Genomic DNA, 115,343 nt, shown 5'->3' with positions numbered 1-115,343 from the left:
GTGTCGATACGGCAGTTTTTTAAGCGCGTCACCGGCGTCGCGACCACCGAGGCGACCTGCGATGCCACGCTGATCCAGACCCGTCACCGGATCCCGGAAACGCCGCTCAGCGAAGATCAGATCCTCATCTTCCAGGTGCCGATCCCGGAGCCGCTGCGCTTTATTGAGCCGCGCGAGACCGAAACCCGCACCATGCATGCGCTGGAAGAGTACGGCGTGATGCAGGTGAAACTGTATGAAGACATTGCCCGCTTCGGTCATATCGCCACCACCTATGCCTACCCGGTAAAAGTGAACGGCCGCTATGTGATGGACCCGTCGCCCATTCCTAAATTCGACAACCCGAAAATGCACATGATGCCCGCGCTACAGCTGTTCGGCGCCGGACGGGAAAAGCGCATTTACGCCGTGCCGCCGTTTACCCCGGTGGAAAGTCTCGATTTCGACGACCACCCCTTTACCGTCCAGGAGTGGGATGAACCCTGCGCCATTTGCGGGTCTCGCCACAGCTACCTTGATGAAGTGGTACTCGATGACAGCGGTAAACGGATGTTTGTCTGCTCCGATACCGACTATTGCCGTCAACAGAGCGAGGCGCTGAACAAATGAGCCATCCGTTACTCGCGGTCAATCATTTGACCCATCTTTATGCGCCGGGCAAAGGCTTCAGCGACGTCTCTTTTGAACTGTGGCCCGGTGAAGTGCTGGGCATCGTGGGTGAGTCCGGATCGGGGAAAACCACCCTGCTGAAAGCCCTCTCGGCGCGCCTGGCGCCGCAGGAAGGTGAAGTGCGGTATGAAAACCGCTCGCTGTATGCGATGAGCGAAGCGGATCGCCGCCGTCTGCTGCGCACCGAATGGGGCGTGGTACATCAGCATCCGATGGATGGTCTGCGCCGTCAGGTGTCGGCGGGCGGCAACATCGGTGAGCGCCTGATGGCCACCGGCGCACGCCACTACGGAAATATTCGCGCGACCGCCGAACAGTGGCTGAACGATGTCGAAATTCCACCGTCGCGTATTGACGATCTGCCCACCACTTTTTCCGGCGGAATGCAGCAGCGTTTGCAAATCGCCCGCAACCTTGTGACCCAGCCGAAGCTGGTATTTATGGACGAGCCGACCGGCGGTCTGGATGTATCGGTGCAGGCGCGTCTGCTCGATCTGCTGCGTGGCCTGGTGGTAGAGCTGAACCTGGCCGTGGTAATTGTCACCCATGACCTGGGGGTGGCGCGCCTGCTGGCTAACCGTCTGCTGGTCATGAAACAGGGTCAGGTGGTGGAAAGTGGCTTAACCGACCGGGTGCTGGACGATCCTCATCACCCGTATACCCAGCTGCTGGTGTCATCGGTATTGCAGAACTGAGGTTGCTGTCGCCGGGTGGCGCTGCGCTTACCCGGCCTACGAACGCAGCACCCACAGGCCGGGTAAGGCCCACGAACGCAGCACCCAAAGGCCGGGTAAGGCCCACGAACACAGTACCCAAAGGCCAGGTAAGGCCCACGAACACAGTACTCAAAGGCCGGGTAAGGCCCACGAACGCAGCACCCGCAGGCCGGGTAAGGCCTACGAACACAGCACCCACAGGCCGGGTAAGGCCTACGAACACAGTACTCAAAGGCCAGGTAAGGCCTACGAACACAGCACCCAAAGGCCGGGTAAGGCCTACGAACACAGCACCCACAGGCCGGGTAAGGCCTACGAACACAGTACTCAAAGGCCAGGTAAGGCCCACGAACGCAGCACCCAAAGGCCGGGTAAGGCCTACGAACACAGCACCCGTAGGCCGGGGTAAGGCGAAGCCGCCACCCGGCACCCAAACCACGAGGCTAAAATGATCCACGTTGAAAATGTCAGTAAGACCTTTGTACTTCACCAGCAAAACGGCGTGCGCCTGCCGGTGCTGCAGAATGCCTCTCTGGAGGTCAGCCATGGCGAATGTGTGGTGCTGCACGGCCATTCCGGTAGCGGCAAATCCACCCTGCTGCGTTCGCTGTATGCCAACTACCAGCCGGACACCGGTCATATCCATATCCGCCACGGCGACGAATGGGTTGACCTGGTCAACGCCTCGCCGCGTAAAGTGCTGGAAGTCCGCAAGCGCACCATCGGCTGGGTCAGCCAGTTTCTGCGCGTCATCCCGCGAATCTCGGCCCTCGAAGTGGTGATGCAACCGCTGCTCGACCTCGGCATTGCGCGCGATACCTGCGCTTCGCAGGCTGCCCGCCTGCTGACGCGCCTGAACGTTCCGCAACGGTTATGGCATCTGGCGCCCTCCACATTTTCCGGCGGGGAACAGCAGCGGGTCAATATCGCCCGCGGTTTCGCGGTGGACTACCCGATTTTACTGCTTGATGAGCCAACCGCCTCGCTGGACGCCACAAACAGCGCCGCCGTAGTGGAACTGATTAACGAAGCCAAAGCGCGCGGCGCGGCTATCGTCGGTATTTTCCATGATGAAACGGTCCGCAATCAGGTCGCCGACCGACTGCACCCGATGGGAATAACAGCATGATTATCAATAATGTAAACCTGGTTCTCGAGGATGAAGTGGTGCACGGGTCGCTGGAAGTGCAGGAAGGCAGAATTTACGCCTTTGCCGAAAGCCAGAGCCAGCTACCGCAGGCGCTCGACGGTGAAGGTGGCTGGCTGCTGCCCGGGCTGATTGAGCTGCATACCGATAATCTGGACAAATTCTTTACTCCGCGCCCGAAAGTCGACTGGCCCGCCCACTCGGCGATGAGCAGCCATGATGCGCTGATGATCGCCAGCGGGATCACCACCGTGCTGGATGCGGTGGCCATTGGCGATGTCCGCGACGGCGGCGACCGGCTGGAGAATCTGGAAAAGATGATCAACGCCATCGAAGAGACGCAAAAGCGCGGCGTTAACCGCGCCGAGCACCGCCTGCATCTGCGCTGCGAGCTGCCGCACCACACCACCCTGCCGCTGTTTGAGAAGCTGGTTGGCCGCGAGCCGGTGAGCATGGTCTCCCTGATGGACCACTCTCCAGGACAGCGCCAGTACGCCGATCGCAGCAAGTACCGCGATTACTATCAGGGAAAATATCATCTGACCAACGAAGAGATGGACCGCTTCGAGGAGGAGCAGATGGCGCTGGCGGCGACCTGGTCGCAGCCGAACCGCGAGACCATCGCCGCCATCTGCCGCGAGCGTAAGATCGCCCTCGCCAGCCACGATGACGCCACCCGTGAACATGTCGTCGAATCACACCAGCTTGGTAGCGTGATCGCCGAATTTCCTACCACCTTAGCCGCCGCAGAGGCCTCGCGTCAGCACGGCATGAACGTGCTGATGGGGGCGCCGAATATCGTGCGCGGCGGTTCGCACTCCGGCAACGTCGCGGCCCACCAGCTGGCGGCCAGCAACCTGCTCGATATTCTGTCGTCAGACTACTATCCCGCCAGCCTGCTCGATGCGGCGTTCCGCATCGCGGACGACCACGACAACGCCTTCTCGCTACCGCAGGCCATTCGTCTGGTCAGTAAAAATCCGGCCCAGGCTCTGGGATTAGTCGACCGCGGCGTGATTGCGGAAGGTAAGCGTGCCGATATGGTGCTGGCGCACCGTCGCGGCGAACATGTCCATATTGACCACGTCTGGCGTCAAGGAAAGAGGGTCTTCTGATGAGCGGAAAATTGATTTGGCTGGTGGGCGCCTCAGGCTCCGGAAAAGATAGCCTGCTGGCGGCCTTACGTCAGCGCGAAAATGCCCGGCTGCTGGTGGCGCATCGCTATATTACGCGCCCGTTCAACGCCGGCAGCGAAAATCATATTGCGCTCAGCAAGCAGGAGTTTTTCAACCGCGCCGAGCGCCAGCTGTTCGCCCTGAGCTGGCATGCCAATAACAATTACTACGGAATTGGCATCGAAATTGACCTGTGGCTGCACGCCGGTTTTGACGTGGTGGCCAATGGCTCTCGCGCCCATCTGCCTCAGGCCCGGGCGCGCTACGCTGACGCCCTGCTGCCCATCTGCCTGCAGGTCACGCCGGAGGTGCTGCGCCAGCGCCTGGAACAGCGCGGGCGAGAGAGCGAAGCGGAGATCGCCCTGCGCCTGGAGCGCGCGGCGCGCTATACCCCCTCCGACTGTCTGACGTTGAACAACAACGGCAGCCTCGGGCAATCCGTCGACCAGTTCCTCACGCTGCTGCGTCGCCACTACGCCCGACAAGAGAATCAACATGCCTACCTGTGAACTCCGGGCCCCGACCCTGGACGATGTCGATGCCGTATATGCATTAATTTGCGAATTAAAGCAGAAAGCGTACGATCGCCACCATTTCACCGCCGGGTTTGCCATGAACCTGCAAAATCCAACCCTGCGCTATCAGCTGGCGCAGGTGGAGGGGGAGACGGTCGGGTTGATTGGGCTACAGTTGCAGTTCCCGCTTAATTTCAACGCCTGGATCGGGGAAGTGCAGGAACTGGTGGTGCTGCCGCAGAGACGCGGCCTGCACGTCGGTCAGGCGCTGCTGGCCTGGGCGGAGCAGGAAGCCCGCGAACACGGTGCACAAATGGTGGAGCTCTCCAGCGGAAAATCCCGTCCCGACGCCCACCGTTTCTATCTCCGTGAAGGGTATACGCAAAGCCATCTGCGTTTTAAAAAAGCGCTGTGAGGAGGAAGTATGGGCCTGACTATTCGCTTAACCGGCACCGGCGGCGCCCAGCTGGTTCCGGTCTTCGGCTGCGACTGCGCAGCCTGTCAGCGTGCGCGCAGCGATGAGGCGCATCGTCGTCGCCCCTGTAGCGCGGTCGTGACCTTCAATGACGCCGTCACACTTCTGGATGCCGGGCTACCCGACCTGATGGACCGGTGGCCCGCCGGCCAGTTTCAGCAGTTTTTACTTACCCACTATCATATGGATCATGTTCAGGGATTATTCCCGCTGCGCTGGGGCGTCGGTGCGCCGATCCCGGTGTTTGGGCCGCCGGATCCTGAAGGCTGCGATGACCTGTTTAAGCACCCCGGCCTGCTGGATTTCAGCCATACCGTTGAACCGTTTGTGGTGTTTAACTTACAGGGATTGCGGGTGACGCCGCTACCGCTGAATCACTCGAAGCTGACGTATGGCTATCTGCTGGAGTCGGCGCACAGCCGGGTAGCCTGGTTGTCGGATACCGCCGGATTACCGGAAAAGACGCTCAAATTCTTACTGAATAACCAGCCGCAGGCGATCGTGATCGACTGCAGCCATGAGCCGCGCCCGCAGCCGCCGCGCAGCCACTGCGATTTGAATACGGTACGCGCTATCAATCAGGTGCTGGCCTGCCCGCGGGTCATTCTGACCCATATCAGCCATCAGTTTGATCTCTGGATGATGGACCATCCGTTGCCGCCGGGGTTTGAGGCCGGCTATGACGGTATGGAGATCGTGCTGGATTAATCTGTAACCCGATTAGGGCTATGTCACTCCGGTGAGCGCCATGTCACCACGACCAGAAACGACGGCGCGGTTAATAATCGTCATCCAGCCGCCGCTGGTCGTTCTCCAGCTGCCGGCGATCCTGATCCAGCTGGCGCTGGCGATCGTCGAGCTGACGGCGACGATCCTCTATCTGTCGCTGCCGATCGTCATACTGCCGCTGGCGATCGGTGCTTTGTTGGCGGCTGCCCTGGTAACGTCCGTCATCATAGCGGTCGTTATCATCATCAGAGCGGCTATTGCCGGGGTTGTAGGCATCACTAATCGCCTGCTGAATATTACCGATTGCGTCGTCAATAATGTCAGCGTGCGCCAGCTGGCTGCTCAGCGACAGCGTGCAGAGGATTAAAGCGGTAAAGTAACGTTTCATAGAGCCAGTCTCTTCAGGGGGCTGGCCCTACGTTAATCAACGGTCGTTGCGGCGAGTAGCGGAGGAATCTCAAATCCGCGGCTGTTCAAGCGCGGTAATCGCATCAATTCGCGTCTGATGACGTCCGCCTTCATAATCGCTCCCCAACCAGGCATCGACAATCATTTTTGCCAGTTCAAGACCTATCACGCGCGCGCCGAAGGCCAGCACATTGGTATTATTATGTTGCCGCGATAGCTGGGCCGAATAGGGTTCACTGCACACCACCGCGCGAATGCCGGGGTATTTATTGGCGGTTATGGAGATCCCGACGCCGGTGCCGCAGATCAGGATCCCGCCCTCAGCTTCACCTGTCAGAATGGCCTGCGCGACAGCGCTGGCATAACGGGGATAATCGGTACGCTCAGGTGACCATGTTCCCTTATCCAGCACCTCGATTCCCCGCTGTCGGAGATGCGCCACAATATCGTTTTTAAGGATAAACCCGACGTGATCACAGCCAATTGCAATCCTTTTCATACTTAACCTCGCCTGTTTTTACTTTACGAACATAGATAGAGTTGTGATTTAAACCGCAAAACCCGGCCAGAAAATCGGCACAAATCCGGCCTGACGTGCCATTTCTACCTCGCTAAAATTCACAAATCAAGCGAGAAAAATAGACGACTCATATTAACTATCGTTTTAAATTTTACAGATAAATCTAAAAAAACCTTGTTTTATAAAGAGTTAATTAAAAATACTCCGACGCAAAACCACCCCTGAACTTTACAAAAAGCAAAACTTTATAAAACTTATAATTTTGTGAAGTTGATTGTATCTTTTCTGTTTTGACTGTGGTGATATAGTGACGTCTTCACTTTATGGACAAGAGAAAGCGATGAGTCAGTCAGAATCCAGTTCGCTCCCCAACGGTATCGGTCTCGCCCCCTGGCTACGCATGAAGCAGGAAGGAATGACCGAAAACGAAAGCCGAATCGTCGAATGGTTGCTTAAACCCGGCAATCTGAGCGACGCTCCCGCCATTAAAGATGTGGCGGAAGCGCTGTCGGTTTCCGAAGCGATGATCGTTAAGGTCTCCAAACTGCTCGGTTTTAGCGGTTTTCGTAACCTGCGTAGCGCCCTGGTGGAGTATTTTTCGCAATCTGAACAGGTCCTTCCGGCAGAGCTCTCCTTTGATGAAGCACCTCAGGACGTGGTGAATAAGGTTTTTAACATTACTCTGCGTACCATTATGGAAGGTCAGTCGATCGTTAATGTCGATGAAATTCATCGCGCGGCACGTTTCTTCGCCCAGGCCAACCAGCGCGATCTGTACGGAGCCGGTGGATCAAATGCCATCTGCGCCGATGTGCAGCATAAGTTTTTACGGATCGGCGTGCGCTGCCAGACATATCCGGATGCGCATATCATGATGATGTCGGCCTCATTGTTGAAAAAAGGCGACGTCGTGCTGGTCGTCACCCATTCCGGGCGCACCAGCGATATTAAATCGGCAGTAGAGCTGGCCAAGAAGAACGGTGCTAAAATTATCTGTATTACCCATAGCTACCATTCACCGATTGCTAAATTAGCTGATTTTATTATTTGCTCGCCAGCACCAGAAACTCCTTTATTAGGGAGGAACGCCTCAGCGCGTATTTTACAACTTACCTTATTAGATGCTTTTTTCGTTTCGGTAGCCCAACAAAATATTGAACAGGCCACTTTAAACATGCAAAAAACCGGCGCCATTGTTGATTTCTTTTCACCAGGAGCGCTGAAGTAAATAATAAACGCCGATCCCACCACGGTGGGATCAATATTACTGTATCCTACACCGAGAATACTGTCATGAATAAATACCTGAAAATTTTCAGCGGCGCGGCTATGGGCGTAATGTTATCTACCAGCGCTTTTGCCGCGGCCGATTACGCGGTGGTATTAAAAACACTATCAAATCCTTTCTGGGTTGATATGAAAAAAGGTATTGAAGATGAGGCCAAAACGCTGGGAGTCAGCGTCGATATTTTTGCCTCGCCTTCGGAAGGGGATTTTCAATCACAGCTGCAGCTATTCGAAGACTTAAGCAATAAGAACTATAAAGGCATCGCTTTCGCGCCTCTCTCGTCGGTCAACCTGGTGATGCCCGTGGCGAAAGCCTGGAAGAAAGGGATTTATCTGGTCAATCTCGATGAAAAAATCGATATGGATAACCTGAAGAAAGCGGGCGGTAACGTTGAAGGTTTCGTCACCACGGACAACGTCGCGGTGGGGGCAAAAGGGGCCGATTTTATTATCGAGAAACTGGGTGCTGAAGGCGGCGACGTTGCCATCATCGAAGGAAAAGCGGGTAACGCGTCAGGCGAAGCCCGTCGTAACGGTGCAACGGAGGCATTCAAAAAAGCCAGTCAGATCAAGCTTGTTGCCAGCCAACCAGCCGACTGGGATCGCATTAAGGCGCTTGATGTTGCCACTAACGTGCTACAGCGGAACCCTAACCTGAAAGCCTTTTACTGCGCGAATGACACAATGGCAATGGGCGTTGCCCAGGCCGTAGCCAACGCCGGCAAAAGCCAGACGGTTCTGGTGGTCGGCACTGACGGTATCCCTGAAGCGCGTAAAATGGTGGAAGCCGGTCAGATGACCGCAACGATTGCGCAAAATCCGGGCAATATCGGCGCGACGGGACTGAAGATGATGGTTGATGCCGAAAAAACCGGCAAGGTGATTCCACTGGATAAAACACCAGAATTCAAACTGGTGGATTCTATTCTGGTCACAAAATAATTTTCCAGCAACGAGTCCGATGCTCTCCCCTTACCCTCCTGATTCAGGAGGGTAAAAATAAGTAAGGAGTTATTATGCTCACGCCATATATTTCAATGGCGGGGATCGGCAAATCCTTTGGCCCGGTTCACGCATTAAAATCGGTCGATTTAACCGCTTACCCGCACGAAATACATGCATTACTCGGGGAAAACGGTGCGGGTAAATCAACGTTAATGAAAGTTTTGTCGGGAATACATGAACCGACCAAAGGTACCATCACGGTTAATAACGTTAATTATGACAAGCTCGACCATAAATTAGCGGCCAGACTCGGCATCGGCATTATTTATCAAGAGCTCAGCGTCATTGATGAATTAACCGTAATGGAAAATTTATATATCGGCCGCCATCTGACGAAAAAAATCTGCGGCGTCAATATTATCGACTGGAAAGAGATGCGCATCAGAGCGGCAATGATGCTGCTACGCATCGGATTAAAGGTCGATTTAGACGAGAAAGTCGCGAATCTGTCGATCAGCCATAAACAGATGCTGGAAATCGCTAAGACACTGATGCTCGACGCCAAAGTGCTGATCATGGATGAACCCACCTCTTCGCTGACCAACAAAGAGGTGGACTACCTGTTCCTGATCATGAACCAGCTGCGTAAAGAGGGAACCGCCATCGTCTATATCTCGCACAAGCTGGCGGAGATACGCCGGATCTGCGACCGCTACACGGTGATGAAGGACGGTAGCAGCGTATGCAGTGGCATGGTCAGCGAGGTCAATAACGACGATATCGTACGTCTGATGGTCGGCCGTGAGTTGCAAAACCGCTTTAACGCGATGAAAGAGAACAGCGGAAATATCGCGCGCGAAACGGTATTCGAAGTAAAAAATGTCACCAGCCGGGATAAGAAAAAGGTCCGCGATATCTCCTTTAGCGTCAATCGCGGTGAAATTCTCGGCTTTGCCGGCCTGGTGGGCTCCGGGCGTACCGAACTGATGGATTGTCTGTTTGGTGTTGATAAGCGGAGCAGCGGCGAAATCATCCTCAACGGTAAAGCCATTACCCCGCGCTCGCCGCTCGATGCCTTAAAGAAAGGAATGGGCTACATCACGGAGAGTCGCCGGGACAACGGTTTCTTCGGCAATTTCTCTATAGCGCAAAATATGGCTGTCAGCCTGAGCCTGAAACACGGCGGCTATAAAGGGGCGATGGGGCTGTTCCATGAAGAGAACGAGCGTAAAACGGCGGAGGCACAGCGCAAATTACTGGCGCTGAAGTGCCATTCTGTCGATCAGAGCATCACCGAACTTTCCGGCGGTAACCAACAAAAGGTCCTGATATCCAAATGGTTATGCTGCAACCCCGACGTCATTATTTTCGATGAACCGACGCGCGGAATCGACGTCGGCGCGAAAGCCGAAATTTATAAAGTGATGCGCCAGTTGGCGGATGACGGAAAAGTCATTCTGATGGTGTCATCCGAGCTTCCTGAAATTATCGCCGTCTGTGACCGCATCGCCGTGTTCTGCGAGGGGCGGCTGACGCAAATTCTGACCAATCGCGACGACATGAGCGAAGAGGAGATTATGGTATGGGCACTGCCGCAAGAGTAAAAGGGGAGTCTGATGGCAAAAAGCCGTTCAACTTCGCACTGTTCTGGGATAAATACGGCACCTTTTTTATCCTCGCGATTATTGTCGCGATCTTCGGCTCGCTGTCGTCGGAATACTTTCTGACGACCAATAATATCACCCAAATATTTGTTCAGAGCTCGGTGACGGTGCTTATCGGAATGGGGGAGTTCTTCGCTATTCTGGTAGCAGGCATCGACCTGTCCGTGGGGTCGATTCTGGCGCTTTCCGGCATGGTGACCGCCAAACTCATGCTGGCAGGCGTCGATCCGTTCCTCGCAGCGCTGATTGGCGGCGTGCTGGTCGGCGGCGCGCTAGGCGCGATTAACGGCTGCCTGGTCAACTGGACCGGCCTGCACCCGTTCATTATTACCCTCGGTACCAACGCGATTTTTCGCGGTATCACCCTGGTTATCTCCGACGCCAACTCGGTCTATGGCTTCTCTTTCGAGTTCGTCAATTTCTTTGCCGCCAGCGTATTGGGGATCCCGGTACCGGTCATCTTCTCGCTTATTGTGGCCGTGATTCTCTGGTTCCTGACCACCCGGATGCGGTTGGGCCGCAATATCTACGCCCTCGGCGGCAATAAAAACTCCGCCTTCTACTCTGGCATCGATGTGAAGTTCCATATGTTGCTGGTGTTCATTATATCCGGCATCTGCGCCGGGCTGGCGGGAGTGGTCTCGACGGCACGTCTCGGCGCCGCGGAGCCTCTGGCCGGAATGGGCTTTGAAACCTACGCCATCGCCAGCGCCATTATCGGCGGTACCAGCTTCTTTGGTGGTAAGGGACGCATTTTTTCAGTGGTGATTGGCGGCCTGATCATCGGCACCATCAACAACGGGCTGAATATTCTCCAGGTACAAACCTACTACCAGCTGGTGGTGATGGGTGGATTAATTATCGCGGCTGTCGCCCTCGATCGTCTTATCAGTAAGTAAGGAATTTATGATGAAAATTGCCCCCTCTTTAATGTGTATGGACCTGCTGAAATTCAAAGAACAGATCGAGTTTATCGATCGGCATGCAGATTACTTCCACATCGACATCATGGACGGTCATTTTGTCCCTAACCTGACGCTATCGCCGTTTTTCGTCAGCCAGGTGAAGAAGCTGGCCAGTAAACCACTGGACTGCCATCTGATGGTCACCCGGCCACAGGATTACATCAGCCAGCTGGCGCAGGCGGGCGCAGACTTTATCACCCTGCATCCGGAAACTATTAACGGTCAGGCTTTCCGCCTGATAGAGGAGATTCGTCGCCATGGCATGAAGGTCGGCCTCATTCTCAATCCGGAAACGCCGGTTGAGACGATGAAATATTACCTCCACAAGGCGGACAAAATTACGGTGATGACCGTCGATCCGGGTTTCGCGGGCCAACCCTTTATTCCTGAAATGCTGGAGAAGATCGGCGAGCTAAAAGCGTGGCGAGAACGTGAAGGGCTGGCCTACGAAATTGAGATCGACGGTTCGTGCAATAAAGCGACCTATCAAAAACTGATGGCGGCAGGCGCGGACGTCTTTATCGTCGGGACCTCCGGTCTGTTTAACCACGGCGACAATATTCACGACGCGTGGCAGGTCATGGCAGAGCAGATTCTGGCGGCCAAAAACGAGGTATTCCCTCATGCAAAAACAGCGTAAAGTCGTCGCAGGAGTGGACATGGGCGCAACCCATATCCGCTTTTGCCTGCAAACCGCACAGGGCGAGACTCTGCATTGCGAGAAGCTGCGCACCGCTGAAGCGATCGCCCCTGACGGTCTGGTGAGCGGGATCACGATGTTGATTCAGCAGCAGCTTGACCGCTTTCAGGCACATTGCTGCGGCCTGGTGATGGGCTTTCCGGCATTGGTCAGCAGAGATAAACGGACGATTATCTCCACCCCCAACCTATCGTTACCGCCAGAAACCCTGCGTACGCTAGCCGATGAGCTGGAGCATTCGCTGGCCTGTCCGGTCGAATTTTCCCGCGATGTGAATCTCCAGCTCTCATTTGACGTGCAGGAAAATGGTTTGCAGGCTCAACAGGTGTTAGCCGTTTATCTTGGCACCGGCATGGGCTTCGCCATCTGGTTAAACGGCGGGCCGTGGACAGGTGCACATGGCGTGGCGGGAGAGCTGGGTCATATCCCGCAGGGCGACAACGCGCTCATCTGCGGTTGCGGTAATCCCGGTTGTCTGGAAACCGTCTGTTCCGGCATCGCGCTCAAACGCTGGTATGAACAACAGCCGCGCGGCTATGCGCTTGGTGAACTGTTTTTACACGCCGCTGAGGAACCGTTTGTACAGGCCCTCCTGCACCACGCCGCCCGCGCCATCGCCACCAGCATCAACCTGTTCGACCCCGATGCGGTGATCCTCGGCGGTGGCGTGATGGACATGTCCGGGTTTCCACGCGAGGCGCTGCTCGCCATGATAAAAGCGCATATTCGCCGCCCGTTGCCTTATCAGGCGGTGCAGTTTCTTGCCGCATCGTCCTCAACATTTAATGGTGCTCAAGGGGCTGCGGCGCTGGCCCGCAGCCGCTATTTGCCACAACCTGTCGCAGCGCCTGCATCAGCTGTGTCCGACTGAAGGGTTTACGCAGCAGCTCAACGTCCGGCAGCGCAGGATTGTGCGCCGGACGCAGATCCTGGCCGCTGATCAGCAGCACCGCCACCGTCGGGAAACGGCGCTGGGTTTCGTTGATCACCTCGGCTCCGCTCAATCGGCCCGGCAGCATCAGGTCGCTAATCAGCAGCGCAATTTCCGTCGAAGCCTCAAGTAACTGCAGCGCCTGCTCTCCGTTCCCGGCCTCCAGGGTTAACCAGCCGAGCTGATGAAGCTGTTCACAAAGGGTCTGGCGCACATCGGCCTCATCCTCGAGCACCAGCGCCAGCCGCTCACCGCTCACCGTCTGCTCGACTTCCGGCAGCGGGCCACCGCTCGGCGCCTGTACCGCCGCGCGCGGCAGCTGTAAACGCACCGTTGTCCCCTGGCCCGGCGCGCTCTCAATGGCCACCCTCCCGCCGGACTGGCGGACAAAACCATAGACCATCGACAGCCCCAGACCGCTGCCGCTGCCGGTTTGTTTGGTGGTAAAGAACGGTTCGAACACCTGGGCTTTGACCTCCTGCGACATCCCGCTGCCGTGATCGATCACCTCCAGCGCCACCATATCCTGCCGCCGCCCGTCGCTGCGAGCCACCCGCTGGTTCCAGGTGCGCAGCCTAATTACCCCTGAACGCCCTTCCATTGCATCGCGAGCGTTCATCACCAGATTGATAATGGCGTTTTCCAGCTGGCCGACGTCAATCCACGCCGGCCACGCGGGTGACTGTGCCTCAATCTCCAGACTCAGCGTCGTCGGCAGAGAATGGCGCATCAGTTCGCCCAGATTCTCCAGCAGCGGTTTCATCGCCACGGCATTGGGGTGTAGCGACTGCTTACGCGAGAAGGCCAGCAGCCGCTGGGTAAGCAGCGCGCCGCGTTCTGCGGCTTTTCGCGCCCGGGAGATCCGCGGCACGTCCGCGTCCTGCGGCTGAACCAGTTCAAGGCTGCCGATAATCACCGCCAGCAGGTTATTAAAATCATGCGCCAGGCCGCCGGTCAGCTGGCCGACCGCTTTCATTTTCTGGCTGTGTACCAGCGCCTGCTCCAGCCCTTTGCGTTCGGTCCTGTCGAGAACCACGTTCACCAGCCCCCGCCCGGGAACCGGGCTGAAGCGCAGCTCAATGGTGCGGTCGCTCGCCAGCTGTAGCTCCTGGGGTTTGGGTAGCGGACGGGACAGGTTGTCACGAATATGTTCCGCCAGAGGGGCGGCCTGACCCAGCAGCTGCTGATAGTGAATGCCGCGCTGCAGGTCATTGGCTGCCAGCCCTAACAGCAGCGGATACTGCGGATTCCACACCACCAGCAGCCCCTGATTATCAAACAGCGCGAAGCCGTCGCGCATGGCATGAAAGGTGGTCTCCAGCAGGGTACTTTTTTCTTTCAGCAGCTGAGAGGTATGGGCCAATGACGCGGTATTGCGGGCAAAGACGTTGAAGGCGCGCGCCAGCTCTCCCAGTTCATCGCGTCGCTGGAGCCCCGGGACAGACACATCCTGCTCGCCGTGGGCCAGGCGCGACATCGCCCGGGAGATAGCGGTCAGACTGGAGCCAAGGTTACGGTAGATATACCAGCCGGCGAAGCCGGTTATCACCAGCGCCAGCAGCGCCGACAGCAAAATAAACATGCTGATAGAGCGCAGCTCCTGATGGCTCTGTGCCGCCCGCAGTTCAGACGCCTGCGCCACGCGGGCAACGTACTGATTAATATCGCTGTTGAGCAGCGCCACCAGCGCCTTAATGTGAAACATATACCAGCCGATGGCCAAATCGCTCTCCTCCAGCTGCGCCGAGAGCGGCTCCAGCCTGGCCAGCTCACCGTTGAAATCCTGCAGAATCGCGGCCAGCGTAGGATCGCGGCTGGTTGTCGGCAGAAAACCTCTCACCTTATCCAGCTGCTGGACGATCGATCGCGGCGTCGAAGTATGGATGGCCGCAACGATCAGCCGATCCATCTCGGCCAGCGGCCGGGGATCGATCGCGTCTGCGCCATGCCGATCGTTAAGATCCTGAATATGCCGGAGATAGCTCTGGTTCTGATACAGCGAGCTGAGCAGTTCATTACGCTGCAGATGACGACGCTGACCGCGTTCCAGCATGCCGCCCACGCTCTGCTGCAGTTCATTGCTGCGGCGAATAATACTGGCCACCAGCGTCAGTTCCTGTTGCGCCAGCGGCGCGGCGGCGAGGTGCGAGAGTGAATATTTCAGGGCCTGCTGGGTCGCCAGCAGGCGTTCAGCTTCGCTTTTATACTCCAGCGCACCGACCACCTGGGAGAGGCGAACCGCCGCAGTGGCGACGTTCGCGGTGTCGCGCGCCAGATTCATACTGCCGGTCATATCATCCAGCGTCTGCCGCTGCACCTGTTCTTGTAGCAGGCTGGCATGGCGAAACCCCAGCAGCGCTACGCCGGCCACCATCAGCGTGACCGCAACCATCAGCAAATTAAACGACAGCAGACGCCCGCGAGCGCTGGTGAAAAACGGGTAGCGATGGGATGGCATGGTCAGCTCCACGATCTTTTTATTTATCCTGGCGGTTGCTGACCCTGACCGGGAGAGCCGCATCGCGTAATTGTGAGCCAGGTTAACTATTCATCAATATGACAAATATGAACGGCGTCTGACATTTTGTATTTATCGTCGTGTGGTGCACTGCGATTCTCGATCACACTCGCAGGAGAGCCGCCATGCAGGGGACACCGGTACTATCCATGCGCAATATTGCCAAAGCCTTTGGCAAGTTTTATGCGCTGAAAGGCGTCGATCTGACGGTCTGGCCCGGTGAGATCCACGCCTTAATGGGGGAGAACGGCGCCGGCAAAAGCACGTTGATGAAGATCCTCGCGGGGGCATATACCGCCACCAGCGGCGAGATCCTGATCGACGGACGGCCGCACGCTATTAAAGGGCCAAAAGATGCGCTGGCCGCCGGGATCACTCTGATTTACCAGGAGATGCAGCTGGCGCCGAATTTAACCGTCGCCGAGAACATTTTCCTCGGCAGCGAGCTGGCGCGCGGCGGGCTGGTACAGCGCAAAGAGATGATTAATCAGGCCCAGGCGGTGATAGATCGTCTCGGCGCTCAGTTTAAGGCCAGCGACCGGGTGATGACCCTGACCATTGCCGAACAGCAGCAGGTGGAGATCGCCCGCGCCCTGCATCGCAACAGCCGGGTCCTGGTGATGGATGAACCCACCGCCGCCCTCTCCTCCCGTGAGACCCAGCGCCTGTTTGAGCTGATTCTGCGCCTGCGCGATGAAGGGATGGCCATTATCTATATCAGCCACCGCATGGCGGAGGTTTATGAACTCTCCGACCGCGTCAGCGTATTGCGCGATGGCCAGTACGTCGGCAGCCTGACCCGCGACAAGCTCAACGCCTCCGAACTGGTGCGAATGATGGTCGGCCGTCCGTTAAGCGACCTGTTCAATAAAGAGCGCGATATTCCGCCCGGTCAGCCGCGCCTGCGGGTAGAGGATTTGACCGACGGCGGTAAAGTGAAAGCCAGCAGTCTGGTGGTACGGGCCGGGGAAATCGTCGGTCTGGCCGGTCTGGTCGGCGCCGGCCGCTCGGAGCTGGCGCAGCTGATTTTCGGCGTGCGTCGGGCCACCGGCGGCGTCATCGAGATCGACGGCGAACCGGTGGTCATTCACTCTCCGCGTGCAGCCATCGAGCTGGGTATCGGCTTTCTCACCGAAAACCGCAAGGAGCAGGGGCTGTTCCTCGAAATGGCGGCGCAGGAGAACATCACCATGGCCACCCTCGAACGGGATGCCCGCTGGGGTATGCTCAATCGCAAAAAGGCGCAGACCCTCTCCGACGATGCGATCTCCCTGCTTAATATTCGCGTGCCGCACGCACAGGTGCGGGCCGGCGGCCTTTCCGGCGGCAATCAGCAAAAGCTGCTGATCTCCCGCTGGGTCGCCATCGGTCCGCGCATTTTGCTGCTTGATGAACCGACGCGCGGCGTCGACGTCGGCGCCAAAAGCGAGATTTACCGCATCATGACCCAGATGGCGCGCCAGGGGGTGGCCATCCTGATGATCTCCAGCGAACTCCCCGAAGTGGTCGGCATGAGCGACCGGGTCTACGTCATGCGCGAAGGCAGCATCGCCGGCGAACTCCAGGCCGGCGACATCAGCCAGGAAAGCATTATGACGCTGGCCACCGGCGTAAACGACTCTCACCTTAAGGCGGTATCACCATGACAACACAGAAAGAGACCGCCGCGCAGCCGGTGGCAAAATCGGTATCAGCGAAGAAAATCCTGATGGGCGATCTGGTACAAACGGTCGGTATCCTGCCGATTTTAATCCTGATTGTCGCGGTATTTGGCTTTATCGCCCCCAACTTCTTTACCGAAAGCAACCTGCTGAATATTACCCGGCAGGCGTCGATCAACATCGTGCTCGCCGCCGGGATGACTTTCATCATTCTGACCGGGGGGATCGATCTGTCCGTCGGCTCGATTCTCGGCACCACCGCGGTGGCGGCGATGGTGGTGTCGCTGATGCCGGAGCTCTCCCTGCTCTCCATTCCGGCGGCGCTGATGCTCGGCCTGCTGCTGGGCCTGTTTAACGGCGCGCTGGTCGCCTTCGCCGGGCTGCCGCCGTTTATCGTGACGCTCGGGACCTATACAGCCCTACGCGGGGCCGCCTATCTGCTGGCCAACGGCACCACGGTGATTAACTCCGATATCAGCTTCGAATGGATCGGCAACGATTACCTCGGGCCGGTTCCGTGGCTGGTGGTGATCGCGCTGATGGTGGTAGCGGTGTGCTGGTTCATTCTGCGCCGCACCACCCTTGGCGTTCATATCTACGCCGTAGGCGGCAATATGCAGGCGGCAAGGCTCACGGGGATCAAAGTGTGGCTGGTGCTGCTGTTCGTTTACGGCATGAGCGGCCTGCTCTCCGGGCTGGGCGGCGTCATGAGCGCCTCGCGGCTGTACAGCGCGAACGGCAACCTCGGCGTAGGTTATGAACTGGATGCCATCGCCGCCGTTATTCTCGGCGGGACCAGCTTCGTCGGCGGCATCGGCACTATCACCGGCACGCTGGTGGGGGCGTTGATTATCGCCACGCTCAATAACGGCATGACGCTGATGGGCGTCTCCTATTTCTGGCAACTGGTGATCAAAGGGGCGGTGATCATCATTGCGGTGCTGATCGACAAATACCGTACCCGACACCATCAAAGTGCATAACAACAATACCCTACAGACAGAGGAAAACAGCATGCGTTTGAAACCCGTAGTAACCGCACTCTGTGCCGGCGCGTTGCTTGCCGCAGCGCCCTTTACCCAGGCCAAAGAGCTGAAGTCAATCGGCGTCACGGTGGGGGATTTAGCCAACCCGTTCTTTGTACAAATCACCAAAGGCGCGGAGCTGGAAGCCCGTAAGCTGGCCGGAGACAATGTGAAAGTGACGCTGGTCTCCAGCGGATACGATCTGGGTCAGCAGGTGGCGCAGATCGATAACTTTATTGCCGCCAAAGTCGACATGATTATCCTCAACGCCGCCGACTCAAAAGGGATTGGCCCTGCGGTAAAACGCGCGAAAGATGCCGGGATCGTGGTGGTTGCGGTGGACGTGGCCGCCGAAGGCGCCAATGCCACCATCACCTCTGATAACACTCAGGCGGGAGAAATGGCCTGTAAATACATCACCGACCGCCTGAAAGGCAAAGGGAATGTCGTGATTATCAACGGGCCGCCGGTTTCCGCTGTGCAGAACCGCGTCGAAGGCTGCCAGGCCGAGTTTGCACGCCACCCGGATATCAAAGTGCTCTCCTACAACCAGAACGCGAAAGGCAGCCGTGAAGGTGGTCTGGAAATTATGACCTCATTGCTGGCGGCGAATCCGAAGATCGATGGCGTCTTTGCCATCAACGATCCGACCGCGATCGGCGCCGATCTGGCGGCAAAACAGGCGCAGCGTCATGAGTTCTTTATCGTTGGCGTCGACGGAAGTCCGGACGGTGAAGAGGCGTTGAAACGTAAAAACTCGCTGTTTGTGGCGACGCCGGCGCAGGACCCGCAGGTCATGGCGGCGAAAGCGGTAGAGATCGGTTATGACATTCTGCAGGGGAAACCGGCACCGGCCGCACCGGTGTTGATCCCGGTGACCCTGATCGATAAAAACAATATCGGCAGTTACAAAGGCTGGACCGTGAAGTAAGAGTCCTGTCTCCCCGCTGGCCCCGCGTCTGCCGGGGCTACGCCGCCCTGTCGCCGTGGATAACATCCGCGGCGAACACATAGCCCAGACCGCGTAGGGTTTTGATCAGCGTCGGCTGATGCGGATTCGGTTCGATTTTGCGCCGCAGGCGCATGATCAGCACGTCAATCGTCCGGTCAAAGACTTCGGTGCTTTCGCTATGGGTCAGGGCCAACAGCTGCTCGCGATTGAGCACCCGGCGGGCGTTTTGCGCCAGCGCCAGCAGCAGGCTGTACTCTCCCTGGGTCAGCGGCACCGCTTGCTGTTGCGAGTTAAACAACTCGCAGCGAAACGTATCCAGCCGCCAGCCGTTAAAGAGCAATCCCGTGCCGCCGCTCGCGCCTTCGGCACCCAGCGCACCGCTACGTCTGAGCACCGCTTTCACCCGCGCCACCACCACCCGGGAGTTGAACGGCTTGGCAATATAATCATCGGCGCCCATTTCCAGCCCGACTACGACGTCGGATTCGCTGCCGAGGCCGGTCAGCATCACCACCGGTAAATCAGGTCGGCTACGCTGCAGCTGTTGCAGCACCAGCAGCCCGTTGGTGTCGGGGAGAATCATATCCAGCAGCACCAGCGAGATATCCGTCCGCTGGGCCGCTACCGCCAGCGCATCGCTGCCGGTCTGGCACAGCAGCACGTCAAAAACATGCGCACTGAGCACATCGCTAAGCAGTTCGCCAATCGCGCTGTCGTCATCCACAACCAAAATGACCGGTTTCATTACTTGCCTCTGCCCGCACGGAACGATCTCTGTCTGATTAATTCAGCAAAGCCCCCTCGACAAATCCATTACCGGATCGCGTTTCTTCAATCCATGTCACATCTCACCGCCCTTCGACACGTCAAAACTGACGACGCCCTGCTTTTCGTCAGCATTTAGCCCAAAAAATCGACGTATCATCAGTCAATACCCATAATGAAAACATGGCATAGAAGATGCATATTGACGGCGTGATAGCGCATATGCGCCCATTGATGAACTGGAGCAAGACCGATGAAAAAAGTCGTCACGGTTTGCCCGTATTGCGCATCAGGTTGCAAAATCAACCTGGTGGTCGATAACGGCAAAATCGTCCGGGCTGAGGCGGCACAGGGGAAAACCAACCAGGGAACCCTGTGCCTGAAAGGCTATTATGGCTGGGATTTCATTAACGATACCCAAATCCTCACCCCGCGCCTGAAAACCCCTATGATCCGCCGTCAGCGTGGCGGAAAACTGGAATCCGTCTCCTGGGAGGAGGCGCTCGACTACGTCGCGACCCGTCTCAGCGCCATTAAGGCGAAGTACGGTCCGGACGCCATTCAGACCACCGGCTCGTCCCGCGGGACGGGGAACGAAACTAACTATGTGATGCAAAAGTTCGCGCGCGCCGTTATTGGTACCAATAACGTCGACTGCTGCGCTCGCGTCTGACACGGCCCTTCGGTTGCAGGTCTGCACCAGTCGGTCGGTAATGGCGCCATGAGTAATGCCATCACGGAGATTGATAACACCGATCTCGTCTTTATCTTCGGCTACAATCCGGCCGACTCACACCCTATTGTGGCGAATCACGTGATTAACGCCAAACGCAACGGGGCGAAGATTATCGTCTGCGATCCGCGCAAGATTGAAACCGCGCGCATTGCCGATATGCATATTGCCTTGAAAAACGGCTCCAACATCGCGCTGCTCAACGCCATCGGCCACGTCATTATCGAAGAGGATCTCTACGATAAATCCTTCGTCGCCAGCCGTTCTGAGGGCTTCGAGGAGTATCGTAAAATCGTCGAAGGCTATACGCCGGAGTCGGTGGAAGCCATCACCGGCGTCAGCGCGCAGGCGATCCGCGCCTGTGCCCGGATGTATGCCGGCGCGAAATCCGCCGCCATCCTGTGGGGCATGGGCGTGACCCAGTTCTATCAGGGCGTGGAGACCGTGCGCTCGCTGACCAGCCTGGCGATCCTCACCGGCAACCTCGGCAAGCCGAGCGCCGGCGTCAACCCGGTGCGCGGCCAGAACAACGTGCAGGGCGCCTGCGATATGGGGGCGCTGCCGGACACCTATCCGGGCTATCAATACGTGAAATTCCCGGAGAACCGCGAGAAGTTCGCCAGAGCCTGGGGCGTCGGGAGCCTGCCGGCGCATACCGGCTATCGCATCAGCGAGCTGCCGCACCGCGCGGCGCACGGTGAAGTACGGGCAGCGTACATTATGGGCGAAGATCCGCTGCAGACCGACGCCGAACTCTCTGCCGTGCGTAAAGCGTTTGAAGAGCTGGAGCTGGTGATTGTCCAGGATATTTTCATGACCAAAACCGCCGCGGCGGCCGACGTTATCCTGCCGTCCACCTCGTGGGGCGAGCACGAAGGCGTCTATACCGCAGCGGACCGCGGCTTCCAGCGCTTCTTTAAGGCGGTAGAGCCGAAGTGGGACCTGAAAACCGACTGGCAGATCATCAGCGAAATCGCCACCCGGATGGGCTATCCGATGCACTACAACAACACCCAGGAGATCTGGGACGAGTTGCGGCATCTGTGCCCGGACTTTTACGGCGCCACCTACGAGAAAATGGGCGAGCTGGGCTATGTGATGTGGCCGTGCCGCGATGAGTCCGACGCCGACCAGGGGACCTCTTATCTGTTTAAAGAGAAGTTCGACACCCCGAACGGCCTGGCGCAGTTCTTCACCTGCGACTGGGTTGCGCCGATCGATAAGCTCACCGAGGAGTATCCAATGGTGCTCTCCACCGTGCGGGAAGTAGGCCACTATTCGTGCCGCTCCATGACCGGCAACTGCGCGGCGCTGGCCGCGCTGGCGGATGAACCGGGCTATGCGCAAATCAATACCGCCGATGCCGCGCGACTGGGTATTGAGGATGAGGCGCTGGTGTGGGTGAACTCACGTAAAGGCCGCATTATCACCCGCGCACAGGTCAGCGACCGTCCGAATAAAGGGGCGGTCTATATGACCTATCAGTGGTGGATTGGCGCCTGTAATGAGCTGGTAGCGGAGAACTTAAGCCCGATAACCAAAACGCCGGAGTACAAGTACTGTGCCGTGAACGTTGAGCGCATCGCCGACCAGCGCGCCGCCGAGCAGTATGTGATTGATGAGTACACCAGGCTGAAAGCCCGCCTGCGCGAAAGCGCAATGGGTTAAGGCAGACGGCGCCCCCGGCCACATAATGCTGGCCGGGGGCGCATTTTCGCCATCCGGGTTGCGGGATAGCTGGCGCAGCCCACTTTTATCGAACCTGGCAGCCGCCGCCATTTTCTTCTTTTTCACCTCCCTTTATACTGCGCGCTGTGTTCCTGACCGATAATAAAAAATGAAATACCTCTATTTACTTCTGATGCTGTTCTCTCTTGCCGCGGGTGCCACGGATCCCGGCAGCCAGTACAAACACCAGGCGGAAGCCGGCGATCCGCGGGCGCAGTACTATCTTGCCGATACCTACGTCAGTTACGGTGATTATCAGCAGGCCGAATACTGGGCGCAGAAATCGGCCGATAACGGTGACGGGGATGCGCTGGCGCTACTGGCCCAGCTGAAAATCCGCAACCCGCAGCAGGCCGATTACAAACAGGCCAGAGAGCTGGCGGAGAAGGCGGTGCAGGTTGGCAGCAAGGCTGGCGAAATTATCCTGGCCCGCGTGCTGGTCAACCATCAGGCCGGGCCGACGGACTATTCACATGCCATCACCCTGCTACAGGATGCCGCCCAGGATCCGGAAAGCGACTCCGCCGTCGACGCCCAGATGCTGTTAGGTCTGATTTACGCCAGCGGCGTCCAGATGACAGAGGATGACGCCAGGGCAACGGACTATTTTAAACGCAGCTCCTCGCTGTCCCGTACCGGTTATGCCGAATACTGGGCCGGGATGATGTTCCTGCAGGGAGAACAAGGCTTTATCGAACCCAACCAGCAGAAAGCGCTGCACTGGCTCAATGTCAGCTGTCAGGAGGGGTTTGATACCGGCTGCGAAGAGTTCGACAGGATAAGTAAAAGATAAGAAAAAGCCCGGCGGTCGCGCCGGGCTTTGAGACGGTTGATAAACCTGTTGGAACCCGGTGCCCGCGTTTTGCCGGGTGGCGGCTGACGCCTGACCCGGCCTACAACACCCGCAGTCTCAACACTTGCACACGCTCTGTCGGCCCGCGCAAGCGCAGCGCCGCCGGGCAATTTAAGCACGCTTTGTCAACACGCTGAGCCCGACGCGGTCGCGCCGGGCTTTGCATTTTATTGCGCCGTTTTATCAAATTTGCCCAGCACTTCACGCTCATAGGCCAGCGCTTTCTTGCGGTCAAACTTGTGCTCCCACTTGGCAATCACCAGCACCGCCAGCGCATTGCCCACCACGTTCAGCGCGGTACGCGCCATATCGAGGATACGGTCAACGCCGGCAATAAAGGCCAGCCCTTCCAGCGGAATCCCTACGCTCCCCAGCGTCGCCAGCAGCACCACGAAGGAGACGCCCGGCACGCCGGCAATCCCTTTCGAAGTTACCATCAGCGTCAGTACCAGGGTGATTTCCTGCCACAGCGACAGGTCAATACCGTACAGCTGGGCAATAAAGATCGCCGCGATACTCTGATACAGCGTTGAGCCATCGAGGTTAAACGAGTAGCCGGTCGGCACGACAAAGCTGGTAATAGAAGCCGGTGCGCCATAGGCTTCCATCTTCTCAATAATACGCGGTAGTACGCTCTCGGAGCTGGCGGTGGAGTAGGCCAGAATCAGCTCGTCTTTCAGAATACGGATCAGAATCCAGATACTTAATCCGCATACCCGCGCCACGATCCCCAGCACCACCAGCGCGAAGAACAGAATCGCGAAGTAGACCAGGATAACCAGTTTGGCCAGCGGCCACAGCGAGGCGAAGCCAAAGGTGGCAACGGTCACCGAAATCAGCGCAAACACCCCGACCGGCGCATAGCGCATCACCATGTGGGTCACTTTGAACATGGTTTCGGAAATGGAGCGGAAAACGGTCACCAGCGGTTCACGATGGGTCGCCGGCAGCGAAGAGAGTCCCAGACCGAACAGTACCGAGAAGAAGATAATCGGCAGCATATCGCCTTTCGCCATCGACGCGACAATGTTGGTCGGCACCAGTGACAGTATCGTTCCCATCAGGCCATGAGCGTGGCTTTGCACCTCTGCCGTTGTACTTTGATATTTCGAAATATCCACCGCGGCCAGCTGCGACATATCAATGCCGCTACCCGGCTGGAAGACGTTGGCCAGGGTAATCCCCAGCACGATCGCCACGGTGGTGATCACTTCAAAATAGATAATGGTTTTCGCGCCGATTCGGCCCAGCTGCTTCGCGTCGCCAACGCCGGCAATCCCGACAACCAGCGTCGAGATAACAATCGGAACGACGATCATCTTGATCAGGTGGATAAAGATATCACCCGCCGGCGTCAGGAAATTCGCAATTAACCAATCACGACCGTCGGCATGGTAATGCAGATAGCTGCCCAGCAGAATACCCAGCACCAGGGCCAGCAAAATCTGCCAGGCCAGGCTGACTTTTGTTTTTTTCTTCACTACTGACTTCCTCAATGAGAGGCACCATTCCCGGAAGTCATGATGCCCACTGAAAGGGATATGAATTGTGTTGCGTTGCTCTATGGGGTTTTTTAACGCGCGGTATCAGTATCATCTGCACGGCATGCTACGCAAGCGTTTAAGAACAGGGCTTTTCTCTGGGTTTCTGCATAAATTCGCTAACTTTCCCCACTTCCGTTGCATAAGTATCTGTTATAAAAAAAATTTCATAGCTTCCATTTCTATAAATACATTTCTGAAATTATTTCACTTCAAAGTTTCATTTGATTGATTTTCATTCAGTTGAATCAATGCGTGATCTGTCCCCCAAATAGCAAACAAAGCCGTGAAAGACCCTACTCTTAACGTTTACTTGACATATATTTAACAACCTACAGGAGAAAAAAAGCCATGAGCCAAATACATAAGCACTCTATTCCCGCTAACATTGCGGACAGCTGCCTGATTAACCCGGAACAGTACAAGGCGCAGTATCACCAGTCTGTCACCGACCCGGATGCGTTCTGGGGTGAGCAAGGCAAAATCCTTGACTGGATGCGGCCCTATACGCGCGTGAAGAACACCTCATTCGCTCCGGGCAACGTCTCTATTAAATGGTATGAAGACGGCACGCTGAATCTTGCCGCTAACTGCCTCGATCGCCACCTGGCCGAACGCGGCGACCAGACCGCGATTATCTGGGAAGGCGACGACGCCAGCCAGAGCAAACACATCACTTATCGCGAGCTCCATCACGACGTCTGCCGCTTTGCTAACGTCCTGCTCGACCTCGGCATTAAAAAGGGCGATGTCGTCGCTATCTATATGCCAATGGTGCCGGAAGCCGCCGTCGCCATGCTGGCCTGCGCCCGTATCGGCGCGATTCACTCGGTGATCTTCGGCGGTTTTTCTCCCGAAGCGGTTGCCGGACGTATCATTGACTCGAACTCGCGTCTGGTCATTACTTCCGATGAAGGGCTGCGCGCCGGACGCGCAATTCCGTTGAAGAAGAACGTCGACGACGCGTTAAAAAATCCGAACGTGAAAAGCATCGAGCACGTGGTTGTGCTTAAACGCACCGGCGGCAAAATCGACTGGCAGGAAGGACGCGACCTGTGGTGGAGCGACCTGATTGCGCAAGCCAGCGACCAGCACCAGCCGGAAGAGATGAATGCGGAAGACCCGCTGTTCATCCTCTATACCTCCGGTTCAACCGGTAAGCCCAAAGGGGTGCTGCACACCACCGGCGGCTACCTGGTCTATGCCGCCGCCACCTTCAAATATGTCTTCGACTACCATCCGGGCGACATCTACTGGTGTACTGCCGACGTAGGCTGGGTGACCGGCCACAGCTATCTGCTGTACGGCCCGCTGGCCTGCGGCGCCACCACGCTGATGTTTGAAGGGGTGCCGAACTGGCCGACGCCGGCGCGGATGTGTCAGGTCGTCGATAAGCACAAGGTCAATATTCTCTACACCGCGCCGACGGCGATCCGTGCGCTGATGGCGGAAGGCGATAAGGCCATCGAAGGCACCGATCGCTCTTCTCTGCGTATTCTGGGCTCGGTCGGCGAGCCGATTAACCCGGAAGCCTGGGAGTGGTACTGGAAGAAGATTGGCAACGAGAAATGTCCGGTGATGGATACCTGGTGGCAAACTGAAACCGGTGGCTTCATGATTACTCCGCTGCCGGGCGCCATTGAGCTGAAAGCGGGTTCCGCCACGCGTCCGTTCTTCGGCGTGCAGCCGGTGCTGGTCGACAATGAAGGCACTCCGCTGGAGGGCGCGACCGAAGGTAACCTGGCCATCGCCGACTCCTGGCCGGGACAGGCGCGAACTCTGTTCGGCGACCACGAGCGCTTTGAACAGACCTACTTCTCCACCTTCAAAAATATGTATTTCAGCGGCGACGGCGCTCGTCGCGATGAAGATGGCTACTTCTGGATCACCGGCCGCGTGGACGACGTTCTGAACGTATCTGGCCATCGTCTGGGGACCGCAGAGATCGAATCGGCGCTGGTATCGCATCCGAAAATCGCCGAAGCGGCCGTGGTCGGTATTCCGCATAACATCAAAGGTCAGGCGATTTACGCTTACGTCACGCTCAATCACGGTGAAGAGCCGACGCCGGAGCTGTATGCGGAGGTGCGCAACTGGGTACGCAAAGAGATTGGCCCACTGGCCACGCCGGACGTGCTCCACTGGACCGATTCATTACCGAAAACCCGCTCGGGCAAGATCATGCGTCGTATCCTGCGCAAGATTGCCGCGGGCGATACCAGCAACCTCGGCGATACGTCAACACTGGCGGATCCGGGCGTCGTGGAAAAACTGCTCGAAGAGAAGCAGGCTATTGCGATGCCGTCGTAAACGGACTCATTCCCTACACCCTCTCCCCGTCAGGGGAGAGGACATAAATCATACGCCCTAAGGATTCCACGTAGCAGGACAGCAGGAAGCACCCTCTCTTCCCGACAGCACATTGCCGGGCGGATAAGTGCTGCCGACGGTCAGCGCGCGGATGACAAAAAGGGTACCTCTGGAGACGCTGTAATGAATGAGCAACTTTGTCAGCGGATAGAAGATAGTGCGCATTTCAGGGAGTTAGTTGCAACCCGGCAAAGGTTTGCCGCCATCCTGTCACTGATTATGTTGGTGATCTACGTGGGCTTTATTCTACTCATCGCTTTCGCCCCTGGCTGGCTGGGCACGCCGCTGCATGCCGGCACCAGCGTCACCCGAGGCATCCCGATCGGCATCGGCGTTATCGTTATCTCTTTTGTCCTCACCGGGATTTATGTCTGGCGGGCTAACGGAGACTTTGACCGTCTGACCAAAAGCGTTATCAACGAGGTGCACGCATCATGAAGAAAGTCCTGACGGCGATTGCCGCCACGCTCCCTTTTACCGCGAGTGCCGCTGACGCCATCACCGGCGCGGTACAACGCCAGCCGACGAACTGGCAGGCGATCGTCATGTTCCTGATCTTTGTCGCCCTGACGCTGTATATCACCTACTGGGCGTCAAAACGCGTTCGCTCACGCAGCGATTACTATACCGCGGGCGGAAATATCACCGGCTTTCAGAACGGGCTGGCGATTGCCGGCGACTTTATGTCGGCCGCCTCTTTCCTCGGTATTTCCGCGCTGGTCTACACCTCAGGCTACGACGGGCTGATTTACTCCCTCGGTTTCCTGGTCGGCTGGCCGATAATTCTGTTCCTGATCGCCGAGCGCCTGCGTAACCTCGGGCGCTACACCTTCGCTGACGTCGCCTCCTATCGCCTTAAGCAGGGGCCGATTCGTACCCTCTCCGCCTGCGGTTCGCTGGTGGTGGTGGCGCTGTATTTGATTGCTCAGATGGTCGGCGCAGGCAAGCTGATTCAGCTGCTGTTCGGCCTGAACTACCACGTCGCGGTGGTACTGGTCGGCGTGCTGATGGTGCTCTACGTTCTCTTCGGCGGCATGCTCGCCACCACCTGGGTGCAGATTATCAAGGCCGTCCTGCTGCTGTGCGGCGCCAGCTTTATGGCCTTCATGGTCATGAAGCACGTCGGCTTCAGCTTCAACAACCTGTTCAGTGAAGCGATGGCGGTGCATCCGAAAGGGGCGGCGATTATGAGCCCAGGCGGACTGGTGAAAGACCCGATATCGGCGCTGTCGCTCGGTCTCGGTCTGATGTTCGGTACCGCCGGTCTGCCGCACATTCTGATGCGTTTCTTCACCGTGAGCGATGCGAAAGAAGCGCGTAAGAGCGTGTTCTACGCCACCGGGTTTATGGGCTACTTCTATATCCTGACCTTTATCATCGGCTTCGGCGCGATCATGCTGGTGGGCGCAAATCCCGCGTTCAAAGATTCCGCGGGCGTGCTGATCGGCGGCAATAATATGGCGGCGGTACACCTGGCCGATGCGGTAGGCGGCAACCTGTTCCTCGGCTTTATTTCAGCGGTCGCCTTCGCCACTATTCTGGCGGTGGTCGCCGGCTTGACGCTGGCGGGCGCATCGGCGGTTTCTCACGATCTGTATGCTAACGTCTTCCGCAAAGGCGCCAGCGAGCGCGATGAGCTGCGGGTTTCGAAAATCACCGTTCTGGTGCTGGGCGTCGTGGCGATTCTGCTGGGGATTTTGTTTGAAAATCAGAACATCGCCTTCATGGTGGGTCTGGCCTTCTCCATCGCCGCCAGCTGTAACTTCCCGATCATACTGCTGTCGATGTACTGGTCGAAGCTGACCACTCGCGGGGCCATGGTGGGCGGCTGGCTTGGGCTGCTGACCGCCGTGATTCTGATGATCCTTGGCCCGACGATTTGGGTCCAGATCCTCGGCCACGAAAAGGCGATATTCCCGTATGAGTATCCGGCGCTGTTCTCTATCGCTATCGCCTTTATCGGTATCTGGATTTTCTCCGCCACCGACAACTCGGCGGAAGGGATGCGCGAGCGTGAGCAGTTCCGCGCTCAGTTTATCCGTTCGCAAACCGGGATCGGTATCGAACGCGGCCAGGCGCACTAACCTGACCCTCCCCGGCCGCCCGGCCGGGGAACATTAAAACATCAGCAGGCGCACCAGCGGTGCCGCCAGTACCATCACCACGCCAGACAACATCATCACCAGGCTAGCCACCACCCCTTCCTGCGGCCCCAGCTCATATGAACGGGCGGTGCCTGCGCCGTGCGAGGCGGCGCCAAACCCAGCGCCTTTTGCCATCCCTTCACGAATGGCGAGCCGCATAAACAGCGCATCGCCCACCGCCATGCCAAACACGCCGGTGATCACCACAAACAGCGCCACCAGCTCCGGCTGACCGCCGATCGGTTTTGCCGCGGCCAGCGCAAACGGCGTCGTGATCGAACGCACCGCCAGGCTACGCTGAATCTCATCCGGCAGCGTAAACAGTCGCGCCAGCCACACGGAGCTGGTCACCGCGACCACCACTGCCGTCGTCACCCCTGCGGTCAGCGACATCCAGTGCCGTTTAATGACCGCGAGGTTGTCATATACCGGGACGGCAAACGCGATAGTTGCAGGCCCCAACAGCCATAACAACCAGTGGGCCTCGCCCATATAGTTCTGATAGGAAATGTGGCCAAACACCAGAATCAGCACCAGCAGTATCGGGGTAAACACCAGCGGCATCAGCGGCAGCCTGTGGAAGCGGCGATACAGGCGCTTATTGGCGAAATAGAGTGCCAGCGTCACAACCAGGCACAGGACGCTCAGTTGAAAATCACTCATGCTTCATCCGGCTGACTTCATAGCGATACACTTTATCCACCACCCATGCCGTAGCCCCCAGCACCATCAGGGTACTCAGCGCAATCACCAGCATGATCCGCCAGCCATCGACCATCAGCAGCTGGGTATAGTTGACCACCGCCACCACTGCCGGAACAAAGAACAGCAGCATTTCCGCCAGCAGCCAGCGCGCGCCCGCCCGCACCCATTTTAGCGGGATAACCCGACAGACAATCAGCGCCAATAGCATCAACATACCGACCAGGTTCGCCGGCAGCGGTAGATGCAGCCAGTTAACCAAATATTCAGCGCAAACGAACAATCCGGCATAAATCAGCACCTGAACCGGGACCTGGAGGCGCTGTACAACGAAGGGGGTCACACGAGCTGGCGCGAAGGCCATGAGCGAAATTCCTGAAAAAGAAGCGAGGTGTGCAGTATAGAGAGCCGCCTGAGCGGACAGAAATGAATTAAAATCATCACAGGTATAGTCTCTGGGAATAATTATGGATATCCGAACGCTGCGCTATTTTGTCGAAGTGGTGCGTCAGCAGAGTTTTACGCGCGCTGCGGAAAAACTTTTCGTCACACAGCCCACGATCAGCAAAATGCTCAAAAATCTGGAAGATGAGCTGAACTGCACCCTGTTGATTCGCGATGGCCGCCGGCTCCTGTTGACCGATACCGGTCGGGTTGTTTTTGAGCGTGGGCAGGCGATTCTGGGGGAATTTCATCAGCTGGAATCGGAGCTGAGCGATATTAATCACCTGCACAAAGGGATCCTGAGACTGGGGATTCCGCCGATGGTCGGGATGCTGATGGCAGAACCGATCGGCCTGTTTCGCCAGCGCTACCCGGGCGTGGAGCTGAAAATTGCTGAGTTCGGCGGGCTGACGGTTCAGCAGGCGGTGAGCAACGGCGAACTGGATCTCGCCATGACGGCGCTGCCGGTAGACGAAGACAGCGGCCTGAGCACGCTGCCGCTCTTCAACCATCCGCTGTGCGTGCTGACGCCGAGAACCGAGGCGTGGGAAAACGTTCAGTCACTCTCGCCGGAAGCCCTCGCCGCCCATCCCCTGGTCATTTATAACGAAGATTTCGCGCTGAGCCGGCAGCTGATGGCGCTGTTTACCTGTCATGATGTGAAGCCCCGCATCGCGGTGCGCAGCGGACAGTGGGACTTCCTCGCGGCCATGGTGCAGGCGGGCATCGGCGTGGCCATACTGCCGCAACCGATCTGCGAACGTCTCGACGCGCAGAATTTTTGCTGGATACCGCTGCAGAGTGAGTTGCACTGGGAACTGGGGATGATCTGGCGGGAAGGCGTTTATCTGTCGCACAGCGCGCAGGCGTGGCTGGAATGCAGTAAGGCGTTCTGGCTGGAGTGAGTGCCCGGAGGCGGCGCGTTGCGCCTGGCCGGGCGACAAAAACAGTCATACTGAATTCATCGCCCGGCCAGCGTAGCGCCGCCGGGGAAGCGGTACGCTGCTACTGATCTTCGATTAGCAGCGCTTCCAGCAGGTCAAGGTCGTGGAGCAGCTTCTGCAGCGTTTCATTGCTGATCTGCCGGGTCGCACGAAGATGATACAGCTCTCCGCGTTCTGAACGCAGCGCCGCCAGGCGGAACCGACGCTCAAGCTGCTCTTCGAGGATGGAGGTTTCGACATCGTTGCGTCCGTCGACGCGGCGGCGCAGATTACCAATCACCCGCGAACTGACCTCGGTCAGCAGCTGGTTATCAATATTCTCTTTGGTGTCAGCCGCCAGACGCTCCTCCATTTTCTGAATCGCGACAATCGCCACATCTGCCGTCGCCGCGCGCGCCAGCCGCTCTTCTTTACGCTGCTGAACATGGTCGCTCGACTCAATGTGGCGGAGCAAAATCGGTAGCGCAATCACCCCGACAAACAGCGAGAACAGAATCACCCCGGCGGCCAAAAAGATCAGCTCATAGCGGGCCGGGAAGACGTTACCGTCAGGCAGCAGCAGCGGAATCGACAGCACACCGGCGAGGGTTATCGCCCCGCGTACCCCGGCAACGGAGGAGATCAGCAGTTCACGAGTGGTCCACGAGCCAAATTCCATCGGTTTCCTCTTCAGGAAACGCTGGCTTAATTTGCGCATCGTCCACAGCCAGCCAAAACGCACCAGCATCAGCGCGGCGTAGATCAGGATAATGTCGGTAAACAGCATCCAGGTTTCAACATTAGGATCCGCTTCCGCCGCCACCAGCGACGTTGACAGAATGTCCGGCAGCTGCAGACCCAACAGCAGGAAGACCATGCCGTTAAAGACAAATTCCAGCATCGCCCAGGTACTGTTCGCACGCAGACGCATGGCCAGCGGCGCGGTGCGCATCACGCCGGAACGGGTGATGGTCATCCCCGCCGCCACCGCCGCCAGGATCCCGGATACACCGATATGTTCCGCGATCAGGTAGGAGGCAAACGGCAGCAGGAACAGCAGAACAATCTGCGTCGCCGGCTCGTCGCCGCCCCAGCGGCTGAGGAAGCGCATCGAACGACCATACAGCCAGCTCACGACAAACCCGGCGAGGATACCGCCGATGGCGACCTTGAGGAACTCGACCGTGGCACCGCCGACGGTAAAGACCATCGTGCCCATCGCCACGGCGACGGCAAACTTCAGCGAGACCAGGCCGGAGGCATCGTTCATCAACGCCTCGCCCTGCAAAATTCCCATAATTTTTTTCGGAATGCGCCCTTCGCCCACGATACCTGACAGCGCCACGGCATCGGTCGGTGACAGCACCGCCGCCAGGGCAAAGGCGGGAATCAGCGGAATACCCGGCACGATCCAGTAAATGAGGAAGCCAATACCTACCACCGTCACCAGCACCAGCGCCAGCGCCAGCCCGAGGATTTCTCGTCCGTGCTCAATAAATTCACGGGTCGGCGTCTTCCAGCCGTCGGCAAAAAGCAGCGGCGGGATAAACAGGACCAGGAACAGCTCGGGGTCGAATTCAACATGCAAACCAAACGTCGGCCACGCCAACAGCGCGCCAATGGCGATTTGCATCAGTGGTAGTGGAACCTGAAAGGGCAGTACACGTGTAACCACCCCGGAGAGAGAGACCACGAGGGTCATAATGAGTATGGTGAAGAATATTTCCATGTGTTCCCTGTTTGCTGGGTTTTCTTATTTTATACCCTCAATAATTCGAGTTGCAGGCAGGCGGCGACGCAGGGAATCCCCAGGAGCTTACTGAAGTAAGTGGCTGGGGTGAGCGAGGACAGCCAACGCTCATGCAACTTGAAGTATGACGGGTATACACCGGAGGCGTCATGTCTCTGGATAATACGCTACTCAGATTAACGCAAAAGGAAACAGGATGTGGCTTAAAAATAAAACGGGCGGCCTGAGCCGCCCGCTATTCGCAAGAAAAGCTTAAATAGCCCACCCACCGGCGTAGAAGATCACCAGCGCGGCCGCGATGATAACGGTTCCCAGATTCAGCTTGCGCCACTCGCCGGACACCAGACGGCCAATGACCAGGGCGGCAAAGCCGATCATGATGCCGGTTACGATGTTACAGGTCAGCACAATAAAGACCGCGGTGATAAGCCCGGCCATCGCATCGACGAAATCATTAAAATCGATTTTCGCCACGTTGCTCAGCATCAGCAGACCGACATACATCAGCGCTGGCGCCGTGGCATACGCAGGTACCAGATAAGAGAGCGGGGAGAGGAACAGAATCAGCAGGAACAGCACGCCAACGGTCACCGCGGTGAGGCCGGTTTTGCCGCCCGCCGCAGTACCTGCCGCGGATTCGATATACACCGCCGCCGGCGCCGCCCCGACCACGCCGGAGAAGACGCTGCTCAGGGAGTCGGTGGTCAAGGCTTTACCGCCGTTGATAATCTGCCCGTCTTTATCCAGCAGGTTTGCCTGCCCCGCCACGGCGCGAATAGTGCCGGTGGCATCAAATACCGCCGTCATCACCAGCGCCAGAACGCTTGGCAGAACTACCGGGTTCAGCGCGCCGATGATATCGAGGCTGCCAATCAGCGAGTTGCCTTTGTCGTCGCTCAGCGACGGCATCGCGAAAATACCGGAGAAATGAACGCTCGGGTCAAAAATCAGCCCGACGATCGAAATGCCGATAATGGTCAGCAGAATACCGCCCGGCACTTTCATTTTTTCGAGACCAATAATCACCGCCAGCCCCACCAGCGACATAATCACCGGGAAGCTGTTGAAGTGACCCAGCGCCACCGGCAAACCGTCCAGCGGGTTTTTAATCACCAGGCCCACGCCGTTGGCGGCGATCAGCAGCAGAAACAGGCCGATACCTATCCCGGTGCCGTGCGCAACGCCCTGCGGTAAATTGCGCAGGATCCAGCTACGAATACCGGTGGCGGAGATAATGGTAAACAGCACGCCCATCAGGAACACGGCGCCCAGCGCAACCGGAATACTGATGTGCTGCCCCAGCACCAGGCTGAAGGCGGTGAACGCGGTCAGCGAAATAGCACAGCCGATGGCCAGCGGCAGGTTTGCCCACAGCCCCATCACCAGAGAGCCTACGCCGGCGACCAGACAAGTGGAGACGAACACGGCTGCCGGAGGAAACCCGGCTTTACCCAACATGCCCGGGACAACAATGACCGAGTACACCATCGCCAGGAAGGTGGTTAAACCGGCAACAATCTCCTGACGAACGGAGCTGCCACGAGCTGAAATTTTAAACCAGGCGTCTAATGAACCGCCGGTACGCGCTGAAGGCGTAGACATAGAAAACTTCCCCTGAAAATTTTAATCGTTCGTCCGTATGCGTGGTGGACCATCCACTGCCAGCTAAACGCGATCTCCTTGTGCGACCTCGCAGCGCCAGGGGGGCTGCAAAAAAGCAAACGTTTAACTCCGCGCATACAATAACGGTGGTCAGAATGTATTTGCTCCCCCCCAGAACAGGGATAAATAGCGAGCAAAATACAAAGGCAAACGATTATCCAGCCTTTAGACGGGCCTTTTCAACTGAAGTTTGTGTTAATTCGCTAAATTTTGCTTATGGCGTTCATGAAATAACCAGCCGATGCGCAAACGTTGTCGTCTATGCGCAATCCGGTAACATTTTTGTATTGCGCTGATAGCAATTCACCGCGGTCATCACAAAAATCACTACCTCATTCCGGCAGGGTGAACGGGCCGCCGCGTTCAATCGCTTTCTGCCAGGCCGGACGCTGCTCTATACGCTGCACCCACTGTCCGATCCGCGGCAGATCCTTGATGCCGCCGCGCGCCAGCAGCGCCATGACCGGAAAGCTCATCTGGATATCGGCCATGCTGAGCTGCGCGCCGGCAAACCACGGCTGACGGGAGAGATGATCCTCAATATAGCGAGCGTGCGTGGCGATTTGCCGGTCCAGCCAGGCCTTCTGTACCCCTTTGCCCAGGGCATTGCCCAGTGTGCGCATCCCGAGCGGAATGGGCGGTTTACCGAGGCTGGCAAACACCAGCTTCATCAACATCAGCGGCATCAGTGAACCCTCGGCATAGTGCAGCCAGAAACGGTATTGCAGCTTATCCGCCATCGCCTGCGGTCTGAACCGTTGGTCGCTATCGTAGGTTTCCTGCAGGTACTCCAGGATGGCGCCCGATTCCGCCAGCACGTAGCCGTTATCTTCCACCACCGGGGATTTTCCGAGCGGGTGGATCTGCTTTAACGCCGGCGGCGCCAGCATATTTTTTTCCCGCTGGTAGCTGACAATGCGATAAGGCAACTGGAGTTCTTCAAGCGCCCACAGCACGCGCTGGGATCGCGATTGATTGAGATGATGTACCGTCAGCATGGAGGTCCTCCCGTAATTCGTTCAAATTAACTATAGGAACTGACGGCGATTGGCGGAAAAATTTCGCCGAAATAAACGGGTGAAAAAGCCGGGCTGTGCCACAATTAAGTTGTCGGCGCAATCCGGAACCTCCATCAACATCTTGCGCAATACCGAGGTGAGCCGACGTCGGGGGAAACCCTCCTGCGAACGACCAGGATAGTATTAAAGACAAAGACCGGAAAACAACTAAAGCGCCCTGTTGTGGCGCTTTAGTTTTATACGTCATCCTCCAGCAGCCGCGCGCCGGTCCCCTCTTCACCCAGCTTATCTCCCGGGTTGCGCAGCGGGCAGTCGCGTCGCGACAGACAGCCGCAGCCGATACAGCCATCCAGCTGGTCGCGCAGCGCGGTCAGGGTATGAATACGCCGATCAAGCTCCTCCCGCCACTGCGATGAGAGCTGTTTCCACTCCTTCGCGCTGAGGTTATGCCCTTCCGGCAACACGCCGAAGGCATCACCAATGGTCGACAGCGGAATGCCGATTCGTTGGGCAATCTTGATGATTGCCACCGCGCGCAGCACATCGCGGCGATAGCGCCGCTGATTACCGGCATTACGCTGGCTGTGAATTAACCCTTTGCTTTCATAGAAATGCAGGGCGGAGACGGCAACGCCGGTACGCTTTGCCACCTCGCCGGGGGTCAACAGCATTTTAATACGGGGGGATTTCTTTTCCATAAAAGCGCTTTACCTCAAGTTAACTTGAGGAATTATACTCGCCCGCAGACAAAACGACGAATCGAGAATTGAGAGAGGCCGCTTTATGTCCCATCAGGATATTATCCAAACACTTATTGAATGGATTGATGAACATATCGATCAACCACTTAACATTGATGTAGTCGCCAGAAAATCCGGGTATTCAAAATGGTACCTCCAGCGGATGTTCCGCGCCGTGATGCATCAAACGCTGGGCGATTACATCCGCCAGCGCCGGCTGTTGCTGGCCGCAGAGGCGCTTCGGACAACCCAGCGACCGATCTTTGATATTGCGATGGATCTGGGCTACGTGTCGCAGCAGACGTTCTCACGGGTATTTCGCCGGGAGTTCGATCGTACCCCCAGCGATTATCGTCATCAAATTTCCGCCTGAGCGTTCACATGCAAGGGCTGAGCAGCCCGGGAGCGTTGGCCAGCCACTGCCTGAACTCCTGTGGCGGCATCGCTTTCGCAAAGTGCCAGCCCTGACAATACCGGACCCCGCGTTTTCGCAGCCAGTTAACCTGGTCCGCCGTTTCGACGCCTTCGGCAACGGTCTTTAAATGCAGGCTGCGGGCCATTTCAATAATATGCTCGGCGATCGTGTAGCTGGTGCTATTGGTAGTGAGCGTATCGATAAACGATTTATCGATCTTCAGGATATCCACGTTAAGCGAGTGGAGATTATACAGATTGGAATAGCCGGTGCCGAAGTCATCAATGGCAATTTCATACCCGGCTTCGCGGAATGCCTGGATGACCGGCATCGTTTTCTGCACGTCAATAAATCCGCGCTCGGTGACTTCAATTTTAATTTGATCGATATTCACCGCATAGCTCCGCGCCTTTTCACCGATTTGGGCAATGAGCCGCGAAGAGTGGAAATCGGTGGCCGACAGGTTAATCGCAATATACAGATGCGGATGCCCGGCCAAAAACTCCCCGAGTTCGGAAAATAACTCATCCACCACGTAATCGGTAACCTGCGCAATCATCCCTTCATTTTCCGCCAAAGGGATAAACTCCGCCGGCGTCATCACCGGCCCGTCAAATCCCGGCCAGCGCAGCAGCGCTTCGGCTCCGACGCAGCGGTTGTTTTCGATATCGATTATCGGCTGATAATGCAGGCACAGCTGACGCCGATTGAGCGCGCGTTGCAGCATATTTCGCGGCGAATGGTATTGCTGCCGGGTGCGCCACCACACCAGTAAGATCAAAATGCTGCAAATCCCCCCCAGCGGCAGGGTGAGCGTCACCTGATCATAAAAGCTCTGGTAATAACTGGCGTATGAGGTAGACATAATCACGGCGATCGGGCGGATGGCGGAATGAGCCACGGTGTACACCCGGTTACCGTGCCGAAAAAAGGCATCTTCCTGACGAATCAGACCATGCAGTACCGCGGGGTCGGCATTTTTACTGGTGGAAAAAAACTGATTCGTTTTTGTATCGTACAAACCGTAGGATAAATCTTTATCACTCGATATTAACGAACTGTAGGAGAGCGGATTAATAACCGCAATGTAGTGCCCTCGCTGCATATAGTTCATCGCAAAACCGGGATAGAAAGGCGTATCGCGATAGTAGTAGATAGCGATATCCGGCTTTTTTGTATAATTCGCCGGCGGAATACGCCATGCGGTATCGGGGCGGACAGCAGTCGAGCAAAACAAACGCGTACCGTCGGCATAAATTAAATCATCGACATAAAGCAGGCTGCGAACAACCGACAACATATATTGCTGATGTGCGAAAGAGCATATTGTCCCCTTAAACTGCAAGGCTTTTTCACGCGCGCGATCGGCTTCATAAACAACCATTTCCGTTTTCTGTAGCGCCAGTTGTGAAAATGCATGAAGCCGGTCGGAGGTTTCGGCTTTGGCTCTGATTTGCGCAAACCACAGCGCCAGCACGACGGGGAGCAGAACCACCAGCGTCACTCCCAATATTCTCAACACGTTGTGCAATGTGCGACGATTCATTTCCGTTTTTTATCCATACGATATGCCTTATCACGGTAAAAGATCACACTCGTTGTTATACAACAGAGACTATTTTCAGCAACCAGTCGTTTGATGTAAAAACCCCACCCTCAATAATGATGAATAATACTAATTTCGCAGAGAATCGAGAAACACTCTCGGCATTATAAAAACAGTGTCGTTCGCTGATTCGGTTTATCCGTCCGATCGGCAAGAATATGTAATAAAAGCCGTAGATAACGAGCACAAAAAAAGAAACCGGACGCCGCGAAAATCAGGTTGCCTGTTTGAGGTCGCGGTAAAATGCCCCCACCCTCATTATCCACAATAAAAGCACGGCTTTAAAAACCACCAAAAACGCGCATTTTGGGCTGGTGAATAAAACAGCAAATGTGATATAGTTCACACAACTTGATGAAACAAGAACAATGTTTCATTATTCTCCTGATTGCCCGTAGATAGCCAGAGCGCCACGTCATCGTCAGTCTCGCCAGGTTGTCAAAGGCAGCCGATTTTCTTTGAGGATGAGGTTGATGGCTTCCATAACTACCAGTGTCATACTTTTGCGCTGGCCGCTGGTGAGCGCGGTTCTGATGTTTTTGGCCAGCTCGATGAACATTCAGCTACGCAAAAGTGACTATGCCGGTTTAGCCGTTATTTGTAGCTGCATCGGCCTGGTGGCGGCCTGCTGGTTCGCCACCGGCTTGTTGGGGATCACGCTGCTGGATATCGCGAAAATCTGGGGCAATATCAAAGACGTCATGATCGAAGTCATGAGTCAGACGCCCCCCCAATGGCCGATGGTCATGACCTGATAATAAAAAAGCTTCCTGCGGGAGGCTTTTTTATTTATCGGCAAAGCCTACTCGCAATCCTTTGATATTTTAATAAATTTATCATTATAGATAATGTATTTATTCCCAGGCTGGCGCAGCGCCGCCTGGCGAACCACATCTCCTGGCCGTAAGTACCAGGCCTCACCCTCTTCTTCCGTTGCATCGCATCCCGGCTTGATCAGCAGTTTAAACCAGGTATTGCCGCTGTTGCTGACGCTTCCCGCCTGCCGATCGAAGGCCCATTTGAACTGCACCTGCCGCGGGCGTACCACCATAATAGTTTCCATCACCACCACCGGATCAATACCAACCGATCCACCGGCCGCAGTACGGCCAATGCGGTTTCGGGTGGGAATTTCGCGAAACGAAACCCGGTAATAACGTTCACGATTATCCTGCGGGCCATGATAATAAAATTTAAAATATTCCCCTTGCCCGGCCTGCAAAGTGAGCTGACGCGGGGCAAAGAGCAGTTCGCCATCTGCCGGACGAGAGCGAACCTCATTACCTCCCGGCCGGTCTATCCCGACGACGGAAATCTGATAGAGCCGCGCGCTCGGGTTGTTATTCAGTACCCGTTTGGCGACAAAGCTCTCCTCTGCGCCCAGCGAAAAGGTTAAATTACCGACGGAAATCGCCAGGCCCGCCGTTGGTAGGCCCAGGAGCAGCAACCACGCGACGGTCTGGAGCAGGTTAATTAATATTGCGCCATGTCGCCTGAACATGAATCTCTCCTGAAGCACTCACTTCACCAAACCAGCCATCGTCATCTACCGTTCTCAACGAAATACTGTCGTTCATCGGGATGGAAAATTTCACCGTCGTCTTGTTCATCACGCCAATATCGCCGGAAGCATCTGTCCACGGCGTCGTCAGCCACAGCGCATCCGTCATATCGCGCCAGCTGTCATCACAGCCGGCATCATAATTTTTGGTCGTTCCGGTCTGGGTGGTAAACGTCAGCAGCCCGGGGAAAGGCACCTTTGTCACCCCGTCCGCAGAACTGAACAGGCAATATGAACGCCCGGCGATCGACTGCGACGGGCCGGTCACTTTGATCAGGACTTCATCGGCGGCGGTTTTTCCGCTGGTGGTGACGATATAACCAAAATCCAGTGACGGCTGCCCCGCCCCGACATACCCTTCGCGCGACGGCGAACTGCTGTACTCATCGGAAATAATGCTGATGCTGAAATCACGCGGTTTGATAATCAGCGAGTTGGAGGTAGAAAACTCATACCAGCCGGACTCCGGCGAAGTGGTGTTCTGGAAGCGGAAATTAAACAGATCCTTGGTATTAATATCACTGATACCCAGCGCCACCATCTGCTTAAAGAAGTTGCTGGAAAAGAAGATGTAGACCGAATCCGAGGATTTCATCTCGTTAAACGTATAGTAGTAGGCATTGCTGCTGACCGGTTTCCAGCTGTTACCATCGAGGCTGAACTGCATATCATAGATATTCACCGCCGAGGTCAGCGACGTGTTGTTAATCGCCGGGAAAATATGAATCGAAGTGTTGCTCAGCCCATTATGCTGTAACGCATAGTTGACCATCTTGCAGCTCAGACCGCTACGGGTACCAATCGTCTGCGCGCGACAGTTCGAGCTGCCCTCGCCCAGCGTCGGGATCCCATCGCTATTGATAAAGACTTCGGTCAGAGAATGGGTGTTAATCAGCTTTAAGTTTGCCGCTTTAGTATGGGTCACTTTACGCACGTACCAGGCGCCGGAGGCCTGATCTTTGCAGCGCGCTCCGCTGCTTGCATCGTAGGAGACGGAAGTCTGGCAGGCGTTGATCGTCATCGACATGCTGCCGCCTACCGGCATCTGCTGCAGATACTGGTAGAAAGCGTCCGACATCATGCCGTGCATCCATTTTTGTCCACCGGAGGTCACCGTCACACCGTAAAAGCCGTTCGCATCGGTGACCTGAGGCAAAATCAGACTGGTCGCCATATCGCAACCGGCGTACCAGTTGATGCAGCGCAGCCCGCTCAGGGGATTCGACACCGGCGAGTTTTCCAGCCACATGTCAAACTTCCAGTTGGCATTCAGCCCGGTGTTATAGCCGTTATCGATATAGCCCAGACTCTGCTGGTAGATAGTGCCGCTACCGGTATATTTCAGCCCGGTCCAACGACTGGCGCCGGTCATGCGCGGATCCAGCACGCCGCCCGGCGTGGCGAAAAAGTTATCATCGGAGTTGTTTTCCACAAAAACAAACTGCACCGCTGCCGCGTCTGCCCAGGTTGTTTTCGTTACCGCCGCCTCTGCCCGCACCGCGCACAGCGCGACGATAAACAGGCTTACCAACGGGAACCACTTAGCTTTCATGACCTTCTCCTGCCTGCTGCGCGCTGGCGTAAGTTTTCAGACCCGTGCAGACGACATCGCCGACCCACACCGCCCCGCGCGCCTGACTTATCTCAAGCCCGACTTCACAGCTTTGGTTATTGCCGTAGGTGAAATCGATGGTGGGGTATTTTTTATCCACGTCCATAACGAATCCTCCGGTGTTATCGGTACGGGTCCGGCCAATATGGTTATTGATGTGTGCATTGGCCAGCAGCGTTCCATCTTCGGCGCGGATGCGCCCGGAAACGGTCACCATCTGTTTCACTTCCGGCTCGATCACCGCCACGTTGCCCGGGTAGAGCGTCAGACTGCTCTTGCGGTTGCTGACAATGTCGTAGCTGTCGATTGAGTTCTTACTGTTTTGCAGCTCGACTTCGTAACGGCTGTACGGCGAAAGCGGCAGATAATTGCGTTTGCCGGTCAGCTGGATGACCCGTCCGTTGACCCTGGCGCTCAGCTTGCCGTCATCATCGAGATCGGTGTTAAAAATCACGCCGGCGTTGCCATCGGTGCGTCCGCTGGCGGCAATATTTCGCCCCTGCCAGCCGACGCTACCGCTGGCGGTCAGGTTGGTATTCACATAGCCGTCAGCGCCGCTGTTAATATTGAGGGTGCCATTGGCATAGCGGGTATCGAACTGGGCATAGCCGCCGCCGCTCAGCGTTTTGTCATCGCCGGTATCACCGGAGATCGCCCGCGAAATATTGGCCCCAAGGGTACGTACCACGCCCTCATCAAACTGTTTACGGGCGGAAAGGTTTGCCATCGTATAGCCGTTCTGGTGGGTCATACCGGCGCTGAACCAGTTCCCCAGGGGGAGTGAGAAGTCGAGCGCGATATATTTCCCGGTACTGCTACTGCTACCGCCGCCGCCATTATTGAAGCGCTGAATACCGGCACGCAGGCCCAGCGAACCGAAGGCCCCGCTAAAGAGAGTCTGATAATAATCCGCCGTGTAGTAATGGCTGTTGTAGCGACGGTCATCGTTGTAGCTAATGCTAAAGGTCCCCAGCTTTGACCACAGCGGGTTCAGGTTAAGGGTTCCGCCAATCGCCCGGTTGTCGGCATCGCTGCGCCGCAACCTGTCGCCAATAATGGTTTTTTCCTGGTTAACCCAGACGGTGCTAAAACCGCCGGGCAACGCGGCGCTGATGCTGCCAATGCTGCTCCAGGAGCTATCGCTGGCCAGCATATTTTGCAGGTTAACGTTGACAGACTCCGTCAGTGGTACGGTCAGACGCGTCTCGGCGACGGCATTGCTATCATAACCGTAGCCGGTTGCCGCCCAGCTGAGCGTGCCCACGGAGCCGGATGTCGACGCCCCTGCCAGCCAGCTCTCTTTTGCCGGTTTGCTCTTCTTGCCGCTCTCTGACCAGCGATCCATATGGAAGCTGCCGCCCCACACCTGCCAGGCCAGCGGTGCGCCCGCTCCGCGCCCGCGACTGAAGAGTTTATTCACCCGCTGAGTACGCTTGCTGACCACCCGGCCATTGACGATCACCTCAACGTCCACATCATAAATGCCGTATGGCAGGCCCCGGGTGTCCACTTCGTGGTTACCCATCACGAAGTTCTGTACGCTCAGCAGACGCCCGTCGCGCGACAAATGCACTTCACCCGCGGCAGGCAAGAAAGCCACGATCGGCGTGACCGATTGTGAATTATCAAACACCGTTGAGCTGGCCTGGTTTCCCCAGGATGCGCCGTAGATTTTCCCGGCAGAAATGGCGGTCATCGGTCCAAGCGACTGTAAATTCCACGTATCCAGCATCCCGCCGGCAAAGCGATGCCCGGCGAAATCACGCTCATACATGGCCTTATAAATTTCGCTATCCTGATTGCTGGTTCCGGTGCCGTAGAGCGACCCGTCCAACACAATATGGTGCTCGCGCAGGGAGCTGACGCTGTTTAACGACAGATAGCTGGACGTACTGTTGCCCGCGTTACGCATCTGGTTGTTATAGACGCCGAGGTTATAGTTCAGACTGCTGCTGATGCTGTTAACGCTGGACTGGCCGATATCTTCACTGCGCGAGCGCAGGACGGTTCCCAGCGCTTCTCGTTTCACGACCAGTTGCAGCAGCAGTTGCCGCAGGCTGAGCTGCAGCTGCGCATCGCGGGTGAGCGCGATGTGTAAATCGCTGTTGAAGGGTTCATTCGCCAGTTCAGTCAGCGTTTTTCGGGTTTGTTCGCTCACGCTGGCGTTGTCACCGCGCTCTTCCAGCTGAATATGACGGACGCGAAGCGTGCCGGCATCCAGCCAGATAAACGCACTGCCAAGCCGCTGGTCGTCCTGCGTCCCCGCACTGCCTTCCAGGTGAAGAAACAGTGGAATACTCATTCCATCCTGTAGCGCCTGGCTGAATGCCTGGGGAATCACCACGCCGCCAATTTGCTGCACCTGCTGCGGAGCAGCATTCACACTAAGCGGAAGAGTAAAAATGGCCATACCACAGGCAATGAGCGTTTTCAGCTCAGGTGAAATCCGTCGTAAAGGCATAACCTGATTCCGTCAGCACAATTGTTATTTTACGGGAACAAACTGCTCGCCTTGCCAGAGTGCGACCCGCCCTTTTTTATCGGCAACATTCACGCGGGTGAAACGGCGCTCTTTGCCGGGCATGAGGTAATAGTTTTCTTTGCATTCTTTGCCATCTGCGGGCTTCAGGCAGGGGCCGTAAGCCAGGATACGTAGCGTGGCATTGCCGGTATTCACCAGCGTTCCGTTGGCATACTGATAGCGGTAATCCGCCTTGCGTGGGGCAACGACCAGGATGGTGCCGATACGGGCCGATGCGGTAGCAACCGCACTGCGCCTGGCACTATCGCGCTGCGCATCGCTCAACGCCTGATCGAACCAGACGATGCGGTAGTAGCGCTCTTTACTATCCGCCGGGCCTTTGTAGAAAAAGCGAATGACATCACGACTCTTCGCGGGCAGTAGCAGGCTGGCGGGTGTCAGCAGCACTTCATCCTGAGTGTCCATCGGAATCACGCTGCCGCCTTCAAGCGGTGAGGAAAGACGTTCAACATGGATATTGATTAAACGTCCACTCTCGGTGGTATTTTTAATCTCTTTACTGAGCACGCTGGCGTCGCTGTTCATAAATGAAGAAATATCGCCAACATCCAGTGCCAGGGCCGGCATGATGGCGCAAAAATACAGGCTGATAGCCAGAATGCGGTTTTTCATATGAATTCGGTCCGTGGAAGAAAGCAGGGGGAATCCCCCCTGCTCGTGCTACAGAGAAATCAGCTGGTCCAGGTCGCGTCGAACTGGACGCTGACGTCACCGCTCCAGATCCCTTCCGGCAGCGTGCTGTAATCGTTGACTGCATTCGTACCATCGGCGGTGCCGCTGATGATTGAGAAGTTGAAACCATCCTGTGCGGTAGCGCGGCCAGCCTGGTTGTAACCGTTAGACAGCGCGCTAAGGTTGCCGCCCAGAACGCCATTCGCCGTATCGATCATGACGGTATCAGCCGCTTTTTCGACGGCAACGCCGTTATAATCCACACCGACATTCAGCGTCGAACCGGAGGTATCCAGCTGAGTCAGGGTGTTGGTAATCAGACGGGAGGTCAGTTTAAATGCTGTCGCAGTCGCATCCCCTTCAATCGCAACATCGAACAGACCTTTCTGGGTGTTAAAGCCTTTAATTCCTTCTGCATACTGGAAAGCCAGGCTACCCAGAGGTGTCACAACCAGTTTGCTGGTGGTGTCTTTTTTTGCCGTTGCCGACCAGGTTGCGACGGCCTGAGCCGTAACGTCTGCTGCCTGAACAGCGCCCACACAGAAAGTCGTCACAAGAGCTGCTGCTAACATTTTCAATTTCATATTCATCACCTGAGAAAAATAAAAGGCTTTATATCGCCCGTGCTGTTCCATAGTTATTTATGGAGCCATTACCCTTAAGAACAGGATGTTCTTAAATGCAAAAATTGAATACAATCGATAAAACTTAATAGATTTCCGTGAAAATAAAACGCAATAACACTGCAGTAATACAACATTAAATAAGAATCATGTCGGTCCCTGATGCCGGCAAGATAAAACGCATTAAGGCAAGCATGGTAATGTTGTTGTTATTCAACAAGCCGACCTTATTGCTGGTATTACTTTTATGTAAACTCACTGTCTTGATACTCAGACCAAGTGTTTTAGAAATGTCATTAATTAAGTTACCAATAATCAGCAATGACATAATCTTCTCTTCACGAACCGTGAGGTTTCTTTTTCTGACTTTAAACTTCTTCAGCTTAAGGATGCTTTCAACCGTTTTAACGCTCGCATCAGCAGACAGAAAGCAGATATTGTTGATGTCAGAAACATCAGTGACAAATTTGGCATCTGGAGCCACAATCACTTTCGCCGGACTGTTCATCAAATAATACTGATACGAGCAAAGCATTTTATCTATCTGTGCAAAATGGATAATGACGTAATCATCGGCGCTCAGTGCCTGGCACTGCTGGTGCGCATACTCATTGTCAATGTTATCGACCCAGGTGATGTTGCACTCATCGTCAGCCATGCTGACCAGACCCTGCATATAGAAATAATTATCTGTTACGATCAATACAGCCATGATAACAGAACCTCCATTCCATTGAGCCTGTTGACCCCATCCGTCGGCAGACGCCAACATCCATGATGACGTTGGCCCCTGCTTTTTTACTTTTCTTTTATGAAAGGTGACAAAACATCACTATTATTTTTGTTACGGTAGCACCGCCACATTTCATACACAAATAGTAAGCTTAATAAGCAAAATTTATTACTCATAAAGTTATGAAGGGCAAAAAAATCACATCTGTTGAGCATTTGTTAAAACTCAAGACATTGATAAATATCAGAATAGTTAGTAAATTTAACAAATAAAAAGCAATTCAGAAAAACTCTCACCCGGGGATTAAGATTATTCTTAGTTATGAGTGAATGTCAGGTTTACTCTTTGGTGCTAGTATCGCGGCATCAAACCCCAGATAAATGACACAGTGGTAACTATTCTCACAATAAGAAATCATATATGGCTACTATTTACGTTATCGAGAACACGCTGCGATTTAACTCAGAAGCGCATACTCTCCATTCCATAAAAAGTAATGAACGCATGGCCCTGGCAATACCCGCAAGCCTTTGCTTTGATTTGTTAATAAGAAATCAGGGACGAATTGTCACCCAGGCAGAGCTGCTGCAAAATGCGTGGGGAGAAAGAGGGATGAGTGTTACGCCAAATACTCTATATCAAAACATCTCTTTGCTGCGTAAATCTTTAAATCGCTTCAATGTGAATGGCACACTTATTCAAACAATCCCTAAACGGGGTTTCATGATTGCGGATGAAGCGAATATCCGGATTGAGGCTCCCGGGACCCCTGCGGAGAAGGCTAATGATATCGCCGCTGCAGAAATAAATCAGATAAACAGAGCGGTGACGGAAGGACATGGCGCTCATGATGAAGGGAGCCAGCAACTTCACGCCGACCCACCGACGGCGCAAGACAAAGGTGACGTCCTGTCGAGGACAATCATCGGGGCCGTGAGAAAAAGAAAGACAGGATGTCTTGTCGCCGGTATTACAAGTTTGTTGATTATTCTGTTGCATATCTTCATTAATCAGTCAGCAACAACCGATTCACCTTTCGCGTCGTATACACTGATCACGACAATCAATAGCTGCAAGATTTTCAGAAACGATGACCTAAGATTTGATGAGTACTATATTAATTTTCTCAAAGAGCATAATATCAGCTGCTCAAATGGACGGACTATTTATATAACGAATCATTACCCATCGAGCAGGACATCACTGATCTCCTGTCGATATCCAATAAAATCTAATAAAAAATCATTCTGTACCTCATTTTATTACTTAAAATAACACAACATGAAAACACGAAAGATAAATAAAGCTCTTGCATATACAGTCATTATTATCACAATAAGCCTTGCTTTTTATTACATCAGCTCATCTGATGACGGTGAAAGCATTAACTGCACGTCCGCTTTTTCAATAGTTAATGATGGTAAAGAATTTGCTTTCTCTGTCACTTTCTTTGCCAGCGATGGTGATGGATTAATTACATTCACCGGTAGCTCAGGAAATTCAATGGATAATATCAGCATCAGAAAATATATAACCTATGTAAAAAATAAAAATAACATTTATATTTTCAGAAGTAGCGACACGAATATTCGCTCGAATGCCACTGCGCTTCCTGAAAAATTCGATGAGATTCTACCGCCGTTCTTTACGGAGATCAGAAAAGAAGATCGGTTCATTATCAAAATATTAAAGATAAAACATGACTCATGGGTCTTTATGTCAACAAACACCCCTTATTTTATTTGTGAAAATACAAATAGTTAGCATGGGTTTCGTTAGCACAACGCGTGGTGCTTGAAACTGCCAGGGCAACGTTTAATCGCACAATGCGGCTGATAACAGCAACCCTCTATCGTGGTAGCCCCGAAATCATAGGGGCAGGATGGCCTTTCCCTTAAGGCTTCCCATTGTGCATGGCTGTAGGTTGAAATATTATAGACCTTAATATAATGATATTTTCCATTAACTAATACTTCCGAGGAATACAGTTTCATGGATTCCCCGGGAAGCAACAGAATATCGGCTTCATACCATATGATAAATTTTAAAAAGCGCAATCTCGAGATGCTTGAAAATGCCACACCAGAATGTGGGCAGATAATTGTATTCTGAATTGTCCATTTCATGTCGCGTCCTTGTGCTTTCCGGGAAATAGCCACGTAGATAGTCATAGCAAAGATTATAATTATCCGCAAGCCCTCCCGGCAACATTATGATGTAAAATCACGATGAGCTGTCAATGAACAGATAAATAGTCAGCGGAGAACTAATATAAAATACGTAGGCATTAAGAATATAAATACATAATTCTACATTGCGCCGGGTATAAATTTACAATACGCGGATGAGCGATGTGCCGGCTACAGTTAAAAAGGACGCGACGGGTTGTCATCAACCCATCGCATTATTTGTGGATATTTACCAGGTTTTCCCGATATTAAACTGAAACTGCTCCGCTTTATCGCCATCATATTTTTTAAATGGTTCGGCCCAGGAAAAGACCAGCGGCCCCAGCGGCGACATCCATTGCACGGCAATCCCTGCCGACATACGAATATGCAGCGGGTCGCCGTAGTCAGGGATCCCGGCAGCCTGCGTCTGAGCGGTATTTTGCCATGACGTACTCCATACCGTCCCCGCATCGACGAACAGCGAGGTACGTAAACTGTCGGCATATTTATCATTAATAAACGGCGTCGGAATAATAAATTCGCTATTCACAACCGCCATGGCATTTCCGCCCACCGCATCCGAAGAGCTTTCAACCGGGCAGTGACTGTAGCTGCTTTCAGTCCCGTTACAGCGATAGTAGGCTGCTTTTGGACCAATCGTATTGGAAGAGAACCCCCGCACTGACGACGACCCTCCGGCATAGAAGTTATCGTAAAACGGAACCGAATTCCCGTTCAGACCGCCGGCATAACCTGCTTTCAGATGCTCCATCCAGACCCAGCTTTTCCCTTCATTAAGAGGGAGATATTGCGTGGTATCGAGGGTGAGTTTGTAGTAGCTGTTGTCTGATCCCGGCACGGTCACTTTACCGCTCAGACTGCTTTTATTGCCGGAACGAGGGAAAAAACCGCGATCGAGATTGTTGTAGCTCCAGCCCAGACTGGCAAAAATGTCGTTGGCGCTATACTTCGCCCCGCTGTCACCATCTTTGGTGACCACGTTCGGATAAATACCTCGCGAATTAAGGTAATTCCACGTCGTCAGCTCCGGATCCATGTTCGTCAGGTAGTTATGGACGTAATCAATACCCACATTCAGCGAGTTATTCTCGCTAATCGGGAAGCCAAGATTACTCCCCAGCCCGTAACTTTGCTGGTTATAGCTCCCGGCATCTGCATCGGCGGCATCGTAGCTGTTGTAGAAAATTTTCCCGCCCAGGCTGACGCCATCAACGGTAAAATAGGGATCGGTGGCGCCCAGTTCAACATAGGACTGGTAGCTGTTACGTGTGCCGTTAAAACTCACGCTGTTGCCGGTGCCTAACCAGTTATCCTGAGTGACGCCAAGCTGATAGCTGATGCCGCTGTCTGTCCCAAATCCCAGGCCCACGTTAAACGAACCGGTGTTACGTTCTTTCACTTTATAGATCACGTCGACCTGATCCTGGCTCCCGGCAACCGGGGTGATTTCTTTACCCACCGTTTCAAAAAAGCCCGTACGATCCAGCCGCTCTTTCCCTTGCTGTACTTTTTCGTCGTTGAGCCACGCCCCCTCCATTTGCCGCATTTCACGACGCAAGACGGCGTCACGCGAAGTATCATTGCCGGCAAAACGGATCTGGCGCACGGAATAACGACGTCCGGCATCAACATTGATATGTAGAGTCACACTTTTGTTGGCCTCATCAATTTCCGTACGGGTATTCACCTGGGGCCAGGCATAGCCATATTTACCAAAGCGCTTTTTGATGCTGTTTTCAACGGCGGTAATGTCGGCTCCACTGTACCATTTGCCCGACAGAGGCTGCGCCAGCGCTTCTGTCTCTTGCGTGTGCCCGGCCATCTCGCCGCTCACCCGCGTACTGGTGACTTTATAGCGCTCGCCTTCAGAGAGATTGACCGTAAGATACAGCGACTTTTTATCCGGTGTGATGCTGACCTGACTGGAGTTAATAGCAAAGCGCGCATAGCCACGATCGAGATAATAACTACGCAGGGTTTCCAGGTCTGCTTCCATTTTTTGTTTCTGATATTTCTTGTCGCCAATCACGTTCCACCACGGAACATGATCACGCAGCTGCAGCTGGTCCAGTAGCGTTTCCTCGCGGAAGGCTTTATTGCCGATAATATTAATCTGGGCAATCGTCGCGGCGATACCTTCCTGAAAAACAAACTTTAAATCGACGCGGTTTCGCGGCAGCGGCGTGACCACAGCATGAACCTGCGCGCTGTATTTCCCGACGCTATAATAGAAATCCTGTAATCCTTTTTCTATTTCACTGAGAGCATTACGATCTAATGCACTTCCTTCTTCGACGCCGCTGGCTGCCAGATTGTCCTTCAGGGCATCATCCTTCACCGCTTTATTCCCCGAAAAACTTAATTTGGCGATCGTCGGACGCTCTTTAAGTTGTACCACCAGCGTCGTGCCATCGCGCAGGATCTGGACATTTTCAAAATTACCGCTGGCATATAAAGCGCGTAGCGACTCGCTAATATCATCATTAGATACCGGTTCTCCGGCATGGATGGGCATGCTTAATAGCGCGGCCCCTACCGTCACGCGCTGCAACCCTTCAAAACGAATATCATCAATTGTGTACGTTGTTGATGCATAAAGTGTTAAGGGAGACATTAATAACCCGGCAATGATATTTATTTTCTTTAGCATGGACGTTTTCGTCTAAGAGATATTTGGCGATAGCAGAATTCTGCTGGGATTTGCGTAAGCAACGCGCAGAATTACACTTCATTATGGCGAAACAATGGAGAAAAAATGGATGTTATTGGCTGGAGAAAAAAATAAAACTTAACGGAACTTCGTTCGAATAAATTAGTCTGAGCAGCAACCTGATAACCGAATGAGAGCGCACAATGACTGTAAGGTATAAAACAAAAAGCCCCCTTTCTAATGGGGTGAAAGGGGGAATGATCTTGTCAGGAATGATGCTCTCTGGGATAAACCAGGAACACCGGAAATTTACCCTGAAATACCGAACTTAAAATGAAGAGATATTGAATAAATTATGCAGTAACGCTCCGTAGTACCTGCAAGGGTTGCGGGTGTCAATTTGTATGCATTCTTCATATTTTCCTCAAAATAGCAGAATAGAGTATGAGAGGCTTATGGGAACATCAAAGCACATCAAGCGTTATATCAAAAAAGTAAAGTAGTGGCGCCTTACCATGGAGGGTGAGGCATTTACCTGGCCGCCTGCAGCCCTCCCGCCACGTGATGGAGGGGCCCGGTCCTGGAATGAGCATGAATCATGCGTAGAAATGAGATCCAGCAGTCCGTTCTCAACGAACTGGTGCGCTGGATAAAAAACAACCTCGAGAAAAAACTCACGGTCAATGCACTCAGCGCGTTTTCCGGGTATTCCGAGTGGCACCTCTTTCGTTTGTTCCGCCATCATTTTAATATGTCGCCGATGGAATATATCAGGCAACAGCGCATGTCGCTATGCCGTGATTTATTACAGGTGCAGCCAGCTTTCCGTATCGTCGATATTTGTATTATGGCCGGATATGAAGACATCAGCGCATTTAACCGGACATTTAAGAGGTATTATTCGGTCACTCCCACGCAGTTTCGCCAGCGCATCAATGAACAACTGGATAATGTTTCCTGGCGATAAAAATAAAAGGCCGGGAACAGCGCAATGTTCCCGGCCAGGCAGAACAGGATCAGAAATGTGTATTTACACTGACATAGAAGGTCCGCCCTGACTCATTATAGGTCTCCGCCCCGGCACCGTATAAATAGGCGCCGGTGGTCGCGTTCCCGGTCGTTTGTGCATTCCCGGCACGATAGTGGCGTATATCAAAGAGGTTATCCACGCCGCTGGTCAGGCTCAGATTTTTGTTCACATCCCAGGTCGCGCTCAGCCCGACGATGCTGTACGGACTCACTTCGTTCAGCTCACTACCGGATACCGCCTCACCTTTGTAATTGAAACGCTTAGGTTTCTGCCGCCCGTACCAGGTAAAAGTGCTTTGCAACGAGAGATCGTCGCGGACCTGCCAGCCGAGCGTAGAGTTAAGGGTAAACTGCGGAATCACCGACAGGCGATCGCCGGTCGTCTTGTTCTTACTTTGCAACATCCAGGTCAGGTTATTACTCCAGTTGACCGTTTCACTCACCGGCAGGTTAAGCGAACCTTCCAGCCCCTCCACCAGCGCTTTGGGGACGTTCTCCCACTGATAAATATTCGTTGTTCCATTGCTCGCCGTACCGACGGCTGAATACCCGGACTCAATTTTATTGTGGTAGTCGTTACGGAACCAGGTTATCCCCGCCTGATAGCCTTCGTGCTTGTATTCCAGACCAATCTCTTTGTTAACGCTGGTTTCCGCCTTCAGATCGCTATTTCCCATCAGATAACAAGCCGAACTGCTGGCGTAGCACCCCTGGCCGTTACTATAGAGAATATAGTTGGGGTTAAGCTGATAGAGGTTCGGCGCTTTATAGGCGCGGGCAATGCCGAGCTTCAGGGTCCAGTCGTCGCTCAGTCCCTGCGACAGATTAAGCGACGGGCTCCAGTTATTACCGACGAGGCTGTGATGGTCAAAACGCAGAGCCGGCGTCAGCATCGTACTCTCGGTTAGCGCGATATTATCTTCCGTAAACAGCGAGAAAATTTCGGCGCTGCTGTAAGGAGTGCGGCCGGAGGTCGAAATACCGTCGATGGCGCCGTAAGAGAGCGCCTGGGTGGTCGACACGCCATCTTTCATACGCTGCTGATTCCACTCGGTGCCCAGCGTCAGGTTCTGCTCAACGCCCAGGGTAAACGGAATATTGACCTCGCTGTGCAGCAGAACGTCCGCCAGATCGATATCCGAGAATTCGCTGCTGGAGAAGATGCCCTCGGTCCCGCCCGCCAGACCTTCATTCATACGGGAGTTACGGGTATGTTCATACTGCGCATAGCTGTTGCTGGTGACGCCGTTGTCCCAGCCTCCGGTCCAGGTAAGGCCGTAGGTCTGACGGTAAATTCGGTTGGTCTCTTTACCGTACATGCTTTTCACTAGCGTACTGGTATTGGTATTCTGCGTATCGCCCGCGTAGAGGTTGCCCTGGCGGCTATAGCCGGTTTCAAACTCCAGCGCCTGCATAGGGGCAAATTCCCAGCGCAGCTTACCGTGGATATCTTTGTTCACCACCCCTTCACGCCCGGCAGGATAAGATCCGGCATAGCTGCCGGTCCGCTCCGCCTCGTGGCCGGCGTTAATATCCTGGGCATCAGCCTGGGTTTTACTCAGATTGCCCCATAAATTAAAACTCACGCTGTCCGACATCGGCCCCTCAAGGCTGAAGTTCGTCCGCTTCGTCGCCCCCTCTTTTCGGTGCTGAGGCGCATTCATGTAGGTATTCCAGGAGCCATGCCATTCGTTATTCACAGGCTTAGTGATGATATTCACGACGCCACCCATTGCGCCGTTGCCATAGCGCGCCGCCGCAGGGCCGCGAATCACATCAATGTGGTCGATCATCTCCGCGGGAACCCAACCGGTGTCGCCACGCGTATCGCGATCGCCGCGCCAGCCATAGCGTACCGAATTGCGACTGGTCACCGGCTTACCATCGATCAGGATCAGCGTATTCTCTGGTCCCATACCGCGGATATCGATCTGCCGGTTATTCCCGCGCTGGCCGCTGGTCGAGTTGCCGGTGAGGTTCACCCCCGGCTGAGTACGAATCAGTTCGGAGATATCGCGTGCCGGCGGGTGTTTGCGTATTTCGTCAGCCGTGAGCGTTGAAACGCCCGGCGCCTGTAAGGTCTGTCTGGCAGCGGTCACGACCATCGTCTCTTCGTTTTTGGCCGCAGCGCTGTCGGCGTCCTTTGCCTCTTCCGGTATGCTGCTGTCGGCGGCCTGCGCGGGTAGCGCCGCGCCCCAGATAGCCAGATGAATTAGCACGGCCAGCGAGTAGTGTGAGTTTCGTTTCATGGAGTATGCCCTGTTTTCTTTTTTTGCTGTCGGGGCGCGCCTCCTTCATCCTGAGATAAACAGCGGCAATCATTTTCATGCGAACAACTTCATGCCTGGTTTTGGCATAGCAAGGCCCTCCCGGAGAATGAACGGGATATAACTAGCCTGTGGCCAAAATATAAAATCTCACCCTGTCAAAAATGAAAAATACGCGCCTGCACTATTCTTAGATAGCGTCTTTCGATCAGCCTTAGAGATGATTATTGTGCGTTATCACGTTATTAGAAATGAGATTCATTATCAAGTTGATAATGTAAAACAGCGGAAACAGATTAAAATATAACAAATAAAACAACAGGATAAATTACAAACAATATTCTCAAGACACTCAAATAATTAATAACAACACTTACAACAACATAAAAAAAACATTATTCAATCATATTATCTCCATAATCATTTATGGCTGCTGATCCCTTTATAAAAATAAAATGAATACCCCACAACAGAGAGCATAGCCCGCCCAGCAATATGCCTGCCAGAATCGAGGCAAAGAGTCTCTCTTTTTGCAGCACAAAAGTCGCGCTCGCCTCTGACACAACCGGCGATGTCTCCCCGCGCGGTCGGGAAAACGAACAGGCTAACCCCCCCAGAGTTGACTAAAATAAAGGGATGCACCTGCGGAGCCTCTCTCCATGAACATCCTCTCATTTCAACGACCCGCTATCGCCAGCTTTGCCTGCCTTATTGCCCTGCTGTTTGCCGGTTCCGTTTATGCGGCAGTTGGGGAAAAGAAACCACCGCCTCAGGAAAAACGAGAGGCGCTGGAACTCAATACGCAAGAGATGCAGAAGCCCTGGCAAGGCGATCTCCCCGGTATGCTCGACAGACGCGTCATCAGAGTGTTAACCACTTACAGCAAAACCTTTTTCTTTATCGACAAAGGCACCCAGCGCGGGGCAACGCATGACATCTTTATTGAGTACGAACGCAGCCTTAATCAACAGTTGATGAAGGAGAAAAAGCTCAAACATCGCCATCTCAAGGTACGGATCATTTTCGTCCCGGTGGCCCGCGACCAGCTTTTCAGCGCACTCGTTGCCGGCAAAGGAGATATCGTCGCCGCAAATCTTACGGTTACCGAGGAGCGGCAGCAGCAGGCTGACTTCACGATACCGCTCTATTCCAATGTTCAGGAGCTCCTGCTCTCCGGGCCAGGTTCACCGGAAGTCGCCAACCTGGAACAACTTTCTGGCAAAGAGGTATTTGTTCGTCAGTCATCAAGCTATTACCAAAGCCTGGTCGCCCTGAATGCCCACTTTGCGAAAGAATCTCGTCCGCCGGTTATTATCGCAGCCGCTCCGGAATCGCTCGAAGATGAGGACCTGATAGAAATGCTCAGCGCTGGCCTTATTCCGTTGACGGTCGTCGATCGTCATAAGGCTCTGTTCTGGAAACAAGTATTTCCCAAAATTGAGGTGCATCAGGACATTGTCCTGCGTAAAGATGCCAGCATCGGCTGGGCGGTACGTAAAAACAGCCCGCAGCTTCTCGCCTCGCTAAACCACTTTGTGAAGGCTAACGGTCAGGGCAGCAAGCTGGGAAATACCATCCTGTTGCGCTATCTGAAGAACGCGAAATATGTCAAAAATGCCGCCGCGCAGAAGGAACGGCAGAAATTTCTGGCGATGGTGGATATCTTCCGTAAATACGGCGATCGATATGACGTTGACTGGCTGTTAATGGCGGCCCAGGGTTATCAGGAATCGCGTCTCAATCAGTCGGTTCGTAGCCACGTGGGCGCCATCGGCGTTATGCAGGTGATGCCGCGGACCGGCAAAGAGCTGAAGGTCGGAGATATCAGCAAGCTGGATCCGAATATCCATGCCGGGGTGAAATATATGCGCTGGATGATCGACCATTACTATGGCGACGAGCCGATGACCCGACTCGACAAAGCGCTCTTTTCATTCGCATCCTATAACGCCGGGCCAGCCCGTATCGCCCGCCTGCGGACAGAAACCAGCAAGCGCGGTTTTAACCCTGATATCTGGTTTGGCAATGTGGAATATCTGGCCGCGGAGAAGATCGGTTCCGAGACCGTCACTTACGTCAGCAATATCTATAAGTACTACATTGCCTATCGGCTGATCGTCGATGAGATGGCGCGGAAGCAAAAAGCCACGGCCCACTCCAGCGGCGCGGCAGCGCCCGCCGCGGAACAGAGCGCTCCCGCCACGCCGTGAGGCGGTCGCATCGCTGGATACGCGGAGAGAGCAGACATAAAAAAGCCCCAAAACGGGGCTTTTTCTTATGCTTTAACGGCAGTGTCTAAGGATGGTCTTAGAACGGGATATCGTCATCGAAATCCATCGGGGGTTCGTTAGAAGGTGCTGCCGGTGCCTGCTGCTGCGGACGAGACTGTGCGCCGCCGCTAAACTGGTTGCCGCCCTGCGGCTGCTGAGGCTGACCCCAACCGCCCTGCTGCTGACCGCCGCCTGCCGGAGCGCCTGCGCCCTGCTGACGACCGCCGAGCATTTGCATCGTGCCGCCAACGTTAACCACGATCTCGGTGGTGTATTTTTCCTGACCAGATTGGTCAGTCCATTTACGGGTACGCAGTTGGCCTTCAATATAGACCTGAGAACCTTTACGCAGATACTCGCCGGCCACTTCCGCCAGTTTGCCGAACAGCACAACGCGGTGCCATTCAGTCTGCTCTTTCATCTCACCGGTCGCTTTATCACGCCAGGATTCGGAAGTAGCCAGCGTAATGTTGGCAACTGCGCCACCACTCGGCATGTAGCGTACTTCCGGGTCCTGGCCCAGATTACCGACGAGAATCACCTTGTTTACGCCTCTGCTGGCCATGTTTGTGTCTCCTGAATGCGTTTCTTAATAGTGTAAACGCGCGAGTGTACCATTTCCAGGCGCTATGTTGATAGCTGGGAAGTATGTTCCAGATAACTCTCGCGGTAAGACATTTTTGCACACCCCGCAGGAAAATGCATTCCGATACTGTATATTCAAACAGGTTAAATTGTGTCATAATTAGCCGTTTCTGCCGTTTGTCCTTCTAACAAACCAGGCAATCCGCGTATCTACCGGGAAAGGTGAATGGATAAGATCGAAGTTCGGGGCGCCCGCACCCATAATCTCAAAAACATCAACCTCGTCATCCCACGCGACAAACTGATTGTCGTCACCGGGCTGTCAGGGTCAGGCAAATCCTCATTGGCTTTCGACACACTGTATGCCGAAGGGCAACGTCGCTACGTTGAATCACTCTCTGCCTATGCGCGCCAGTTCCTGTCGCTAATGGAGAAGCCGGACGTCGATCATATCGAAGGGCTGTCGCCGGCGATTTCCATTGAACAGAAATCAACGTCCCATAACCCTCGCTCTACGGTGGGGACCATTACCGAAATTCACGACTATCTGCGCCTGCTGTACGCGCGCGTCGGCGAGCCGCGCTGCCCGGACCATGATGTTCCTCTGGCCGCACAGACCGTCAGCCAGATGGTCGACAACGTGCTCTCGCAACCGGAAGGCCAGCGCCTGATGCTGCTGGCGCCAATCATTAAAGAACGTAAAGGCGAGCACACCAAAACGCTGGAGAACCTGGCCAGCCAGGGCTATATCCGCGCGAGGATCGACGGCGAGGTCTGCGATCTTTCCGATCCGCCGAAGCTGGAACTGCAAAAGAAACACACCATTGAGGTGGTGATCGATCGCTTCAAAGTGCGTGACGATCTGTCCCAGCGTCTGGCCGAATCCTTTGAAACCGCTCTGGATCTTTCCGGCGGTACCGCCGTTGTCGCCAATATGGACGATGAAAAAGCGGAAGAGCTGCTGTTCTCCGCCAATTTTGCCTGCCCGATTTGCGGCTACAGCATGCGTGAACTGGAACCTCGTCTGTTTTCGTTCAACAACCCGGCAGGCGCCTGCCCGACCTGTGATGGTCTGGGCGTTCAGCAGTACTTCGATCCCGACAGGGTTATCCAGAATGCGGAGCTGTCGCTGGCGGGCGGCGCCATTCGCGGCTGGGATCGCCGTAACTTCTACTACTTCCAGATGCTGAAGTCGCTGGCAGAGCATTATCAGTTCGATATCGAGGCGCCGTGGGGCACCCTGAACGCCGACGTACAGAAGGTCATTTTGTACGGTTCAGGCAAAGAGAATATTGAATTCAAATACATGAACGACCGTGGCGATACTTCAGTACGCCGTCACCCGTTCGAAGGCGTGCTGCATAATATGGAACGCCGCTACAAAGAGACGGAATCCAGCGCGGTGCGCGAAGAGCTGGCGAAATTTATCAGCAATCGCCCGTGCGCCAGCTGTGACGGTACCCGTCTGCGCCGCGAAGCCCGCCACGTCTTTGTCGAAAATACGCCGCTGCCCACCATCTCTGACATGAGCATTGGCCACGCGATGGATTTCTTCACCAATCTGAAGCTGTCCGGCCAGCGGGCGCAAATTGCGGAGAAAGTGCTGAAAGAGATTGGCGATCGCCTGAAATTCCTCGTCAACGTCGGCCTGAACTACCTGACGCTCTCCCGTTCGGCAGAAACGCTCTCCGGCGGTGAAGCCCAGCGTATTCGCCTGGCAAGCCAGATTGGCGCCGGCCTGGTCGGCGTGATGTATGTGCTGGATGAGCCGTCCATCGGCCTGCATCAGCGCGATAACGAACGTCTGCTCGGCACGCTGGTTCATCTGCGTAATCTGGGCAATACGGTGATTGTCGTCGAGCATGATGAAGACGCCATCCGCGCCGCCGACCACGTCATCGATATCGGCCCAGGGGCCGGGGTACACGGCGGCCAGGTCGTGGCTGAAGGAACGCTGGACGCGATCATGGCGGTGCCTGAATCCCTGACCGGGCAGTACATGAGCGGCAAACGCAAGATTGAAGTACCGAAGCAGCGCGTGCCTGCCGACGCGGAAAAAGTGCTCAGGCTCACCGGTGCGCGCGGTAACAACCTGAAGGATGTGACGCTGACGCTGCCGGTCGGCCTCTTTACCTGTATCACCGGGGTCTCCGGTTCAGGTAAATCAACGCTGATTAACGATACGCTGTTCCCGATTGCCCAGCGTCAGCTCAACGGCGCCACCATCGTCGAACCTGCGCCATATCGCGATGTGCAGGGGCTGGAACACTTCGATAAGGTCATCGATATCGACCAGAGCCCGATCGGCCGTACGCCGCGCTCAAACCCGGCAACCTATACCGGCGTCTTCACACCGGTACGTGAACTGTTTGCCGGCGTGCCGGAATCGCGCTCACGCGGCTATACGCCTGGGCGCTTCAGTTTTAACGTCCGCGGCGGGCGCTGTGAAGCCTGCCAGGGTGATGGCGTGATTAAAGTCGAAATGCACTTCCTGCCGGATATTTATGTGCCGTGTGACCAGTGCAAAGGCAAGCGCTATAACCGCGAAACGCTGGAGATTAAGTACAAAGGCAAGACCATTCATGAAGTGCTGGATATGACCATTGAAGAAGCGCGTGAGTTCTTTGATGCCGTTCCAGCGCTGGCGCGTAAGCTGCAAACGCTGATGGACGTCGGCCTGACCTATATTCGTCTCGGCCAGTCCGCTACGACGCTGTCCGGCGGCGAGGCCCAGCGCGTGAAGCTGGCGCGCGAGCTGTCAAAACGCGGCACCGGCCAGACGCTGTATATTCTCGATGAGCCGACGACGGGGCTGCACTTTGCCGATATCCAGCAGCTGCTGGACGTTCTGCACCAGCTGCGCGATCAGGGCAACACCATCGTGGTCATTGAGCACAACCTGGATGTCATCAAAACGGCGGACTGGATCGTTGATCTTGGGCCGGAAGGCGGCAGCGGCGGCGGTGAAATCCTCGTCTCCGGTACGCCAGAGACCGTTGCAGAGTGCGAAGCCTCGCACACCGCGCGCTTCCTCAAACCCTTGCTGAGCTAATCACCGTGAAAGCTGCTGTCGGGTTGGTTCCGACAGCAGCCGTACCGCCTGCTGGTAGGAGGCATCCACCAGGTAGTAAATCTGCGAATCCGGCAAAGACCCATCAAGAAAGACCGTACTCCAGTGGGCTTTATTCAGATGTCTGCTGGGGCGGATATCCACATGCTGTTCCCGCAGCAGTTCGGCAAGCTCCGGACTGGCTTTCAGCGACACGGCTGGCCGCTTATCTTCCACTTCTTTCACTAATGCAAAGAGCACGTCCGACACTTTAATCTGCGTGGCCTTCCAGTCGCTGTGCACGCTTTGCTCTGCGCCCGGTTTTGCCATGCAGTACAGCAATAACTCCGAAATTGTCATCTGTTATTCCCCCGTGAGCGTCGCAACGATATGCCGCGAACCGCCGTGAATACGATGTTCCCCTAACCAGATCCCTTGCCAGGTCCCCAGACTGACGCGCCCGTCCTGCACCGGCAGCAACAGGGAGACGCCAAGCATCGACGACTTGATATGCGACGGCATATCATCAGGACCTTCATAATCATGTTCGTACGGCGCATTATCCGGCACCGCGTTGAGAAAATACTGCTCCATGTCGTAGCGGACGGTCGGATCGCAGTTTTCGTTAAGCGTCAGGGAAGCGGAAGTGTGCTGGAGCAGCAGATGCAACATACCGACTTTGACGCGCGACAGCGCGTGGAGCTGGCCGAGGATCTCGTCAGTTACCAGATGAAAACCGCGAGATTTTGCGCCTAACGTCAAAGTTTGTTGATGCCACATAAACGACTCCTGTTGCGAATGAATCTCTCTAAGTGTGCAGCAATAAGCGAAAAGGTAAAACCTCCCCACGCGCTTTTTCGTACAAAAAAGCGGCAGCCCGGAGGCTGCCGCTTTCGCTTCTGACACATTTGCGCAGAAGGTGAAATTAGTATTCTGAATTGACGATCACTTCTTCACCCTGCGCTCCGGCCATCGGCAGAGGTTTATATGACGAGTTTGACGCGCGCAGTACGCGAATGCCGCGAGCCCCGGCATCACGCGCGGCAGAGATGTCGTTATCGGAATCCCCGTAGAAGACCTTAATATTCTTCTCTTTCAGCCATTGGACTTTCGTATTCTGCCCCGGCTTGTCACCGGCAAAAATAACCGGGTTCATGTTTGCCGCCGGGATCAGGAAATCATCCTGCAGCGTTTTCGAGACCGTTTCAGTTTTGGTCTGACTGCGCCCGGTAACGAAATAAATGCTATCGCCGCGCTTCACATGCATCGCAATCAGATGGCGCGCCACCTCTTTTGGCATGCTGAATTCGTCCCAACCGTTATTCATTTTTTCCCAGAATTCCGGGTTTTTCAGGTAAGCATCGCTGCCGGGAGAGAAAGTTTTTTGGCCGCGCCAGAAACCTGGGCTGGAAAACAGAACGGTGTCATCGATATCAAAACCCACGGCAAACGGCTGACGACCCAACAGGCTGTTTTCAATCTGTGCGACGGAAACCCAGTGAACAGGTGCCTGCTCAGCCAGTCTGGCGACGTTGGTACCTGGATTTAATTGTGACGGAGAAGACTCCAGGGCGATTGCCGAGTGATTTAACGTGAAAAGTAAACAGAAGGCGCTAAAGGCCAAAGTTATCTTGCGCATAGTTATCCCTTTTAAGCGTCATCCTGCCAACTGCCGCTTTGCTGGCCGCAAGGCGCCTGAGGCAGCCGTCGCGATACAGCGCGGATGACGGTGCGTATGAGTCGTCGAATCGTTATAATTTTCAATAATGTGGCTGCTTATTACTGGACCCTGACCTTAACCCCGGCCTTCGCCGATGAAAAGAATTTTCTGCTCAGATGTCATAGAAAAAGAGAATGATCACACTTCGGAAGGGAGTAGTCCTTTCCCGCAGACGGGAAAGGACATGATATTCGCGGAAAATTAGATAACGGCAGAAAATGCCTGCGCGACGCGCTGGACGTTACGTGAATTGAGACCCGCCACGCACATCCGGCCGCTGGAAATCAGATACACGCCAAACTCTTCACGCAGACGATCAACCTGTGCCGCACTCAGGCCGGTGTAGCTGAACATCCCACGTTGTTTGAGCAGGTAGTCAAAATTGACGCCCGGTAGCGCTTCTTTCAGGACATTCACCAGCTCCTGACGCATCGCCAGAATACGCGTACGCATCTCTTCGACTTCCGCCAGCCAGCAGGCTTTCAGCTCCGCATCATTCAATACGGTCGCGACAACCTGAGCGCCAAAGTTCGGTGGGCTGGAGTAATTGCGACGGACGGTCGCCTTCAGTTGCCCCAGCACGCGGTTTGCGGTTTCTGTGTCTTCGCAAACGATCGACAGGCCGCCCACGCGCTCACCGTACAGCGAGAAAATTTTCGAGAAGGAGTTGCTGACCAGCATCGGTATGCCGGCGTGGGCGATCGCGCGAATCGCGTAAGCATCATCATCCATTCCCGCCCCAAAGCCCTGATAGGCGATATCGAGGAAAGGAATCAGGTTGCGCGCTTTCAGCACCTCGGCGATTTGATCCCACTGGGCATGATTCAGATCGGCGCCCGTCGGGTTATGGCAGCACGGATGTAGCAGCACAATATCGCGCTCAGGCAGGGTCTGCAGTTTCGCCAGCAGCGCATCAAAACGCACGCCGTTGGTCTCGTTATCAAACCAAGGGTAAGTGCTTACTTCGAAGCCAGCCCCTTCGAATATGGCGATATGGTTCTCCCAGGTCGGGTCGCTGACCCAAACGCGAGAACCCGGGAAGTAGCGTTTTAGAAAATCGGCACCCACTTTCAATGCGCCGGAACCGCCCAGCGTCTGAATAGAGGCGACGCGCTTTTGCACCAGCACCGGGTGTTCTGCACCGAACAACAGCGGGGCAATCGCGTTGCGATAAGCGTTCAGCCCTTCCATCGGTAGATACAACGAGGCGCCGTGCGGCTGAGCGTTAAGACGCGCTTCCGCTTCAGCAACCGCCTGTAGCTGCGGGATAATCCCGTCTTCGTTGTAATAGAGGCCGATGCTAAGGTTTACTTTGTCACTACGCGGATCTTCTTTGAAACGCTCCATCAAGGAGAGAATGGGATCGCCAGCGTAGGCGTCAACTTTTTGAAACACGTGATGTTTCTCCGGGTTTACGAGAGGCAGGTCATAACACAATAAACCGGAAGCAGAAGAAGATCGAGAGGATGTTGGCGGATAGTTGGCGGAAAGTCGGCGAAGATCGCACGCATCTCGTTCGCCCTCAGGGGAATCTCCCGACTCGCAGCGTAAAGCCTGCGTCGGTTCCTGACGACACCCCCGGTCAGCGCAGCGCTGCCGGAGATGTCACAACCGCGATGTATCGACCCGACGTACGCTTAATCCACGTACTTCATCGAGACTCTGGAAGTCAGGCGGGTAATAAGTTCGTAAGCACTCACATTCGTCAGTGCGGCAATACGCTCGACGGGCAGGCCTTCCCCCCAGAGCACCACCGGGTCGCCGGACCTATCCTGCGCCTCAGGCCCAAGATCGACGCAAATCATATCCATCGCCACACGACCAACAATCGGCACTTCCCGGCCGTTAACCAGCACCGGTGTACCGGTGGGCGCCGCGCGCGGGTAGCCGTCGCCGTAGCCCATCGCCACCACGCCTAGCCGGGTATCTCGTTCGCTCACCCAGGTACCGCCATAGCCTACCGGTTCACCCGCTTTATGTTCGCGTACGGCAATCAGGCTCGACGTCAGCGACATCACCGGCTGACAACCAAAATCTGCGCCGGTGGAAGGGCTATCCAGCGGCGATACGCCGTACAGGATGATGCCCGGGCGGACCCAGTCAAAATGCGACTGCGGCCACAGCAAAATTCCGCCCGATGCCGCGATGGAACGCAGGCCAGGCTTGCCTTCACTGAAGGTGGTGAAAATATCCAGCTGGCGTTCGGTGGCGCCGCATTCGGGCTCATCCGCCCGCGCGAAGTGGCTGACGATATTGACCGGCTGGCGCACGTTTTTACACTGGCTTAAACGCTGCCAGAAGGCACCCGCCTGCTCCGGCAGGACGCCCAGACGATGCATCCCGGTGTCCAGTTTCATCCAGACGGTGACGGGCTCAGGCAGCTCAGCCTGCTCCAGCGCTTCCAGCTGCTCCGGGCTGTGTACCGCCGTATGCAGTTGCTGCGCGGAAATAACCGGCAGATCGGCCGCATCAAAGAAACCTTCCAGCAGCAGGACCGGTTTCGTGATACCGCCAGCGCGCAGGCGCAGGGCTTCTTCGAGACGGGCGACGCCAAAGGCATCGGCATCAGGGAGCGTTCGCGCGGTCTCGAGAAGACCGTGTCCGTAAGCGTTCGCTTTCACCACTGCAACCAGTTTACTGGCAGGCGCCAGTTCACGCAGACGTTGCAGGTTGTGTCGCAGAGCGCGGCGGTTAATGACAACAGTTGCCGCTTGCATTTAAATTCCTTGATAAAAAGATCGCCTAAATCATGCGTGTTCGCGCAGGCGTTTCTGAACAGCGCCTGCGCTGGCCCGAAGGGGCGAGGACGCAGTCCGGGTCACGCAACAAACCTGAGAGTCTCCGGGAGCTTAGTACACTAACTGACCGGAGCGAGCCGGTGCTGTCAACGCACCGGCGGCGCGAAGGATGACGGCGATTTATTCGTCGTCGTACTGTGGTCCCGCATAATTATCAAAGCGCGACCACTGCCCGTTAAAGGTCAGACGTACCGTCCCGATGGGCCCGTTACGCTGTTTACCAATAATAATTTCCGCGATGCCTTTTAAATCACTGCTCTCGTGATAGACCTCGTCACGATAGATAAACATGATTAAGTCGGCGTCCTGCTCAATGGAGCCTGATTCACGCAAGTCGGAGTTCACCGGGCGCTTATCGGCACGTTGTTCCAGCGAGCGGTTAAGCTGCGACAGCGCAACCACCGGCACCTGAAGCTCTTTCGCCAGCGCTTTTAACGAACGGGAAATTTCCGCAATTTCCAACGTACGGTTATCGGAGAGCGACGGTACGCGCATCAGCTGCAGGTAGTCGATCATGATAAGACCGATGCCGCCGTGTTCACGGGCAATACGTCGTGCGCGGGAACGAACTTCCGTCGGCGTCAGGCCGGAGGAGTCATCGATGTAGATATTGCGTTTTTCCAGCAGGATACCCATGGTGCCGGAAATGCGCGCCCAGTCTTCATCGTCCAGCTGGCCGGTACGGATACGGGTCTGATCGACCCGTGACAGCGATGCAAGGGAACGCATCATAATCTGTTCTGATGGCATCTCAAGGCTGAAGATAAGTACCGGCTTATCCTGCAACATCGCCGCATTCTCGACGAGGTTCATCGCAAATGTTGTCTTACCCATCGATGGACGCGCGGCGACAATAATCAGATCCGACGGCTGCAGGCCGGCGGTCTTTTTGTTCAGATCGTCATAGCCGGTATTGACCCCGGTGACGCCGTCATGCGGCTGCTGGAACAGCTGCTCGATACGCGCAACGGTCGCATCGAGGACGTCGGCGATATTTTTCGGGCCTTCATCTTTGTTGGCGCGGCTTTCCGCAATCTTGAACACCCGGGATTCGGCCAGGTCGAGCAGGTCTTCGCTGGTACGCCCCTGCGGGTCGAAGCCCGCCTCGGCGATTTCATTCGCCACCGAAATCATCTCACGGACAACGGCGCGTTCACGTACGATGTCCGCATAGGCGCTGATGTTCGCCGCACTTGGCGTGTTTTTTGACAGCTCAGCCAGATACGCGAATCCGCCAACGCTGTCCAGCTGCCCCTGTCGCTCCAGTGATTCCGCCAGCGTAATCAGGTCGATCGGGCTACCCGTCTCCTGCAGACGCGCCATTTCCACAAAGATATGGCGGTGCGGACGCGTATAAAAATCTTCCGCCACAACGCGCTCGGCGACGTCGTCCCAGCGTTCGTTGTCCAGCATTAAACCGCCCAACACCGACTGTTCCGCTTCAATCGAGTGCGGCGGGACTTTTAGCCCGGCGACCTGCGGATCGCGCTCACGGGGTTCAGTCTGCGGTTTGTTGAAGGGTTTATTTCCTGCCATATTGAATACAGATACCGGGATAGAGATGGGGTCGAAATATTAGCACAGGTCTCTGTTTTGACCCACCCAAATGAAACTGGAGATAATCATGGCAACACGAATAGAATTTCATCAACACGGTGGGCCGGATGTACTCAAGGCCGTAGAATTTACCCCTGCGGAACCGCAAGAAAACGAGATCCAGGTAGAGAACAAGGCCATCGGCATTAACTATATCGACACCTACATCCGCAGCGGCCTCTACCCGCCGCCCTCTCTGCCAAGCGGCCTGGGTACCGAAGCCGCGGGCGTGGTGACGAAAGTCGGACGCAGCGTGCAGCACATTAAAGCTGGCGACCGCGTCGTCTACGCTCAGTCAGCGCTGGGCGCCTACAGCTCAGTCCATAACGTGATTGCCGATAAGGCCGCTCTTTTGCCGGACGGTATCTCCTTTGAACAGGCTGCCGCATCGTTCCTGAAAGGGCTGACGGTCTATTACCTGCTGCGGAAAACCTACGAAATCAAGCCCGGTGAACCGTTCCTGTTTCATGCGGCGGCCGGTGGCGTCGGGCTGATTGCCTGCCAGTGGGCGAAGGCGCTGGGCGCTAAACTGATCGGTACCGTCGGCAGCGCGCAAAAAGCGCAGCGGGCAAAACAGGCCGGCGCCTGGCAGGTCATCAACTATCGCGAAGAGAATATCGTTGAACGCCTGAAAGAGATAACCGAAGGGAAAAAAGTCCATGTGGTCTATGATTCCGTGGGCAAAGATACCTGGGAAGCATCGCTGGATTGCCTGCAGCGCCGGGGGCTGATGGTCAGCTTCGGGAACTCTTCCGGCCCGGTAACCGGCGTCAACCTGGGGATCCTCAACCAGAAAGGATCGCTGTACGTCACCCGTCCTTCACTGCAGGGCTATATCACCAACCGTCAAGAGCTGGCGGAAGCCAGCAGCGAACTGTTTTCGTTGATTGCCAGCGGCGCGATTAACGTTGACGTGGCGGACAGCCAGAAATATGCCCTGACCGATGCCCGGCGCGCGCATGAAGTGCTGGAGAGCCGCGCCACCGAAGGCTCAAGCCTGCTGCTGCCGTAACGAGTAAATCGAGCAAGGTTAACGCTGCCAACGTTTCGGTCTCTTAATCGCGTATTTATGGAGGCTCTGCCTAAATAATTCGGGCGACAGGAAGGCGGCAAGAGAGCGAATCCTCGGGAGCTTACTCCAGTAAGTAACCGGGGTGAGCTAACGTAGCCAACGCTTCTGTAGTTCGAAGTATCACGGGAAGCCCTCCCTAAATAATTCGGGCTACAGGAAGGCGGCAAGAGAGCGAATCCTCGGGAGCTTACTCCAGTAAGTGACCGGGGTGAGCTAACGTAGCCAACGCCCCTGTAGTCTGAAGTATGACGGGAGGGACGGGAGAGCAGAAAAGTTTAGGGCTTCCATAAGGAAGCCCTGACTTTTTTTAGTTCGGCTGTATGTAGGGTACAGCGCGATGAATTCGTTAACGCGCTAATAGTGACAGATTTAATAAGCAAAACCTACGCTGTTCTATGCAAAATTCTTCAGGTTGTGACAGACCGCTCACTCCCTTAATAACGCCAGCGGTTGTTACTACGGTAGCCTGTCGTTTTTGGCGTATTTATCGACCGAATCACCCACACGACCGCAATGGCTAACAGCAGCCACGGCAGCAGCTTAATCATCATCGCAAACAGCCCGCCGACAAACATCAGCACCGTCGCAACGACAATCGCGGCAAGAATCCCCAGAATCGACACGCCGGTGACCAGCAACATGACAAAAAATCCAATGACAAATAAGAGTTCCAGCATCGTCTTCTCCCCAAAGAAATAACCGAATGACTCTCCGGGTATTACAAGAAACGTGCCAAAATTAACGTATTGAATTTAAAGGAAAACGCCCTGACGATTAAATCAGGGCGTGGCGTATTTGACTAAATTTTAGCGCAAGATTAACGCTTATCGGCAACCAGATTCAGCGCATGTTCCAGCACGTTAATATCCGCCCCCGCCTTGTGCGCATTTTCACTCAGGTAGCGACGCCACTGCCGCGCGCCTGGGATACCCTGGAACAGGCCCAGCATATGACGCGTGATATGGCCCAGATAGGTGCCGTTGGACAGCTCACGCTCGATATAGGGGTACATCGCGCGCACCACGGCGACCGGGTCGCTGTCGGCACCATCCACCGCAAAGACCTCCCGGTCGACCGCGGTCAGGATCCCCGGATTCTGATAGGCCTCGCGCCCCACCATCACGCCGTCCATATGCTGCAGATGCAATTTCGCCTCTTCCAGCGACTTAATCCCGCCGTTGATCGCCATCGTCAGGTGCGGGAAGTCGCGTTTCAGCTGATAAACGCGCGGATAATCCAGCGGTGGAATTTCACGATTCTCTTTTGGACTCAGGCCGGAGAGCCAGGCTTTGCGGGCGTGGATGATAAACATCTCGCACTCACCGTTTCCGGAGACGGTATTGATGAAATCACACAGGAATTCATAGCTATCCTGGTCATCGATGCCGATACGGGTTTTTACCGTGACCGGGATGGACACCACGTCGCGCATCGCTTTGATACAGTCCGCTACCAGCTGCGCATTGCCCATCAGGCAGGCGCCGAACATCCCGTTTTGCACGCGGTCGGACGGACAGCCGACGTTGAGGTTGATCTCATCGTAGCCGCGCGCTTCCGCCAGTTTCGCACACTGCGCGAGTGCAGCAGGATCGCTGCCGCCCAGCTGCAGGGCCAGCGGATGCTCTTCTTCGCTATAGGCCAGATAGTCGCCTTTGCCATGAATAATCGCCCCGGTCGTCACCATTTCGGTATACAGCAGCGTATGGCGCGACAGCAGGCGCAGGAAATAGCGACAGTGCCTGTCTGTCCAGTCGAGCATCGGCGCGATGGAAAAACGATGGGCGGCAAAAGCGTGAGATGTTGATTCTGGCATCATGGCGATAAACAGGCATCCGGGTAAAAAGGGGCGCTACTATAGCACAAAGATAAATCACAGAGGCATAGCACCGCGACGGGTGCTGTGCATCTGCTGGACGGGCTAGCGCCTGCGCGGTTTACCATCGTGCGGGCCGAAAAATTGCGGCGGATGATCGACCCAGCGATCCTGACGCGTAGCGGCATATTCCGGGTTCAGCGGATAGTAGATGCGGTTAAATTTCTTGTTCGACTCCCCCACCACTAACAAACGAACTTCCTGGTCGGTATTATTCAAAAAGGTGTGACACACTCCGGTTCCGGCCGGAAAACCGACGCTGTCGCCCGGCTCAAGCTTCCACAGATAGCCGTTAATCCAGACTTCGGGGTAGCCATCCAGCACATAGATAAACTCCTCCTCATCACTTTCAGCATGGGGATAAGAGGTTCGACGGCCCGGGGGCAAACGTTCATGATGAATACCCAGCCGGTTGAGCCTTAATCCTCGCGCCAGCGGCGCGCCGATGGAAAAACGCTCCGGGTTATTGGGATAAGTGGCATCATCTGGGCCTTCCAGTTCGCGCCAATGTCGAATGCAATCAGGTCTTTTCATCGTTTTCTCCCGAAAATGAGATGCATCAGGTATAGCACAAGCCGCCGGTTCTCGGCGTTTTGCCTGGATCGTGATAAAGTAACAACTTCAGACTCACGCAACCAGAGGATGCTCATGAATAAGACCACTTCGCAAGAAATGTTAGCGCATGCTGAAAAGCTCTGCGCACAGCGCGGCGTGCGCCTGACTCCGCAGCGCCTGGAAGTGTTGCGTTTGATGAGCCTCCAGCAAGGGGCGATTAGCGCGTATGACCTGCTCGACCTGCTGCGCGAGAAAGAGCCGCAGGCGAAACCGCCGACGGTCTACCGGGCGCTGGAGTTTCTGCTGGAACAGGGATTCGTGCACAAGGTGGAATCGACCAACAGCTACGTGCTGTGCCATCTTTTCGATCAGCCGACCCATAGCTCAGCCATGTTTATCTGCGACCGCTGCGGCGTGGTCAAAGAAGAGTGTGCCGAAGGCGTTGAAGACATTATGCATACGCTGGCGGCCAGAATGGGTTTTGCGCTACGCCACAATGTGATTGAAGCACACGGCCTGTGCGCGGGTTGTGTCGAGGTCGAAGCCTGTAGCACCCCGGGACACTGCCATCACGACCATACCATTCAGATTAAAAAGAAAGCCCGCTGAGGCTATCGCCGCAGCGGGAATCCAGGTTGCCGGTACCTCCATGTACCATCGGGCAGGCAATAACAAAGGGTTAATTCGTTAACACTCACCGCTACCAGCGGTGATCGTTTTTTCGTTCCCAGTCAGACACTTCTTTCTCCGCCTGATCTTTAGCGTATCCATAACGCTCCTGGATTTTCCCGACCAGCTGGTCACGCTTACCTTCAATGACGGTCATATCGTCATCGGTCAGCTTGCCCCATTTTTCTTTCGCTTTACCTTTCAACTGTTTCCAGTTACCGCCGATTTCGTCTTTGTTCATAATTCAATCCTCATCGTTCGGTGAGTTAACAGCCCGCTGTGTGCCGGACATAGTATTAACTATAGATAAGAATTCTGAGTTGAATTTATTATTCGGAATCTTTAACCAATTACATATCAAAAATCGCTACGAAAACCAGGTGCCACGCCGCCAGTGTCGCCGCCAGATGACCGCCAGCGACAGACCGCGCAGCGCGAGGAAGACCGCCAGCGCCAGCCATAGCGCGTGGTTGCCAAGGACCGGCAGCGTCAGCAGCGTCAGGGCAAACCCCGCCGCCGCCACCGCCATGCTGTTGCGCATCTCAGCCCCGCGCGTCGCGCCGATGAACATGCCATCCAGCAAATAACACCACACGCCAATCACCGGCAAAACGATCTGCCAGATCAGATAGCGATCGGCAAGCAGCTGAAGCGAGGGTAGCGAAGTCAACAGGGCGATAATCTGCTGCCCGGCTACGGCATAGGTTGCCGCAAAGGCCAGCGCCACCATTCCCGACTGGCGGCAGGCCGCCCGCCAGACATCAAGCAACTGGCTACCGTCACGCGCGCCGTACGCCTGCCCGGAGTGCGCTTCCACGGCATAAGCAAAACCATCCAGGGCATAGGCGGTGAAGGTCAACATGGTCATCAGGAGCGCGTTGACGGCAACGATCTCACCGCCAAGACGAGCGCCGAAAACGGTCACCGCACCAAAGCACAACTGAAGCAGCAGAGAGCGCAGCATGATATCGCGATTGAGCGCCAGCAAGCGGCGCACATCTCCGCGCCACGCGCGCTTGAGCAGGGCAAATGACACGCCGCGTAGCGCCAGCACACGCCTTGCCATCAGCAGCCCGATGATAAAGGTGACATATTCGGCGGTGACCGTCGCCAGCGCGGCCCCCTGCACGTTCAGGTGCAGGCCCATCACCAGCCACAGATCGAGCACAATATTCAGCAGGTTGCCAACGATCAGCAAAATCACCGGCGCCCGGGCGTACTGTACGCCCAACAGCCAACCGAGCAGCACCAGGTTTGCCAGCGATGCCGGCGCACTCAGCCAGCGGATGTCGAGAAAGCGCCGCGCCTGCTCCAGCACCGCGTCATTGCCGCCAACAATATGCAACGCCAGATCGATAAGCGGGGTTCGGAAAATCACAATCAGCAGGCCGGCGCCTGTTGCCAGCCCCAGCGGCTGCACCAGTGCCCGCGCCAGGCGGAGAGGATCTTTGGCGCCAAAGGCCTGCGCCGTCAGTCCGGTGGTGCTCATCCGCAGGAAAAGCAGCAGCATGAAGAGAAAACTGGTGGCCGTCGCGCCGACCGCGACACCGCCGAGGTAAACCGGGCTGTCGAGATGGCCAATCACGGCGGTATCCACCAGTCCCAGCAGCGGAACGGTGATATTGGAGAAAATCATGGGTAGCGCCAGGCGCCACAGGGCCTTATCAGCGGCGTTAAAGAACATGAGAAAGAGCCTGACCGGGAGGAGACAGCGCAGCATCATGCATCAGACGATGCTGCGTGGGGAAGGTGTTACAGCCACTCGCCGTTGCGAATCACGCCAACGGCCAGCCCTTCGATAGTGAAATTTTGTTCGCGTAGATTCACCACGATAGGGGAAAACTCGCTGTTTTCTGGCAGAAGTTCGACGATATTGCCCTGTTTTTTAAGACGCTTAACGGTGACCTCTTCGTCAATACGCGCCACGACAACCTGGCCGTTGCGTACATCCTGCGTTTTATGGACCGCCAGCAGATCGCCATCGAGAATACCGATATCTTTCATTGACATGCCGCTTACCCGCAGCAAAAAGTCGGCGTTCGGCTTGAACATCGCCGGATCGACCTGGAAGTGGCCTTCGATATGCTGCTGAGCCAGCAGCGGCTCACCGGCCGCCACGCGGCCAATCAACGGTAAACCCGGTTCTTCTTCCGTAAGCAGGCGAATCCCCCGGGAGGCGCCGGAGATAATCTCGATCGCGCCCTTACGCGCCAGCGCTTTCAGGTGTTCTTCCGCCGCGTTTGGGGAACGGAACCCCAAGCGCTGAGCAATTTCCGCACGCGTCGGCGGCATGCCCGTCTGGCTGATGTGATCCCGAATGAGATCAAACACCTCTTGCTGCCTGGTCGTTAACGCTTTCATCCCGCCCCCTGGGTGTATATACAGTTATGCTGTGAGTATATACAGCTAACGGTGATTTTGGAATCAAATTTCACACAAAAATCAGGAGATTCTTTCCATTTTGCGTCCCCGATAGCCCATTGCGCCAGGGGTGATTGTCGCCAGCCGGGCAAAACCCATCGGGGGTCGGCCGATCGCCGGGAGGACATCGCCAGGCGGGGGCATCTCACAAAGTGGTCACTCAGTGATAGCGGGCCCACAGCAAGAGGCCCCAGGTGATCAGCGCGATCACAATGGCCAGCAGCACCGCCGCAGAACCCATATCTTTCGCCCGACCGGACAGCTCATGATGTTCCGGGCCAATACGGTCCACCACCGCCTCAATCGCGCTATTAAGAATTTCGACTATCATCACTATCAGGACCGAGCCTATCAGCAGCACACGCGTGATGGCGTCAACGTCCAGCCAGCAGGCGATCGCGACAGCAACAATGGCGGCGATGCCTTCTTGACGAAATGCGGCCTCATTTATCCATGCCGCACGGAACCCTTTCCAGGAATAACCTGCCGCTTTAATGATTCGGGTTAACCCAGTGGTATTATTGGCCATCAAAAGAACCTTTTTATGTAAATGACGTCAATGAGTGTACGCGTTTGCCGCGTGGCAACGGAAATTTTGCGCGCTTTCTGTTATTCTTGCCGCGCATTTGCATGATTAACCAGAGGCTTCACATCGTTTATGTCCGGCTGGCAACGAATTTACTATAAATTACTGAATTTACCATTACGGGTGCTGGTAAAAAGCAAGTCTATTCCCGCAGAACCTGCTCAGGAATTAGGGCTGGATACCTCGCGTCCGATCATGTACGTCCTGCCTTATAATTCCAAGGCGGACCTGCTGACCCTGCGCGCCCAGTGCCTGGAGCACGATTTACCCGATCCGCTTGAACCGCTGGAAATCGATGGCGCGCTGCTGCCGCGCTACGTATTTATCCACGGTGGCCCGCGCGTCTTTACCTACTACGCGCCGAAAGAAGAGTCGATTAAGCTGTTCCACGACTACCTGGATCTGCACCGCAACCATCCTGACCTGGACGTGCAAATGGTGCCAGTCTCGGTGATGTTTGGTCGTGCGCCAGGGCGCGAAAAAGGCGAAGTAAACCCGCCGCTGCGCATGCTGAATGGCATTCAGAAGTTCTTCGCCGTTCTGTGGCTGGGCCGCGACAGCTTTGTCCGTTTCTCGCCGCCGGTTTCTCTGCGCAGAATGGCCACCGAACACGGCACCGATAAAATTATCGCCCAGAAGCTGGCCCGCGTCGCGCGTATGCACTTCGCCCGCCAACGTCTGGCCGCCGTCGGCCCACGTCTGCCGGCACGTCAGGATCTGTTCAATAAGCTGCTGGCCTCCAAAGCCATCGCCCGCGCGGTGGAAGATGAAGCGCGCAGCAAGAAAATTTCCCATGAGAAGGCGCAGCAAAACGCCATCGCGCTGATGGAAGAGATCGCCGCGAATTTCTCTTATGAGATGATTCGCCTGACCGACCGCGTTCTCGGTTTTACCTGGAACCGTCTCTATCAGGGGATCAACGTCCACAACGCCGAGCGCGTACGTCAGCTGGCCCATGAAGGGCACGAGATTGTGTACGTACCGTGCCATCGTAGCCATATGGACTATCTGCTGCTCTCCTACGTGCTGTATCACCAGGGGCTGGTGCCGCCGCATATTGCCGCCGGTATCAACCTGAACTTCTGGCCAGCAGGCCCCATTTTCCGCCGCGGTGGCGCATTCTTTATTCGCCGTACCTTTAAGGGCAATAAGCTCTATTCCACGGTGTTCCGCGAATATCTCGGCGAGTTGTTCAGCCGGGGTTACTCCGTGGAGTACTTCGTTGAAGGGGGCCGCTCGCGTACCGGCCGTCTGCTGGATCCGAAAACCGGCACCCTGTCGATGACCATCCAGGCCATGCTGCGCGGCGGGACCCGACCGATCACGCTGGTGCCTATCTACATCGGTTACGAGCACGTGATGGAAGTGGGCACCTACGCCAAAGAGCTGCGCGGTGCGACGAAAGAAAAAGAGAGTCTGCCGCAGATGCTGCGCGGCCTGAGCAAGCTGCGTAACCTCGGTCAGGGCTATGTTAACTTTGGCGAACCACTGCCGCTGATGACTTACCTGAACCAGCATGTTCCGGAATGGCGTGAGTCAATCGATCCGATCGAAGCGGTGCGCCCATCGTGGCTGACACCGACGGTCAACAACATTGCTTCCGATCTGATGGTGCGCATCAACAACGCCGGCGCGGCCAACGCCATGAACCTGTGCTGCACCGCGCTGCTGGCCTCTCGTCAACGCTCGTTGACCCGCGAACAGCTGACGCAACAGCTGGAGTGCTACCTCGATCTGCTGCGCAACGTACCGTACTCCCCGGATGCGACCACGCCGGCGGCCTCGGCCAGCGAGCTGATTGACCACGCGCTGAAGATGAATAAGTTCGAGGTCGAGAAAGATACCATCGGCGATATCATCATTCTGCCGCGCGAGCAGGCGGTGCTGATGACCTACTATCGCAACAACATCGCCCATATGTTGATGCTGCCGTCGCTGCTGGCGGCGATCATTACCCAGCATCGTCGTATCACCCGCGCGGAAGTGCTGCGTCACGTTGAGATGTTCTATCCGCTGCTGAAGGCCGAGCTGTTCCTGCGCTGGGAAAAAGCAGAGCTGGCTGGCGTCATCGATGCCCTGGCGGCGGAAATGCAGCGTCAGGGACTGATTGTCCTGAGCGATGATGCCATCAGCATCAATCCGTCCCACTCCCGTTCCTTGCAACTGCTGGCCGCAGGCGCGCGTGAAACGCTCCAGCGCTACGCCATTACCTTCTGGCTGCTGAGCGCGAACCCGTCTATCAACCGCAGTTCGCTGGAGAAAGAGAGCCGCACGGTGGCGCAGCGTCTGTCGGTGCTGCACGGTATCAACGCGCCGGAGTTCTTCGATAAAGCGGTATTCAGTACGTTAGTGCTGACGCTGCGCGATGAGGGCTATATCAGCGATACCGGCGATGCTGAGCCGGCAGAGACGCTGAAGGTCTACCAGATGCTGGCCGATCTGATTACGTCGGATGTGCGCTTGACGATTGAAAGCGTCACGCAGGATGAAGCGTAACGGCTGAGGCGGGCCTTCCTCTCCCCCGGCCATGGCGTTCGCGCCGCACGCCGGGGGAAGGAAGAGACTACTGCAGATAGCTCATTGCCAGACCGAGAAACACCACCAGTCCGACGTAGTTATTATTTAAAAATGCTTTAAAGCAGTCGTCCCGTTCGCGCCGGAAAATCAGCTTCTGCTGCCAGAAAAACAGCCCTGCGGCGATAAACAGCGACCAGTAATATTCCCAGTGCAGCCCGTTCAGCCAGCCGATGGCAGCCAATAGTATCAGCACCCCAATCTGCAACATACCGATAATGGTACGGTCATGTTCGCCGAACAAGATCGCCGTTGATTTAATCCCAATTTTGACGTCATCGTCCCTGTCGACCATCGCGTACTGGGTATCGTAAGCCACCGCCCACAGAATATTGGCGAGGAACATCAGCCAGCAGCTCAGCGGCAACGCTTCGCTCACCGCCGAGAAGGCCATCGGAATCGACCAGCCGAACGCTGCGCCCAGCACCACCTGCGGCAGATGAGTGTAGCGCTTCATAAACGGATACACCCACGCCAGCGCCAGCCCGGCAACCGAAAGCAGGATAGTCATGGTGTTTAAGGTCAGCACCAGCAGGAACGAAAGCAAAACCAGCACGGCAAACAGAATCCGGGCCTCTTTCTCCGAGACATCGCCGCTGGGTAACGGACGGCGGGCGGTGCGTTTGACATGGCCGTCAAACTTTCGGTCGGCGTAATCATTCACCACGCAGCCGGCGGCGCGCATCAGCCAGACACCGGCGACAAAAACGGCCAGAATCCACAGCGGTGGAATCCCCGGCGTCGCCACCCACAGTGCCCACAGCGTCGGCCACAGCAGCAGCAGCGCGCCAATGGGTTTGTCAGTACGCATCAGGCGATGAAACGCCAACAGCTTATTCTGCGCCAGACTCCTCTCCATTTTCTTTTCCTCTTAATACAGCGGCGACGCAGGCAGAAAAAGTTCTGTCAGCAGCAGCGGTTTGCCGCTCAGCCGAAGGCGAGAACGACGCCCCCACAGCTCTGCCGTGCGCCCAATTTCAATAAAATCGCGGGTTAATGTGGATGACGTGAACAAATAACGCCCCAGCGGCGTCTGCCCCAGCTGCTGCAGAGCCAGCTCCGGGCCGCACAGCGTCGACTCAGGCACCACCGTTCGGCCAGCGAGCCAGGGTTCACCATTGGCGCAAAGGATGATTTCCCGCAGCCAGTAACGCGCTTCATCCGGCAGCAACGCCTCTTCACCCACCAGCGCTTCCCGGCCGACGAAACCTTCGTTGACTCGATTAACACTGACCTTTTTCCCTTGTTGCTCAAAGCGTTGAGTCATTGAGTCTTCCAGCAACAGCCAGTCGCGCAGGTGCGGTTCCAGCGGGGGTATCGCGGCAAAATAGCGCAGCGCACGCAGTTGCGTAAGCGCAGGATGTGACATGCCTGGTTCTCCGTTACATAACGTAGCAGCATTGTATCGCAGAATAAGCCAGTCAGGGCGGGCAAAGCGTCAAGATACGATCATCGGCGTAACAGCCATGCAACAGCAGCCGCCACGCGATAAAAAAAGGTGCGTCCAGGCGGACGCACCTAAAGGCTGTGCCTAAACATCAGCATTGTGGGGAGACGATCACCCCTTGCCTTTTACACTGCTGATAAAGGTGGAACGAGCAGATTTCGAACCGAGGCGTTCGGCTTCGTTCATCAATTTGAGGGCTTTATCGATATCACCTTTCGCAACCGCCTGTTTGATGCCGTTGTTAAAGTAGGTTTCCGTATCGTCAAGCATCGGTTCGCTCTTCGCAGCCGGCGCTGGCGCCGCAACTGGAGCAACAACCGGCGCGGAGGCTGGCGCGTTGTAGACCGGTGCCGCCGTATTGCCGACGGTCACTGGCCCAGGACCGGAGGAGCCAAACAGCGGCCCAACCAGCACGCTGGAACCGGAAGAGGTTTTCACCTTCAGACCCAGGGTACCTTCGGTGGTATGTTTGGCGATCGGATCCGGAATATCCGGCACCGCATTACCGGTACCTTTGGCGTAGGCCTTCGCCGGATCGATTAATTTGGTGGTCTGCTGCAAATCCTGCGGGGTAGTAAAGACCAGCACATAGATTTTTTGCTGACCTAAAGCCGGCGTCAGGCGCATCACCCCTTCCAGGCGATCCGAGCTCATCACGCCCGGCTCCAGATAGGTGAAGTAGCTGCTTGGGAAAAACGCCGATGGCGTCATATTCTGGTCAAGAATCAGCACATTTGGCGCATAAACGCTGGTTTGCTTATTGACTTCACTGGTCAGAGTCAGGGTCAGCTCACCGATATTTGCCGGGACGCTGTAGGCCGCCACGGGGCCGACGATGCCGGGGATGTTCAGCGACTGGCCTGCCGTCGCTAACTTCGTGGTTTGCGTTTTCGATTGGTCGACCGGCGTCCAGGTTAGCTGTTGTAACGCGGAAGCAGGGATGGTCGGTGCGGCAGAGGTATTCTGCGGCACAAAATTCACATCAGCAAAACTGACTGCGGGTACGCTGGCCAGCAGGCCGGCGGACAGGCAGAGGGCAACGAGACTTTTCTTCATTTTCATTGTTATCACCTCAATTCCGATGGCCAAGCGGTAGCCAGGCAATAGCCCGCTGAGCCGAAGATAGAGGGGCTTGCGCCCCTCTTTTGGTCATCACACGTCAGGTTGGATTACCACCAGATTTCCATCTGGGCACCGAAGGTCCACTCGTCGCTATCGCCACGGCTGAAGGTCTTCGCAGAAGTGTCGTTGTACGCCACGCCGGAGGTGTAGCCCGCACCGGAATCACCGTTCGCGTAGCCCCATTTCTCATCCCACTTGGCGTAGGTTGCGAACAGACGAATTGCCGGACGGGACCAGATGCTGTCGCCCGCCTGCCACTGTTGCGCCAGGGTAATTTTGTACTGGTTGTTGCTGTCGCCAGTTTTCTGCGACTTCACGTTGTCGTAGCCGACTTCCAGCAGGGTGCTCATGATCGGCGTCCATTTGTACATAGGACGTACGCCGACGGTCCACCATTTGGTGCCGTTGTTGTTGTCGAGGTTGATATCCTGGTACATCGCCACGTACATCATGTCCCAATCGTCAGCCAGAGAGACTGCACCGTGGTCAAGCACGCGCCACATGGAACCGTCGTTGTTGATGCTGCCGCCCTGCGGAACGCCTTTACCGTTAGAGGTCATCGCGTCGGTGGCGTACTGCAGAACAAACTTGTTGTAGCCTTTCAGGATGCTCTGGGTGTGCTCAGCGGTGAACATCCAGCCATCTTTAGACGCGTCTGGCTGCAGGTAGTAATTATCCGGAACGTTGGTATGACCGTAGTCAACACCCAGCTCCAGAGTACCGCCCGGGTTGATTTCCATCTGTGCTAAACGCACGTCGAAGACGTCGTTCGGAACGATGTTGTCATATACGCGGTTACCCAGCGCATCACGATCGGCGAAGGTCGCAGAGCCGCCGGATTCAGAAGAACGGGTCGCTGCCAGAGAAAGTTTACCGAAGCCAACGTCGATGTTTTCAAGACCCGCACCAGGACCGGAGATATCCCAGTAGTAGAAGTCGATCATGTGGACGTCATGACGCTGGTAGAAGCGCTTACCGGCCCAGATGGTGGAGCCTGGCAGCCAGTCGATCAGGTTTTTACCCTGCACGTTGGCTTCACGGAATGCCGGGCTGGTGGATTCCCAGTCATTTTGCTGCGATACGGAGTAGGCAACGTTAGTATCGAAGTAGAAGCTCTTATCACCTTCTTTCCATACTTCCTGGCCCAGTTTTAATTCCGCATAGGTTTCACATTCGTTACCAAGACGGTATTTACTTTGAGCACCGGTTGCCTGGAAGCACTGTTGTTCACCGCCGCTACCGGTCCAGCCGATACCGGAACGAGCATAACCGTGGAAATCAACGGCCAGCGCCTGAGCAGACATAACGCCTGCCGCGACGGCGACCGCCAGTGGAAGTTTGCGCAGAGTAATCATCATTCTATCTCCTGAGATCATTGCTTTTCTTTGAACACTTCGCCCGTCGTTATGCCTGGTTGCAGCGCCCTATGGGGTTCGTGTTTTTTTTTAATGGGAAGCCTTACACGCCCGGCTCTTTATGCAACCGACGACACGCCGTACCATCCTCACGGAATAAATGGCAGCGCTCTGGTGGCAAACCGATAGCGAATGTGGCTCCCTCTTCTACCAACACCACGTCGTTCTGGCGGTAAACCAGGTTTTGACGGATGGCGGGGATCTGGATATGAATTTGTGTTTCGTGACCAAGCTGCTCAACCACCTGAACGACCCCTTCAAGGGTGACGTCGGCGATATCGCTGGGCAGCAGGTGTTCCGGACGGATACCTAAGGACATGTTGGCGCCAACCTGAACGCGGGCGCTGTCCACCGGCAGCCAGACGTGCTGGCGGTTCGGCAGTTCGACCTGAACCTGCTCAATGACGGTTGCGGTGACTTTTACCGGCAGGAAGTTCATCTTTGGCGAACCAATAAAGCCCGCAACAAAGCGATCGGCCGGGTAGTGATACAGTTCCAGCGGTTTCCCGACCTGCGCCACGCGGCCGGCGTCCAGCACCACAATTTTGTCGGCCAGCGTCATCGCTTCGACCTGATCGTGGGTAACGTAGATCATCGTGCGCCCAAGGCGCTTATGCAGACGGGAGATTTCGATACGCATCTGCACACGCAGCGCGGCGTCGAGGTTAGAAAGTGGTTCGTCGAGCAGGAACACGCGGGGTTCAGCAACCAGGGTACGGCCAATCGCCACACGCTGACGCTGTCCACCGGATAATGCCTTCGGCTTACGCTCCAGCAAATGCGCCAGCTGCAGCACTTCCGCTACCTGGGTGACGCGCTGGTTAATTAACTCTTTTTTAGCACCGGCCAGCTTGAGGCCGAAGGACATGTTTTCCGCAACGGAAAGATGAGGGTAAAGCGCATACGACTGGAACACCATCCCGATACCGCGTTCGGCAGGAGGGATATCGTTCATTCGCGCATCACCAATAAATAAATCACCACTGGTTATGGTTTCCAGCCCGGCAATCATACGCAGCAGGGTTGATTTGCCGCAGCCCGATGGCCCGACAAACACCACGAACTCCCCTTCCTGGATGTCGAGATTGATATCTTTCGACACCACCACGTCACCCCAGGCTTTCGTTATATTTCGCAGCTGTACGCTCGCCATCCCCATCTCCCTTCGTTACAACCTGTCACTAAAAGACACATTCAAGATGGGCTGACTATGCGGCATTCATTCACCTGGTGAATCCTCCACCCCCGCCTTTTTTATGGGGGAGGAGACGGGAGGATGAGAGATTGCCCCTCGCTGCGGGGGATGGCGTGGCAAAGCCATTTTCGTGATGCAAGTAGCAAAAATGGCCCCGTTTTTATGTGCTCCAGACCCCAATACGGGCATTTCTGCAATGCAGATCACACAAACCACGGGTGGGGCGTAGACATAGGGAGGATGGAAAGGGGTTGTTAAAAAAGGAAACTCATCACCGTTAAGCCACCTAAGTGTATCCACGAGCACATCACCAAAAAGGACTGGTATATGAAAATCAAAACCGGCGCTCGCATCCTCGCGTTGTCTGCATTGACCACGATGATGTTTTCCGCCTCTGCCCTCGCCAAAATTGAAGAAGGTAAGCTGGTTATCTGGATTAACGGCGACAAAGGCTATAACGGTCTCGCCGAAGTGGGTAAGAAGTTTGAAAAAGATACCGGCATTAAAGTTTCCATCGAACACCCGGATAAGCTGGAAGAGAAATTCCCGCAGGTCGCGGCGACTGGCGACGGCCCGGACATCATCTTCTGGGCTCATGACCGTTTCGGTGGCTATGCGCAATCTGGCCTGCTGGCTGAAATCTCCCCGGACAAAGCTTTCCAGGACAAACTCTATCCGTTTACCTGGGACGCCGTACGCTATAACGGCAAACTGATCGCCTACCCTATCGCGGTTGAAGCGCTGTCGCTGATTTACAACAAAGACCTGGTCCCGAATCCGCCGAAAACCTGGGAAGAGATCCCGGCGCTGGATAAAGAACTGAAAGCGAAAGGTAAGAGCGCGCTGATGTTCAACCTGCAAGAACCGTACTTCACCTGGCCGCTGATTGCCGCTGACGGCGGATATGCGTTCAAATTTGAAAACGGCAAGTATGACGTCAAAAACGTAGGCGTGGACAGCGCTGGCGCGAAAGCCGGTCTGACCTTCCTGGTTGACCTCATCAAGAATAAACACATGAATGCCGATACCGATTACTCCATCGCTGAAGCCGCCTTCAACAAAGGCGAAACCGCGATGACCATCAACGGTCCGTGGGCATGGTCGAATATCGATAAGAGCAAGGTCAACTATGGCGTCGCGCTGCTGCCAACCTTCAAAGGCAAAGCGTCTAAACCGTTTGTCGGCGTACTGAGCGCCGGTATCAACGCCGCCAGCCCGAACAAAGAACTGGCGAAAGAGTTCCTCGAAAACTATCTGCTGACCGACCAGGGTCTGGACGAAGTGAACAAGGACAAACCGCTGGGCGCCGTTGCGCTGAAATCCTTCCAGGAAAAACTGGAGAAAGATCCGCGTATCGCTGCAACCATGGCGAACGCCCAGAAAGGCGAAATTATGCCGAACATCCCGCAGATGTCCGCCTTCTGGTATGCCGTACGTACCGCGGTTATCAACGCAGCTAGCGGTCGTCAGACCGTCGATGCCGCGCTGAAAGACGCACAGTCTCGTATCACTAAATAAGAAAATGGCGGGTGGCGCTTACGCTTACCCGCCTTACAACTACGGCCTGGGCCGTAGGTCAGGCGAGCATAAGCGCGGCCTGACAAATAAGTTTTCACCGCTGTAGAGGATGATCCCCATGGATGTCGTTAAAAAGAAACACTGGTGGCAAAGCCCGCAGCTGACATGGTCTGTGATTGGCTTGCTGTGCCTGCTGGTGGGTTACCTTGTCGTTTTGATGTACGCCCAGGGGGAGTACCTGTTTGCCATCCTGACGCTGATTTTAAGCTCAGCTGGCCTGTATATCTTTACCAACCGCAAGGCCTATGCCTGGCGCTATGTCTACCCGGGGCTCGCCGGGATGGGGCTGTTCGTCCTGTTCCCGCTGGTCTGTACCATCGCCATCGCCTTCACCAACTACAGCAGCACCAACCAGCTAACCTTTGAGCGCGCTCAGGAAGTGCTGATGGATCGCTCGTTCCAGGCCGGTAAATCCTACAACTTCTCGCTGTTCCCGGCGGGAGATGAGTGGAAACTGGCGCTGACCGATGGCGACAGCGGCAAAAATTACGTCTCCGATGCCTTTAAACTCGGCGGCGAGCAGAAACTGGCCTTAAAAGAAGCTGAAGCGCTGCCGGAAGGTGAACGCGCAAACCTGCGGATCATCACCCAAAACCGCACCGCGCTGAACCAGCTGACCGCCATCCTGCCTGACGACAGCAAAGTGATCATGAGCTCACTGCGCCAGTTCTCCGGTACCCAGCCGCTGTATACGCTGGCCAATGATGGCACGCTGGCCAACAACCAGAGCGGCGTAAAATATCGTCCGAACAATGACGTCGGTTTCTACCAGTCCATCAACGCCGACGGTAGCTGGGGCGCTGAGAAGCTGAGCCCGGGCTACACCGTCGGGATCGGCTGGGATAACTTCACCCGCGTCTTTACCGACGAAGGGATTCAGAAACCGTTCTTCGCTATCTTCGTCTGGACGGTGGTCTTCTCAGTCCTGACCGTGATTCTGACCGTGGCCGTGGGCATGATCCTCGCCTGCCTCGTACAGTGGGAATCCTTGAAAGGTAAAGCGATTTACCGTGTTCTGCTGATTCTGCCTTACGCCGTACCGTCGTTTATCTCGATTCTGATTTTCAAAGGGCTGTTCAACCAGAGCTTTGGTGAAATCAACATGATGCTCAGCGCGTTGTTCGGCATCAAACCGGCCTGGTTCAGCGACCCGACCACCGCGCGTTCGATGATCGTCATCGTCAACACCTGGCTGGGCTACCCGTACATGATGATTCTGTGCATGGGCCTGCTGAAAGCGATTCCTGACGACCTGTACGAAGCATCGGCAATGGACGGCGCCGGTCCGTTCCAGAACTTCTTTAAGATTACGCTGCCGCTGCTGATTAAGCCGCTGACGCCGCTGATGATCGCCAGCTTCGCCTTTAACTTTAACAACTTCGTGTTGATTCAGCTGTTAACCAACGGTGGTCCGGACCGTCTCGGCACCACCACGCCGGCCGGTTATACCGACCTGCTGGTCAGCTACACCTACCGTATCGCCTTCGAAGGCGGCGGCGGTCAGGACTTCGGTCTGGCGGCAGCGATTGCCACCCTGATCTTCCTGCTGGTGGGCGTACTGGCGATTGTTAACCTGAAAGCCACACGAATGAAATTCGACTAACTGGAATAACCAGGCGTCATTGACGCAGCCAGTTTGGGCCCGGCCAGCGCGCAAGAACCGGAGCGTACACGTAGTACGTGAGGATGATGAGCACTGCCCGGGTTCAAAATGGCAAGTGAGATAGCCTGGAGCGGTATCAAGGGGAATAAAAATATTATGGCTATGGTACAACCCAAATCTCAGAAGCTGCGTCTGCTCACCACGCACCTCCTGCTGCTGGTTTTCATCGCGGCGATTATGTTCCCGCTGCTGATGGTTATTGCTATCTCTCTGCGCGAGGGTAACTTCGCCACCGGCAGCCTGATCCCGGACCAAATCTCCTGGGAGCACTGGCGGCTGGCGCTGGGCTTCAGCGTCGAACACGCTGACGGCCGCGTCACCCCGCCACCTTTCCCGGTTCTGCTATGGTTGTGGAACTCGGTGAAAGTGGCCGGGATCACCGCCATCGGTATCGTGGCGCTGTCCACGACCTGCGCCTACGCCTTTGCCCGTATGCGCTTCCCGGGCAAAGCGACCCTGCTGAAAGGGATGCTGATTTTCCAGATGTTCCCGGCGGTGCTGTCGCTGGTGGCGCTATACGCCTTGTTTGACCGCCTCGGCCAGTATTTACCGTTCGTCGGCCTGAACACCCACGGCGGCGTCATCTTCGCCTATATGGGCGGCATCGCGCTGCACGTCTGGACGATTAAGGGCTACTTCGAAACCATCGACGGCTCGCTGGAAGAAGCGGCGGCGCTGGATGGCGCGACGCCGTGGCAGGCCTTCCGTCTGGTCCTGTTGCCGCTGTCGGTACCGATTCTGGCCGTCGTATTTATTCTGTCGTTCATTGCTGCGATTACCGAAGTCCCGGTAGCCTCGCTGCTGCTGCGCGATGTGAACAGCTATACCCTGGCCGTAGGTATGCAACAGTATCTCAACCCGCAGAACTACCTGTGGGGTGACTTTGCCGCTGCGGCGGTGCTCTCCGCCATTCCGATTACGGTTGTCTTCCTGCTGGCCCAGCGCTGGCTGGTTAACGGCCTGACGGCAGGCGGGGTGAAAGGTTAAGTTTCATCGTTATACCCGCCCCAAATTTCAGAGGAGGGACGGTGACTTAGTTGCTGTACACGAACCCCAACCGGGTACGGCAACTACCGCCCTCAGCTGAAAAAGTAAGGCAAATGCCACTGCTATCCTCAACTGGACCCTACATAAATTAAGTTTTGTGACTGTTGGTCAGCGGCCTCTGGAGGCCGCTTTTTTTTATTCGCGTTTCAGGCGGTTGGAGTTACACAGCCACAGCGTAATCACCAGAATCAGGATCGCTGCCGAATAGATAAGCACCGCCATCGGCGATTCGTGATCGACAATAATCAGACGCACAATCGCCGTAATGCCGATATAGACAAAATAGCGCAGCGGAAAGTGAAAGCCCGACTCAAAGTACTTCACAATCAGCGCGATAAACTCGAAATAGAGAAAATAAACCACCAGCCCTTCGACCAGCTTGTACTTACTCACCGGCTCCGGAGTAAACAGGACATGCGCCAGATGGAACGTCTCTTTCCCCAGAAAAACCACCAGGATGACCCCCAGACACAGCAGCGCCAGATTCAAAACTGCCTGCATGGCGGTCGCCACAAAATTGACCAACGGACGATAGACCGACGGCATATGCGTACCTCTTATATTCGTTATTCCTGCCGATCTGTATAACGCAAAAACGTGATCCAGATCGATATTATTCGTTAACTTTTTGCGTCTGTTGCGTCAAATGTAACAATCACTTGCCAGACTGGCGGGTTAAAAAGGATACAGCAATGCTGACAATACGTACGGCGCACCGGGAAGACGCTCCCCTGCTGAGTGAAATGGGGAACGCTAGCTATCGCCACCACTTCGCCCACCTCTGGCACAGCGCCAGCGAGCTGGCGCACTTCCTCCAGCAGGAGTACTCCCTGCCCGCCCTTCACCGCAGCCTCGCCGATGAGCGCAGCTGCTGGCTGATTGCCGAAGCCCGGCATCCTGTCGGCTTCGCGAAATACAGCTGCCATCAGCCGATAGCGTCCGACGGTCCGCGCGGCACGTTGCTGCATAAGCTCTATTTACTGCCGACTGAAACAGGGCATGGCTACGGTGAGCAGATTTTTAGCGCCGTTGAAGCGCGGGCAAAGGCGGCGGGTGACGACTGGCTGTGGCTGGAAGTCCTCGCCAGCAACCCCGGCGCCAGGCGTTTTTATGAGCGTTCAGGTATGCAATATGTGAAAGACAGCGTATTCCGCTCCGCAACCCAGACGAGCACGCTACATATTCTGGCCAAACCTATCTGAGAGGCGCTATGCACACTCTTCGTGAAACCGGCATCCGCAACGTCACCAGCGGCGAGAACGTGGTGATTTATCAACCTGCCAATCTCTATGACTGCACGCTTGGCGATAACGTCTTTGTCGGGCCATTCGTCGAAATTCAGGGCCATACGCGCATCGGTGCCGACAGTAAAATCCAGTCCCATACCTTTATCTGCGAGTATGTCACGATCGGCGAGCGTTGCTTTATCGGCCACGGCGTGATGTTTGCCAACGATATGTTTCGCGAGGGCCGTCCCGATGCCAACCGGGAAAACTGGGGGCGAATTACGCTTGGCAACGATGTTTCTATCGGCAGCGGCGCGGCCATTCTGGCGGTCAGCATCTGCGATGGCGCGGTGATTGGCGCCGGGAGCGTGGTCACGAAATCGATAACAGAAAAAGGCGTCTGGGCGGGTAACCCGGCGAAACTGCTGCGGCGGCTATAAACAAAAATGCCGCCCCGGAAGGTCGGCATTGAGATCGGTTCGCTGGACGTCTGCCGGACGGCGGCTGACGCCTTGCACGGCCTACAAAACACAGTCGTCGGCCCGCGCAAACAACGCACCGCCGGGTGAATGCAGAAAGCACATAGCCTGAATACCGATCGCCCTGACCGGTATTCAGGCACCGGCGCCTTATGCGCGCCAGGCTTTGTAACGGTTAATCAGGCCGTTCGTCGAGCTGTCGTGGCTGCTGATTTCTTCGCCATCTTTCAGCTCTGGCAGAATGCGGTTTGCCAGCTGTTTACCTAACTCAACGCCCCACTGGTCGAAGGTGAAGATGTTGAGGATCGCGCCCTGGGTGAAGATCTTATGTTCATACAGGGCAATCAGCGCGCCGAGGCTGAACGGGGTGATTTCACGCAGCAGGATGGAGTTGGTCGGGCGGTTGCCTTCGAACACTTTGAACGGCACCACGTGATCCAGGGTTGCCGGATCTTTACCCTGGTCACGATACTCCTGCTCAACCACTTCACGGGATTTACCGAACGCCAGCGCTTCGGTCTGCGCAAAGAAGTTAGACAGCAGCTTCGGATGGTGATCGGAGAGCGGGTTATGGGTAATGGCCGGGGCGATAAAATCGCACGGTACCATTTTGGTCCCCTGGTGAATCAGCTGATAGAACGCGTGCTGACCGTTGGTGCCCGGCTCACCCCAGATGATCGGGCCGGTCTGGTAATCTACGGCGTTGCCGTTACGGTCAACGTATTTGCCGTTAGATTCCATGTTGCCCTGCTGGAAATACGCCGGGAAGCGGTGCATGTACTGGTCGTACGGCAGAATGGCTTCGGTTTCAGCACCGAAGAAGTTGTTGTACCAGATGCCGATCAGCGCCAGCAGCACCGGCAGGTTTTTTTCTGGCGCGGCGGTGGAGAAGTGTTTGTCCATCGCATGCGCGCCGGAGAGCAGCTCAACAAAGTTGTCGAAGCCCACGGACAGGATAATGGACAGGCCGATGGCTGACCACAGGGAGTAACGGCCGCCAACCCAGTCCCAGAACTCAAACATATTGGCAGTATCAATCCCGAACTCGCCCACCGCTTTGCCATTGGTGGAGAGTGCGGCGAAGTGTTTCGCCACGTGCTTCTCATCGCCCGCGGTCGCCAGGAACCAGTCGCGCGCGCTGTGGGCGTTGGTCATGGTTTCCTGGGTGGTGAAGGTTTTCGACGCAACCAGGAACAGGGTGGTTTCCGGGTTCACCGTTTTCAGCACTTCGGCGATGTGGGTGCCATCGACGTTAGATACAAAGTGCATATTGAGATGGTTTTTATACGGGCGCAGCGCTTCGGTCACCATGAACGGGCCGAGGTCAGAGCCACCGATACCGATATTCACTACATCGGTAATCGCTTTACCGGTATAGCCTTTCCAGCTGCCGGAGATGATCGCTTCAGAGAAATGCTTCATCTTTTCGAGAACAGCATTCACTTCCGGCATCACATCTTTGCCATCAACAATAATCGGGGTATTGCTACGGTTGCGCAGAGCAACGTGCAGAACAGCGCGATCTTCAGTGCGGTTGATCTTCTCACCGGAGAACATGGACTTGATCGCCCCTGCCAGATCGGTCTCTTTCGCCAGATCCTGCAGTTTGGTCAGCGTCTCTTCAGTGATGCGGTTTTTGGAGAAATCCACCAGCATCAGATCGTCGAACGTTGCGGAAAACTTAGAAAAACGGTCGCTATCTTGCGCGAAAAGCTCGCTGATAGTGACATCTTTCATTTCATCAAAGTGTTTCTGTAATGCCTGCCAGGCAGAGGTCTGCGTTGGGTTGATGTTTTTCATTAGCAATACTCTTCTGATTTGAGAATTGTGACTGCGGTCGATTGTAGCGCCGGCGGCAAAAAATTGTGATGATTTTTATGTTATGCCTATGACACGTGTCAGGAATAGGGTCAGTTCGGGGCAAAAAGCCTCTACTAGTATAGCCATCATAAGGCTTTTTTCTGTTAATCACCCCCGCATGAAAAATCCGCATAACCGCAACGTTGACATACCTACTCCGAAGCCTTTATATAACTGCACTGCCTGCATTTATGCAGGTTTGTATTGCTCGCGCATTTCACGCTACAGCGAAAGGGTATTGCAGGGGGATCATCACCAGCGCCCCCAGGCAAAGTGAAAGACGTCGGTAATTGCCAGAAGAGGTGCGTTGCCCAGGTAACCGTATTGGAGGAACCAGTCCGGCGAAAATACGTGAGGGGGAGCAACGCCGAGGTGATAAAGCGTCTGGTACGCACATCACCGGCCACAGGGGCTGAATCCCCTGGGTTGTCACCAGAAACGTTCGCAGTCGGGCGTTTCATACCCAGGAACTGACGCAAGGCGTTGGGGAGCGGGTCTACAAGGTGGAGCACTTCTGGGTGACATCGTAGCTGTTTATTGCTCTGCGCCCACCCTGTTTTTCGCTCTTCCCTTGTGCCATGGCTGAATAATTTGGCCTGGCTTATTAAGACATTTTATTACTGTAAGTTGGTGTCCAGCCCAGCCCCACTCAGGAATCGTTTTAATAAGTCAGGCCCCCCCTGACACGAGGTTGTTATGACAGATTTAGTTGTAGCCAAATTCGGCGGCACCAGCGTTGCCGATTTCGATGCCATGAATCGCAGCGTTGATGTTGCGCGACTTGATGAGAACACGCGCGTCGTGGTGTTATCGGCCTCTGCGGGTGTGACCAATCTTCTGGTTGCTTTGGCTGAAGGGCTGGAACCCGCTGAGCGTTTTGAAAAGCTCGAATCGCTGCGCCAGATTCAATTCAATATCCTGGAGCGTCTGCGCTATCCCAACGTGATTCGCGAAGAGATCGAGCGTCTGCTGGAAAATATCACCACCCTGGCAGAAGCCGCTGCGCTGGCAAGTTCCGCTGCGCTGACCGACGAGCTGGTCAGCCATGGCGAACTGATGTCCACCCTGCTGTTTGTCGAAATTCTCCGCGAGCGCGGTATTGCGTCACAGTGGTTCGATGTACGTAAGATTATGCGCACCAACGATCGCTTCGGCCGCGCCGAGCCAGACATTGCCGCACTCGCCGAGCTGACGCAGCTGCAGCTGACTCCGCGGCTGGCTGAAGGTCTGGTGGTCACCCAGGGCTTTATCGGCAGCGAAGCCAAAGGCCGTACCACAACGCTGGGCCGCGGCGGCAGCGACTATACCGCCGCTCTGCTGGGCGAAGCGCTGAACGCCAGCCGTGTCGATATCTGGACCGATGTCCCGGGTATCTACACCACCGACCCGCGCGTCGCGCCGGCGGCAAAACGCATTGATGTCATCGCATTTGCCGAAGCGGCAGAAATGGCCACCTTTGGTGCCAAAGTGCTTCATCCGGCCACCCTGCTGCCCGCCGTGCGTAGCGATATTCCGGTGTTCGTGGGATCCAGCAAAGAACCCACCGCCGGCGGAACGCTGGTGTGTAATAAAACCGAAAATCCGCCGCTGTTCCGCGCGCTGGCCCTGCGCCGCCGCCAGACGCTGCTGACGCTGCATAGCCTGAATATGCTGCACTCTCGCGGCTTCCTGGCGGAAGTATTCGGGATCCTCGCGCGCCACAATATTTCCGTGGATCTGATCACCACGTCCGAAGTCAGCATCGCGTTGACTATGGATACCACCGGTTCAACCTCCGCCACCGATACTCTGCTGACGCAGGCGCTGCTGACCGAACTCTCCTCCCTGTGCCGCGTAGAAGTGGAGCAGGATCTGGCGCTGGTGGCGTTAATCGGTAACGAGTTGTCGCGCGCCTGTGGCGTGGGCAAAGAAGTTTTCGGCGTCCTGGAGCCGTTCAATATTCGTATGATTTGCTACGGCGCATCCAGCCATAACCTCTGCTTCCTGGTGCCTGGGGCGGATGCCGAGAAAGTCGTGCAGAAATTGCATCATAATTTGTTTGAATAATATTTCTTCACGCGATAAAAATTACCTATAGCCGGGCTCGAACCCGGCTTTTTTATAACTATATCAACACAACATCCCCTCAATCGTTCGGGCGACGGGCCGGTGCGACGCCCCCTGATGCACAGCAGACAACGTGCCCGGGGAAACAGACACCGCCTGCGCACGCGTTGCCCGAAGGATGAGGCGTTAATCGCAAGGAAAACAACATGCTCGCTACTCTGACGAGGCTGTTCCCGTTATGGGCGCTGCTGCTCTCTGTTCTGGCTTATTATACCCCGTCGACCTTTACGCCCGTCGGGCCGTGGGTCACCACGCTGCTGATGCTCATCATGTTCGGAATGGGGGTGCATCTGAAACTGGATGACTTTAAGCGCGTGCTGTCGCGCCCGGCGCCGGTTGCTGCAGGTATTTTTCTTCACTATCTGGTGATGCCTCTCGCCGCCTGGGCGCTGGCGCTGCTGTTCCATATGCCGCCTGAGCTGTCAGCCGGCATGGTACTGGTCGGGAGCGTCGCCAGCGGGACAGCATCGAACGTGATGATCTATCTCGCGAAAGGCGATGTGGCGCTGTCTGTCACCATCTCATCTGTTTCTACGCTGGTCGGCGTGGTTGCCACGCCGCTGCTGACGCGGCTGTATGTGGATGCGCACATTCAGGTCGACGTAATGGGGATGCTGCTCAGTATCCTGCAGATCGTCGTGATCCCGATTGCGCTGGGCCTGGTGATTCACCATACGCTGCCCAAAGTGGTGAAAGCGGTTGAACCTTTTCTGCCCGCCTTCTCGATGATCTGCATCCTGGCGATTATCAGCGCCGTCGTCGCCGGCTCCGCCTCCCATATCGCTTCGGTGGGTCTGGTGGTGATTGTCGCGGTGATCCTGCATAACGCCATCGGTCTGCTCGGCGGCTACTGGGGCGGGCGGCTGTTTGGCTTTGACGAGTCAACCTGCCGGACGCTGGCGATTGAAGTAGGGATGCAAAACTCTGGTCTGGCTGCCGCGCTGGGGAAAATCTACTTCGGCCCGCTCGCCGCGCTGCCCGGTGCGCTGTTTTCAGTCTGGCACAACCTGTCCGGTTCGCTGCTGGCGGGCTACTGGTCCGGGAAACCTACCGCCAAAAACGTGAACAAACGCTAATATTCACTCACCCGGGCCAACGGCCCGGGTAATTTCCCCGTTTACGCGTTCCTCAACGGGACTAACGCGCTGTCCGTCGGCCCGCGATTACCGTACACTGGGTTATCCGGCAGACTGAGGGCACCACTATGGCACTTCCCCGCATTACGCAAAAAGAGATGACAGAGCGCGAGCAACGCGAACTCAAAACGCTGCTTGACCGGGCCCGAATTGCGCACGGCCGTCCGCTGACCAACGCGGAGACCAACGCCGTCAAGAAAGAGTACATCGACAAGCTGATGGTGCTGCGAGAAGCCGAAGCGAAAAAGGCCCGCCAGTTAAAGAAAAAGCAGGCCTACAAACCCGATAGCGAAGCATCATTTTCGTGGTCGGCGAGCACGCCAACGCGCGGCAGGCGTTAACGCCCTTTCTTTTTACGCCCCGGCTGAGTAAAACGTTTTCCGTTAGACGCCGGGCGCCCTTTCTCGTTTTTCTCACTGCTCTTTTCAATCTTCACCACCGGACGTTTGATCCCGGCGGTTTTCGGTTTGGCTTTCGCCTTCGGTTTGGCCTCAGAGGATGAATTCTCAATCAGCTTAAACAGCGCCACCAGCTCATCATCCGTCAGGTCGCGCCACTCACCAAGCGGCAGTCCCGACAGCCCGACGTTCATGATCCGCGTCCGTTCCAGCTTCGTGACCTCATAGCCAAAGTGCTCGCACATCCGGCGAATCTGCCGGTTCAGGCCCTGAACCAGGGTAATACGAAACACGAACGGCGCTTCCTTCCTGACTTTACACTTCTTCGTCACCGTGCCAAGAATCGGGACGCCAGCGCCCATACCGCGAATAAACTCGTCGGTCACCGGCTTGTCCACCGTCACCAGATACTCTTTCTCGTGATCGTTGCCGGCACGCAGGATCTTATTCACCAGATCGCCGTGGTTGGTCAGAAAGATCAGCCCCTGAGAGTCTTTGTCCAGTCGACCAATCGGGAAGACACGCTTGCTGTGGTTAACAAAGTCCACAATGTTATCGCGCTCGCTGTCTTCCGTTGTGCTGACAATACCGACCGGTTTATTCAGGGCGATGAAGACCAGATCTTCGGCCTCGCGCGGCTCGATCAATTGACCGTTGACCTTCACGACATCGCCAGGATTAACCTGATCGCCAATGGTTGCACGCTTGCCATTGATAAAAACATTGCCTTGTTCAATGTAGCGATCGGCTTCGCGACGCGAGCAAATTCCGCTTTCACTGATGTATTTATTGAGTCGGGTTGATGAGTCGGGCAGCATAAATTCTCCTGTAAAAGCGAAATATACCTCAGGCCGCGGACAATCAAAAATAATCGCGTCTCCACGACTCGCCGCTAAATGTGATCCGTCACACCTTTCTACACAAAAGTGTTCCACCCCGTGCCGTGCAATTCTGCCCGGCGAAAATAAGCAGAATCAAACCATTAGCTCATCACGCACAAACGTGCCATCTCCAGGCAGGCCAGCAATCAAATGTGCAAAACAAATCGCCACCTTATGGTGATGATATAGCGGAAAATTGCTTTGTCGCCGGCGATAGTTGGGGTTATATCAGATCAAGAGAGCAAGAATACCGTTTGCACAAATGTGCAGGAGCCCAAAGATGGCGATCGAAAATAGCGATGATATCCGCTTAATCGTTAAAGTTGCCCAGCTCTATTATGAGCAGGAGATGACCCAGGCGCAGATTGCCCGTGAGCTGGGTATTTACCGCACCACGATCAGCCGCCTGCTAAAACGCGGTCGTGAGCAGGGTATTGTCACCATCGCCATCAACTACGACTACAACGAAAATCTGTGGTTGGAACAGCAGCTGAAGCAAAAGTTCGCTCTCAAAGAGGCGGTGGTCGCCTCCTGCGAGTCATCACAGGAAGAGGACCAGCTGAGCACCATCGGGCAGCATGGCGCTCAGCTGGTCGACCGCCTGCTTGAACCTGGCGATATTATCGGCTTTTCCTGGGGGCGGGCGGTTCGTGCGCTGGTCGAAACGCTACCGCAGGCCAGTCAGTCGCGGCAGGTGATTTGCGTACCGATTATCGGCGGCCCCTCGGGCAAGCTGGAGAGCCGGTATCATGTGAACACGCTGACCTACGGCGCCGCCGCCAGGCTGAAAGCCGAATCGCATCTTGCCGACTTCCCGGCGCTGCTGGAAAACACATTGATTCGCAACGGTATTATGCAGTCCCAACATTTTAAAACGATTTCATCCTACTGGGAGAATCTCGATGTGGCGCTGGTGGGTATCGGTTCCCCGGCGATTCGCGATGGCGCCAACTGGCATGCGTTTTATGGTAGCGAAGAGAGCGATGATCTTAACGCGCGACACGTCGCCGGCGATATTTGTTCACGCTTTTATGATATCAACGGTATCGCCGTTGAAACCAATATGAATGAAAAAACGCTCTCCATCGATATTGCCAGATTAAAACAGGTGCGTTATTCCGTGGGTATCGCCATCGGCGAAGAAAAATATACCGGAATTATTGGCGCATTGCGCGGGGGTTATATTAACTGTCTGGTGACGAATCGAGAAACCGCAGAACGGTTACTGAAATAAAAGACGTTTTCTTTTGACGCAGCTCGCGCTGCGTGGGATCCCTTTACCTGAAAATGAGATGACGATTATGCAAACATGGCTAAATCTGCAAGATAAAACAATTATTGTTACCGGCGGCGCGTCGGGAATTGGTCTGGCAATTGTTGACGAGTTATTAAGTCTCGGTGCAAATGTCCAGATGATCGATATTCGCGGCGGTGACAAGCATCACCACCATGACCATTACAGGTTCTGGCCTACGGATATTTCCAGCGCCAGCGAGGTGAATCACACCGTCGAACAGATTATTCAACAATACGGTCGTATCGATGGTCTGGTGAATAATGCCGGGGTGAATTTTCCGCGTCTCCTCGTCGATGAGAAAGCCCCGGCAGGACGCTATGAACTCAATGAGGCCGCCTTTGAAAAGATGGTGAACATCAACCAAAAAGGGGTCTTTCTGATGTCGCAGGCGGTGGCCCGGCAGATGGTGAAACAGCGCGCAGGCGTCATTGTTAACGTCTCGTCAGAAAGCGGGCTGGAAGGCTCTGAAGGTCAGAGCTGCTATGCCGCGACCAAAGCCGCGCTGAATAGCTTCACGCGTTCATGGTCCAAAGAGCTGGGGAAACACGGTATCCGCGTTGTGGGCGTGGCGCCTGGCATCCTCGAAAAAACCGGGTTGCGCACGCCGGAATACGAAGAAGCGCTGGCCTGGACGCGCAATATCACCGTCGAGCAGCTGCGCGCGGGCTATAGCAAAAACGCGATACCGATTGGTCGCTCCGGTCGTCTGAGCGAAGTAGCCGACTATGTCTGCTACCTGCTGTCAGAGCGGGCAAGCTATATAACCGGAGTAACCACTAACATCGCCGGCGGAAAAACCCGCGGATAAGGAGTCGATATGGTGAATGTGATTTTCTGCGCCCACGGTCAGCTGGCCTGCGCCATGCTGGATTCGGTGCGCATGGTCTATGGTGACGTGCAGGCCAGCGCCGTGGCATTTATGCCCGGCGAAAACGCCAGCGACATCGCCACCAGGCTGGATGAGTTAGTAAGCACTCACAATGACAGTGAGTGGCTGATCGCCGTCGATTTACAGTGCGGCAGCCCGTGGAATGCCGCTGCCGGGCTGGCGATGAAAAACCCGCGGCTGCGGGTCATCAGCGGCCTCTCATTACCGCTGGCGCTGGAACTGGTGGATAACCAGCAGACCCTGACCGCAGACGCCCTGTGTGCACATCTGACGACCATTGCCAGCCAGTGCTGCGTGGTCTGGCGACAGCCGGAAACCATTGAGGAGGATTTTTGATGAACATTACGCTTGCCCGTATTGATGACCGCCTGATCCATGGCCAGGTGACCACCGTGTGGTCAAAAGTCGCCAACGCCCGGCGCATTATTATCTGCAACGACGAGGTCTATAACGATGAGGTACGTCGGACCTTACTCCGCCAGGCCGCGCCTCCGGGCATGAAGGTCAATGTCGTTAACCTCGAAAAAGCAGTCGCCGTTTATCACAACCCGCAATATCAGAACGAGACCGTTTTTTATTTATTTACCAACCCTCAGGATGTTTTAACGATGGTCAAACAGGGGGTCAATATTGCCACCTTAAATATTGGCGGCATGGCCTGGCGACCGGGTAAAAAACAATTAACCAAGGCAGTCTCTTTAGACGACGAGGATATTCATGCATTTCGTCAACTGGATAAACTGGGCGTAAAACTGGATTTGCGTGTGGTGGCATCAGATCCGTCCATTAATATCCTCGACAAAATAGCCGAGCACACTGCCACAGAATAAAACAGCGCCTGTATTTTGCACATCGTTATTCTGCATGGCACACCCTGGAAATAGACTTAGCACAATCTTTGGTGACAGGTTTAAAAATATAAAAGCCATACCGTGACCGTCAGAGTAATACCGTGTTAATGCCGTAACAGGCAGGGATTAGCATACCCTCAAGGTGACATATTATGGAAATCAGTACCCTACAAATAATCGCCATATTTCTTTTTTCCTGTATTGCCGGAATGGGCAGCGTACTGGATGAATTTCAGACGCATCGCCCGTTAATTGCCTGCACGGTCATTGGCTTAATTCTCGGTGATTTAAAAACCGGGATTATGCTCGGCGGCACGCTGGAACTAATCGCACTCGGCTGGATGAACGTCGGCGCCGCGCAATCGCCGGATTCGGCGCTGGCCAGCATTATCTCCGCGATTCTGGTTATCGTCGGCCATCAAAGTATCGCCACCGGGATCGCCATCGCGCTGCCGGTAGCCGCAGCAGGCCAGGTGCTCACCGTTTTCGCCCGCACCATCACGGTGGTCTTTCAACACGCAGCGGACAAGGCGGCGGAGGACGCGCGTTTTCGCACTATTGACATGCTGCATATCTCGGCGCTGGGCGTACAGGCGCTCCGCGTCGCGATTCCGGCACTGGTGGTCTCGCTGTTTGTCAGCGCCGACATGGTCAGCAACATGCTGAACGCCATTCCGGAATTTGTCACCCGCGGCCTGCAAATCGCCGGTGGTTTTATTGTGGTGGTGGGCTACGCCATGGTGCTGCGCATGATGGGCGTCAAATACCTGATGCCGTTCTTTTTCCTCGGTTTTCTGGCGGGAGGCTATCTCGATTTCAGCCTGCTGGCCTTCGGCGGCGTGGGCGTCATTATCGCGCTGATTTATATCCAGCTGAACCCGCAATGGCGTAAGGCTGAGGCCCCGCAGGCCTCCGCCTCTTCCGCCGCCCTTGACCAACTTGACGACTGATGGAGCCCGTTATGGAACCGAAAAAACTCACCCAAGGCGACCTGGTTAACATCTTTCTGCGCTCCAACCTGCAGCAGGCCTCCTTCAACTTTGAACGCATTCATGGCCTCGGCTTTTGCTACGACATGATCCCGGCGATCAAGCGTCTCTATCCGCTAAAAGAGGATCAGGTGGCGGCGCTAAAACGCCATCTGGTGTTCTTCAACACCACTCCCGCCGTCTGCGGCCCGGTGCTGGGCGTCACCGCGGCGATGGAAGAAGCGCGCGCCAACGGCGCGGCCATCGACGATGGGGCGATCAACGGCATCAAAGTTGGCCTGATGGGGCCGCTGGCCGGGGTCGGCGATCCGCTGGTCTGGGGCACGTTACGCCCGATTACCGCGGCACTCGGCGCGTCGCTGGCACTCTCGGGAAACATACTAGGCCCATTACTCTTTTTCTTCATTTTCAATGCAGTACGCCTGGCAATGAAATGGTACGGCCTGCAGCTTGGTTTCCGTAAGGGGGTCAATATCGTCAGCGATATGGGCGGTAACCTGCTGCAAAAACTGACCGAAGGGGCCTCTATTTTAGGTCTGTTCGTGATGGGCGTGCTGGTCACCAAGTGGACCTCCATCCACGTGCCGTTGGTAGTGTCGCAAACGCCAGGGGCCGACGGCACCACCGTCACCATGACCGTACAAAACATCCTCGACCAGCTTTGTCCCGGCCTGCTGGCGCTGGGCCTGACGCTGTTGATGGTGCGCCTGCTCAATAAAAAAGTTAACCCGGTATGGCTGATCTTTGCCCTGTTTGGTCTGGGGATTATCGGTAACGCACTGGGCTTCTTGTCCTGATTATTCGGCCCCGGTCGCGCCGGGGCCACTTCAATAAGCTAACCCCGCAGTAAAAGGGGATGAGGTGGTAAACATGAAAACGACAGCTCTACGCCTTTACGGTAAACGCGACCTGCGTCTGGAAACCTTTGCACTCCCGGAAATGCAGGAGGACGAGATCCTCGCCCGCGTGGTCACCGACAGCCTGTGCCTCTCTTCCTGGAAGGAGGCCAACCAGGGGGAAAACCATAAAAAGGTGCCGGACGACGTGGCGGTGAATCCGATTATCATCGGCCATGAATTCTGTGGCGAAATCCTCGCGGTCGGGAAAAAGTGGCAGCATAAATTCCAGGCCGGCCAGCGCTATGTGATTCAGGCCAACCTGCAGCTGCCGGATCGCCCCGATTGCCCCGGCTACTCCTTCCCGTGGATCGGTGGCGAAGCGACTCACGTGGTGATCCCGGATGAGGTCATGACGCAAGATTGTCTGCTCACCTGGGAAGGCGATACCTGGTTTGAAGGCTCGCTGGTCGAACCGCTCTCCTGCGTGATCGGTGCATTCAACGCCAACTATCATCTGCAGGAAGGGAGCTATAACCATGTGATGGGCATCCGGCCTCAGGGCCGCACGCTGATCCTCGGCGGTACCGGCCCAATGGGGCTGCTGGCGATCGACTATGCGCTGCATGGACCGGTGAACCCTGCCCTGCTGGTCGTGACCGACACCAATAAGCCGAAGCTGAGCTACGCCCGTCAGCATTATCCGTCAGAGCCGCAAACGTTGATCCATTACCTCGACGGCCACGATGCCGGACGCGAAACGCTGATGGCGCTGACCGGCGGCCACGGCTTCGATGATATTTTTGTGTTCGTGCCGAATGAGCAGCTGATTACCATGGCGTCTTCGCTGCTGGCCCCGGACGGCTGCCTGAACTTCTTTGCCGGTCCGCAGGATAAGCAGTTCAGCGCCCCGATAAACTTTTACGACGTGCATTATGCCTTTACGCATTACGTCGGGACTTCCGGCGGCAATACTGACGATATGCGGGCCGCCGTGGCGCTGATGCAGGCGAAAAAAGTCCAGGCGGCGAAAGTGGTGACCCATATTCTCGGACTGAATGCGGCGGGTGAAACAACCCTCGATTTGCCGGCCGTCGGCGGTGGTAAAAAGCTGGTGTATACCGAAAAATCGCTTCCCCTTACCCCTCTTGGCGCTATTGCTGACCCTGAGCTGGCGGCCATTATGGCGCGTAATCACGGGATCTGGTCCGCCGAAGCGGAACGGTACCTGCTGGCCCACGCACCGGACATTGCTCATGATTAATCGCGAAACACAGCTCTGCATGTCGCTGGCCGGCCGGCCAGGCAACTTCGGCACCCGCTTTCATAACTATCTGTATGAGAAGCTGGGGCTAAATTTTATCTATAAAGCCTTTACCACGCAGGATATCGCCGCCGCGGTGGGAGGAGTACGGGCGCTGGGGATTCGCGGTTGCGCGGTCTCGATGCCGTTTAAAGAGAGCTGTATGCCTTTCCTTGACGCCATCGACCCTTCGGCCAGGGTGATTGATTCCGTCAATACCATCGTGAACGACAACGGCAGATTGACCGGGCTCAACACCGACTATATCGCGGTGAAGAGCCTGATCGACAGCCACCAGCTGGATACCCGTGCCAGCGTGATGATTCAGGGCAGCGGCGGCATGGGGAAAGCGGTTATCGCCGCCTTTCGCGACGCCGGCTTCCGCGATGTGGTTATCGCCGCCCGCAATCGCGATAGCGGCCTGGCGCTGGCGAAACAGTACGGTTTTCAGTGGCAGCCGCAGCCTGAAGGGATCAGGGTCGATATTCTGGTCAACGTCACGCCGCTCGGCATGGCCGGCGGCACGCATAGCGACACTCTGGCGTTCAGCCAGTCGATGGTTGGGCAGGCTCAGGTGGTGTTCGACGTGGTGGCGCTGCCGTCGGAAACACCGCTGATTCGTCTGGCGCAGAAGCTGGATAAGCAGATTATCAGCGGCGCAGAGGTGATTGCGCTGCAGGCGGTGGAACAATTCGTGCTTTATACCGGCGTCCGTCCGGATGCCGCTCTCGTCAACGAGGCGGCGGCATTTGCGCGGGCGGGGTAAGCCTGAGCGCCAGGGAGGGCGCTCTTTCCCCGGTTTCCTACTCCGGTTCCATACGCTTTGCCTTCCGTTAACCGTCCCCCTCTTCTCACGCGTCACCGCAGCAAGAGGCCCGATGACGCGCCGCCACCTTGCAACATCGTGAGCCATATCAGTGAGCCTGCGGGCAAGCGGTGGTAGGATCCTCTGCGACTCTGTAACCTGGCTAAATGGAGAAAAGATGGAACTGCTGTTATTGAGTAACTCGTCGCTGCCTGGCAAAGCATGGCTGGAACATGCGCTGCCGCTAATTGCCGGACAGCTAAACGGACGCCGTTCCGCGGTGTTTATCCCCTTTGCCGGAGTGACGCAAACCTGGGATGACTACACGGCCAAAGCCGCCGCGGTGCTCGCCCCGCTCGGCGTTTCCGTCACCGGTATTCACAGCGTCGCCGACCCCGTGGCGGCGATTGCAGCCGCTGAAGTGGTGATTGTCGGCGGCGGCAATACTTTTCAGCTGCTGAAAGAGTGCCGCGGACGCGGGCTTCTGGCGCCCATTGTGGACGTTGTGCAGCGTGGCGCGTTGTACATTGGCTGGAGCGCGGGCGCAAACCTCGCCTGCCCGACCATCCGCACCACCAACGATATGCCGATTGTCGATCCGCAGGGGTTTGACGCGCTGGGGCTGTTCCCGCTGCAGATTAACCCGCACTTTACCAACGCGCTGCCGGCAGGACATCAGGGCGAAACCCGTGAGCAACGTATTCGCGAACTGCTGGTCGTGGCCCCGGAGCTGACGATCATCGGCCTGCCGGAGGGCAACTGGATTCAGGTGACACAGGGGCAGGCCACCCTCGGCGGCCCGAATCCGACGCTGCTGTTTAAAGCCGGTGAGGAAGCGCTGCCTCTGCAGGCTGGTCACCGCTTTTAAAATGACGGTTCCGGCTTGCGGCGTCAGCGTCGCCGCCGGGATATCGCCCCCGTGACCGGTTAATCCGCCGACGGGGGAAACGACTTAGTATTCATCCCGATCGTCATCTTCATCCGGCTGCTCCATCACGCTATAAGCCACCGAGCAGAACAACGAGTTCAGGCGTTTCATATCCCCCAGTAACCCCAGATGCAGCGAGCTGGTCTCGATACTCTGCACGTTCTGCTGGTGCAGACGGTCGACGTGCGCGTGCGAGTAGCGGCGGTTCAGGATGCGGAAACGATGCTTGTTGCGGCGCAGGCGTCGTGCGCTCGGGACATCGCTGGAGAAAAAGACCGACATCGCCAGCTGCAGGTTGCTGAGCAGCTGCTCGTACAGCCCGTCCAGCTCCTTCAGCCCTTCCACTGAAAAGGCGCGGCGCGCCGCCAGCGATTTATCGGCGATTTCGCTGCCCATTCTCTCAACGATATCGGAAGCCTGCTCCAGATTGAGCGCCATTTCGATGATCTCCGCCCAGCGGCGGGACTCTTCTTCGGCCAGCTCGTCTTTCGGCATGCGGGCCAGATAGAGCTTGATCGCGGTGTAGAGCACGTTGATATCGTCCGCCAGCCTGCGCAGCTCTTTCTCCTCCCGCGGCTCGCCGTGCATCACCTTGTGCAGCCCCTCGAGCATCTGCTCCATCGCGTCGCCAATGCGCAACGTTTCGCGCGCGGCATTGGCCAACGCCAGCGCCGGCGTATCCAGCGCCGTAGTATCCAGATGTTTTGGTTTGAGATGGAGGTCCTGCTCGGGATCTTCATGAATCATCCGTTTGCAGAGTCTGGCCATGGGCTCGGCAAAGGGCACCATCGCCACGCAGCGAATCAGGTTGTAGAAGACGTGGAAGTAGATAACCAGTTCCGATTCCGGCAGCGGCATACGATGCATCGCATCGGCCAGCACATGCACAAACGGCAGAATAATCAGGCTGCCCACCAGCTTGAACAACAGACTGCCGAGCGCCACGCGGCGCGCAGAAGCGTTGGCGGCGCTGTTGTTGATCATCGCCAGAATCCCCGAGCCGAGGTTGGCGCCAATCACCAGGCACAGCGCAACCGGAAATGAAATCACCCCGGTTGAAGTCAGCGTTGCCGTTAGCAGCACGGCCGCCAGGCTGGAGTAGCTGATAATGGCAAACATGGCACCAATCAGCGCGTCGAGCATAATGTCGCCGGTCAGCGAGGCGAAAATCACCTGCACGCCATTTGCCTGGGTGATGGGATGAACCGCCTGCACAATCAGTTCCAGCGCTAACAGAATCAGCCCCAGGCCGATCCCCACCCGTCCGAGCTGGCCGGCACGCGTTTGTTTGCGCCCGAGGAAAAAAATCACGCCGATAAAAATCAGCAGCGGCGACAGCCACGACAGATCGAAGGTCAGCACCCTCGCCATCAATGCGGTCCCCACATCGGCCCCCAGCACAATCACCAGCGCAGGCGTCAGCGCGACCAGATCCTGAGCGACGAATGAGGTCACCAACATGGTGGTGGCATTGCTGCTCTGGACCAGAGCCGTGACGCCAATCCCCGCGCAGAAGGCGAGCGGTTTTTTCTCAACGCTACTACTGAGGACGGAACGCAGGCGCGCGCCAAATACGCGCATCACGCCGGTACGAACAATGTGGGTGCCCCAGACCAGCAGGGCAACAGCAGACAGCAGATGCAGCAGAGTTAACACGGATTCTTATTCTCCTTATTACCCGACGGACAGATACCGATAACCCGTCCTGAACGCACCGGGCTTATCCGGGAGATATCGTCCGGGGCGATATCAGTCGATGCCGGCCGTTGTGGATCAATACACCAGTATAAGGGTTTAACCACAATAAAGAGACAGGGCGCCATAATGGCGCCCTGTAAGTTGTAAGCTAAGTTGTCAGCTAAGTTGTCAGCTAAGATGACGGATTGGTGACTGCTCGCCTTCTAGTCCGCGTCATATCCCAGGTTTGGCGCCAGCCAGCGTTCAACTTCCGCAGGCGTCATCCCTTTACGCCGGGCATAATCTTCCACCTGATCGCGCTGAATTTGCGCCACCGCGTAATACTTACTGTCAGGATGGCTGAAGTACCAGCCGGAAACCGATGCGCCCGGCCACATGGCGAACGACTCGGTCAGCTTCATGCCGGTATGCGCCTCGACATCCAGCAGTTCCCAGATCACCGCTTTTTCGGTGTGCTCCGGACAGGCCGGGTAGCCCGGCGCAGGGCGAATTCCCTGGTAGTTTTCGCGGATCAGCTCCTCGTTACTGAGGTTCTCATTCGCCGCGTAGCCCCAGTAGACCTTACGCACACGTTCATGCAGGTATTCGGCAAACGCTTCCGCCAGACGGTCGGCGATGGCTTTGACCATGATCTTGTTGTAATCATCGTGCTGCGCATCAAACGCTTCCGCCAGCGCGTCCTCTTCCAGCCCGCCGGTCACCGCAAACGCGCCGAGGTAGTCAGCTTTGCCGCTGAGCTTCGGCGCCACAAAATCGGCAAGGCAGTAGTTGGCAAAGCCGACTTTCTCCGTCTGCTGACGCAGATGGTGGCTGACCGTCAGCACATGGGTGCGGGTTTCATCGCGGTAGATTTCAATATCATCCCCCACCCGGTTGGCCGGGAATAACCCCACCACGCCGCGCGGATTCAGCGTCTTCTCTGCGCTCAGTTTATCCAGCATCTCGTTCGCATCGTGGAACAACCGCTTCGCTTCTTCGCCCACCACCTCGTCTTCGAGGATACGCGGGTATTTGCCGGCCAGCGACCAGGTCATAAAGAATGGCGTCCAGTCGATGTAGTTACGCAGGGTTTCGATGCTCGCTTCCACGCTCTGCACGCCCAGACGATGGGCAACCGGCGGCGTGTAGCTGGCCCAGTCAAAGGCCAGATCGTTATCACGAGCGGCAGCCAGGGTCACCGGCGGCGTGCGCGGTTTCTTGCGAGCGTGCTGGATACGCACGGTTTCGTACTCGCGACGCGTGCGCGCAACAAAATCATCGTGCTGCGTGTCGGAGAGCAGAGCCGAGACCACGCCCACGGTGCGCGAGGCATTCTGAACGTAGACCGTCGGGCCGCTGTAGTTCTGCTCGATTTTGACCGCCGTATGGGCCTTCGACGTCGTGGCTCCGCCAATCAGCAGAGGAATCGTAAAGCCCTGGCGTTCCATCTCTTTCGCCACATTGACCATTTCGTCCAGCGACGGGGTAATCAGCCCGGAGAGGCCAATCAGGTCGGCATTCACTTCGCGGGCGGTTTTGAGGATTTTGTCCGCCGGCACCATCACGCCAAGATCGATAATTTCGTAGTTATTGCACTGCAGCACCACGCCAACGATATTTTTACCGATGTCGTGGACGTCGCCTTTCACGGTCGCAATGACCATCTTGCCGTTGCTGGAGCCCTTTTCCTTGCTGGCTTCAATATACGGTTCCAGATAGGCGACCGCCTGTTTCATCACGCGGGCCGACTTTACCACCTGGGGCAGGAACATTTTGCCTTCGCCGAACAGATCGCCGACCACGTTCATGCCGTCCATCAGCGGGCCTTCAATCACTTCTATCGGACGAGCGGCCTGCTGGCGCGCCTCTTCGGTATCCAGCTCGATAAACTCGGTAATGCCTTTTACCAGCGAGTATTCAAGCCGTTTTTTCACGTCCCAGCTACGCCATTCCGCCTGCTGGGCGTTGGCGGAGTCGTCCGTTTTGCTACCGCGGTATTTTTCCGCCAGCTCCAGCAGACGCTCGGTGCCGTCAGCATGACGGTTGAGGATCACGTCTTCAACGGCATCGCGCAGTTCCACCGGCAGATCGTCATAAATCGCCAGCTGGCCGGCGTTAACGATCCCCATATCCATGCCGTTACGGATGGCGTAGTACAGGAAGACGGCGTGAATCGCTTCGCGAACCGGATCGTTGCCGCGGAATGAGAAGGAGACGTTCGAGACGCCGCCGGAAATCAGCGCGTGAGGCAGCTCGCGTTTAATGTCTTCACAGGCGCCGATAAAGTCCTGCGCGTAGTTGTTGTGCTCTTCAATGCCGGTGGCGACGGCGAAGATATTGGGGTCAAAAATAATATCTTCCGGCGGGAAGCCCACCTCTTCGGTCAGAATCTTGTACGCCCGGCGGCAAATTTCGATTTTCCGCGCGCGGGTATCGGCCTGGCCAATTTCATCAAAGGCCATCACCACCACGGCAGCGCCGTAGCGACGCACCTTCTTCGCATGCTCAACGAAGGCCTCTACGCCCTCTTTCATCGAGATGGAGTTGACGATACCTTTGCCCTGAATACATTTCAGACCCTTTTCGATGACCTCCCATTTCGAGGAGTCGATCATAATCGGTACCCGGGCGATATCAGGCTCGCCGGCGATCAGATTAAGGAAACGCACCATCGCCGCTTCGGCGTCGAGCATCCCCTCATCCATGTTGATATCGATAATCTGCGCGCCGCTTTCCACCTGTTGACGGGCAACGTCCAGCGCTTCGTTATATTTTTCTTCTTTAATCAGGCGCTTGAATTTAGCTGAGCCGGTCACGTTGGTCCGCTCACCGACGTTAACAAACAGGCTGTCGTCGCCGATATTCAGCGGTTCCAGGCCGGCCAGACGGCAGGCGACCGGGATCTCCGGCAGCACGCGCGGCGCGAGGCCCGTAACGGCGCGCGTCATGGCGGCGATATGTTCCGGCGTGGTGCCGCAGCAGCCGCCGACGATGTTCAGGAAGCCCGATTCCGCCCATTCGCGAATCTGCGCCGCCATGGTGTCAGCGTCCAGATCGTATTCCCCAAAGGCGTTCGGCAGCCCGGCATTGGGGTGTGCAGTGACATAGCATTCGGCAATGCGCGACAGCTCCTGCACGTACTGGCGCAGCTCATCGGGCCCCAGCGCGCAGTTCAGGCCGAAGGTGAGCGCATCGGCGTGGCGCAGCGAGTTGTAAAAGGCTTCGGTCGTTTGCCCGGAGAGCGTACGCCCGGAGGCGTCGGTGATGGTACCGGAGATCATGATCGGCAGTTCAACGCCCAGCGCCTCAAACTCCTCTTTCACGGCGAAGATTGCCGCTTTGGCGTTCAGGGTATCGAACACGGTCTCGATCAGAATCAGGTCAACGCCCCCTTCCACCAGCGCTTTGGTGGACTCGCGGTAAGCCTCCACCAGCCCATCAAAGGTAATATTGCGGTAGGCCGGGTCGTTAACATCAGGGGAAATAGAAGCGGTGCGGTTGGTCGGGCCGAGCACGCCCGCGACGTAGCGCGGTTTTTCCGGCGTGCGGGAAGTCCACTCATCGGCGCAGGCGCGCGCCAGCTTTGCCGCGACAAAGTTGATTTCCGCCGACAGGGATTCCATCTGGTAATCCGCCATCGCGATAGTCGTCGAGTTAAAGGTGTTGGTTTCAATGATATCCGCCCCCGCCTCAAAGTAGGCGTCATGGATAGCGGTTATCACCTCCGGCTTACTGAGCACCAGCAGATCGTTATTGCCTTTCAGATCGCACGGCCAGTCGGCAAAGCGTTCGCCGCGGAAGTCCTCTTCACTCAGACGATAGCCCTGGATCATGGTGCCCATGCCCCCATCCAGAACCAGAATACGTTTTTTTAACTGCTGATGCAGTTGTTCAACTTTGCTGCTCACACTCGCTCCCGACAACGCTCAACCAGACCGAAAAAACTCAACGGACCATACTGGCATAAAGCACCAGAGCGGAAAAGAGAACGACGGGCAATATGAGACATGTTCAGCTTCACTCCTCCGATCAGTCCGGTTGTGATTGCAAATCCGGCAAATAAAATGAAAACTATTTCCACGATACAGAAAAAAGGAATCTGCGATGGCTACTCCCGTTCCCGCTAAGCGCGGCAGAAAACCCGCGACGCCCGCCGCCCCTCAGGCTGGCGGCCAGGTTCAGTCGCTCACCCGTGGATTAAAATTGCTTGAATGGATTGCTGAGTCTCACAGCAGCGTGGCACTGACCGAACTGGCCCAGCAGGCCGGGCTGCCGAACTCCACCACCCATCGTCTGCTGACGACCATGCAGCAGCTGGGCTTTGTCCGCCAGGTTGGTGAGTTGGGCCACTGGTCCGTGGGCGCACATGCCTTTGTGGTCGGCAGCAGCTTTCTGCAAAGCCGCAATCTGCTGGCGATCGTCCACCCGATCCTGCGCCAGCTGATGGAAGATTCCGGTGAAACCGTCAATCTGGCGGTGCTCGATCAAAGCGATCACCAGGCAATTATTATTGATCAGGTGCAGTGTACGCAGCTGATGCGCATGTCGGCTCCGATTGGCGGTAAGCTCCCGATGCACGCCTCCGGCGCGGGTAAAGCGTTCCTGTCACAGCTCAGCGAAGAGCAGGTCACCGGTCTGCTGCATCGCAAAGGACTGCATGCTTATACTCACGCCACGCTGGTCTCTCCGGTCCATCTGAAAGAGGATTTAGCCCAGACGCGCAAGCGCGGCTATTCATTTGACGATGAAGAACATGCCCTCGGTTTACGCTGCGTCGCCTCCTGTATTTATGACGAACACCGCGAACCGTTTGCCGCAATCTCTATTTCCGGGCCGATTTCCCGGATGACCGACGATCGCGTCACCGAACTGGGGGCGCTGGTTATTAAAGCGGCGAAAGAGGTAACCCAGGCCTACGGCGGTATGCGCTAACCTCCGGCAATAAAGCAATAAAAGGATCCTATGATGAGCAAGCCGCTCGCGTTCTGGCAGGAAAAGTACCCGCAGGCCTTCTGCTGGTCTTTTGGCGATTCACCAGAAATGGCCGATGAACTGGCCTCTCTGGTCATTGCCGGGAAAAAACGTGCCACCTGCGGCTCTTTCGCCAGCTATCAGGCTGAGGAGCGCCCGGTGACGCCTGGTGCGGTACATATTGTGCTTAACGGCGCGGGCGAAGCAGTCTGCGTCATACGCACGCTGTCGCTACGCCTCATCCGCTTTAATGAAATGAGCGCGGAACTGGCCGCGCTGGAAGGGGAAGGCGATCTCAGTCTGGCGTACTGGCAGCAGGCTCATCAGGCATTTTTTGCCCGGGAAGGCAGCTGGTCGCCCGATATGGAGCTGGTCTTTGAAGAGTTCGCCGTGATCGAGGTGGCCTGAGAAGCACGCCTACCCCGCCTGCTGCAACGCGGCGTAGCGAACGCAAAAACGCTGACGGCGACGGTAGGCATAGACATCCTCCACATGGCCGTGACGAATGCGCGTCTGCAGCGCTCGCCAGTAGTCCGCCCGCAGCAGATCGGCATGCATCTCTTCAAACAGCGGCCCGATGCGCGGGTCAGCGCACAGCCAGTGTCGAAACTCTTCCGGGAAAACATCGCCCGGCGACACGCTGTACCACGGTTCGCTCGCCAGCTCATCTTCCGGGTAGCGCGGCGGCGGAATATCGCGGAAATTCACTTCGGTCATGTAGCAAATTTCATCGTAATCATAGAACACCACCCGGCCATGACGGGTCACGCCGAAATTTTTAAACAGCATATCGCCGGGGAAAATATTGGCGGCGGCAAGCTGGCGAATCGCGTTGCCATACTCCTCCACCGCATCGCGCAGCGCCTGGCCATTCACCTGCTCCAGCCAGATATTCAGCGGGACCATCCGGCGTTCGATATAGAGATGGCTGATGGCAATGCGATCGCCTAGATCGGTGATTTTTGCGCCGGCTTCCGTCTGCAGTAACGCCATCAGCGCCGGGGCAATCTGCCGTTTTTCCAGCACGAAGTTTTCAAACTCCTGGGTATCGGCCATTCTCCCGACGCGGTCATGTTCTTTTACCAGCTGATAGCAGGCGCGAACGTGGGCGGCGGTCATCTCCTTTTGCGGCGCAAAGCGGTCTTTGATCACCTTAAATACCCGGTCAAATCCCGGCAGAGTAAAGACCAGCATCACCATGCCGCGGATGCCCGGCGCCTCAATAAACTGCTCATCGCTGCGGGCAATATACTGCAGGTATTCGCGATAGCTTTCCGTCTTCGCATGCTTCTGGCAGCCAATCGCCATATACAGTTCGGCGGTGGTTTTACCCGGCAGAATATCGCGCAGCCATTCAACCAGCGCACCGGGCAGCGGCGCGTAGACCATAAAATAGGAGCGGGCGAAGCCAAACACGATGCTCGCTTCGGCATGAGTCGTCAGACAGGTATCAATAAACAGTTCGCCCTCCTCGCTGCGATGGAGTGGCAGCAAAAACGGCAGGGTTGCCACCGGCGTAACCAGTTTACCCACCAGCCAGGCGGCTTTATTGCGGTAAAAGAGTTCGTTCGCGATCTGCAGGTGGGAGCGGGATAACATCTCGCTTCCCAGCGCCTCCTGCAGGCTGGCGCTAATGTAGCCGATGTCGCGCGCCTTGTTTTGCCACGGCAGGCGCAGGGGTAAGTCGGTGAGAACTTTGCTTAACAGCACCTCCCAGCCGCGATCGGGAAAGAAGTTTTTTGCCAGTGGCCGTGGCAGGGAACGAAAGCTGCGTTCCGGCTGAGAAGTGAAAATAAAAAGCCGCTCGGGTGTCAGCGAGCGGTGGTCAAACAACCGGCAATAGACAGAATTAAAAAAGCTCTCCGCAATCTCAAAGCGAGGGTAATCCGGCAGCAGGTGCGTGTACTGCTCTTTCACCCGCAGTAAAAAATCCACGTCGGTGCTTTTGCCTTCGGTAATACAGCGCAGCTGTTCCACCACCAGCCCGACGTGATGATCATAAAGGTGAATTCGCTGCTTCATGGCCTGCTGAACCGCATGCCAGTCGGCATGTTCAAAACGCTGCTGCGCGCCTGAAGTGACTTCCAGAAAACGCCCGTACTGCGCGTCGAAGCCCTGTAAAATCGTTTGTGCAATCAATAATTCCAGGCCACGCGTCATCGCTTTTCCCCATCCGGCATCCGCTCATGCCGGATGGCGCGTTCGCTTATCCGGCCTACCGCTTTCGTAGGCCCGGTAAGCGCAGCGCCACCGGGCAGCAATCAGAACTGCTCTTCTTCCGTCGAACCGGTCAACGCCGTGACCGAGGAAGCCCCGCCCTGGATAATCGTGGTGACTTTATCAAAGTAGCCAGTCCCCACTTCCTGCTGGTGAGAAACGAAGGTGTACCCTTGCGACGCGGCGGCAAACTCTGGCTGCTGCACTTTCTCAACATAGTGTTTCATGCCTTCACCCTGTGCGTAGGCATGGGCCAGGTCGAACATGTTGAACCACATGCTGTGGATCCCCGCCAGCGTGATGAACTGGTATTTGTAACCCATATCAGACAGCGACTGCTGGAAATGGGCGATGGTATTGTCATCAAGATTTTTCTTCCAGTTGAACGACGGCGAACAGTTGTAGGCCAGCAGTTTGCCCGGGAAACGCGCGTGAATCGCCTCGGCAAAGCGGCGAGCCTGCTCCAGATCGGGTTTCGAGGTTTCACACCACACCAGGTCCGCGTACGGCGCATAGGCCAGACCGCGACTGATCGCTTGTTCGATACCGGCATGGGTACGGAAAAATCCTTCGCTGGTGCGTTCGCCGGTGACAAACTCGCGATCGTACGGATCGCAGTCAGACGTGATCAGATCGGCTGCATCGGCATCCGTTCGCGCAATCACCAGCGTCGGTACGCCCATCACGTCCGCGGCCAGACGCGCCGCGACCAGCTTCTGAATGGCTTCCTGCGTCGGCACCAGCACTTTGCCGCCCATATGGCCGCACTTCTTCACCGATGCCAGCTGATCTTCAAAATGAACGGCCGCTGCACCGGCCTCAATCATCGATTTCATCAGCTCGAACGCGTTAAGCACACCGCCAAAACCCGCTTCGGCATCCGCCACGATCGGCAGGAAATAGTCGGTATAGCGCGGATCGCCCGGCTCAACCCCCGCCGACCACTGGATCTGATCCGCGCGACGGAAGGTGTTGTTGATCCGATCGACCACCGCAGGTACCGAGTTTGCCGGATACAGCGATTGATCCGGGTACATGCTGGAGGCGAGGTTGGCATCCGCCGCCACCTGCCAGCCGGAGAGATAAATCGCCTCGATCCCGGCCTTCGCCTGCTGCAATGCCTGCCCGCCCGTCAATGCGCCGAGGCTGTTGATGTAGCCTTTTTTCGCTTCGCCATGCAGCAGTCGCCACATTTTGGCCGCCCCCAGCTGCGCCAGCGTGCATTCCGGATTGACCGAGCCGCGCAATTTCACCACGTCCTCAGCGCTATAGGGGCGGGTAATGCCTTCCCAACGCGGTTGTGTCCACTCTTTGTTTAATTCTTCGATTTGTTGGGTACGGGTTTTCATGTGCAGATGCTCCATTATTTTCTCCTGGCTTCCCAGGCGTTATCGGTGAAAGCAGTTTGGCCGCGGCCAAAAAGACAAACAAAATTGCCCGCTGATTACGCCAGCAGGCGGTAGCCCGGCAGCGTCAGGAAGTCGATTAACTCCTCTGAGGTGGTGATCTGTTCCATCAGGCGAGCGGCATCGTCAAAACGTCCGCTGCTGTAGCGGTGTTCGCCGAGCTCCTCCTGAATGACCATCAGCTCTTCCGCCAACCACTGACGGAACAGCATCTTGGTGACCGGCGTACCGTCACTGAGGGTTTTCTGATGGTGAATCCATTGCCAGATGGAGGTCCGCGAAATTTCGGCGGTCGCCGCATCTTCCATCAGACCGTAAATCGGGACGCAGCCGTTGCCGGAGATCCAGGCTTCGATATACTGCACCGCGACGCGAATATTGGCGCGCATCCCCGCTTCCGTACGTTCGCCCTCACAGGGCGCCAGCAGCTGGTCGGCGGCGATCGGCGCATCTTCTTCCCGGCTGACGAACAGCTGGTTAGGACGTTCGCCCAAGACCTGGTTGAAGACCGCCATGGCGGTATCCGCCAGCCCCGGATGGGCGATCCAGGTGCCGTCGTGGCCATTTTTCGCTTCCAGCTCTTTATCTGCGGTAACTTTGGCAAGGACCTGGCGGTTACGGTCAGCATCTTTGCTGGGGATAAACGCCGCCATTCCCCCCATCGCGAACGCGCCGCGTTTATGGCAGGTCTTAATCAACAGACGCGAATAGGCGCTGAGGAACGGCTTATCCATCGTGACAACCTGACGGTCGGGTAAGACGCGGTCGCCATGGTTTTTTAATGTTTTGATATAGCTGAAAATGTAATCCCAGCGTCCGCAGTTCAGACCGACGATATGGTCCCGCAGCGCATGCAGAATTTCATCCATCTGGAACACCGCCGGCAGGGTTTCAATTAACAGCGTGGCCTTGATCGTGCCGCGCGGCAGTGCAAAACGATCTTCGGTGTAGCTGAAGACATCGCTCCACCATGCCGCTTCCTGCCAGGCCTGGGTTTTCGGCAGATAGAAGTAAGGACCGCTGCCTTTTGCCAGCAGGTTTTTGTAGTTGTGGAAAAAATAGAGCGCGAAATCAAACAGGCTGCCGGGAATCGACTCACCGCGCCACGTAACATGCTTTTCCGGCAGATGCAGGCCGCGCACGCGGCATACCAGTACCGCCGGATCGGGTTTCAGCTGGTAAATCTTGCCGGCTTCATTGGTGTAGCTGATGGTGCCATTTACCGCATCGCGCAGGTTAATCTGGCCATCAATGACTTTGTTCCAGTCCGGTGCCAGCGAGTCCTCAAAATCTGCCATAAAGACTTTCACGTTGGCATTGAGGGCGTTAATCACCATTTTGCGCTCTACCGGTCCGGTGATTTCCACCCGACGATCCTGTAAATCGGCGGGAATACCGCGAATCGTCCAGTCACCATTTCTAATGGAAGCTGTTTCCGAAATAAAATCAGGCAGTCTTCCTGCGTCAATCTCCTGCTGCTGCTGAATACGCGCCGCCAGTAGTTTATTGCGCTCAGGCGTAAACCGGCTCACCAGTTCCGTCAGAAACTCCACCGCCTCAGGCGTTAAAATCTGCTTTTCCTGCTCGCCATATGGCCGGCCGAAGGCCAGTTCGTCAGTTATTGTCGCCTGTTGCGTCATTTTGTAGCTCCTATTGGTTGATCCAGTTGGCGCGAGTGAACGATCGTTGTCTGGTTTTCGCTCAACACAATTAAGACTACTCAATAAAATTACAAAATCAAAAACAATTTCCATTTTTAATTTAATTAACACACAACATACTGATAACATTAAAATTAAAGTTATTCTTTATCGTGAGTTGAATTTCGGAAACAAAAAAGGCACCCGAAGGTGCCAGAGGCAAAATGCTGAAACGCTTTAGGATCGCGTTATCTGGAGGATTAATCCAAAGTCGGATTCATATTCCGCAGATCGTATGGAGTGATCTGGTAGACGTAATAGTTAAGCCAGTTTGCAAACAGCAGATTTCCATGGCTGCGCCAGGTGGCTCGCGGTTTGTTTTGCGGATCGTTTTGCGGGAAATAATTATACGGGATGTCCGGACTCAGGCCGGCTTCCACATCGCGGAAATATTCGCTGGCCAGAGTGTTGGCATCGTATTCCGGGTGGCCGGTCACAAAGGCAATTCGCTTATCTTTGCTGGCAAACAGGTAGGCATCACCCTCTTCCGTTTCTGCCAGGATCTCTAAATCGGTGTAGTCGCGAATCAGCGCCGCCGGGAAATCCGCGTAGCGAGAGTGTGGGGCGAGGAAAGAGTCATCAAAACCGCGGGTCAGCAGCGCGTGAGGATGCAGAATATGATGCTCATAAACGCCGGAAATTTTTTCTGCGCGGGTCTGCTTAGGAATGCCATACAGAATATTGAGTGCAGCCTGTACCGCCCAACAGACAAAAAGCGTAGAAGTGACGTGATCTTTCGCCCACTCCAGCACCTGTTTGATCTGCGGCCAGTAGGCAACATCATTAAATTCAACCAGCCCCAGCGGGGCGCCGGTGACGATCAGGCCGTCAAAGTTCTGGTCGCAAATATCGTCGAAGTTACAGTAGAAGTTATTCAGGTGTTCACTTGGCGTATTGCGGGATTCACGCGCATCGATGCGCAGAAGCTGGATATCAAGCTGCAGCGGAGAGTTCGAAAGCAGGCGCAGGAACTGATTCTCCGTCTCGATTTTTTTCGGCATCAGGTTAAGGATAAGTACCTTCAGCGGACGAATTTCCTGAGTTGTTGCACGCGTAGTCGTCATCACAAAGACGTTCTCACTACGCAAGAAATTGACGGCTGGTAGCTCGTCCTGCACCCGAATCGGCATAACTTGATTACCTCATAGCATACGTATAAACGTTTAGACATCCAGACAGCTAACAATAACCAGGAATAATGAAAATGTCGAGTCTGCAAGCGGAAGGTGAGAAAGTTTCAACCATCTCCAGGATAGAATACAGCGGTTAATCGCAAGGAAATATCATGAATATAGTGATTCGACGTTCGCGCAGCGATGAGAGCGAACAACTGATTGAAATCTGGCGCCGTTCCGTTGATGCAACGCATCACTTTCTTTCAGCGCAGGACCGAAGGGAAATTGAGCGGCAGGTGTGCGCATTTTTTCCTCAGGCGCCGCTATGGGTTGCGGTCACGCATGAGGACAGGCCCTGCGCATTGATGCTGCTGTCCGAACAGCATCTGGAAGCCCTTTTTGTTGACCCTGACTTTCGCGGTATGGGCGTGGGTCGCCAGTTAGTCATGTATGCTCTGGGATTGATCCCCCGACTCACAACCGACGTGAATGAGCAGAACGCGCAGGCGGTAGGATTTTACGCGAATATGGGGTTTGTGGTTAGCGGGCGATCCGATCATGACGACCATGGCCGACCCTATCCGCTGCTTCATTTGCGTTATGACGCGCGTTAAAACGCAAAAAGCCCGTCCGTGAGGACGGGCTTCTGACTGATTTGATGCCTGGCCGTTTATGGCGGACATCCTGCCCCGGTGAGCGTTTCCCGGCAAACAACAGATAAAACAAAAGGCCCAGTCTTTCGACTGAGCCTTTTGTTTTA

Annotated in this window: 101 protein-coding genes and 1 riboswitch (1 of these 102 running past the window's edge); of the genes, 52 read left to right on the top strand and 49 right to left on the bottom strand. The window is 55.7% G+C overall.

Annotated elements, in window-relative coordinates:
- From ROR01S_RS10385 to phnP, 7 genes are all read left to right on the top strand, one after another.
- Window positions 1-609 carry the 3' portion of an alpha-D-ribose 1-methylphosphonate 5-phosphate C-P-lyase PhnJ gene (locus tag ROR01S_RS10385; RefSeq protein WP_004856584.1) on the top strand. It extends 240 nt beyond the left edge of the window, so 609 of the gene's 849 nt are visible here — the last part of the coding sequence; its start codon lies beyond the left edge, outside the window; it ends in the stop codon at window positions 607-609.
- A complete protein-coding gene (phnK, locus tag ROR01S_RS10380; protein ID WP_004856583.1) occupies window positions 606-1,364 on the top strand; it encodes a phosphonate C-P lyase system protein PhnK in 759 nt (252 codons plus the stop codon). The genes ROR01S_RS10385 and phnK overlap by 4 nt, the downstream gene beginning before the upstream one ends.
- Window positions 1,365-1,833: 469 nt before the next feature.
- Window positions 1,834-2,514: a phosphonate C-P lyase system protein PhnL gene (phnL, locus tag ROR01S_RS10375; RefSeq protein WP_004856582.1), complete on the top strand. Its 681-nt coding sequence runs from the start codon at window positions 1,834-1,836 to the stop codon at window positions 2,512-2,514.
- The gene (gene phnM / locus ROR01S_RS10370; protein ID WP_064359442.1) at window positions 2,511-3,647 is read left to right on the top strand and encodes an alpha-D-ribose 1-methylphosphonate 5-triphosphate diphosphatase; all 1,137 of its coding nucleotides are present in this window, start codon (window positions 2,511-2,513) and stop codon (window positions 3,645-3,647) included. The genes phnL and phnM overlap by 4 nt, the downstream gene beginning before the upstream one ends.
- Window positions 3,647-4,216, top strand: a complete 570-nt coding sequence (gene phnN, locus ROR01S_RS10365; RefSeq protein WP_004856577.1) for a ribose 1,5-bisphosphokinase — start codon at window positions 3,647-3,649, stop codon at window positions 4,214-4,216. The genes phnM and phnN overlap by 1 nt, the downstream gene beginning before the upstream one ends.
- A complete protein-coding gene (gene phnO, locus ROR01S_RS10360; protein WP_004856576.1) occupies window positions 4,203-4,637 on the top strand; it encodes an aminoalkylphosphonate N-acetyltransferase in 435 nt (144 codons plus the stop codon). Before phnN ends, phnO begins: the two co-directional genes overlap by 14 nt.
- 9 nt (window positions 4,638-4,646) lie before the next feature.
- On the top strand, window positions 4,647-5,405 hold the full coding sequence (phnP, locus tag ROR01S_RS10355; RefSeq protein WP_004856574.1) for a phosphonate metabolism protein PhnP: 759 nt from the start codon (window positions 4,647-4,649) through the stop codon (window positions 5,403-5,405).
- Window positions 5,406-5,475: 70 nt separating this feature from the next.
- On the opposite strand, the gene yjdP is transcribed toward phnP, so the two are convergent.
- Both yjdP and rpiB read right to left on the bottom strand, forming a co-directional pair.
- Window positions 5,476-5,814 (bottom strand): DDRRRQL repeat protein YjdP, encoded by a 339-nt coding sequence (gene yjdP, locus ROR01S_RS10350; protein WP_048025186.1) that lies wholly within the window; start codon window positions 5,812-5,814, stop codon window positions 5,476-5,478.
- Window positions 5,815-5,883: 69 nt separating this feature from the next.
- Window positions 5,884-6,333, bottom strand: coding sequence for a bifunctional allose-6-phosphate isomerase/ribose-5-phosphate isomerase RpiB (gene rpiB, locus ROR01S_RS10345; RefSeq protein ID WP_064359441.1), 450 nt, complete (start codon window positions 6,331-6,333; stop codon window positions 5,884-5,886).
- Between the two features lie 361 nt (window positions 6,334-6,694).
- Between rpiB and ROR01S_RS10340 the strand changes: the two genes are divergently transcribed.
- The 6 genes from ROR01S_RS10340 (at window position 6,695) to alsK (ending at window position 12,786) form a co-directional block, all read left to right on the top strand.
- Complete coding sequence (locus ROR01S_RS10340) at window positions 6,695-7,582, top strand: MurR/RpiR family transcriptional regulator (RefSeq protein ID WP_004856567.1); 888 nt, start codon at window positions 6,695-6,697, stop codon at window positions 7,580-7,582.
- Between the two features lie 65 nt (window positions 7,583-7,647).
- A complete protein-coding gene (gene alsB / locus ROR01S_RS10335) occupies window positions 7,648-8,583 on the top strand; it encodes a D-allose transporter substrate-binding protein (protein ID WP_004856564.1) in 936 nt (311 codons plus the stop codon).
- 74 nt (window positions 8,584-8,657) lie between these two features.
- Window positions 8,658-10,190 carry a D-allose ABC transporter ATP-binding protein AlsA gene (alsA, locus tag ROR01S_RS10330; RefSeq protein ID WP_064359440.1) on the top strand — a complete coding sequence of 511 codons (1,533 nt, stop codon included), beginning with the start codon at window positions 8,658-8,660 and terminating at the stop codon, window positions 10,188-10,190.
- The gene (gene alsC, locus ROR01S_RS10325) at window positions 10,169-11,149 is read left to right on the top strand and encodes a D-allose ABC transporter permease (protein ID WP_064359439.1); all 981 of its coding nucleotides are present in this window, start codon (window positions 10,169-10,171) and stop codon (window positions 11,147-11,149) included. The genes alsA and alsC overlap by 22 nt, the downstream gene beginning before the upstream one ends.
- Window positions 11,150-11,159: 10 nt before the next feature.
- Window positions 11,160-11,855: a D-allulose 6-phosphate 3-epimerase gene (gene alsE / locus ROR01S_RS10320; RefSeq protein WP_004856557.1), complete on the top strand. Its 696-nt coding sequence runs from the start codon at window positions 11,160-11,162 to the stop codon at window positions 11,853-11,855.
- Entirely contained in the window at window positions 11,839-12,786 is a 948-nt protein-coding gene (gene alsK / locus ROR01S_RS10315; RefSeq protein WP_064359438.1) for an allose kinase, read from the top strand. Before alsE ends, alsK begins: the two co-directional genes overlap by 17 nt.
- Here the strand turns inward: alsK and ROR01S_RS10310 are convergent.
- Window positions 12,698-15,304: an ATP-binding protein gene (locus ROR01S_RS10310; protein WP_004856552.1), complete on the bottom strand. Its 2,607-nt coding sequence runs from the start codon at window positions 15,302-15,304 to the stop codon at window positions 12,698-12,700. The two genes, alsK and ROR01S_RS10310, sit on opposite strands and share 89 nt — an antisense overlap.
- 185 nt (window positions 15,305-15,489) lie before the next feature.
- Between ROR01S_RS10310 and ROR01S_RS10305 the strand changes: the two genes are divergently transcribed.
- Genes ROR01S_RS10305 through ROR01S_RS10295 form a run of 3 tightly spaced genes read left to right on the top strand, consistent with a single transcriptional unit; the run spans window position 15,490 to window position 18,981 of the window.
- Window positions 15,490-17,010, top strand: a complete 1,521-nt coding sequence (locus ROR01S_RS10305) for a sugar ABC transporter ATP-binding protein (protein WP_048025182.1) — start codon at window positions 15,490-15,492, stop codon at window positions 17,008-17,010.
- Window positions 17,007-18,008, top strand: coding sequence for an ABC transporter permease subunit (locus ROR01S_RS10300; RefSeq protein WP_004856549.1), 1,002 nt, complete (start codon window positions 17,007-17,009; stop codon window positions 18,006-18,008). The genes ROR01S_RS10305 and ROR01S_RS10300 overlap by 4 nt, the downstream gene beginning before the upstream one ends.
- A 31-nt stretch (window positions 18,009-18,039) precedes the next feature.
- Complete coding sequence (locus ROR01S_RS10295; protein ID WP_004856547.1) at window positions 18,040-18,981, top strand: ABC transporter substrate-binding protein; 942 nt, start codon at window positions 18,040-18,042, stop codon at window positions 18,979-18,981.
- 37 nt (window positions 18,982-19,018) lie between these two features.
- On the opposite strand, the gene ROR01S_RS10290 is transcribed toward ROR01S_RS10295, so the two are convergent.
- A complete protein-coding gene (locus tag ROR01S_RS10290; protein WP_015585352.1) occupies window positions 19,019-19,747 on the bottom strand; it encodes a response regulator in 729 nt (242 codons plus the stop codon).
- A 273-nt stretch (window positions 19,748-20,020) separates the two neighbouring features.
- Here ROR01S_RS10290 and fdhF point away from each other — a divergent pair, with 273 nt between their 5' ends.
- Entirely contained in the window at window positions 20,021-22,168 is a 2,148-nt protein-coding gene (gene fdhF, locus ROR01S_RS10280) for a formate dehydrogenase subunit alpha (RefSeq protein WP_081213136.1), read from the top strand.
- A 169-nt stretch (window positions 22,169-22,337) separates the two neighbouring features.
- Window positions 22,338-23,021, top strand: coding sequence for a tetratricopeptide repeat protein (locus ROR01S_RS10275; RefSeq protein WP_004856540.1), 684 nt, complete (start codon window positions 22,338-22,340; stop codon window positions 23,019-23,021).
- Between the two features lie 227 nt (window positions 23,022-23,248).
- Here the strand turns inward: ROR01S_RS10275 and gltP are convergent, their stop codons facing one another.
- The gene (gltP, locus tag ROR01S_RS10270; protein ID WP_004856537.1) at window positions 23,249-24,562 is read right to left on the bottom strand and encodes a glutamate/aspartate:proton symporter GltP; all 1,314 of its coding nucleotides are present in this window, start codon (window positions 24,560-24,562) and stop codon (window positions 23,249-23,251) included.
- A gap of 411 nt (window positions 24,563-24,973) precedes the next feature.
- Here gltP and acs point away from each other — a divergent pair, with 411 nt between their 5' ends.
- The 3 genes from acs to actP all read left to right on the top strand — a co-directional run bounded on the left by acs (window position 24,974) and on the right by actP (window position 29,076).
- Entirely contained in the window at window positions 24,974-26,932 is a 1,959-nt protein-coding gene (acs, locus tag ROR01S_RS10265; RefSeq protein ID WP_064357656.1) for an acetate--CoA ligase, read from the top strand.
- 183 nt (window positions 26,933-27,115) lie between these two features.
- Window positions 27,116-27,430 (top strand): DUF485 domain-containing protein, encoded by a 315-nt coding sequence (locus ROR01S_RS10260; RefSeq protein WP_004856533.1) that lies wholly within the window; start codon window positions 27,116-27,118, stop codon window positions 27,428-27,430.
- Window positions 27,427-29,076 carry a cation/acetate symporter ActP gene (gene actP, locus ROR01S_RS10255; protein ID WP_004856532.1) on the top strand — a complete coding sequence of 550 codons (1,650 nt, stop codon included), beginning with the start codon at window positions 27,427-27,429 and terminating at the stop codon, window positions 29,074-29,076. Before ROR01S_RS10260 ends, actP begins: the two co-directional genes overlap by 4 nt.
- Window positions 29,077-29,109: 33 nt before the next feature.
- Here actP and ROR01S_RS10250 read toward each other — a convergent pair whose 3' ends face one another.
- The gene (locus tag ROR01S_RS10250; protein WP_004856530.1) at window positions 29,110-29,799 is read right to left on the bottom strand and encodes an LrgB family protein; all 690 of its coding nucleotides are present in this window, start codon (window positions 29,797-29,799) and stop codon (window positions 29,110-29,112) included.
- The gene (locus tag ROR01S_RS10245; RefSeq protein ID WP_004856528.1) at window positions 29,792-30,202 is read right to left on the bottom strand and encodes a CidA/LrgA family protein; all 411 of its coding nucleotides are present in this window, start codon (window positions 30,200-30,202) and stop codon (window positions 29,792-29,794) included. The genes ROR01S_RS10250 and ROR01S_RS10245 overlap by 8 nt, the downstream gene beginning before the upstream one ends.
- 103 nt (window positions 30,203-30,305) lie before the next feature.
- Between ROR01S_RS10245 and ROR01S_RS10240 the strand changes: the two genes are divergently transcribed.
- Window positions 30,306-31,187, top strand: coding sequence for a LysR family transcriptional regulator (locus tag ROR01S_RS10240; protein ID WP_004856526.1), 882 nt, complete (start codon window positions 30,306-30,308; stop codon window positions 31,185-31,187).
- Between the two features lie 100 nt (window positions 31,188-31,287).
- Here ROR01S_RS10240 and ROR01S_RS10235 read toward each other — a convergent pair whose 3' ends face one another.
- The 4 genes from ROR01S_RS10235 to soxR all read right to left on the bottom strand — a co-directional run bounded on the left by ROR01S_RS10235 (window position 31,288) and on the right by soxR (window position 36,334).
- On the bottom strand, window positions 31,288-32,934 hold the full coding sequence (locus ROR01S_RS10235; protein ID WP_004856523.1) for a Na+/H+ antiporter: 1,647 nt from the start codon (window positions 32,932-32,934) through the stop codon (window positions 31,288-31,290).
- A 273-nt stretch (window positions 32,935-33,207) separates the two neighbouring features.
- Entirely contained in the window at window positions 33,208-34,557 is a 1,350-nt protein-coding gene (locus tag ROR01S_RS10230) for an NCS2 family permease (protein WP_004856522.1), read from the bottom strand.
- 392 nt (window positions 34,558-34,949) lie between these two features.
- On the bottom strand, window positions 34,950-35,615 hold the full coding sequence (locus ROR01S_RS10225; RefSeq protein WP_064359436.1) for a glutathione S-transferase family protein: 666 nt from the start codon (window positions 35,613-35,615) through the stop codon (window positions 34,950-34,952).
- Window positions 35,616-35,872: 257 nt separating this feature from the next.
- On the bottom strand, window positions 35,873-36,334 hold the full coding sequence (gene soxR / locus ROR01S_RS10220) for a redox-sensitive transcriptional activator SoxR (protein ID WP_004856518.1): 462 nt from the start codon (window positions 36,332-36,334) through the stop codon (window positions 35,873-35,875).
- An 85-nt stretch (window positions 36,335-36,419) separates the two neighbouring features.
- Between soxR and soxS the strand changes: the two genes are divergently transcribed.
- Window positions 36,420-36,749, top strand: coding sequence for a superoxide response transcriptional regulator SoxS (soxS, locus tag ROR01S_RS10215; RefSeq protein WP_004856516.1), 330 nt, complete (start codon window positions 36,420-36,422; stop codon window positions 36,747-36,749).
- Window positions 36,750-36,753: 4 nt separating this feature from the next.
- Here the strand turns inward: soxS and pdeC are convergent, their stop codons facing one another.
- Window positions 36,754-38,337, bottom strand: coding sequence for a cyclic di-3',5'-guanosine monophosphate phosphodiesterase PdeC (gene pdeC, locus ROR01S_RS10210; RefSeq protein ID WP_044023572.1), 1,584 nt, complete (start codon window positions 38,335-38,337; stop codon window positions 36,754-36,756).
- Between the two features lie 533 nt (window positions 38,338-38,870).
- Between pdeC and ROR01S_RS10205 the strand changes: the two genes are divergently transcribed.
- On the top strand, window positions 38,871-39,152 hold the full coding sequence (locus tag ROR01S_RS10205) for a YjcB family protein (protein ID WP_004856511.1): 282 nt from the start codon (window positions 38,871-38,873) through the stop codon (window positions 39,150-39,152).
- Between the two features lie 47 nt (window positions 39,153-39,199).
- Here the strand turns inward: ROR01S_RS10205 and ROR01S_RS10200 are convergent, their stop codons facing one another.
- The 6 genes from ROR01S_RS10200 to ROR01S_RS10175 all read right to left on the bottom strand — a co-directional run bounded on the left by ROR01S_RS10200 (window position 39,200) and on the right by ROR01S_RS10175 (window position 46,119).
- Window positions 39,200-39,898 carry a fimbrial biogenesis chaperone gene (locus tag ROR01S_RS10200; protein ID WP_004856509.1) on the bottom strand — a complete coding sequence of 233 codons (699 nt, stop codon included), beginning with the start codon at window positions 39,896-39,898 and terminating at the stop codon, window positions 39,200-39,202.
- Window positions 39,867-41,510 (bottom strand): fimbrial adhesin EcpD, encoded by a 1,644-nt coding sequence (gene ecpD, locus ROR01S_RS10195; RefSeq protein ID WP_004856507.1) that lies wholly within the window; start codon window positions 41,508-41,510, stop codon window positions 39,867-39,869. The genes ROR01S_RS10200 and ecpD overlap by 32 nt, the downstream gene beginning before the upstream one ends.
- A complete protein-coding gene (locus ROR01S_RS10190; protein ID WP_004856505.1) occupies window positions 41,500-44,031 on the bottom strand; it encodes a fimbrial biogenesis outer membrane usher protein in 2,532 nt (843 codons plus the stop codon). Before ROR01S_RS10190 ends, ecpD begins: the two co-directional genes overlap by 11 nt.
- Window positions 44,032-44,055: 24 nt before the next feature.
- Window positions 44,056-44,724: an EcpB family pilus assembly chaperone gene (locus tag ROR01S_RS10185; protein ID WP_004856504.1), complete on the bottom strand. Its 669-nt coding sequence runs from the start codon at window positions 44,722-44,724 to the stop codon at window positions 44,056-44,058.
- A 59-nt stretch (window positions 44,725-44,783) separates the two neighbouring features.
- On the bottom strand, window positions 44,784-45,368 hold the full coding sequence (ecpA, locus tag ROR01S_RS10180) for a common pilus major fimbrillin subunit EcpA (protein ID WP_004856503.1): 585 nt from the start codon (window positions 45,366-45,368) through the stop codon (window positions 44,784-44,786).
- Window positions 45,369-45,543: 175 nt separating this feature from the next.
- Window positions 45,544-46,119, bottom strand: coding sequence for a LuxR C-terminal-related transcriptional regulator (locus ROR01S_RS10175; protein ID WP_004856502.1), 576 nt, complete (start codon window positions 46,117-46,119; stop codon window positions 45,544-45,546).
- Window positions 46,120-46,560: 441 nt separating this feature from the next.
- Here ROR01S_RS10175 and ROR01S_RS10170 point away from each other — a divergent pair, with 441 nt between their 5' ends.
- Both ROR01S_RS10170 and ROR01S_RS27515 read left to right on the top strand, forming a co-directional pair.
- Window positions 46,561-47,415 (top strand): winged helix-turn-helix domain-containing protein, encoded by an 855-nt coding sequence (locus tag ROR01S_RS10170; RefSeq protein WP_015585358.1) that lies wholly within the window; start codon window positions 46,561-46,563, stop codon window positions 47,413-47,415.
- Window positions 47,416-47,421: 6 nt separating this feature from the next.
- Window positions 47,422-47,904 (top strand): YqeJ family protein, encoded by a 483-nt coding sequence (locus ROR01S_RS27515; RefSeq protein WP_224050099.1) that lies wholly within the window; start codon window positions 47,422-47,424, stop codon window positions 47,902-47,904.
- An 11-nt stretch (window positions 47,905-47,915) separates the two neighbouring features.
- On the opposite strand, the gene iraM is transcribed toward ROR01S_RS27515, so the two are convergent.
- Together iraM and bamA are read right to left on the bottom strand one after the other, a co-directional pair.
- The gene (iraM, locus tag ROR01S_RS26030; protein ID WP_073972287.1) at window positions 47,916-48,266 is read right to left on the bottom strand and encodes an anti-adapter protein IraM; all 351 of its coding nucleotides are present in this window, start codon (window positions 48,264-48,266) and stop codon (window positions 47,916-47,918) included.
- A 292-nt stretch (window positions 48,267-48,558) separates the two neighbouring features.
- Window positions 48,559-50,982 carry an outer membrane protein assembly factor BamA gene (gene bamA / locus ROR01S_RS10160; RefSeq protein WP_064359435.1) on the bottom strand — a complete coding sequence of 808 codons (2,424 nt, stop codon included), beginning with the start codon at window positions 50,980-50,982 and terminating at the stop codon, window positions 48,559-48,561.
- A 598-nt stretch (window positions 50,983-51,580) separates the two neighbouring features.
- On the opposite strand from bamA, the gene ROR01S_RS10155 reads away from it, so the two are divergent.
- Window positions 51,581-51,949, top strand: coding sequence for a helix-turn-helix transcriptional regulator (locus ROR01S_RS10155; protein WP_064359434.1), 369 nt, complete (start codon window positions 51,581-51,583; stop codon window positions 51,947-51,949).
- A 49-nt stretch (window positions 51,950-51,998) separates the two neighbouring features.
- Here ROR01S_RS10155 and ROR01S_RS10150 read toward each other — a convergent pair whose 3' ends face one another.
- Window positions 51,999-54,260 carry a TonB-dependent siderophore receptor gene (locus ROR01S_RS10150; RefSeq protein WP_015585362.1) on the bottom strand — a complete coding sequence of 754 codons (2,262 nt, stop codon included), beginning with the start codon at window positions 54,258-54,260 and terminating at the stop codon, window positions 51,999-52,001.
- A gap of 677 nt (window positions 54,261-54,937) precedes the next feature.
- On the opposite strand from ROR01S_RS10150, the gene ROR01S_RS10145 reads away from it, so the two are divergent.
- On the top strand, window positions 54,938-56,488 hold the full coding sequence (locus ROR01S_RS10145) for an MltF family protein (protein WP_015585363.1): 1,551 nt from the start codon (window positions 54,938-54,940) through the stop codon (window positions 56,486-56,488).
- Window positions 56,489-56,585: 97 nt separating this feature from the next.
- Here the strand turns inward: ROR01S_RS10145 and ssb1 are convergent, their stop codons facing one another.
- A complete protein-coding gene (gene ssb1 / locus ROR01S_RS10140; RefSeq protein ID WP_004856483.1) occupies window positions 56,586-57,113 on the bottom strand; it encodes a single-stranded DNA-binding protein SSB1 in 528 nt (175 codons plus the stop codon).
- 246 nt (window positions 57,114-57,359) lie between these two features.
- Between ssb1 and uvrA the strand changes: the two genes are divergently transcribed.
- Complete coding sequence (gene uvrA / locus ROR01S_RS10135) at window positions 57,360-60,185, top strand: excinuclease ABC subunit UvrA (protein ID WP_004856481.1); 2,826 nt, start codon at window positions 57,360-57,362, stop codon at window positions 60,183-60,185.
- Here the strand turns inward: uvrA and ROR01S_RS10130 are convergent, their stop codons facing one another.
- The 6 genes from ROR01S_RS10130 to dnaB form a co-directional block, all read right to left on the bottom strand.
- A complete protein-coding gene (locus ROR01S_RS10130) occupies window positions 60,186-60,542 on the bottom strand; it encodes an MmcQ/YjbR family DNA-binding protein (protein WP_004856479.1) in 357 nt (118 codons plus the stop codon).
- A gap of 3 nt (window positions 60,543-60,545) precedes the next feature.
- Window positions 60,546-60,962: a secondary thiamine-phosphate synthase enzyme YjbQ gene (locus ROR01S_RS10125; RefSeq protein ID WP_004856477.1), complete on the bottom strand. Its 417-nt coding sequence runs from the start codon at window positions 60,960-60,962 to the stop codon at window positions 60,546-60,548.
- A gap of 145 nt (window positions 60,963-61,107) precedes the next feature.
- Window positions 61,108-61,821 carry an acid phosphatase AphA gene (gene aphA, locus ROR01S_RS10120; RefSeq protein WP_004856476.1) on the bottom strand — a complete coding sequence of 238 codons (714 nt, stop codon included), beginning with the start codon at window positions 61,819-61,821 and terminating at the stop codon, window positions 61,108-61,110.
- A 282-nt stretch (window positions 61,822-62,103) separates the two neighbouring features.
- Entirely contained in the window at window positions 62,104-63,297 is a 1,194-nt protein-coding gene (tyrB, locus tag ROR01S_RS10115) for an aromatic amino acid transaminase (RefSeq protein ID WP_032718544.1), read from the bottom strand.
- Window positions 63,298-63,539: 242 nt separating this feature from the next.
- On the bottom strand, window positions 63,540-64,619 hold the full coding sequence (gene alr / locus ROR01S_RS10110) for an alanine racemase (RefSeq protein WP_004856473.1): 1,080 nt from the start codon (window positions 64,617-64,619) through the stop codon (window positions 63,540-63,542).
- A gap of 201 nt (window positions 64,620-64,820) precedes the next feature.
- Window positions 64,821-66,236, bottom strand: coding sequence for a replicative DNA helicase (dnaB, locus tag ROR01S_RS10105; protein WP_064359433.1), 1,416 nt, complete (start codon window positions 66,234-66,236; stop codon window positions 64,821-64,823).
- A gap of 88 nt (window positions 66,237-66,324) precedes the next feature.
- Here dnaB and ROR01S_RS10100 point away from each other — a divergent pair, with 88 nt between their 5' ends.
- Entirely contained in the window at window positions 66,325-67,308 is a 984-nt protein-coding gene (locus ROR01S_RS10100) for a quinone oxidoreductase (RefSeq protein WP_004856468.1), read from the top strand.
- 494 nt (window positions 67,309-67,802) lie between these two features.
- Here the strand turns inward: ROR01S_RS10100 and pspG are convergent, their stop codons facing one another.
- The 3 genes from pspG to ROR01S_RS10085 all read right to left on the bottom strand — a co-directional run bounded on the left by pspG (window position 67,803) and on the right by ROR01S_RS10085 (window position 69,775).
- Window positions 67,803-68,045, bottom strand: coding sequence for an envelope stress response protein PspG (pspG, locus tag ROR01S_RS10095; RefSeq protein WP_004856466.1), 243 nt, complete (start codon window positions 68,043-68,045; stop codon window positions 67,803-67,805).
- A gap of 140 nt (window positions 68,046-68,185) precedes the next feature.
- Window positions 68,186-69,184: a tRNA dihydrouridine(20/20a) synthase DusA gene (dusA, locus tag ROR01S_RS10090; RefSeq protein WP_064359432.1), complete on the bottom strand. Its 999-nt coding sequence runs from the start codon at window positions 69,182-69,184 to the stop codon at window positions 68,186-68,188.
- 102 nt (window positions 69,185-69,286) lie between these two features.
- On the bottom strand, window positions 69,287-69,775 hold the full coding sequence (locus tag ROR01S_RS10085) for a cupin domain-containing protein (protein WP_004856461.1): 489 nt from the start codon (window positions 69,773-69,775) through the stop codon (window positions 69,287-69,289).
- Between the two features lie 114 nt (window positions 69,776-69,889).
- Between ROR01S_RS10085 and zur the strand changes: the two genes are divergently transcribed.
- Window positions 69,890-70,405, top strand: coding sequence for a zinc uptake transcriptional repressor Zur (gene zur, locus ROR01S_RS10080; RefSeq protein WP_004856459.1), 516 nt, complete (start codon window positions 69,890-69,892; stop codon window positions 70,403-70,405).
- A 91-nt stretch (window positions 70,406-70,496) separates the two neighbouring features.
- Here the strand turns inward: zur and ROR01S_RS10075 are convergent, their stop codons facing one another.
- From ROR01S_RS10075 to ROR01S_RS10060, 4 genes are all read right to left on the bottom strand, one after another.
- Window positions 70,497-70,706: a CsbD family protein gene (locus ROR01S_RS10075; RefSeq protein ID WP_004856456.1), complete on the bottom strand. Its 210-nt coding sequence runs from the start codon at window positions 70,704-70,706 to the stop codon at window positions 70,497-70,499.
- Between the two features lie 126 nt (window positions 70,707-70,832).
- On the bottom strand, window positions 70,833-72,149 hold the full coding sequence (gene dinF, locus ROR01S_RS10070; protein WP_004856454.1) for an MATE family efflux transporter DinF: 1,317 nt from the start codon (window positions 72,147-72,149) through the stop codon (window positions 70,833-70,835).
- A 68-nt stretch (window positions 72,150-72,217) separates the two neighbouring features.
- Complete coding sequence (lexA, locus tag ROR01S_RS10065; RefSeq protein WP_004856448.1) at window positions 72,218-72,826, bottom strand: transcriptional repressor LexA; 609 nt, start codon at window positions 72,824-72,826, stop codon at window positions 72,218-72,220.
- Window positions 72,827-73,046: 220 nt separating this feature from the next.
- Window positions 73,047-73,415: a diacylglycerol kinase gene (locus tag ROR01S_RS10060; protein ID WP_004856446.1), complete on the bottom strand. Its 369-nt coding sequence runs from the start codon at window positions 73,413-73,415 to the stop codon at window positions 73,047-73,049.
- Between the two features lie 129 nt (window positions 73,416-73,544).
- Between ROR01S_RS10060 and plsB the strand changes: the two genes are divergently transcribed.
- Window positions 73,545-75,968, top strand: coding sequence for a glycerol-3-phosphate 1-O-acyltransferase PlsB (plsB, locus tag ROR01S_RS10055; protein WP_004856443.1), 2,424 nt, complete (start codon window positions 73,545-73,547; stop codon window positions 75,966-75,968).
- A gap of 67 nt (window positions 75,969-76,035) precedes the next feature.
- Here the strand turns inward: plsB and ubiA are convergent, their stop codons facing one another.
- The 5 genes from ubiA to malK all read right to left on the bottom strand — a co-directional run bounded on the left by ubiA (window position 76,036) and on the right by malK (window position 81,183).
- A complete protein-coding gene (ubiA, locus tag ROR01S_RS10050; protein ID WP_004856440.1) occupies window positions 76,036-76,905 on the bottom strand; it encodes a 4-hydroxybenzoate octaprenyltransferase in 870 nt (289 codons plus the stop codon).
- Between the two features lie 12 nt (window positions 76,906-76,917).
- Window positions 76,918-77,415 carry a chorismate lyase gene (ubiC, locus tag ROR01S_RS10045; RefSeq protein ID WP_004856438.1) on the bottom strand — a complete coding sequence of 166 codons (498 nt, stop codon included), beginning with the start codon at window positions 77,413-77,415 and terminating at the stop codon, window positions 76,918-76,920.
- A gap of 189 nt (window positions 77,416-77,604) precedes the next feature.
- Window positions 77,605-78,555: a maltose operon protein MalM gene (gene malM, locus ROR01S_RS10040; protein ID WP_004856435.1), complete on the bottom strand. Its 951-nt coding sequence runs from the start codon at window positions 78,553-78,555 to the stop codon at window positions 77,605-77,607.
- 107 nt (window positions 78,556-78,662) lie between these two features.
- Complete coding sequence (locus ROR01S_RS10035; RefSeq protein ID WP_004856433.1) at window positions 78,663-79,973, bottom strand: maltoporin; 1,311 nt, start codon at window positions 79,971-79,973, stop codon at window positions 78,663-78,665.
- 100 nt (window positions 79,974-80,073) lie between these two features.
- A complete protein-coding gene (malK, locus tag ROR01S_RS10030) occupies window positions 80,074-81,183 on the bottom strand; it encodes a maltose/maltodextrin ABC transporter ATP-binding protein MalK (RefSeq protein ID WP_064359431.1) in 1,110 nt (369 codons plus the stop codon).
- A 369-nt stretch (window positions 81,184-81,552) separates the two neighbouring features.
- Here malK and malE point away from each other — a divergent pair, with 369 nt between their 5' ends.
- The 3 genes from malE to malG all read left to right on the top strand — a co-directional run bounded on the left by malE (window position 81,553) and on the right by malG (window position 85,453).
- Complete coding sequence (malE, locus tag ROR01S_RS10025; RefSeq protein WP_015585369.1) at window positions 81,553-82,743, top strand: maltose/maltodextrin ABC transporter substrate-binding protein MalE; 1,191 nt, start codon at window positions 81,553-81,555, stop codon at window positions 82,741-82,743.
- Window positions 82,744-82,861: 118 nt separating this feature from the next.
- The gene (malF, locus tag ROR01S_RS10020; protein ID WP_004856427.1) at window positions 82,862-84,406 is read left to right on the top strand and encodes a maltose ABC transporter permease MalF; all 1,545 of its coding nucleotides are present in this window, start codon (window positions 82,862-82,864) and stop codon (window positions 84,404-84,406) included.
- A gap of 156 nt (window positions 84,407-84,562) precedes the next feature.
- Window positions 84,563-85,453: a maltose ABC transporter permease MalG gene (malG, locus tag ROR01S_RS10015; RefSeq protein WP_015585370.1), complete on the top strand. Its 891-nt coding sequence runs from the start codon at window positions 84,563-84,565 to the stop codon at window positions 85,451-85,453.
- Between the two features lie 195 nt (window positions 85,454-85,648).
- On the opposite strand, the gene psiE is transcribed toward malG, so the two are convergent.
- Window positions 85,649-86,059: a phosphate-starvation-inducible protein PsiE gene (gene psiE, locus ROR01S_RS10010; protein WP_004856423.1), complete on the bottom strand. Its 411-nt coding sequence runs from the start codon at window positions 86,057-86,059 to the stop codon at window positions 85,649-85,651.
- A 146-nt stretch (window positions 86,060-86,205) separates the two neighbouring features.
- On the opposite strand from psiE, the gene ROR01S_RS10005 reads away from it, so the two are divergent.
- Together ROR01S_RS10005 and ROR01S_RS10000 are read left to right on the top strand one after the other, a co-directional pair.
- Complete coding sequence (locus ROR01S_RS10005; protein ID WP_015585371.1) at window positions 86,206-86,715, top strand: GNAT family N-acetyltransferase; 510 nt, start codon at window positions 86,206-86,208, stop codon at window positions 86,713-86,715.
- Between the two features lie 8 nt (window positions 86,716-86,723).
- Window positions 86,724-87,179 carry an acyltransferase gene (locus tag ROR01S_RS10000; protein ID WP_004856419.1) on the top strand — a complete coding sequence of 152 codons (456 nt, stop codon included), beginning with the start codon at window positions 86,724-86,726 and terminating at the stop codon, window positions 87,177-87,179.
- A 189-nt stretch (window positions 87,180-87,368) separates the two neighbouring features.
- On the opposite strand, the gene pgi is transcribed toward ROR01S_RS10000, so the two are convergent.
- Entirely contained in the window at window positions 87,369-89,018 is a 1,650-nt protein-coding gene (gene pgi, locus ROR01S_RS09995) for a glucose-6-phosphate isomerase (protein ID WP_004856418.1), read from the bottom strand.
- Between the two features lie 349 nt (window positions 89,019-89,367).
- Window positions 89,368-89,600: riboswitch (Lysine riboswitch) on the top strand.
- A 174-nt stretch (window positions 89,601-89,774) separates the two neighbouring features.
- Here pgi and lysC point away from each other — a divergent pair.
- The 3 genes from lysC to ROR01S_RS09980 all read left to right on the top strand — a co-directional run bounded on the left by lysC (window position 89,775) and on the right by ROR01S_RS09980 (window position 92,661).
- The gene (gene lysC / locus ROR01S_RS09990) at window positions 89,775-91,124 is read left to right on the top strand and encodes a lysine-sensitive aspartokinase 3 (RefSeq protein ID WP_004856417.1); all 1,350 of its coding nucleotides are present in this window, start codon (window positions 89,775-89,777) and stop codon (window positions 91,122-91,124) included.
- Between the two features lie 206 nt (window positions 91,125-91,330).
- Window positions 91,331-92,260 (top strand): ketopantoate/pantoate/pantothenate transporter PanS, encoded by a 930-nt coding sequence (gene panS / locus ROR01S_RS09985; protein WP_004856416.1) that lies wholly within the window; start codon window positions 91,331-91,333, stop codon window positions 92,258-92,260.
- Window positions 92,261-92,388: 128 nt separating this feature from the next.
- Entirely contained in the window at window positions 92,389-92,661 is a 273-nt protein-coding gene (locus ROR01S_RS09980) for a YjbD family protein (protein WP_004856415.1), read from the top strand.
- On the opposite strand, the gene rluF is transcribed toward ROR01S_RS09980, so the two are convergent.
- Complete coding sequence (rluF, locus tag ROR01S_RS09975) at window positions 92,658-93,536, bottom strand: 23S rRNA pseudouridine(2604) synthase RluF (RefSeq protein ID WP_004856412.1); 879 nt, start codon at window positions 93,534-93,536, stop codon at window positions 92,658-92,660. The genes ROR01S_RS09980 and rluF overlap by 4 nt on opposite strands.
- 343 nt (window positions 93,537-93,879) lie before the next feature.
- Between rluF and ROR01S_RS09970 the strand changes: the two genes are divergently transcribed.
- The 9 genes from ROR01S_RS09970 to pepE all read left to right on the top strand — a co-directional run bounded on the left by ROR01S_RS09970 (window position 93,880) and on the right by pepE (window position 101,437).
- Window positions 93,880-94,833 carry a sugar-binding transcriptional regulator gene (locus ROR01S_RS09970; RefSeq protein WP_004856410.1) on the top strand — a complete coding sequence of 318 codons (954 nt, stop codon included), beginning with the start codon at window positions 93,880-93,882 and terminating at the stop codon, window positions 94,831-94,833.
- A 67-nt stretch (window positions 94,834-94,900) separates the two neighbouring features.
- Window positions 94,901-95,704, top strand: coding sequence for an SDR family oxidoreductase (locus ROR01S_RS09965; RefSeq protein WP_064359501.1), 804 nt, complete (start codon window positions 94,901-94,903; stop codon window positions 95,702-95,704).
- A gap of 9 nt (window positions 95,705-95,713) precedes the next feature.
- Window positions 95,714-96,121, top strand: coding sequence for a mannose/fructose/sorbose PTS transporter subunit IIA (locus ROR01S_RS09960; protein ID WP_015585374.1), 408 nt, complete (start codon window positions 95,714-95,716; stop codon window positions 96,119-96,121).
- Window positions 96,121-96,615 (top strand): PTS sugar transporter subunit IIB, encoded by a 495-nt coding sequence (locus ROR01S_RS09955; protein ID WP_032718537.1) that lies wholly within the window; start codon window positions 96,121-96,123, stop codon window positions 96,613-96,615. Before ROR01S_RS09960 ends, ROR01S_RS09955 begins: the two co-directional genes overlap by 1 nt.
- Before the next feature lie 173 nt (window positions 96,616-96,788).
- Window positions 96,789-97,586 carry a PTS mannose/fructose/sorbose transporter subunit IIC gene (locus tag ROR01S_RS09950; protein ID WP_004856402.1) on the top strand — a complete coding sequence of 266 codons (798 nt, stop codon included), beginning with the start codon at window positions 96,789-96,791 and terminating at the stop codon, window positions 97,584-97,586.
- A gap of 11 nt (window positions 97,587-97,597) precedes the next feature.
- On the top strand, window positions 97,598-98,422 hold the full coding sequence (locus ROR01S_RS09945; protein ID WP_004856400.1) for a PTS system mannose/fructose/sorbose family transporter subunit IID: 825 nt from the start codon (window positions 97,598-97,600) through the stop codon (window positions 98,420-98,422).
- Between the two features lie 73 nt (window positions 98,423-98,495).
- Window positions 98,496-99,725 (top strand): L-sorbose 1-phosphate reductase, encoded by a 1,230-nt coding sequence (gene sorE / locus ROR01S_RS09940; protein WP_004856399.1) that lies wholly within the window; start codon window positions 98,496-98,498, stop codon window positions 99,723-99,725.
- Window positions 99,718-100,530 carry a shikimate 5-dehydrogenase gene (locus tag ROR01S_RS09935; protein ID WP_004856397.1) on the top strand — a complete coding sequence of 271 codons (813 nt, stop codon included), beginning with the start codon at window positions 99,718-99,720 and terminating at the stop codon, window positions 100,528-100,530. Before sorE ends, ROR01S_RS09935 begins: the two co-directional genes overlap by 8 nt.
- 217 nt (window positions 100,531-100,747) lie before the next feature.
- Complete coding sequence (gene pepE, locus ROR01S_RS09930; protein WP_004856395.1) at window positions 100,748-101,437, top strand: dipeptidase PepE; 690 nt, start codon at window positions 100,748-100,750, stop codon at window positions 101,435-101,437.
- Window positions 101,438-101,521: 84 nt separating this feature from the next.
- On the opposite strand, the gene ROR01S_RS09925 is transcribed toward pepE, so the two are convergent.
- Window positions 101,522-103,153 (bottom strand): Na/Pi cotransporter family protein, encoded by a 1,632-nt coding sequence (locus ROR01S_RS09925; protein WP_004856393.1) that lies wholly within the window; start codon window positions 103,151-103,153, stop codon window positions 101,522-101,524.
- A 245-nt stretch (window positions 103,154-103,398) separates the two neighbouring features.
- Entirely contained in the window at window positions 103,399-107,082 is a 3,684-nt protein-coding gene (metH, locus tag ROR01S_RS09920; RefSeq protein WP_032718530.1) for a methionine synthase, read from the bottom strand.
- Window positions 107,083-107,278: 196 nt separating this feature from the next.
- On the opposite strand from metH, the gene iclR reads away from it, so the two are divergent.
- Entirely contained in the window at window positions 107,279-108,106 is an 828-nt protein-coding gene (iclR, locus tag ROR01S_RS09915; RefSeq protein WP_004856386.1) for a glyoxylate bypass operon transcriptional repressor IclR, read from the top strand.
- Window positions 108,107-108,139: 33 nt separating this feature from the next.
- The gene (locus ROR01S_RS09910; protein WP_004856384.1) at window positions 108,140-108,553 is read left to right on the top strand and encodes an ASCH domain-containing protein; all 414 of its coding nucleotides are present in this window, start codon (window positions 108,140-108,142) and stop codon (window positions 108,551-108,553) included.
- A gap of 9 nt (window positions 108,554-108,562) precedes the next feature.
- Here the strand turns inward: ROR01S_RS09910 and aceK are convergent, their stop codons facing one another.
- The 4 genes from aceK to metA form a co-directional block, all read right to left on the bottom strand.
- Window positions 108,563-110,305 carry a bifunctional isocitrate dehydrogenase kinase/phosphatase gene (aceK, locus tag ROR01S_RS09905; protein WP_004856382.1) on the bottom strand — a complete coding sequence of 581 codons (1,743 nt, stop codon included), beginning with the start codon at window positions 110,303-110,305 and terminating at the stop codon, window positions 108,563-108,565.
- 101 nt (window positions 110,306-110,406) lie between these two features.
- Window positions 110,407-111,711, bottom strand: coding sequence for an isocitrate lyase (gene aceA, locus ROR01S_RS09900; RefSeq protein ID WP_032718554.1), 1,305 nt, complete (start codon window positions 111,709-111,711; stop codon window positions 110,407-110,409).
- Between the two features lie 95 nt (window positions 111,712-111,806).
- Window positions 111,807-113,408: a malate synthase A gene (gene aceB, locus ROR01S_RS09895; protein WP_064359430.1), complete on the bottom strand. Its 1,602-nt coding sequence runs from the start codon at window positions 113,406-113,408 to the stop codon at window positions 111,807-111,809.
- Window positions 113,409-113,668: 260 nt separating this feature from the next.
- Window positions 113,669-114,598, bottom strand: a complete 930-nt coding sequence (gene metA / locus ROR01S_RS09890; RefSeq protein ID WP_004856375.1) for a homoserine O-acetyltransferase MetA — start codon at window positions 114,596-114,598, stop codon at window positions 113,669-113,671.
- Between the two features lie 155 nt (window positions 114,599-114,753).
- On the opposite strand from metA, the gene ROR01S_RS09885 reads away from it, so the two are divergent.
- Window positions 114,754-115,197, top strand: coding sequence for an acetyltransferase (locus tag ROR01S_RS09885; protein WP_048024718.1), 444 nt, complete (start codon window positions 114,754-114,756; stop codon window positions 115,195-115,197).
- The last annotated feature ends 146 nt before the right edge of the window (window positions 115,198-115,343 follow it).

Source organism: Klebsiella ornithinolytica NBRC 105727 = ATCC 31898 (genome assembly GCF_001598295.1).
Classification (GTDB): Bacteria; Pseudomonadota; Gammaproteobacteria; order Enterobacterales; family Enterobacteriaceae; genus Klebsiella; species Klebsiella ornithinolytica.
This window is presented reverse-complemented; position numbering and strand designations above follow the sequence as displayed.

Coding starts and splice junctions, on each gene's coding strand:
- phnK (WP_004856583.1), top strand. CDS start 606: ATGAGCCATCCGTTACTCGCGGTCAATCATTTGACCCATCTTTATGCG.
- phnL (WP_004856582.1), top strand. CDS start 1,834: ATGATCCACGTTGAAAATGTCAGTAAGACCTTTGTACTTCACCAGCAA.
- phnM (WP_064359442.1), top strand. CDS start 2,511: ATGATTATCAATAATGTAAACCTGGTTCTCGAGGATGAAGTGGTGCAC.
- phnN (WP_004856577.1), top strand. CDS start 3,647: ATGAGCGGAAAATTGATTTGGCTGGTGGGCGCCTCAGGCTCCGGAAAA.
- phnO (WP_004856576.1), top strand. CDS start 4,203: ATGCCTACCTGTGAACTCCGGGCCCCGACCCTGGACGATGTCGATGCC.
- phnP (WP_004856574.1), top strand. CDS start 4,647: ATGGGCCTGACTATTCGCTTAACCGGCACCGGCGGCGCCCAGCTGGTT.
- yjdP (WP_048025186.1), bottom strand. CDS start 5,814: ATGAAACGTTACTTTACCGCTTTAATCCTCTGCACGCTGTCGCTGAGC.
- rpiB (WP_064359441.1), bottom strand. CDS start 6,333: ATGAAAAGGATTGCAATTGGCTGTGATCACGTCGGGTTTATCCTTAAA.
- ROR01S_RS10340 (WP_004856567.1), top strand. CDS start 6,695: ATGAGTCAGTCAGAATCCAGTTCGCTCCCCAACGGTATCGGTCTCGCC.
- alsB (WP_004856564.1), top strand. CDS start 7,648: ATGAATAAATACCTGAAAATTTTCAGCGGCGCGGCTATGGGCGTAATG.
- alsA (WP_064359440.1), top strand. CDS start 8,658: ATGCTCACGCCATATATTTCAATGGCGGGGATCGGCAAATCCTTTGGC.
- alsC (WP_064359439.1), top strand. CDS start 10,169: ATGGGCACTGCCGCAAGAGTAAAAGGGGAGTCTGATGGCAAAAAGCCG.
- alsE (WP_004856557.1), top strand. CDS start 11,160: ATGAAAATTGCCCCCTCTTTAATGTGTATGGACCTGCTGAAATTCAAA.
- alsK (WP_064359438.1), top strand. CDS start 11,839: ATGCAAAAACAGCGTAAAGTCGTCGCAGGAGTGGACATGGGCGCAACC.
- ROR01S_RS10310 (WP_004856552.1), bottom strand. CDS start 15,304: ATGCCATCCCATCGCTACCCGTTTTTCACCAGCGCTCGCGGGCGTCTG.
- ROR01S_RS10305 (WP_048025182.1), top strand. CDS start 15,490: ATGCAGGGGACACCGGTACTATCCATGCGCAATATTGCCAAAGCCTTT.
- ROR01S_RS10300 (WP_004856549.1), top strand. CDS start 17,007: ATGACAACACAGAAAGAGACCGCCGCGCAGCCGGTGGCAAAATCGGTA.
- ROR01S_RS10295 (WP_004856547.1), top strand. CDS start 18,040: ATGCGTTTGAAACCCGTAGTAACCGCACTCTGTGCCGGCGCGTTGCTT.
- ROR01S_RS10290 (WP_015585352.1), bottom strand. CDS start 19,747: ATGAAACCGGTCATTTTGGTTGTGGATGACGACAGCGCGATTGGCGAA.
- ROR01S_RS10275 (WP_004856540.1), top strand. CDS start 22,338: ATGAAATACCTCTATTTACTTCTGATGCTGTTCTCTCTTGCCGCGGGT.
- acs (WP_064357656.1), top strand. CDS start 24,974: ATGAGCCAAATACATAAGCACTCTATTCCCGCTAACATTGCGGACAGC.
- ROR01S_RS10260 (WP_004856533.1), top strand. CDS start 27,116: ATGAATGAGCAACTTTGTCAGCGGATAGAAGATAGTGCGCATTTCAGG.
- actP (WP_004856532.1), top strand. CDS start 27,427: ATGAAGAAAGTCCTGACGGCGATTGCCGCCACGCTCCCTTTTACCGCG.
- ROR01S_RS10250 (WP_004856530.1), bottom strand. CDS start 29,799: ATGAGTGATTTTCAACTGAGCGTCCTGTGCCTGGTTGTGACGCTGGCA.
- ROR01S_RS10245 (WP_004856528.1), bottom strand. CDS start 30,202: ATGGCCTTCGCGCCAGCTCGTGTGACCCCCTTCGTTGTACAGCGCCTC.
- ROR01S_RS10240 (WP_004856526.1), top strand. CDS start 30,306: ATGGATATCCGAACGCTGCGCTATTTTGTCGAAGTGGTGCGTCAGCAG.
- ROR01S_RS10235 (WP_004856523.1), bottom strand. CDS start 32,934: ATGGAAATATTCTTCACCATACTCATTATGACCCTCGTGGTCTCTCTC.
- ROR01S_RS10230 (WP_004856522.1), bottom strand. CDS start 34,557: ATGTCTACGCCTTCAGCGCGTACCGGCGGTTCATTAGACGCCTGGTTT.
- ROR01S_RS10225 (WP_064359436.1), bottom strand. CDS start 35,615: ATGCTGACGGTACATCATCTCAATCAATCGCGATCCCAGCGCGTGCTG.
- soxR (WP_004856518.1), bottom strand. CDS start 36,334: ATGGAAAAGAAATCCCCCCGTATTAAAATGCTGTTGACCCCCGGCGAG.
- soxS (WP_004856516.1), top strand. CDS start 36,420: ATGTCCCATCAGGATATTATCCAAACACTTATTGAATGGATTGATGAA.
- pdeC (WP_044023572.1), bottom strand. CDS start 38,337: ATGAATCGTCGCACATTGCACAACGTGTTGAGAATATTGGGAGTGACG.
- ROR01S_RS10205 (WP_004856511.1), top strand. CDS start 38,871: ATGGCTTCCATAACTACCAGTGTCATACTTTTGCGCTGGCCGCTGGTG.
- ROR01S_RS10200 (WP_004856509.1), bottom strand. CDS start 39,898: ATGTTCAGGCGACATGGCGCAATATTAATTAACCTGCTCCAGACCGTC.
- ecpD (WP_004856507.1), bottom strand. CDS start 41,510: ATGAAAGCTAAGTGGTTCCCGTTGGTAAGCCTGTTTATCGTCGCGCTG.
- ROR01S_RS10190 (WP_004856505.1), bottom strand. CDS start 44,031: ATGCCTTTACGACGGATTTCACCTGAGCTGAAAACGCTCATTGCCTGT.
- ROR01S_RS10185 (WP_004856504.1), bottom strand. CDS start 44,724: ATGAAAAACCGCATTCTGGCTATCAGCCTGTATTTTTGCGCCATCATG.
- ecpA (WP_004856503.1), bottom strand. CDS start 45,368: ATGAAATTGAAAATGTTAGCAGCAGCTCTTGTGACGACTTTCTGTGTG.
- ROR01S_RS10175 (WP_004856502.1), bottom strand. CDS start 46,119: ATGGCTGTATTGATCGTAACAGATAATTATTTCTATATGCAGGGTCTG.
- ROR01S_RS10170 (WP_015585358.1), top strand. CDS start 46,561: ATGGCTACTATTTACGTTATCGAGAACACGCTGCGATTTAACTCAGAA.
- ROR01S_RS27515 (WP_224050099.1), top strand. CDS start 47,422: ATGAAAACACGAAAGATAAATAAAGCTCTTGCATATACAGTCATTATT.
- iraM (WP_073972287.1), bottom strand. CDS start 48,266: ATGAAATGGACAATTCAGAATACAATTATCTGCCCACATTCTGGTGTG.
- bamA (WP_064359435.1), bottom strand. CDS start 50,982: ATGCTAAAGAAAATAAATATCATTGCCGGGTTATTAATGTCTCCCTTA.
- ROR01S_RS10155 (WP_064359434.1), top strand. CDS start 51,581: ATGCGTAGAAATGAGATCCAGCAGTCCGTTCTCAACGAACTGGTGCGC.
- ROR01S_RS10150 (WP_015585362.1), bottom strand. CDS start 54,260: ATGAAACGAAACTCACACTACTCGCTGGCCGTGCTAATTCATCTGGCT.
- ROR01S_RS10145 (WP_015585363.1), top strand. CDS start 54,938: ATGAACATCCTCTCATTTCAACGACCCGCTATCGCCAGCTTTGCCTGC.
- ssb1 (WP_004856483.1), bottom strand. CDS start 57,113: ATGGCCAGCAGAGGCGTAAACAAGGTGATTCTCGTCGGTAATCTGGGC.
- uvrA (WP_004856481.1), top strand. CDS start 57,360: ATGGATAAGATCGAAGTTCGGGGCGCCCGCACCCATAATCTCAAAAAC.
- ROR01S_RS10130 (WP_004856479.1), bottom strand. CDS start 60,542: ATGACAATTTCGGAGTTATTGCTGTACTGCATGGCAAAACCGGGCGCA.
- ROR01S_RS10125 (WP_004856477.1), bottom strand. CDS start 60,962: ATGTGGCATCAACAAACTTTGACGTTAGGCGCAAAATCTCGCGGTTTT.
- aphA (WP_004856476.1), bottom strand. CDS start 61,821: ATGCGCAAGATAACTTTGGCCTTTAGCGCCTTCTGTTTACTTTTCACG.
- alr (WP_004856473.1), bottom strand. CDS start 64,619: ATGCAAGCGGCAACTGTTGTCATTAACCGCCGCGCTCTGCGACACAAC.
- dnaB (WP_064359433.1), bottom strand. CDS start 66,236: ATGGCAGGAAATAAACCCTTCAACAAACCGCAGACTGAACCCCGTGAG.
- ROR01S_RS10100 (WP_004856468.1), top strand. CDS start 66,325: ATGGCAACACGAATAGAATTTCATCAACACGGTGGGCCGGATGTACTC.
- pspG (WP_004856466.1), bottom strand. CDS start 68,045: ATGCTGGAACTCTTATTTGTCATTGGATTTTTTGTCATGTTGCTGGTC.
- dusA (WP_064359432.1), bottom strand. CDS start 69,184: ATGATGCCAGAATCAACATCTCACGCTTTTGCCGCCCATCGTTTTTCC.
- ROR01S_RS10085 (WP_004856461.1), bottom strand. CDS start 69,775: ATGAAAAGACCTGATTGCATTCGACATTGGCGCGAACTGGAAGGCCCA.
- zur (WP_004856459.1), top strand. CDS start 69,890: ATGAATAAGACCACTTCGCAAGAAATGTTAGCGCATGCTGAAAAGCTC.
- ROR01S_RS10075 (WP_004856456.1), bottom strand. CDS start 70,706: ATGAACAAAGACGAAATCGGCGGTAACTGGAAACAGTTGAAAGGTAAA.
- dinF (WP_004856454.1), bottom strand. CDS start 72,149: ATGTTCTTTAACGCCGCTGATAAGGCCCTGTGGCGCCTGGCGCTACCC.
- lexA (WP_004856448.1), bottom strand. CDS start 72,826: ATGAAAGCGTTAACGACCAGGCAGCAAGAGGTGTTTGATCTCATTCGG.
- ROR01S_RS10060 (WP_004856446.1), bottom strand. CDS start 73,415: ATGGCCAATAATACCACTGGGTTAACCCGAATCATTAAAGCGGCAGGT.
- plsB (WP_004856443.1), top strand. CDS start 73,545: ATGTCCGGCTGGCAACGAATTTACTATAAATTACTGAATTTACCATTA.
- ubiA (WP_004856440.1), bottom strand. CDS start 76,905: ATGGAGAGGAGTCTGGCGCAGAATAAGCTGTTGGCGTTTCATCGCCTG.
- ubiC (WP_004856438.1), bottom strand. CDS start 77,415: ATGTCACATCCTGCGCTTACGCAACTGCGTGCGCTGCGCTATTTTGCC.
- malM (WP_004856435.1), bottom strand. CDS start 78,555: ATGAAAATGAAGAAAAGTCTCGTTGCCCTCTGCCTGTCCGCCGGCCTG.
- ROR01S_RS10035 (WP_004856433.1), bottom strand. CDS start 79,973: ATGATGATTACTCTGCGCAAACTTCCACTGGCGGTCGCCGTCGCGGCA.
- malK (WP_064359431.1), bottom strand. CDS start 81,183: ATGGCGAGCGTACAGCTGCGAAATATAACGAAAGCCTGGGGTGACGTG.
- malE (WP_015585369.1), top strand. CDS start 81,553: ATGAAAATCAAAACCGGCGCTCGCATCCTCGCGTTGTCTGCATTGACC.
- malF (WP_004856427.1), top strand. CDS start 82,862: ATGGATGTCGTTAAAAAGAAACACTGGTGGCAAAGCCCGCAGCTGACA.
- malG (WP_015585370.1), top strand. CDS start 84,563: ATGGCTATGGTACAACCCAAATCTCAGAAGCTGCGTCTGCTCACCACG.
- psiE (WP_004856423.1), bottom strand. CDS start 86,059: ATGCCGTCGGTCTATCGTCCGTTGGTCAATTTTGTGGCGACCGCCATG.
- ROR01S_RS10005 (WP_015585371.1), top strand. CDS start 86,206: ATGCTGACAATACGTACGGCGCACCGGGAAGACGCTCCCCTGCTGAGT.
- ROR01S_RS10000 (WP_004856419.1), top strand. CDS start 86,724: ATGCACACTCTTCGTGAAACCGGCATCCGCAACGTCACCAGCGGCGAG.
- pgi (WP_004856418.1), bottom strand. CDS start 89,018: ATGAAAAACATCAACCCAACGCAGACCTCTGCCTGGCAGGCATTACAG.
- lysC (WP_004856417.1), top strand. CDS start 89,775: ATGACAGATTTAGTTGTAGCCAAATTCGGCGGCACCAGCGTTGCCGAT.
- panS (WP_004856416.1), top strand. CDS start 91,331: ATGCTCGCTACTCTGACGAGGCTGTTCCCGTTATGGGCGCTGCTGCTC.
- ROR01S_RS09980 (WP_004856415.1), top strand. CDS start 92,389: ATGGCACTTCCCCGCATTACGCAAAAAGAGATGACAGAGCGCGAGCAA.
- rluF (WP_004856412.1), bottom strand. CDS start 93,536: ATGCTGCCCGACTCATCAACCCGACTCAATAAATACATCAGTGAAAGC.
- ROR01S_RS09970 (WP_004856410.1), top strand. CDS start 93,880: ATGGCGATCGAAAATAGCGATGATATCCGCTTAATCGTTAAAGTTGCC.
- ROR01S_RS09965 (WP_064359501.1), top strand. CDS start 94,901: ATGCAAACATGGCTAAATCTGCAAGATAAAACAATTATTGTTACCGGC.
- ROR01S_RS09960 (WP_015585374.1), top strand. CDS start 95,714: ATGGTGAATGTGATTTTCTGCGCCCACGGTCAGCTGGCCTGCGCCATG.
- ROR01S_RS09955 (WP_032718537.1), top strand. CDS start 96,121: ATGAACATTACGCTTGCCCGTATTGATGACCGCCTGATCCATGGCCAG.
- ROR01S_RS09950 (WP_004856402.1), top strand. CDS start 96,789: ATGGAAATCAGTACCCTACAAATAATCGCCATATTTCTTTTTTCCTGT.
- ROR01S_RS09945 (WP_004856400.1), top strand. CDS start 97,598: ATGGAACCGAAAAAACTCACCCAAGGCGACCTGGTTAACATCTTTCTG.
- sorE (WP_004856399.1), top strand. CDS start 98,496: ATGAAAACGACAGCTCTACGCCTTTACGGTAAACGCGACCTGCGTCTG.
- ROR01S_RS09935 (WP_004856397.1), top strand. CDS start 99,718: ATGATTAATCGCGAAACACAGCTCTGCATGTCGCTGGCCGGCCGGCCA.
- pepE (WP_004856395.1), top strand. CDS start 100,748: ATGGAACTGCTGTTATTGAGTAACTCGTCGCTGCCTGGCAAAGCATGG.
- iclR (WP_004856386.1), top strand. CDS start 107,279: ATGGCTACTCCCGTTCCCGCTAAGCGCGGCAGAAAACCCGCGACGCCC.
- ROR01S_RS09910 (WP_004856384.1), top strand. CDS start 108,140: ATGAGCAAGCCGCTCGCGTTCTGGCAGGAAAAGTACCCGCAGGCCTTC.
- aceK (WP_004856382.1), bottom strand. CDS start 110,305: ATGACGCGTGGCCTGGAATTATTGATTGCACAAACGATTTTACAGGGC.
- aceA (WP_032718554.1), bottom strand. CDS start 111,711: ATGAAAACCCGTACCCAACAAATCGAAGAATTAAACAAAGAGTGGACA.
- aceB (WP_064359430.1), bottom strand. CDS start 113,408: ATGACGCAACAGGCGACAATAACTGACGAACTGGCCTTCGGCCGGCCA.
- metA (WP_004856375.1), bottom strand. CDS start 114,598: ATGCCGATTCGGGTGCAGGACGAGCTACCAGCCGTCAATTTCTTGCGT.
- ROR01S_RS09885 (WP_048024718.1), top strand. CDS start 114,754: ATGAATATAGTGATTCGACGTTCGCGCAGCGATGAGAGCGAACAACTG.